A 113,291-nucleotide genomic window follows, 5' to 3' on the forward strand; every position below is an offset into this window, starting at 1 on the left:
AGGGAACATCCACCGGCAGCCCGAGATCCGCTGTGTTCATACGACGGATGCTACCCCCGATCTCGTCAGAGTGACGAAATCTAATGGCGGATGTGGGGCCGTTTGTGCGACGGCCCCTGTGCGGTGGCAGCATGGGAAGGGTGAGTGTCGCCCCCGTAGAGATCGAACGCCCCGAGTCGGCCGAGGAGACGTTCCTCGTCCCCGAGCCGGACACCCCCTGGGTGACCCTGGTCCACAACGACCCGGTCAACCTGATGAGTTACGTGTCGTACGTCTTCCAGACGTACTTCGGGTATTCCAAGGAGAAGGCGAAGAAGCTGATGCTCGACGTCCACCACAAGGGGCGCGCGGTCGTCTCGGCGGGCAGCCGCGAGGAGATGGAACGCGACGTGCAGGCGATGCACGGGTACGGACTGTGGGCGACCCTCTCCCAGGACCGCACCTGATGGCCGGCTACTTCGAGGCGGTCCCCGGCGGCGGCGCGGCCATCGCCCTGGACACCGTCGAGACGTCCATCCTGCGCTCGCTGGCCGTGCAGCTCCTGGAGCTGATCGGCCCCGGCGACGAGCCCGTCGAGGGCGCCGACCCGCTGGCCGCGCTCTTCGCCGAGGGCCCGAGCGAGGCCCCCGCCGACCCGGCGCTGGCCCGCCTCTTCCCCGAGGCGTACGTCGATCCGCGCAGCGAACCCGACGCCGAGGCGCGGGCCGCCTCCGCCGAGTTCCGCCGTTTCACCGAGAACGACCTGCGCACCCGCAAGCGCGAGGACGCCCTGTCCGTCGTACGGAACCTCGACGCGCTGGCCTCGGCGGCGGGCGACGGCGAGCCCGGACTCGTACTGAAACTTACCCCCGAGGAGTCCCGGCGCTGGCTGGGCACCCTCAACGACCTGCGCCTGACCATCGCCTCCCGGCTCGACATCACCGAGGAGGACGAGAGCGAGGAGCTGTACCGGCTCCCCGACGAGGACCCGCGCAAGCCGATGGTGATGGCGTACCTGTGGCTGGGCGGGATGCAGGAGACGCTCGTCGAGACGCTGATGCCCTGAGCGAGGGCACCGCGCGTGAAGGCCGCGTATCGAAGTGTGGACACGATGTGTTCGCTCAGCGGACGCTCAAATCCGAATAACGGTTGGGTCAAAGTCCCCTGCACGCTTTGCCGTGGCAGGGGACTTTTGTCCCCTTTTGGCTGTGCGATACGGCACAAATCACTGATCGATCACCCCGGTCGGCGTGATAAATCTGCACGACCACCCACGGACGCCACCCCTGTCCCGTGGGGGCGCTGACGCCGGTCGAACCCGGCGATGCACTCCATCCACATCCGGGGGCACCCGCCCCGACGAAGGATCGTCACAGTCGATCCGAGCCGCGCACCGCTTGCGAGAACGGCCGGATCGCATGGAGAAAGGCGCACGATCATGACCTCAGTGCAGGTCGACAAGAAGCACGGCGACGGCAGTGAGGCCGAGGGCGCGACCGAGGACGGCTCGGGCGAGGGCTACCAGCGAGGACTCGGCGCCCGCCAGATCCAGATGATCGCCATCGGCGGCGCCATCGGAACGGGCCTCTTCCTCGGCGCGGGCAAGGGCATCTCCAAGGCGGGACCCAGCCTGATCCTCGCGTACGCCATCGCGGGCCTGGTCATCTTCTTCATCATGCGGGCGCTCGGCGAGCTGCTCATGTACCGCCCGGTGTCGGGCTCCTTCTCGGAGTACGCCCGCGAGTTCCTCGGCCCCTTCTTCGGGTTCGTGACCGGCTGGACGTACTGGCTGTTCTGGGTCGTCACGGGCATCACGGAAGTCACCGCCGCCTCCGAGTACATGCAGTACTGGACCAAGGACGCCACCGGCTGGATCAACCAGCCGCAATGGGTGTTCGCCCTGATCTTCACCGTCGTCCTCTTCGGCGCGAACCTCATCTCCGTGAAGCTCTTCGGCGAGCTGGAGTTCTGGTTCTCGATGGTCAAGGTGACGGCCATCATCGGCATGATCCTGATCTGCGCCGGAATCCTGACGATCGGCTTCTCGGACGCCGGCGACACCGCGTCGGTCTCGCTGCTGTGGTCCGAGGGCGGGTTCTTCCCCAAGGGCATCGGCTCGACGCTGATGACGCTCCAGATGGTGATGTTCGCGTTCCTGGCCGTCGAGCTGGTCGGTGTGACCGCCGGTGAGTCCAAGGACCCGAAGACCGTTCTGCCGAAGGCCATCAACACCGTGCCGTGGCGCATCGCCGTCTTCTACGTCGGCGCGCTGATCATGATCCTGTCGGTCGTCCCGTGGACCCACTTCAAGCCCGGGATCTCGCCGTTCGTCGCGGCCTTCGAGAAGATGGGCCTGGGCGTCGGCGCCGCCATTGTCAACTTCGTCGTCCTGACCGCGGCCCTGTCCTCCTGCAACTCGGGCATGTACTCCACGGGCCGCATGCTGCGTGACCTGGCCCTCAACGGCCAGGCCCCGAAGTTCTTCACCAAGCTCACCGACCGGGGTCTCCCGCTGGCGGGCACGTCCTTCTCCGCCGCGCTGATGCTGGTCGGCGTGTGGATCAACTACCAGTGGCCGGGCGAGGCGTTCAACTACGTCGTCTCCTTCGCGACCATCTCCGGCATGTGGGCCTGGATCATGATCCTCTGCTCGCAGATCAAGTACCGCCGGATGTCGAACGCGGGCCTGCTGCCGAAGTCGACCTTCCGGGCGCCGGGGGCTCCGTGGACGAGCTGGTTCGCGCTCGCCTTCATCGGCATGGTCATCGTGCTGATGGGCATCGACAAGGATGCGCGGATCTCGCTGAAGTGCGCACCGTTCTGGGCGCTGCTGCTCGGTGTTTCGTACCTGATCATGAAGGCCCGCAACCCGGAGAAGTTCGCGGCCAAGAAGTAGGTCCGCTCCTGGTCCGTCTTGCGATGTGGTCCCGTCCGTACCATCCCTCGGTACGGGCGGGACCCTTTGCATATCCTGGCCGCATGCTGACCATTTCCCGGACGGTTTACGACCAGATCGTGGCCCATGCGCGTGCCGACCACCCCGACGAGGCGTGCGGCGTGGTCGCCGGTCCCGAGGGCACCGGCCGCCCCGAGCGCTTCATTCCGATGCTGAACGCGGCCCGCTCTCCCACCTTCTACGAGTTCGACTCGGGCGATCTGCTGAAGCTGTACCGGGAGATGGACGACCGGGACGAGGAGCCGGTGATCGTCTACCACTCGCACACGGCGACGGAGGCGTATCCGTCGCGGACGGACGTGACGTACGCGAATGAGCCGGGGGCGCACTATGTCCTGGTGTCCACCGCTGACACGGACGGGCTCGGGGACTTCCAGTTCCGGTCGTATCGGATCGTGGACGGGGTCATCACGGAGGAGCCGGTCGAGGTGGTGGGGTAGGTCCCCCGTGCGGGGTGGGTGGATGGTTGCGGTTCCTGCCGGGGGCTTCGCCCCCGGACCCCCGATTTCGCCCCAGCCCCGCCCCTTCACCTAAAGCGCTCGCCGCGCGGCTGGGTGGGTGGCGTTCTGCGCAGTTCCCCGCGCCCCTGAAAGGGGCGCGGGGAACTGCGCGACCAGCCACAATGCACCCGCACGGAACCGTCCACAGCCCCGCGGGTTTAGGTGAAGGGGCGGGGCTGGGGCAAACCCACCGCGCTACCGGGTGCCGACCCACACAGGGCCCGCCCCGGCACGGGGCACACCACCCCCGGGCGGCCAAGCCCGAAGCACCCCCCCCGGGCGGACGCCCACCCCCTCACTCCCAGGTGAGACACTGTGCCCGACCTGGGCGGCAGCCCCCAGGAAGCCGGTGAAATTCCGGCACGGTCCCGCCACTGTGACCGCGACGCACGATCCCCCGCGTCCGGAAGCCAGGAACTGACCTGCCGCCTCTCATCCGCATCAGGGGACGAGGTATCCCCGGAGGAGGCCCCACCGCCATGCCCGTGCACCGTCACGCCCGCCGCGCGCTCGTCATAGCCGCCGCAGCCGCCGCCCTGCTCCCCCTCACCGCCTGCGGCAGCGACCAGCCCGGCGAGAAGAAGCCGCAGGCCAAGGCCGCCAAGGGCTTCCCGTACACCGTCGAGAACTGCGGTGTGAAGACCACCTTCACCAAGGCCCCCGAGCGCGCCCTCCCGATGAACCAGCACGCGACCGAGGTCCTCCTGGAACTCGGCCTCGCCAAGTCCATCACCGGCAGCGCCTACCTCGACGACAAGGTCCTGCCGAAGTACGAGAAGGAGTACGCGGCGATCCCGGTCGTCGCCAAGGAGTACCCCTCCAAGGAGAAGCTCCTCGCCGCCAACCCCGACTTCGTCTACGGCGGTTACGCCTCCGCCTTCGACCCCAAGCAGGGCCGCAGCCGCGAGGACCTCAAGAAGTCCGGCATCGAGTCCCGCCTGAACATCGAGTACTGCACCGAGGGCTCCAGCGCCATCGACGACATCTACCGCGAGGTCTCCGAGACCGGCCGCACCTTCGGCGTCGGCGAGCGCGCCGACAAGTGGGTCGCCGACGCCAAGAAGATCATCGGGGACACCGAGAAGCAGCTGAAGAGCGTGCAGCCGGTCAGCGTCTTCGCGTACGACAGCGGCGACAAGACCGCCTCCACCACCGGCGGCAAGGGCATCGCCAACGAGATGATCACCCGGGCCGGCGGCAAGAACGTCATGGCGGACATCCCCAAGTCCTTCACGGACGCCTCCTGGGAGCAGGTCGTCACCCGCAAGCCCGACGTCATCATGATCATCGATTATGGGTCGACGACCGTCGAGCAGAAGAAGAAGCGGCTGCTGGACGACCCCGCGCTGAAGGACGTGCCCGCGATCAAGAACAAGAAGTTCGCGGTCATGCCCCTGTCCGAACTGGTCGTCGGCGTCCGCGCCCCCGCCGCCATCGAACGGCTCGCCCTCCAGCTCCACCCCGAGCTGAAGAAGTAGTCCAGCCGTGAGCTGCAAGACCCCGCCCGCCCGCGGGCCGCTGCGCTACACCCTCGTCCTCACGGTCCTCGCCGCCGCCCTCGCGGCGGCGATGATCGCGGGGCTGGCCCTCGGGCAGGTCCGCATCCCCGCCGGGCAGGTCGTCGAGATCGTCACCGGCCAGGCCGATCCGAGTCCCTTCCGCACGATCGTGCTCGACGTGCGCATGCCGCGCGTCCTGCTCGGCGCGATCGTCGGGGCCGGGCTCGCCGTGGTCGGTACGGTCCTCCAGGCGCTCGTACGCAATCCACTCGCCGACCCGTACCTGCTCGGAATCTCCTCCGGGGCGTCGGCGGGCGTCGTGCTGGTCATCGTCTTCGGGATCGGCAGCGGGCTGGGGCTCGCGACCACCGTGACCATGCCCGCCGGGGCCTTCGCAGGGTCGCTCCTGGCGCTCGTCCTCGTGTACACGCTGGCCCGCCGGGGCGGGCAGATGACCGGCACCCGGCTGGTGCTGGCGGGCGTGGCCGTCGCGTACATCCTGTCCGCGCTGACCAGCCTGGTCATGGTCACCTCCGCCAAGCGGGAGCACTTCCAGGAGGCCATGTACTGGACGCTCGGCGGACTCGGCAGCGCCCGGTGGGACATGCTGCTGCTGCCCGCCGTCGTGCTCGCCGCCGGAACCTGCCTGCTCGTCGCCCTCGCCAGGCCGCTCGACCTGATGCTGGTGGGGGAGGAGGGGGCCACCGTCCTCGGCCTCGACACCTCGCGCTTCCGGGCGGGGGTTTTCGTACTGACCTCGCTGGTCACCGGGGTGCTGGTGTCCGTGTCCGGGGCGATCGGCTTCATCGGGCTGCTGGTTCCGCACGCCGCCCGCATGCTGGTCGGGGCCTCGCACCGCACCCTGCTGCCGGTCGTCGCGCTCGCCGGGGCCGCCTTCCTGGTCCTCGCCGACCTCGGCGCCCGTGTCATCGCCGAGCCGCAGGACATCCCGGTCGGCATCCTCACCGCCCTGATCGGCGGCCCGTTCTTCCTGTGGCTGCTGCGCCGCAGGCCCGAGGGCACCCCCGCGTGACCCCCGAAGGAGCCCCCGCATGAGCCACCTGCGTACCGAAGGACTCTCGTACGGCATCGACGGCCGCCACCTCGTCGACTCCGTCGACATCGAGGCCCGGCCCGGCGAGACCGTCGGCCTCGTCGGGCCCAACGGGAGTGGGAAGACCACCCTCCTGCGGTGTGTGTACGGCACCCTCGCGCCCACCCACGGCCGCGCCCTCCTCGACGGCGAGGACCTGCACGCCATGGGCGCCAAGAAGCGCGCCCAAAGGCTCGCGACCGTCCCGCAGGACGGGCAGGCGGTGTTCGAGCTGACCGTCCGCGAGGTCGTCGCCATGGGCCGCTCCCCGCACAAGAAGTTCTGGGAGGCCGACACCGCCGCCGATCAGATGCATGTGCGCGAGGCCCTGGACCGGGTCGGGATCGGTGCGCTCGCCGACCGCGCCTTCCCCTCCCTCTCCGGCGGCGAGCGTCAACGCGCCCTCGTGGCAAGGGCGTTGGTGCAGGAGCCCGCCCTCGTCGTCCTCGACGAGCCGACCAACCACCTAGACATCCGCTACCAGCTCGAAGTGCTCAGCCTCGTACGCGACTTGGGGACCACCAACCTCCTCGCCCTGCACGACCTCAACCTCGCCGCCTACTACTGCGACCGCCTCTACGTCCTCGACACCGGCCGCATCGTCGCCGACGGCACCCCCGAAGAGGTCCTCACCCCCGACCTCCTCAAGCGGGTGTACGGGGTGAATGCCGAGGTCAGCGTGCATCCGACGACCGGTGCGCCCACCGTGGTCTACCTGCCGCCGTCCCCCTGAAGTCCACCTGACGGACGGGATCGTCTCGACAGCCGAGATCGCATGCCGGGATTCGGGCCGGGAATCTATACGATGACCGCATGGTTGCCCACGACGTGACAGCGAAGACGACGCCGAGCACAGTGCTGCTCGTAGCGCGCCTGCACGTCGACCTGTGCAGGCTCGACAGCGCCATCTGTACCGCCGCCTGACCCGCACCGACGCCACACCCGAGACGTGACCCCCCTGCGCGGGGGACGAAATGCCGCGCGCCCCGCACACGTACCCCTGTACGCACGCACTCCCGACAGGAGCCCACGCCATGGCCATCGAGGTCCGCATCCCCACCATCCTCCGCACCCACACCGACGGCGCGAAGGCCGTCGAGGGCAACGGGGCCACCCTCGCCGACCTCTTCGCCGACCTGGAGACCCGCCACACCGGCATCCAGGAGCGCATCGTCGAGAAGGACAAGGGCGAGCTGCGCCGCTTCGTCAACGTCTACCTCAACGACGAGGACGTCCGCTTCCTCGACGGCATCGCCACCAAGCTGGCCGACGGCGACAGCGTGACGATCCTGCCCGCCGTCGCGGGCGGCTCGCGCTGACATGCGGTACGACTCCCCGCTCGCCGCGGTCGGCAACACCCCGCTGGTACGCCTGCCGCGCCTCTCGCCCTCCGACGACGTCCGCATCTGGGCCAAGCTGGAGGACCGCAACCCGACCGGCTCGATCAAGGACCGCCCGGCGCTCCACATGGTCGAACAGGCCGAGAAGGACGGCCGGTTGACACCCGGCTGCACCATCCTGGAGCCCACCAGCGGCAACACCGGCATCTCCCTGGCGATGGCCGCCAAGCTCAAGGGCTACCGCATCGTCTGCGTGATGCCCGAGAACACCTCGCAGGAGCGCCGCGACCTGCTCGCCATGTGGGGCGCGGAGATCATCTCCTCCCCGGCGGCCGGCGGCTCCAACACGGCCGTCCGCGTCGCCAAGGAGCTCAGCTCCGAGCACCCGGACTGGGTGATGCTCTACCAGTACGGCAACGCCGACAACGCGGGCGCCCACTACGCGACGACCGGCCCGGAGATCCTCACCGACCTCCCCTCGATCACCCACTTCGTCGCAGGTCTCGGCACCACCGGCACCCTCATGGGCGTCGGCCGCTACCTCCGCGAGCACAAGCCCGACGTGAAGATCGTCGCCGCCGAGCCGCGCTACGACGACCTCGTCTACGGCCTGCGCAACCTCGACGAGGGCTTCGTCCCCGAGCTGTACGACGCCTCCGTCCTCACCACCCGCTTCTCCGTGGGCTCCGCCGACGCGGTCACCCGCACCCGCGAGCTCCTCCAGCAGGAGGGCATCTTCGCGGGCGTCTCCACGGGCGCGGCCCTGCACGCCGCGATCGGCGTCGGTAAGAAGGCGCTCAAGGCAGGGGAGTCCGCCGACATCGCCTTCGTCGTCGCCGACGGCGGCTGGAAGTACCTCTCCACGGGCGTCTACACGGCCCCCACCACCGAGGCCGCCATCGAGACCCTGCACGGCCAGCTCTGGGCGTGACGGTCCGCTGCGGTACACGAAGGGGCCCGCGCCATCGGGAATGGCGCGGGCCCCTTCTCGTACCGTACGAACGAACTAGGCGACCGGCACCTTCGTGCCGCCCTGCGCCGAAACCGGGGCGGGCCTGCCCACCTTGCGGCGCAGACGCTGCGGCATCTTCCGGTTCAGCCACGTCGCGGCGGGCTCCTCCACGTACCGGAACAGCGCCCACGACAGCGCGACCACCACGACCGCGCACCCGGCCATGTCGAGCAGCACGCTGTTGTCGTCCCCGGCCCGGCCCCAGGCGTACGTCGCCAGGCGCGAGATCGAGTGGTGGATCAGGTAGAAGCCGTACGACCAGGCGCCCAGCAGGATCAGCGAGGGCTTGTTCAGCACCCCGCGGTGGCCGTTGATCTCCCGCTGCACGAACGCCAGGATGATCAGCAGCGACAGCACCGCCATGATCGGCCGGATCGTGTAGTCGAGCTGCGCGACGACCGGCTCGGGCAGGCTCGCCCGGCCCGTGTAGTACCCCCACACGTACAGCGCGAGCAGCACGACGGGGACGAACGGGCGCAGCGGCAGCCGCCAGCCGCGCCGCACCGCCAGTGCGACCGTCATGCCGAGCAGGAACTGCGGCAGGTAGACGATGGGGTTCCGCATGATCCAGCCCTCGAAGGAGGGCTCGAAGGTGGCCGCCGCCCACCAGTTCACCGCCCACATCCCGACCAGACCGGCCACCGTCGCGAGCGCCAGCGTGCGGGTGCGGAAACGCACCGCGATGCGTGCGGCCAGCGGGAACAGGGCGTAGAAGAGCAGCTCGACGCTGAGCGTCCAGGTCACCTCGTTGCCCGGCAGAGTGGGCGTCACGCCCGGGAACCACGTCTGCACCAGGAACAGCGAGGCGACCAGGCTCGGCCAGTCGATGTGCTCGTGCGCCGCGATGTAGTACGCGTAGAAGCCGAGGATCGCGGCCACCAGCGAGGCCGGCCAGATCCGCGCCATGCGCCGCCAGTAGAAGGCCACCGGGTGTTCCTGCGGTTTGAACACCCACGTCAGCAGGAACCCGGAGAGCACGAAGAAGAAAGTGACCCCGTGCCCGCCGATCATCGAGTACGGGAAGATCGCGGGCGCCGTGCCGTAGCCGGTCTTGTTGCCGAGCCCCGTGAAGTGGTGCGCGAACACGGCGAACGCGGCGAAGAATCTCAGGCTGGTGAGCGAGTCGAGCCGGTTCGGCAGCGCCGCCGGGGCGGCGGAGGAACGGAACGGGGCGGGGACGAGGCCGGGGCGTGGAGCGGTGAGCGTCGCAGTCACAGGCTTCTCAAGGCATCGGGGACGGGGGAACGCCGTGCGGAGCGGCAGGGTCGAGCATGTCGTGGGGACGGGCCGGGACCGGTCGATCCTGTCCGTCTGTCCAGGTGGGGCACCTGTCATGACGTCTGCCGCATGTGCACAACGCCACCGTTTGGGACGAGGCTACCGGGACATACGGGGTGTTCACTCACGCGAGTGAGATACGGGGAACGTACATCCGGTTCGATCTTGGGGCAGGGGTGTGCCGGGGGAGCGGGGAGCCGATGCCGCTCGTGCGCAAACCTTGTGCTCAGTTGGTGAGGTGCCTGACCTGGTCCCACACGGTGGGGTCCGCGACGCCGACCCGGCGGCGGAAGTCCCACAGCGCCACGTCCCGCAGCTCGTCCGTCTCCAGGAAACTCGGCCGCCCCTGGGCGTCGCCCACCGAACCCGGCGGCAGCGGGATCACACCCTGCCGGTCGTGGTGCCACTTGCTGGTGATCTTCGCGACGAGGGCGTCCTCGGCCCGCACGCTCAGCACCAGGCACGGCCGGTCCTTCGACCCCGGTCCGTCCTCGTACGGAACCTCCGCCCACCAGATCTCGCCGGGCTGCGGCAGCCGCTTGGGCAGCTTGCCGGGCCTGCGCCGCGGGCCGGTCGGCCGCCCCGGCGGCCGGGTGCGCCCACCGGGACGCTGCTGTCCCCTGCGGGCCTTGCGCCCCCGCCCCCACCCGTCGGTCAGCGCCGCTATGAGTGCGACCACGACCACGCCGAGCAGCGCCAGCCACCACGAGGTATCCATGCGCCCGACGGTACCGGGCCCCTCCGCCCTCGTCGCGTCGGACGGCACGAGCGCCCCGTAGGGGCGCGGGGAACTGCGCGACCAGCCACGACGCTCCCGCACGGAGCCGCGCACTTGCCCCGCGGGTTGAGGTGAAGGGGCGGGGCTGGGGACCCCCTTGCCCCAGCGGGCAGACCCAAGCCTCCCGGCACGGGCAAGGACCCCGGCCCCCGACCCGAGCCGCCCCCGGCCCAGGAGCACGAGGCCGAGCCCCGCAAACCTCGCCCCCCCCGCGGCCCGAGCCCCGGCGGCCCGCGGTCAACACCGCCCCCCACGCCCCCAGTTCACGCCCCCCGAACCGGTGACGCCCCAGGTGAGTTGCCCCACAACGGCCCCCGGCCGAGGAGCGGGCCCCCTCCCCGCGCCGTACGCTCGAACCCTTCCCCGTACCCCCACCCGCACCCACGGAGGCCCAGCTCAATGAAGCTCACCGTCGTCGGCTGCTCGGGGTCGTTCCCCTCCACGGAATCGGCCTGTTCGAGCTACCTCGTCGAGGCCGACGGCTTCCGGCTGCTGCTCGACATGGGCAATGGCGCCCTCGGCGAGCTCCAGCGCCACATCGGTCTCTACGACCTGGACGCGATCTTCCTCAGCCACCTCCACGCCGACCACTGCATCGACATGACGGCGTACTTCGTCACCCGCTACTACCGCCACGACGGCGGCATGGCCCCCGCCCTCCCCGTCTACGCCCCCGAGGGCGCCGAGGAGCGCCTCACCACGGCGCACGGCGCGACTCCCACCCCGGACTCCATGAGCAGGGTCTTCGACTTCCACACCCTCAAGCCGGGCAGCTTCGACATCGGCCCGTTCTCCGTGCGTACGGAGAAGGTGCGCCACCCGGTCGAGACGTACGGCATCCGCCTGGAGCACGGCGGCCGGACCCTGACGTACTCCGGGGACACCGGCCCCTGCGAGGCCCTGCACGAGCTGGCCGAGGGCGCCGACCTCTTCCTCTGCGAGGCCTCCTTCCTGTACGGCAAGGAGGACATCCCGGACCTGCACCTCAACGGCCGGGAGGCCGGCGAGCACGCCGCCCGCGCGGACGTCGGCCGCCTCGTCCTCACCCACATCCCCCCGTGGACCGACGAGCAGCGCAACCTCGCCGACGCCCGCGACGCCTTCCACGGCCCGGCCGAGGTGGCCCGCCGGGGTGCGGTCTACGAGGTCTGAGCCCGTACCCGTAACAGGGAACACGAAAGGGCCCCGGAACCGATCACCGGTTCCGGGGCCCTTCCTCATGCGTACCGCGTGCTTACTTGGCTTCCGCCTTCTGCAGCTCCGCCAGCTCCTCGTCGGACTCGCGGCCCGGCGTCGGAATGTTGAACTTCGTGATCGCGAAGCGGAACAGGAAGTAGTAGACGACCGCGAAGCAGAGGCCGACCAGCGCCAGACCCAGCGGGTTCGTCGCCTTGCCGAGGTTCAGCAGGTAGTCGATCAGACCGGCCGAGAAGCCGAAGCCGTCCTTCATGCCGAGCGCCCAGGTCAGGGCCATGGAGACACCGGTCAGCACCGCGTGGATCGCGTACAGCGCCGGGGCCAGGAACATGAAGGTGAACTCGATGGGCTCGGTCACGCCGGTGATGAAGGCGGTCAGCGCGAGCGAGAACATCATGCCGCCGACGATCTTGCGACGCTCGGGGCGGGCGCAGTGGACGATCGCGAGGCAGGCCGCCGGGAGGGCGAACATCATGATCGGGAAGAAGCCGGTCATGAACTGTCCGGCGGACGGGTCGCCCTGCAGGAAGCGGGCGATGTCGCCGCTCTTGCCCTCGAAGGAACCGGCCTGGAACCACGGGAAGGAGTTCAGCAGGTGGTGCATGCCGACCGGGATGAGCGCACGGTTGGCGACACCGAAGATGCCCGCGCCGACCGCGCCGGAGCCGACCAGCCACTCACCGAAGTTGTGCAGGGCGGTGCCCAGGACCGGCCAGATGTAGCCGAAGACGATGCCGGTGACCAGACCCGCGAAGGCGGAGAGGATCGGGACCAGACGACGGCCGCCGAAGAAGCCGGCCCAGTCGGGCAGCTTGGTCCGGTAGAACTTCTGGTAGAGCAGGGCCACGATGATGCCCATCACGACACCGCCGAGGACACCGGCGTTGACCGGGGCCTCGTTCATGACGATCTTGCCGTCGACGACTGCGGCGACCTTCGGCAGGTTGCCGTCGGTGAAGGTGGCGAGCACCTTCTGGAAGACCAGGTAGCCCGTGACCGCGGCGAGCGCCGTGGAGCCGTCCGACTTCTTCGCGAAGCCGATGGCGATGCCGACGGCGAACAGGATCGCCATGTTGCTGATGATCGCGTCGCCGCCCGCGAACATGAAGCCCGCGATCTTCTGGATGAAGGTCGGGAAGTTCTCGCGGCCGAGCATGTCCGGCTGGCCGAGGCGGATGAGCAGCGCGCCGGCGGGCAGCACGGCGACCGGCAGCATCAAGCTGCGGCCGATGCGCTGCATGACGGCCATGGCGCCCGCGCCCTTCTTCTTGTCGGCCGCGGGGGCGGCGGCGGTGGCCTTGGACATCTGATCCTCCATGGGGGCAAGGCGCCGCCAGGGGACATGAAGAAGTTGGGACGGCGGCGTCTCCGGGGGGTACGCGGCCCGAGGACTTCGGGGTCGCGTGGTCTAAACCACTCAGTGGTTTAGACCAGTTGTAACACGATGAGGGCGAGATAAGGAACCTGCGATTCCGGTCGACCGCTCATAACGTAAGGAAACAGACAAAGACCCCCGGACCGCGAGGGTCCGAGGGCCTGTGGGGGAGAGGACTAAGCCCTCTAACCCATTGCCGTATACAGCTACTTGGTGGCTGTGTGCGCGGGCGCGCGCTACTTGAAGTTCTCCTTCTCCATCTCCGCGATCTCCTCGTCCGACTCCCGCCCCGGAGTCTTCAGGTTGAACTTGGTGATCACGAAGCGGAACAGCCCGTAGTAGACCGCCGCGAACGCCAGACCCACCGGGATCAGCAGCGCGGGCTTGGTCGCCTTGCTCCAGTTCAGCAGGTAGTCGAAGAGGCCCGCGGAGAAGGTGAAGCCCTCCCGGATGCCCATCGCCCAGGTCACCGCCATCGACACACCCGTCAGCACCGCGTGGATCGCGTACAGCGCCGGCGCCAGGTACACGAAGGAGAACTCGATCGGCTCCGTCACACCCGTCACGAACGACGTCAGCGCCAGCGACATCATCATGCCCATCGTCGCCTTGCGCCGCTCCGGCCGCGCACAGTGCGCGATGGCCAGACAGGCCGCCGGGAGCGCGAACATCATGATCGGGTAGAAGCCGGTCGTGAACATGCCCGCCGACGAGTCGCCCGCCAGGAAGCGGAACACGTCGCCGTGCACCTCCTCGCCGCCCTCGGGGGTGAAGGACCCGAACTGGTACCACGCGAAGGTGTTCAGCAGCATGTGCATGCCGAACGGGATCAGCGCCCTGTTCAGCACGCCGAAGATGCCCGAACCCCACGCCCCCATGCTGGAGAGCCACTCCGCGAACGAGTTCAGCCCGTCGCCGATCGGCTGCCACCCGTACCCGAAGACCACGGCCAGCAGCACCGACACGAACGACATGACCACCGGGATGAAGCGCCGCCCCGAGAAGAAGCCCAGCCAGTCGGGCAGCCGGATGCGGTGGTACTTCTCCCAGACCTTCGCCGTGATCAGACCCACGATCACGCCGCCCAGCACACCCGGGTTCACGGCCTTCGTCGTCACCTTGTCCACGAACGCCGCGTCCAGCACGCTCTTGAACACCATGTACGCGACCACCGCCGCGAACGCGGTCGAGCCGTCCGACTTCTTCGCGAAGCCGATCGCCACACCGACGCAGAACAGCAGCGGCATGTTGTCGATGATGCCGCCGCCCGCGCCCGCGAAGATCGCGGCGAGCTTGTCCCAGCCCAGACCGTCCTTGCCGAACACGTCCGGCTGGCCGATCCGCATCAGCAGACCGGCCGCGGGCAGCGCCGCCACCGGCAGCTGAAGGCTGCGCCCCAGCTTCTGGAGGCCGCCCAGGGTGATCTGCTTCCAGCTCTTCTTCGGCTTCGGAGGCTTCGACCGAGCCTCGACTGAGTCCGAACTCATCGACGTCCTCCCGGATGCGGCACATGGGGTGCAAGGGGTGCAGAAGGGAAGCGGGGGGTGTGGAACAAGCCAGTCCGCTTGGGTGTTGCACACTGGTGTAGACCAGTTGCGATACGGTCCCGGAGTACGACTGACCACGCACCACCGGTGATCGTCATCTTTCGCCACCGCCCCCAGGCGCGCCCGAGAAGTTGGGCCAACCGTGGGTTAACGTGACAAAGCGGCCAACGCTGGGCCGACGCGGCGTGACGCAGCGACCTTTGACCACTCAAGGAGAAACACCATGGCCACCAAGGCTGAGAAGATCGTCGCCGGGCTCGGCGGGCTCGACAACATCGAAGAGGTCGAGGGCTGCATCACGCGCCTGCGCACCGAGGTCGTCGACGCCGACCTCGTCGACGAGGCCGCGCTCAAGGCCGCCGGCGCCCACGGCGTCGTCAAGATGGGCACCGCCATCCAGGTCGTCATCGGCACCGACGCCGACCCGATCGCCGGCGAGATCGAAGACATGATGTAGTCACGGACCCCCGTGACCCGCCGAGGGCCCGTTTCCAGCCACGGAGACGGGCCCTCAGGCATGACCGGAACAGCCCCTTCACCCGCAGCGACTAGGCTCGACCCATGTCTCGAATCGACGGCCGCACCCCCGAACAGCTCCGCCCGGTCACCATCGAACGCGGATGGAGCAAGCACGCCGAGGGCTCCGTCCTCGTCTCCTTCGGCGACACCAAGGTCTTCTGCACCGCCTCCTTCACCGAAGGCGTCCCCCGCTGGCGCAAGGGCAGCGGCGAAGGCTGGGTCACCGGCGAGTACTCGATGCTCCCGCGCGCCACCAACACCCGCGGCGACCGCGAATCCGTACGAGGCAAGATCGGCGGCCGTACGCACGAAATCAGCCGCCTGATCGGCCGCTCCCTGCGCGCCGTCATCGACTACAAGGCCCTCGGCGAGAACACCATCGTCCTGGACTGCGACGTCCTCCAGGCCGACGGCGGCACCCGCACCGCCGCCATCACCGGCGCCTACGTCGCCCTCGCCGACGCCATCGCCTGGGGCAAGTCCAAGAAGCTCATCAAGCCGGGCCGCGAGCCGCTGACCGGCACCGTCTCCGCCGTCTCCGTCGGCATCGTCGACGGCGTCCCGCTCCTCGACCTCTGCTACGAGGAGGACGTGCGCGCCGACACCGACATGAACGTCGTCTGCACCGGCGACGGCCGCTTCGTCGAGGTCCAGGGCACCGCCGAGGCCGAGCCCTTCGACCGCAAGGAGCTCAACGCCCTCCTCGACCTCGCCGCCGGCGGCTGCGCCGACCTCTCCGCGCTCCAGGCACGTGCGCTGGCAACCGTGGACACCCCCGACGCGTCCTGACAGTCACGGGCGTACGGCTTGAACCCCGTACGCCCGTCCACTGTCGCCGTTCCTCGGGGGAGGACCCGCTCCATGCAGTCGTACGTACGCCGCACCGCCCTGGCCCTCGCGGCCACCGCACTCACGGTCACGTCCCTCGTCGGCTGCGGAGCCCTCGACAAGGCCCTGGACTGCGCCAACACGGCCGCCACCATCGCCGGGAGCGTCGACCGCCTCCAGCAGGCCGTCTCCAACGCCGCGAACGACCCCCTCGCCTCCCAGCAGGCACTCAACGACATCGACCGCGAGCTCAAGTCCCTCGGCGACAAGACCGACAACGCCGACCTCTCCAAGGCGGTCAAGGACCTGGGCACCGGCGTCGACAACGTCCGCAAGGCCATCGACGGCGGCGACGCGACCCCCGACCTCACCCCGATCACCTCCGCGGCCTCCGAGATCGGCAAGGTCTGCACCCCGTAACTTGGGGGTATGACCCGCCTCATCCTCGCCACCCGCAACGCGGGCAAGATCACCGAACTCCGCACGATCCTCGCCGACGCCGACCTGGGCTACGACCTGGTCGGCACCGACGCCTACCCCGACATCCCCGACGTCAAGGAAACGGGCGTCACCTTCGCCGAGAACGCCCTCCTCAAGGCCCACGCGATGGCGGCAGCCACCGGCCTGCCCGCCATCGCCGACGACTCCGGCCTCGCGGTCGACGTCCTGCACGGCGCCCCCGGCATCTTCTCCGCCCGCTGGTCCGGCACCCACGGCGACGACCACGCCAACCTGGACCTCCTCCTGGCCCAGCTCGCCGACATCGGCCCCGAACACCGCGCCGCCCACTTCGCCTGCGCCGCCGCCCTCGCCCTCCCCGACGGCACGGAACGCGTCGTCTTCGGCACCATGCCGGGCACCCTCCGCTACGCCCCCGTCGGCCGCAACGGCTTCGGCTACGACCCGATCCTCCAGCCCGACGGCTACGAGGTGACCTGCGCGGAACTCTCCCCGGCCGAGAAGAACGCCATCTCCCACCGGGGGAAGGCGTTCCGGGAGCTGGTACCGGTGCTGCGGGAGCTGCTGGGCTGAGCGCTTTTGCGAAACACGAGAGCATGGCACCGACCGGTGCCATGCTCTCGGCCGTGGGCCCGGTGGGACTCGAACCCACGACACGCCGCCCCTAAAACGGCTCCCTCTGGCCTGCTGGGGTACGGGCCCATAGGGCTTCACTCTACTGGGTCTGCCGAAGGCGCTGAGCAGTGAGAGCGGTTCGAGTAGGTCTTCGTTTGGCTGTGGCAGTTCGGGCACAAGTACCGGAGGTTTTCACGGCGGTTGTCCAGCCGGTCTCCGTTGATGTGGTCGATCTCAAGCACGAGGCGCTTCCCTCGCCATTCACTGCCGACCCCGCACCCAGCGCATTCCTGCAGGACACCGATCTCTTCCAGCGCTCTCCGCAGAAACTTCGTCCGAGTCCGGTTTGGGCTCTCCCCCGGTGGTCGGAGGATTTCCTCCGCTGTCTTGCGGTACGGGGACGGGACGCCCCGGTAGTGACCCTGGCCGGTGAAGTGATCCGTCGAGAGGCCGTACGTCTCGATACTTCGTCTCACCCGCGCGCGGCTGGCCCCCACGTCCCTCAGATCAAGGTGCTTCAGCACTTGGGCCATGCTCAGTGAGGCGGCGACGGCCTCCGTGAGTTCGGCTTCGGAGATTGGCCGGGAGTACCCGCCTGTCTGGAAGTGCGAGGTGTCGATTCCGTGCCGGTCGAGGCGCTTCTTCACGAGACTGTACGGGCTGTCGTCGGGCGGGTAGCCGAGGTACTCGAAGATGCCCCGGATACTGGTCGAATGAGCCGCTGCCTCGGCCAGTAATTCCTTGGAGTAAGAGCGGTGCGGGCGTGTAGGAAGCGGTTCGTGGACGAAGTGTGACGTGTCGATGCCGTAGAGCTCCAGCCTGCCGCGTACGTAGCGGAGCGGTCCGCTACCCAGCGTGGCGTTCAACCTGCGGAGCAGGTCGACCATGCTGGTTGCCTCGGCGGCCATGCGCTGCAGCAGGTCGCGGGGGTACTTGTGAGCGGAGTTCACGCCGTGGCCCTCCGCTTGCGTCCCCGATAAGTGTCCGTCACCGCATGGCAGTTGGGGCAGAGGAAGCGTAGATTCGTCGGCCGGTTGTCCCACCAGTCGCCGTTCACGTGGTCGATTTCGAGGCGGAGCGGTCTGTCGTTCCAGATGGTGGTGTTTCCACACTCGGCGCACTCCTCCGGGACGCCAATGCGGAGGAGTGCTCGGTGCAGTCGATCCCTGTCGACCCGCCCGCCGGAAGCGGAACCGAGAACGAGCACGTCTCGCTTCGTCTGCCGCGGTCGCTCCCGGCCCATCCTTCCCGCCTGCACAAAGTGCGTAGTGTCCAGCTTCAGTGCTGCGATCCGCCGCCCGATGTGCGCCTGGTTGCCCCCGACGGGGCTGATCCCCAGGCGTCGTACCACCTCCGCCACGCTTCTCGACGTCGCCACCAACTCCCGCAGCGTCTCGTCGCTGTGCCGGACCCACCGGGTCGGGATGTGCGACGCGTCAATCCCCGCCTCCCGCATCTTCGCGCGCAGGTACCGCCTGCTCCCCGCCGTGGGTATTCCTCCGCACAGCCGGACTGCCTCGTCCCAGGTCTTCGCCTCGCGCGCCGCTCGCTCCAGCATCTCGGGCGTGTACCGGACCGCCATGTTCGTCGCCTCCGTTCCCGGCCGCGCGTTCGCAGCCTCGTACGGAGAAACGAACCGTTTATCGGATGGTCACGTCCGGAATGCGGAATGCCGTGCCCCACTTCAAGTGGGGCACGGCATTCCGGATGCGGAGCAGATGAGCCGGGATCAGAACTTCGGCTCGCGGGCCTGGGCCTCGACCAGTTCCGCGGCCTCTTCCTTGGTTTCGACCGAGGGCGGGGAGCCCTCCAGGGGCTTCTGGGCGGTCTCCTTCATGCAGGCGACCGCGATGATGCCGACCAGGGCCGCGGCCATCGAGTAGTAGGCCGGCATGAGGTTGTTGCCGGTCCAGGCGATCAGGCCGGTGACGACCAGGGGGGTGGTGCCGCCGAAGAGCGAGGCGGAGAGGTTGTAGCCGACGGAGAGGGAGCCGTAGCGGACCGAGGTCGGGAAGAGGGCCGGGAGGGCGGCCGACATCGTGCCCAGGAGGCAGACCAGGGAGAGGCCCAGCATCAGCAGGCCAGCGATGATCGCCGGGATGCTGCCCTGGCCGAGGAGGAGGAAGGCCGGGAGGGAGAGGACGAAGAAGCCGATCATGCCGGTCATGAGGAGGGGCTTGCGGCCGAAGCGGTCGCTGAGGCGGCCGACCTGGCTGATGATCACCATGAGGAAGGCCATGACGGCGAGGAGGATGAGGAGGCCGTGGGTCTCCGAGTAGCCCAGCTCCTTGGAGAGGTAGGTGGGCATGTAGGAGAGCAGCATGTAGTCGGTGATGTTGTAGGCGCCGACCAGGCAGATGCAGAGGATGAGGGTCGGCCAGTAGTCGCGGAAGATGCGGCCGAGGTCGCCCTTGGTGGACTTCTCGACGGCGTCGGCGGCCTCGGAGGCGCGGGCGTTCTCCGACTCCAGCTTCTGGAAGGCGGGGGTCTCGTCCAGCTTCATTCGGAGGTAGAGGCCGATCAGGCCCATCGGGGCGGCGACCAGGAAGGGCACCCGCCAGCCCCATTCGCGCATGGCGTCGTTGCCGAGGATCGCGGTGAGGGCCGTGACCAGGCCGGCCGCGCCGACGTAACCGGCCAGCGTGCCGAATTCCAGGAAGCTGCCGAAGAAGCCGCGGCGCTTGTCGGGCGCGTACTCGGCGATGAAGGTGGACGCGCCGCCGTACTCGCCGCCGGTGGAGAAGCCCTGGAGCATCCGGAAGAAGATCAGCAGGATCGGGGCCCAGACGCCGATGGAGTCCCAGGAGGGGATCAGGCCGATGGCGAGGGTGCCGATCGACATCAGGATCATCGTGAGCGCGAGGACCTTCTTGCGGCCGATCTTGTCGCCCATCGGGCCGAAGAACATGCCGCCGAGGGGCCGGACCAGGAAGGCCACCGCGAAGGTCGCGAAGGAGGAGAGGAGCTGGGCCGTGTCGTTCCCGGAAGGGAAGAAGACATGGCCGAGGGTGACCGCCAGGTAGGAGTAGATACCGAAGTCGAACCACTCCATGGCGTTGCCGAGGGAGGCGGCCTTCACCGCTCTCTTGACGGCCGCCTCGTCCGTGACGGTGATGTCGGAGCGGCGCAGGGGCGGGTTCTTGCGGCGGTTCAGGGCACGGAAGAGGACGCGGTGACGCTTTACCGCCTCGGGGTCCTCGGCCCTCTCGGGGGCGGTGGGCGTCATGTGCGGGTCCTCTCCGGAAGGCAACTGGGTCGGGTGTTCCAGGAGGTACGTCTGCGCGATTGCGACCGGTGCAAACAAAAATCCCACCCGGTGGGGTGGGATTCCTGTCACGCAAGCCCGTCACGCAAGGCGCATAGGGGACATTCCGCTCAGATCTTCAGGTCCTTGATGATCTTCGCGACGTGGCCCGTGGCCTTGACGTTGTAGAAGGCGTGCTCGACCTTGCCGTCCTCGTCCACGACGATCGTGGAGCGGATGACGCCGGTCACCGTCTTGCCGTACAGCTTCTTCTCGCCGAAGGCCCCGTACGCCTCCAGCGTCGTCTTCTCCGGGTCGCCGACCAGAGTCACCTTCAGCGACTCCTTCTCGCGGAACTTCGCGAGCTTCTCCGGCTTGTCGGGGGAGACGCCGATGACGTCGTACCCGGCGGCGGCCAGCACGTCGAGGTTGTCGGTGAAGTCGCAGGCCTGCTTGGTGCAGCCGGGGGTGAGGGCGGCCGGGTAGAAGTAGACGATGACCTTGCGGCCCTTGTGGGAGGCGAGGGAGACGTCGTTGCCGTCGGCGTCGGGCAGGGTGAAGGCGGGGGCGGTGTCGCCGGGCGTGAGGCGCTCGCTCATGGGGACTCCCTGGTGGGGGTAGAGGGCGGGGTACGGCTTGAGCGTAATGGGGGTGCCGATGGGTGGGAGAGCGCGGGAGCTGACAGACTGCTCGTTGACGGATTACCGGACCGGACCACGGAGGCGGCGCAGTGTCGGAAGCCAGGACCCCTGCGCAGATCGAGGCGGACATCGTCCGCAGGCGCGAACAGCTCGCGGTGACGCTGGACGAGATCGGTGTCCGGCTGCACCCCCAGACCATCGTCGGTGATGTGAAGGCCAAGGCGAAGTCGGCTGTCGACGAGACCGCCGGACGCGCGTTCGTGGCGGTGAACCGCAAGGTCACGGACGTACGGGCGCAGTTCGTGGACGCCGACGGGGCGCCCCGGATCGACCGGCTGGTGCCGGTGGCCGTGGTCGCGGTGGCGGTCGTGGGGCTGCTGCTGGTGTCCTCGCGCCGCCGCAAGGGCTGACGCGAGGGCCGACCAAGGGCTGACCCTCTCTCGGCTGGCATGGGTCCGGACAGGTAGGTTGCGTGACGTGAGCGAGAAGAACCACGACGACAAGCTGCCCATCCGGATGCTGCACGACCGTGTGCTGGTCAAGTCGGACTCCCCGGAGGGTGAGCGCCGCTCCGGCGGCGGCATCCTGATTCCGGCCACGGCGGCCGTCGGCAAGCGCCTGGCGTGGGCCGAGGTGGTCGCCGTCGGGCAGAACGTACGGACCGTGGTGCCCGGCGACCGGGTGCTGTACGACCCCGAGGACCGCGCCGAGGTCGAGGTGCGGGGCACGGCGTACGTGCTGATGCGCGAGCGCGACCTGCACGCGGTGGCTTCGGAGCGGGTCTCCGAGGACTCCACGGGGCTGTACCTGTAGAACACCTGCGAAGGGCCTGGTGACCATCGTCACCAGGCCCTTTTGCGTGCCCTTTGCTACGGTGGGGGGACCCCGACGAGACGCGCCGTACCGGGACGAGTCGCCTGCGGACACCGCAGGTGCTCATCGCAAAGACGACGCACCCCGTGAGTTGTTCCGCGTTCTCGTTTCGGAGGTGCCGTCATGGCATGGGTTCTGTTGATCGTCGCCGGTCTGCTCGAAGTCGGCTGGTCGATCGGGATGAAGTTCACCGAGGGGTTCACCCGGCTGTGGCCGAGCGTGTTCACCGGTGCCGGGATCGTCGTCAGCATGCTGCTGCTCTCGCAGGCCGCCAAGACGCTGCCGATCGGTACGGCGTACGGCGTGTGGGTCGGCATCGGTGCGGCCGGTGCGGCGGTGGTCGGCATGCTCGTGCTGAACGAGCCCGTCACCGCCGCCCGGATCTTCTTCGTCTGCCTGCTGCTGGTGGCCGTGGTCGGCCTGAAGGCGACCTCGGGTCACTAGCGGTCTAGTTCGGCGGGGCGTCCCCGCTGCCCGCCGGGCGGCGGCCCTGTTCGCCGCCGCCGATCAGGCCGCCGACGGGGTTGGGGTCGCCGCCGCCCCCGTTGTCGTTGCCGCCCTGATCGCCGCCGCCGGGGTCCCCGCCGCCGTTGTCGCCGCCTCCGTCGTTGCCGCCGATCAGGCCGCCGCCGTTGTCGCCGCCTCCGTCGTCACCGCCGTTGGCGTTGCCGCCCTGGGCGTTGCCCCCGGTGGCCGCGCCGCCGGTCTGGCCGCCCTGCTGGCCGCCGTCGGCCGCCGCGCCGCCGTTGTCGGTGCCGGGCTGCTGTCCGCCGGTGTCCTGGCCGGGCGGCGGCGAGGCGGGCGGGGCGACCGGCGGCGGGTTGACCGGGAGTTCGGAGCCGGCCTCGACCTCCAGGTCGAAGTCCTTGACCTCCTTGCCCTTGAGGGCGGCGGCCGTGTACTGCGCCCAGGTCTCGGCGGGCGCGCCGCCGCCGTTGATACGGGCCTGGCCGAGAGCCCCGTACAGCGGCTTCTGCACGGCCGTGTCGGGGTCGGCGCCCATCACGGCGACGACGGTCGCCAGGTCGGGGGTGTAGCCCGCGAACCAGGCGGCCTTGTCCTCCTCGGCGGTGCCGGTCTTGCCCGCCGCGGGGCGTCCGGCGGCCTTGGCGGCGGCGCCGGTGCCGCCCTCGACGACGCTCTGGAGGATCGAGGTGGTGGTGTCGGCGGCGGCGCGGGAGACGACCTGCTTGGTCTCCTGCTTGGGCAGGGTCAGGTCCTCGCCGTTCTTGGAGATCTTTTCGACGAGTGAGTACGTGCCGTGCTTGCCGTGGTTCGCCAGGGTGGCGTACGCCTCGGTCATGTCGAGCACGCTCGCGGTGGCGACGCCGAGCGCGATCGAGGGGGTGGGGTGGAACTCGGGCGTCTCCTCGGGCAGGCCGAGCGCGACGGCGGTCTCCTTGACCTTCTTGGGGCCGACGTCCACGGCCATCTGCGCGTACACGGCGTTCACGGACTTGTCGGTGGCGGTGCGCACGGAGATGTTGCCGTACGACACGTCGTCCTCGTTGGCCGGGGCGAACGGGATGGGGCTGCCGACGACGGGCCGCTTGTTGGTGCCGTCGTAAGTGGTGTTGGGGGTGATCGGGGCCCCGGCCTGGGTGGTGGAGCCGTTCTCGACGGCCGCGGTGAAGACGAAGGGCTTGAAAGTGGAGCCGACCTGGAAGTCGCGGCGGGTGGCGTTGGAGACGTACTGCTTGGTGTAGTCGATGCCCCCGTACATCGCGACGATCTTGCCGGTGGCCGGGTCGATGGAGGCGCCGCCGACGCGGACGTTGCGGTCGGCCTTGCGCTTCTTGGCGTCGACCTTCTTCATGACGTTGTCCTCGACGGCCTTCACGAAGGCGTCCTGGCGGGGCTTCTCCAGAGTGGTGATGATGCGGTAGCCGCCGGTGTTGAGGGTCTCCTCGTCGATGACCTTGTTGCTGGTCAGGTAGTCCTCGACGGCCTGCACGATGTACCCGCGCTGCCCGGACAGGCCGCCGGCCGGCTTGGCCTGCTGCGGCTGCGGGAACTTGATCTTCGCCCGGTCGGCCTGCTTCAGCCAGCCCTCCTTGACCATGCCGTCCAGGACGTAGTTCCAGCGGCCGAGCGCCTTGCCCCGGTTCTCGGGGTGGGTGGCGACGTCGTAGGCGTTGGGGGCGTTCAGCAGGGAGGCGAGGTAGGCGCCCTCGGGGGCGCCGAGCTGGTCGACGTCCTTGCCGTAGTAGGCCTGGGCGGCGGCCTGGATGCCGTAGGCGTTGCGGCCGAAGTAGCTGGTGTTGAGGTAGCCCTCCAGGATCTCGTCCTTGGACGACTCCCGGTTGAGCTTGATCGCGATGAAGAACTCCTTCACCTTGCGGGTGATGGTCTGCTCCTGCGCCAGGTAGTAGTTCTTCACGTACTGCTGGGTGATGGTCGAGCCGGACTGCTTGCCCTTGCCGGTGGCGGTGTTCCAGGCGGCGCGGAGCATGGCCTGCGGGTCGACGGCGGGTTCGCCGTAGAAGCCGCGGTCCTCGGCCGCCAGGACCGCGTGCTGGATCTCCTTGGGGACCTGGGAGAGCTTCACGCTCTCCCGGTTGACCTCGCCGTCGCGGGCGAGGGGGGTGCCGTCGGCGTACAGGTAGACGTTGGACTGGGCGGTCGCGGTGTCGTTGGCCGCGGGGATCTTGACCATGGTGTACCCGGCGACGAACGCGCCGACGAGCAGCACCGCGAGGAGCACGAACGTACCGAGCAGCATCCGCCAGGTGGGGATCAGCCGCCGCCAGCCGGTGCGCTTGGGGCGCTTGGGCTTCTTCTTGCCCGAGGCGTTGCCCGAGGCGTTGCCCGACGCGGCGCCCGGGGCGTCGTCGGGGGCGGCGGAGTCCGGGCCCGGGCCCGGGACGGAGGGGTCCCGGGGGGCCCAGCCCGGCTGCTGCTGTGGCTCGTCGCTCATGCCTGTGAAGACTCCTCGGACGCGGCCAGAGGTTCACACTCCGGCATAACGGTGTCGTATCGGGCGATTCGCTTGTGCCTCCATGAAACACCGTGCTCTACCGCGAATCCCACTCGTCCTGACACAGGGCGAGTAATCGCTCGCGGCCGGTGACCCCGTTGGGCTAGGGTCGTGCGCTTCGGTGTCGGCGGCATGCGGTGAGCCAAGTGGCACAACGAGTGAGGGGGTGGGGGAGGTGCGGGTGCGCTGGCGGTTGTACGCGCTCGTGGCCGCCGGAGGGTTCCGCCGGTACGCCACGTACCGGGCGGCGACTCTGGCAGGGGTGTTCACCAACACCGTCTTCGGATTCATCCTCGCGTACACGTACACGGCCCTGTGGGACCAGCGTCCGCACCTGGGCGGCTACGAGCTGCCGCAGGCCCTCGCGTACGTCTGGATCGGTCAAGCCCTCCTGGCGGCGGCCTCGTTGATGGGCGGCGGCTTCGAGACCGACCTGATGGAACGCATCCGTACCGGCGCGATCGTCACCGATCTCTACCGCCCGGCCGACCTCCAACTCTGGTGGCTGGCGTCCGACTTGGGGCGAGGTGCCTTCCAACTCCTGGGCCGGGGCGTGGTGCCGATGGCGGTGGGCTCGCTCGCCTTCGAACTCGCTGTGCCCACCCCGTGGTGGCGCTGGCCCGCCTTCCTCGGGTCGGTGTTCCTGGGCCTGGTGGTCAGCTTCGCGCTGCGCTACCTGGTGGCGCTGAGCGCGTTCTGGCTGCTGGACGGGGCGGGCGTCACCCAGGTGTCCTGGCTGGCGGGAATGTTCTTCTCCGGGATGCTGCTGCCGCTCAACCTCTTCCCGGGGCTGCTGGGCGAGGTGGCGCGGGCGCTGCCGTGGTCGGCGCTGCTCCAGGTCCCGGCGGACGTGTACCTGGGGGTGCGCACGGGCTGGGACCTGCTCGCCGCGTACGCCTTCCAGGCGGGCTGGGCCGTCGCCCTGTTGACGGTGGGACGGACGCTCCAGGCGGCGGCGACACGGCGGGTGGTGGTGCAGGGTGGCTGAGGAGCTGGTGGTCCCCGTCCGGGGGCGCCTCGCGCTCGCACGGGACGGATTCCGGGCGTACGGGCTCATCGCGATGATGTGGGTGCGCTCCACGATGGCCTACCGGGCGTCGTTCGCGCTCACGACGCTCGGCAGCTTCCTGGGGACCGGACTCGACTTCGTGGCCGTGCTGTTGATGTTCGGGCACGTGGAGCGGCTCGGCGGGTTCTCGCTGGGCGAGGTGGCTTTCCTGTACGGGGTGGCGGGTTCGGCCCTGGGGATCGGCGACCTCCTGATGGGCACCATGGGAAGGGTCGGCCTGCGGGTCCGCGACGGCACGCTGGACACGCTGCTGGTGCGGCCCGTGCCGGTGCTGGCGCAGTTGGCGGCGGACCAGTTCGCGCTGCGCCGGATCGGCCGGATCACGCAGGGGCTGGCGGTACTGGTGTACGCGGTCGTGCAGTTGGACGAGGTGCAGTGGACACCGCTGAAGGTGCTCATGGTGCCGATGATGCTGCTGAGCGGCGGGGCGATCTTCGCGGCGCTGTTCACGATGGGCGGGGCCTTTCAGTTCCTGGCGCAGGACGCGGCGGAGGTGCAGTCGGCGTTCACCTTCGGGGGCAACGCGCTGCTCCAGTACCCGCCGACGGTGTTCGCCAAGGACCTGGTGCGCGGGGTGACCTTCCTGCTGCCGCTGGCCTTCGTGAACTGGATTCCGGTGATGTACGTGCTGGGGCGGCCGTATCCGTTGGACGTGCCGGAGTGGTTCGCCTTCGCGCCGCCGGTGGTGGCGGTGGGGTTCTGGGTGGTGGCGGGGCTGTTGTGGCGGGCGGGATTGCGGTCGTACCGGAGCACGGGGAGTTGATGCTGGGTGGATCTCATCGAGTTGGACGGCGTCGAGAAGGTCTTCGACGTACGCCGCAGAACAGGCTTCATGCGGCGGGAGAAACGGCAGGTCAGGGCGGTCGACGGGATCAGCTTCACGATTCCGCGCGGCGAGATGGTCGGCTACATCGGCCCCAACGGGGCGGGCAAGTCCACCACCATCAAGATGCTCACCGGCATCCTCACCCCCAGCGGCGGCCGGCTGCGGGTCGCGGGCATCGACCCGGCGCGGGAGCGGACACGGCTGGCGTCGCGGATCGGGGTGGTTTTCGGCCAGCGGACGACGCTGTGGTGGGACCTGCCGCTGAAGGACTCGTACCGGCTGATGCACCGCATGTACCGGATCCCGGACGCACGGTTCGCCGCGAACATGGAGCGGTGCGTGGAACTGCTGGACCTGGCCGAGCTGCTCGACGTACCCGTACGGCAGTTGTCGCTCGGGCAGCGGATGCGGGGCGACATCGCGGCGGCGCTGCTGCACGATCCGGAGGTGCTGTACCTGGACGAGCCGACGATCGGGCTCGACGTCGTCTCCAAGTCCAAGGTGCGGCAGTTCCTGCGGGACTTGAACGCGGAGCTGGGGACGACGGTGCTGCTGACGACCCATGACCTCACCGACATCGAGCAGCTCTGCAAGCGGGTCATGGTCATCGACCACGGGCGGCTGATGTACGACGGGGCGCTGGCCGGGCTGCACGAGGTGGGGGAGAGCGAGCGGATGCTGGTCGTGGACCTGGAGCAGGAACTCCCGCCCGTGGAGACCGACTTGGCGCGGGTGGTGAAGGTGGAGGGGCCCCGGCAGTGGCTCGCCTTCCCGGCCTCGGTGTCGGCGGCTCCGCTCGTGGCCCAACTGGCCGCCTCGTACCCCCTGTTGGACCTGTCCGTCCGGGAGCCGGACATCGAGGCGGTGATCGCGAAGATGTACGCGGGCGGGGCGGACGGGGCCCAGGGAGCGCGGCTAGTCTGACTCGTATGACGAGTGCTGGGGATACTGGGGAACACCTTCCTGAACTGCGGGCTTCGGACGCCGACCGCGAGCGCGTGGCCGAGGTGCTGCGGGAGGCCGTCGCCGAGGGGCGGCTCGACATGGAGGAGTTCGACGAGCGCCTCGGGCTCGCGTACAAGTCCCGTACGCAGGGTGAGCTGCAGGTGCTCGTACGGGACCTGCCCGCCTCCGCCGAGACGGCGCCGATGGTGCTGCCGGGCGTGCGGGGCTCGGAGACTTCGCCGACCTCGTGGGCCTCGCGGATCGGGGTGCCGGCGACCTCGAAGGGGGCCTTCGCCTTCTGGGGCGGGTTCAAGAGGTGGGGGCAGTGGAGCGTGCCCCGGGTCTTCACGTCGTTCGCGATGTGGGGCGGCGGGGAGATCGATCTGCGCGAGGCGCGCTTCGAGGAGCGCGAGGTCACCATCCGGTGCATCACCATCATGGGCGGAATCCAGGTGAAGGTGCCGAACGACCTGCACGTGGAGGTGCGGGGCATCGGCATCATGGGCGGCTTCGACGACAAGGCCACGGGGGAGGGGACCCCCGGCTCCCCCCGGGTGACGGTCACCGGCTTCGCCCTGATGGGCGGCGTCGGCGTCGACCGCAAGCTCCGCCGTGCGGAGAAGGAGCGGCTGCGGGGCGAACGCCGCAAGGAACTCTGAGGGCTCCCGCCTTCTTGGGCGGCGCCCCCTTCTCTCTCCCTAGCCCCCTTGGGCGGCGGGGCCGCCCCCGGGGGCGGGACGGGCGGGCAAGGGGGCGGCCCGCCCGATCCGGGCCCGCCCCGGTCCCCCCGGCCCGCACCTGTGCCGGATGCGCTTCACGCAGGGGCCGGGCCCGCCCCCGTACCGCCGAAACCCAGGACCGTACCGCCCCACCTCAGGACCGTACCGTCGAAGCCCCCGCCCCCACCCCACCCCTCAGCAGCGACCAGTCCACCAGCATCCCCATCCGCCGATACCCCGCATCGCTCGGGTGAAGGTGGTCCCCGGAGTCGTACTCCGGAGACATCCGGACCGCCCCCGCCCCCGCCCCCTCCCCCCGCACCGCCCGGTCGAAGTCGACCACCGCGTCGAACACCCGCCCCGCCCGGATCTCCGCGTTCACCGCGCCCCGCACGGCCTCCCGCTCCTTCGTCCACGCCGGGTGCCCGCCGAACGGCAGCAGCGTTCCGCCGATCACCCGCTGCCCGCGTGCGTGCCCCTGCCGCACCAGCTCCCGCAGCCCGGCGACGATCCGCCCCGGGTCCTTCTCCTGCGGCGGCGCGATGATGTCGTTGATCCCCAACAGCACCACCACCGCCTTGACCCCCGGCCGCCCCGCCGCGTCCGCCTCGAAGCGGGACAGGCCGCGCGGACCCCGGTTGTCGGCGAGAAGCCGGTTTCCGCTGATGCCCTGGTTGAGGACGCCGTAGCGCGGCGCCCCCGCCTCCGCCCGCAGCCGGTCGGAGAAGACGTCCGGCCAGCGGCGGTTGGCGCCCACCGTCGCGGTGATCCCGTCCGTGATCGAGTCGCCGAACATCACCACCGCCCCGTCGGCGTCCGCGTTCAGCACGTCCACGCCGGTCAGGTACCGCCAGCTGTTCGTCCGCATCCGGTAGCCGCCGCCGGACATGTCCTCCGTGTGGTCCCCGAGCGCGCTGTAGTTGGTCTGGCGGGCGTGCGGGTGGTACGTCACGGAGCCGCTGGCCCGCGGCGAGTAGGTCGTGACCAGCAGGTCCCCGTCGTTCGGCACCTCGATCGCCGTACGGTCCGAGGCGGCGCTCCCGCCCGCCGGGACGATCACGTACGGCCGGCCGCCGAAGGTGACCCGGCGCATGGTCCCGGGCGCCGCCGCCGGTGCGCCCTGCTCGGCGGCCACGGCTATGGAGGCGTGGGATATGAGCAGCGGCTCGTCCCCGAAGCGGTTGGAGAGGGTGATGCGGGCGCTGGTGCCGCCGATGCTGGTGTGCACGACGTTGCGTACGGAATGACCGGCCAGGCCCCGGGGGGTGCGCGGCTCCGGGCCGACGGGGGAGGCCGCCCAGGTGCCGATCCACCGGTTGGAGGCGGCGGGCCGCAGCCCGTCCCCGCCGTACTGCCCGCCGTCCCCGCGCCCCTGCTGCCCGGCGCGCGCGGCGCCGTCACCGTCGTCGAAGACACCGGTCAGGGCGAAGATGCCGCAGGAGATCAGGACGACCACCGCCGCCAGAGCGGCCAGCAGGGCGTAACCGTGGCGCCGGGTCATGCTGGGGGGACTCCTCGTATCACTGTTCCACTGTTCGTGTCTGATCATTTGCACATCTGTTCACCATGATGCGGTACGGCATCGAAGGCTGAGACGTCGGGAACTCGGGGTGCGTTCCGGGAGTAGGACAGGTAGGGACGGTACGGAGGGGTCTTCGTGTAGGGAGGTTCCCCCGGCCCGGCAGGGTCGTGCTCCCGCGCGTACGCGGGACGGGACACGGGAACCGGAAGCAGAACGGCAACGGGCCGGGAACGGACCGGGACGGCGAAGGGCGACGGACGAGGCGCATGGAACGTAAAGACAAGGGACCGGAACCGACGGAGCCCGCAGGCAGCGGGCCCCCCGAGCCCGCACGGGCACCGGGGCGCGGGACTTCCCGCTTCGACAAGCCTGCCCACCCCGCCCCGCCCCCCACTCCCACATCCGCACCCACCTCGCCCCCCACTCCCACATCCGCACCCACCCCGCCCCCCGCCCCCCGCCAGCCCTTCGCCTTCAGCGAGGCCGACGCCGAGAAGCAGCGGGGCGTACGCCGTATGAAGGCGACGGCCACCGGCCTGCTCCTCTTCGTCGCCCTCGTCTACGTCCTGGCCAAATGGGCGCAGCACAGCGGGCTGGGCGGCTGGGCGGGCTATGTCGCGGCGGCGGCGGAGGCCGGGATGGTGGGCGCGATGGCGGACTGGTTCGCCGTCACGGCCCTCTTCAAGCACCCGCTCGGCATCCCCATCCCGCACACCGCGATCATCCCCACCAAGAAGGACCAGCTCGGCGTCTCCCTCGCGGACTTCGTCGGCGAGAACTTCCTCTCCGAGGACGTCATCCGCGCCCGTCTGGCCCCCCTGGACCTGGGCGGCCGCCTGGGCGCCTGGCTGGCGGACCCGGCCCACGCCGACCGGGTGACGGAGGAACTGGCGACAGCCCTGCGCGGAGCCCTCACGATCCTCCGCGACTCCGACGTACAGGCAGTCGTCGGCGAGGCCATCACCCGCCGCGCCGAATCGGCGGAGATCGCCCCGGGCCTGGGCAAGGCCCTCGACAAGGTCGTCGCCGACGGTGCCCACCACCGCGCCGTCGACCTGATCTGCACCCGCGCCCACGACTGGCTGGTCGAACACGGCGACTCGGTGATGGACGCGGTCCAGGGCGGCGCCCCCGGCTGGACCCCGCGCTTCGTCGACCGCAAGATCGGCGACCGCGTCTACCGCGAGCTGCTCCGCTTCGTCACCGAGATCCGCGACATGCCGACCCACCCCGCCCGGGGCGCCATCGACCGCTTCCTCGCCGACTTCGCCACGGACCTCCAGTCGGACTCCGAGACCCGCGCCCGCACGGAACGCCTGAAGTCCGACATCCTCAACCGCCCCGAGGTCCAGGACGTCATCGCCTCCGCCTGGTCCGCCGTCCGCGCGATGATCATCGCCGCCGCCGACGACGACCGCTCCGAGCTGCGCCTGCGCGTCCGCGCCTCCCTGATCTCCCTCGGCACCCGCCTGGCCACCGACGGCCGCCTGCAACGCAAGCTCGAAGGCTGGGTGGAAGGCGCGGCCGTCTACGTCATCACCACGTACCGCAGCGAAATCACGTCCCTCATCACCGACACCGTCGCAGGCTGGGACGCGACCCACACCTCCCGCAAGATCGAGGCGCACATCGGCCGCGACCTGCAGTTCATCCGCATCAACGGAACGGTGGTCGGCGCCCTGGTCGGCCTCCTGATCTACACGATCTCCAAGGCCTTCGGCGCCTGACCCGAGGGACGGACCCTACTTACCGCGCCGGGTCGCGGCCCACGAGGCGGCCGCGACCCCACCCGCCACGGCGAACACCGCCGGCCACGCCCCGACCTTCTTCGCCAGCGGATGCGACCCGGCGAACCCGGCCACGTACAACCCCGTCAACCCCGCCGCGACCTTCCCCCCGGCCTCCTGCTGCCACTGCCGCGCCGCCACGGCCCCCGCCGCAGCCAGCGCCACACCCCCGAGCGGCCGCTTCTTCGTCCACCGGGCCACCCCGTACCCACCGACCAGCCCGGTAGCGGCAACGAGGGATGCGGGCACCTTGACCATGACTACTGCCTCCAGCTGTGACACGAACACGTGCCTGCGAGGCTATCGGGACGCCCGATCCGGCCGCCCCGGACCCCTCCTGGACAAGGCTGCCCATGGGGGTGCGGGAGGTGACTCGGGGCGAATGGCTGAACCGTACGAGATCGTACGTACGAGAAAGGGGCCGGCCCTCCGGGTTCCGGACTGGCCGCACCCGTACGGAACACCGCCCCCGTACGAACTCCTCGCTCCTACCGCTCGCAGGCGACCCCGTCGCCGTCGCGGTCGAGGTGGGCGCCGAAGCCGGGCTGGCCCTTGCGGATGGGGGCGGCGCCGGCGGCGCGGACGGCGGCGCAGTTCTTGTAGGTGAAGCCGGTGCCGGTACCGCCGGTGGCGGTCGAGCCCTTGGTCTGCTTGGCGGTGCCCGTCTCGCTCGTCTTCTTGTTGGTGGAGTCCTTGGCAGATTCCTTGGCGGAGTCCTTGGCCGAGGCGGGCGCGGGGGTGTTCATCGTGATGCGTACGACGGCCGTGCCCTTGACCGGCTTCGCGCCGACGGACTTGCCCTTGAACTCCTTGACCTTCACCTCGTACATGAAGTCGTCCTCGCCCACGTAGGTGGCGGACGGCTTGTACGTGATGCGGGTGCCCTTGATGGAGGCGGACCCGTGGCGGGGCTTGGTGTGGAGGGTGAGTTCGTACCCGGACTCGTCCACGCCGCCGAGGAAGGGCGCGGCGGGGGTGCCGGCGGGGGCGATGGTGTCGTTCTTCAGCACCTCGACCACGACCTTCGCGCCGCCGTCCGTGTCGTCGGCGTCGTCGACGAGCTGCATCCAGGGCGGCCCGGCCTTCGCGGCCTGCGCGACGACCCCGTCACTGGCGCTCGCCCCGGGCTTCGCCCCGTCCGCCCCCGACTCGCACCCGACCAGCGCTGCGGCCATGCCCATGACAGCTCCACCGACGACGACGGACCGCCGAAGGGCGGCACCTCTCACCCACTGCATGTGCCCCCCAAGGCATCCGGTCCGGAGCGCGGTATTCGTCCGGAGGTTCGAAAGCGAATCAAGAGGCTGATGATGACAGTGCGACGGGGGGAGCGGCATGGCAGGGGTGGCTCAATGACTGAAAGTCGCCTCTCAAACCACCTGAAACCGCCCCTTTGCCGGGCTCGTTACCCCGACCGCACCCGTGCCGGTCACGGGCCGGCAGCCCCGGCGGCGTGACGGACGCCGCGAATTCACGCCACCCGCCCCGCACGCACCAGGAGCCCCCGCTTACTCGCAGCCGACCCCGTCCCCGTCCCGGTCGAGGTGACGCCCGTAACCCGGGTCCCCCCGCCGGATGGGTGCGGCACCGGCCGCCCTCACCGCGGAGCAGTTCTTGTACGAGACGCTGCCGCCGCCCCCGGACCCACCACCGGTTCCGGACCCGGACCCGGACCCGCCACCCGATCCACTCCCGCCCTCATGGGGCTCACACCCCACCCCGTCACCATCCCGGTCGAGGTGCGCCCCGTACCCGGGCTGCCCCTGCCGAATGGGCGCGGCGCCGGCGGCACGTACAGCAGCGCAATTCTTGTAGGACACCTTCACCGGCGGCTTCTTGGACTTGACCGGTGCGGGCTTGGCGGCGGGCTTGGCCGCAGCCACCGTCAACCGCACGACCGCCGTCCCCCGCACCTCCTCGGCCCAGCCCTTCCCCTGAACGGTCACCTCGTACGTGAACTCGTCCTCACCCCCGAACCCCGCCTTCGGCGTGTACGTAAAACTGCTCCCGCCACCCCCGACCACGGCCGTCCCCACCGTGGGCCCGGACTTCAACGCCAACGTGAACTCCTCCTTCCCCACAGCCTCCTTGAACGCCTCGGCGGCACCCCCCGCCGCCGTAAAGGTGTCGTTCGCCAACACCTCCACCACGACCGGCTTGACCCCCTTCACGCTCGCGCTGTCATCCACCGCCCCGACCGCACTCGCGGCAGCCGCCGGGGTCGGCGCGTCCTCCGTCGCCGAAGGCGCCTGCGTCACCGCAGGCGTGGACGCACCCCCCACCGGCTTGGCATCCACCGGCGTGCCACCCCCACACCCGGCAAGCGTCACCGCCGCCACAACGGCCACCGCTGACCCCACCACCCCGCGCCGCCGCACACCACCTGCACGTATCCCCATCAACTTGAGCCCCCCAAGGCATCAGACGAACCGAGAGGCTGATGATGGCAGCGCTGTGGAGATCATGTGCCCAAGCTGTGAACACTTGGCTTGAAAAAGCCGTTTAGGTTCCTCCGTCGCCCGTGAGGCCGCCGCTAACGGATACCTACAAGTCGCTGCTTCGAAGGGCGTGGATGAACTGGGCCCAGTTGGCGCGGGCGAAGGTGATGGAGGGGCCGAGCGGGTGCTTCGAGTCGCGTACTGCTGCCGAATCGCCCACGTGGGCAGCCTCCACGCACTCGGTTTGATTGCCGCCGCTGTAGGACGACTTGAACCAGGCATGGTCAGGTACGGCAGGGAAGGCAGGGCCCATCAGATCTCCTCGCGAACACGCTTGATCATGGCCGATGATGCGGCCATGTCCAACGCTTGTGCGCGCAGGTACTCGAACGCAAGTCGGTATCGGCTCAGTTCCTCGTCCTTCTCCATGAAGAGGGAGCCAACGTGCAGGTCGACGTATACGACGTCGAGCGAGGGCTCGGCGCCGCCCAGGATGACGAAGCTGCCCAATGCGGCGGTGTGGGCGCCTTTGGCGAACGGCAGGACCTGAAGCGTGATGTGGGGCGACTCGTTTGCCTGGAGGAGGTGGTCGAGCTGCTCTCGCATCACCTCCTGTGAGCCGACTACGCGCCTGATCACCGACTCGTCGAGGATCGCCCACAGGTGAGGGGGAGTGGCTCGGGTGAGGATTTCCTGTCGCTTCATCCTGATGTCCACCAGGTGCTCGATCTCGCTGGCACCCAGCCGCATCTCGTTGGCTTGCTGAACTGCAGTGTTGTAGCTGCGGGTTTGAAGGAGTCCGGGCACGTAGACACAGGAGAAGTGGTCCTCCCGGACGGCTTCGTCCTCCAAGGTGAGCAACAGGTTCATGCTCTCGGGGATCGAGTCGGCGAAAGACCCCCACCATCCTTGCTGCTTTGCATCCTTGGCGAGCGCCACCACTGCGTGGCGTTCCGCCTCGCTGGCGCCGTACTCGCGGCAAAGAGCATCAACGATGGGCCACTTCACGGGCCCTTCCTGCGTCTCGTACCGGCTGACGGTCGCCTTTGAGACACCTACCAGGCGTCCTGCCTCTTCCAAGGTCATGCCCTTGCGGGAACGCAATTTCCGCATGGTGGCCCCGAGTTGTCGACGTCTTGTCGTTGTCCGTGCCGCCATGGCTGAGCCCTTCGTTCCTGAGCAGATGCCCGCTCGGCACCACAAGAAGGCTATGGCGGCGCTGAGTTGGCCAGCTACCAGATTCACTCAATGGATTCTCGTGAGAAGTTACATGGCGAGACTTCTCTGCGTCACACTCGCAGACGTACCGCTACGCAGCGCAGTCGTACGGATACGGCTTGCGCAGTGCTGTCGTGGCTACGAGAGGGAGTGCGGCCATGCGCGACAACGCAGTCACCATCACCCGATCCCCGGCCCGCTGTGTGCTGGCCTTTGAAGCGAAACCGGCAGAGATGCGAGCTCTTCGCGCGTCGGTGCGTCACCAACTCACCCAGTGGGGCGCCCCCGACCTCATCGACGAGGCTGAACTGGCGGTGACCGAGTTGGCGACGAACGTCATCAAGCACGTGGGCGAGCGTTCGGCGGCAACCTTGGTCATGGAGGTGTGTGCCGCGACGTTGCGGGTCGAGGTGCACGACACGAGCCACCACCCTCCGGTGTTCGGTGACCCTGACTGTGGTGCCGAGTGTGGGCGTGGCCTGCACTTGCTGGCCGGGATGGCGCGGGACTGGGGGACGGTCCAGACCGCCACGGGTAAATCGGTGTGGTGCGAATTCTCGATGAGTGCGTACGGGCGTCGTCAACGGGTCGAACGGGCGCTCGCAGCCCTGGATGCCTACCGGGGGGATGGAGGGGCGATGGGCCTCAGCCTGGCGAGGCGTCCTGTGTTGGAGGACTCGGCGACCTCGCTCATCGCAGATCTGCTGCACTGTCTGGTGGTTCAGGGGAGCGACCCGATGTCGGCGCTAGAGCAAGCTCAGGACCACTTCTATGCCGATTACAAGCGGGCGGGCTGATGGTGTATCCGCCAGATTGGGTGGCAGAACTCCTTGAGCAGCTTGGCGACGATCAGTACCTGTTCGAGAGCGCGGACGACCTCTGGTTCCTGGTGAAGTGTGTTCAGGCGGCAGGCGTGTTGCTGGAAGTGTCGATCTTCCCCTTGGTGCCAGTGGGTGGTCTGGCGGACGACCCCTTTCTCGTGGGCGTTGAGGTGGCCAGTGACGTGGTGGTCACGTCGGAGCCGTTCCAGTGGCAGGTTGTGGCGCCGCCTGCTGGCTGCTGCGGGGCTGCTGCGGTCCTGCACCTTCTTGCAGAGTTGGAGGCTGTTGTCGGAGATCTGCACAGGTTTTTCGAAGCATGCTTCTAGCCATCGGGTAGGCGGTTTCTGGCCGTGTTTTTCCGTTCCTGGATCGAGTGATCGACTTCTCTCGTGATCTCGGCAGCATGTTCGGATGAGCGCATATCTGGCCAGGTTCGGCCATGTGGACGAGATTCTCCCCGGCACCCAGTTCCCCTCCCGCAAAGCCGTTCAGGAGGCAAGGCTGCACAAGGAGGAGCAAGCGGGGATCTCCTGGGGGCGCGACAGTGCAGGCTTGCGTGCCGCCGATGCCATCGTGTTGAACAAGGGGTACGTCGACGACCAGGACCACTGGGACGAGATTGTTTACACGGGCGTAGGCGGTCGGGACCCCTCCACCAAGAAGCAGGTCCGGGACCAGTCCTGGGAGACTGGTGGCAATGAAGGCCTCCGCCATAGTCAGCGACAGGGGAATCCCATACGCGTCATTCGTGGCGAAGAGGGGGAAAAGCACTATTCCCCGGCGGTTGGGTACCGTTATGACGGGCTCTACGAGATCGTCGATTCCTGGGACGAGAACGGAATAGACGGATTCCGGATATGCCGATTCAAGCTGAGACGGCTACTGGAAGAGGAGCAGGAACTCACCCCACTTGAAGCGCAGTTCAAGGATGCCTTGGAGGGGGCCGCCCGCAGGGAGACCGCCACGGTGTCCCGCATCATCCGGGACACAACCGTCGGCAAGAGGGTCAAGGGTTGGTACGCGCACACGTGCCAAATCTGCCGAACGGCCCTCCCCGTGGGTCCGGACGGACAGAGCTACGCAGAGGGGGCGCACATCCAGTCACTCGGAGCCGGGAAGGGCCCAGACGTCGACGGGAATGTGCTGTGCCTCTGCCCCAACTGCCACATCCGGTTGGATCGCGGGGCGCTATACCTCCGGGACAACCTCCAAGTGGTCGATCGATTCGCAGAGGGTTCAGTTGCGCCGGTGGAACTTCGGATGGTCAAGGACCACCGCGTACAGGCCCGGTTCGCCCGCGCTCACCGGCGCTTCTGGAGCATCGTTGACGAGCAGCCCTAGCTGCTAGCTGGCTGCGATTGCCGAGTACGTCCACATCTCCGCAGGCATTTCCTGCTGGAGATCCCACGTGATGGCCATCGGCTTGCTGCCCTCGTGGCGAACGTACTCGGCTGGGCCAAGAAGCATCCACGGCTGCGAGCTGCCGATGTCCGTGGTCTTGTAGCGGCGAGCGAAGAGCAGGACGTGGCTTCCTTCAGCGGCGTGCTGTTGGTAGCGCTGGCCCGTGCGGGAGGTTTCCGAGGTCTGGTTCTGGGACTCCCAGTGGAAGCGCGTCTCGCTCATCGCGTAGTCGCGGTAGCGGGTCTCAGGGGAGAAGTCCTTCTCGTCCTTTTCCAGGGTGATGAGGAGCGCATCCGTCTTGATGCCCTCGCACCACTTGACGCCCTCCCGGAAATGACCGGGCAGGAACTTGTTGTACGTGGACTGGCCGAGGGCCGGGAGGATTTCCTCACGCGTGTACGAAGCGTGGACGGTGAGAGGGAGCCCAGCGAGCTCACCCTCCAGCGGGCGGGGCACGTGCTCCGTGTGGGCCGCGTTGTAGGCCAGCACCTGGAGAAGCTCGTCGCGTACGGCGCGCTGCGGACGCAGAGAGGCGAATCCGGCCTCGTAGCTGTCGAAGCCACTCAGCGGCCAGAGGGAGAAGAACAGCATCCGCGCGTACGCCTGCTCCTGCTCGGGCAGGTCGGTGTACGACGGGGCGTCATCGCGGAGCATCTTCGAGTAGGCGTCGACCCGCTTTGGATCGTCGACATGGAGGAACGACGACATGCGCTTGAGGAGAATTGCCTCTCCCTCGGGCGCCGGCCCGTCCAGCAATCCAGCCCGACGGAGGAGTCCCGTCCAGGAGTTGCCGTTCCCGCGGTAGAGCTCCTTGAGCTCGCGGCCGCTCTCCTCCAAGTACGTGGCGAGGTTCGCCTCCGCGTAGGACGCGACCTCGCGCGCCAAGGCGGTGACGTTCACCCCGATCTGGTTCTTGATGTTCTCCACGATCAGCCTCTTGGCCTTGGGCTCAAGGATGATCTGGCAGCCCGACGGGAGCTGAGGGAAGTCGTTCTCGACGGCCTGCTGAAGGCGCTTGCGCGTCAGGTTGGTGAGGGCGCGGAACTGATTCTCGAAGCGGAATTCCTTGCGGTGCTGGCCGATGAAGTCCAGGACGGTGAGGACCGCCTTGTCCTCACTCCGGCGTAGGCCGCGCCCCAGCTGCTGAAGGAAGACGGTGGCGCTGGAGGTGGGGCGCAGGAGGAGAAGCGTGTCGACGTCTGGGACGTCCAAACCCTCGTTGAAGAGGTCGACTGAGAAGATGACTTGGAGTTTCCCGGTCTTGAGGTCAGCGAGGGCCTGCTGCCGCTCCGCGCGCGTGTTCTCGCCCGAGAGGGCCACCGCTCCGAGGCCCGCCTTGCGGAAGGCTTCGGCCATGAAGTGTGCGTGCGCGACGGTGACGCAGAAGCCCAAGGCCCGCATCGAGCCGGGCTCCATCACCTTTTCCTGCACGGCCTTGATGACGAGGCGGGCCCGCGCATCGTTACCCGTGAGCACGTTGTTGAGGGAGCTGGTGACATACCCGCCGCCCTTCCACTCCACCGCGCGCATATCGGTGTTGTCCGTGATGCCGAAGTAGTGGAACGGGCTGAGGAGTTCATTCTCCAGTGCTTCCCAGAGTCGCATCTCTGCGGCGATGCGGCCGTCGAAGAACTCGTCCTGGATGTTCTTCCCGTCCATGCGCTCGGGCGTGGCCGTGAGGCCGAGGAGCTCTTCGGGGAGAAAGTGATCAATGATGCGTCGATAGGTCGGCGCTGTTCCGTGGTGGAATTCGTCGATCACGATGACATCGAAGTGGTCGGGGCCGAGCTTTTCCAACGTGCGGGGGTGCAGGGACTGGACGCTGGCGAACACATGAGTCCAGCGTTCAGGGTTGTCGTCACCGACGAGAAGCTCTCCGAACTCGGCTTCGTTGAGGACGTCTTGGTAGGTACGCAGCGACTGTTGCAGGATCTCTTGCCGGTGAGCGACGAAGAGAAGCCGCAGGTCCCGACCGTACTTCTGGCGCAGGCTCTTGTAATCGAGCGCAGCCATGACCGTCTTGCCAGTGCCCGTTGCGGCGACGAGCAAGTTGCGGTGTCGGTTGTGGACCGTACGCTCAACTTCCAGGCGTTCCAGCATGTCCCGCTGGTGGGGATAGGGTCGTACGTCCAGGCCAGAGAGCTGGATGCGGCGGTCCGCGGGCTGCCCCATCTTGCCGGAGGCCGCGCGCAGTGCCTCCGACAGCCGCTCACCATCGCGCTCCGGGTCGTACGACTCGAAAGCGGGCTCGCTCCAGTACGAGTCGAAGGTGGCCTCGAACTTCCGCAGGACGGCCGGGGTGGCGACGGAGGAAAGCCGCACGTTCCATTCGAGGCCTTCGAGCAGTGCTGCCTTGGAGAGGTTGGAGCTGCCCACGTACGCGGTGTCGTACCCGCTGTGGCGTCGGAAGAGCCACGCCTTGGCGTGCAGCCGGGTCGACCGGAGCTCGTAGTTGATCTTTACCTCGGCGCCGAACTCTTGCACGAGGCGATCGAGGGCGCGTCGCTCAGTGGCTCCGATGTAGGTCGTGGTGATGACTCGAATCGGAACGCCCCGTTCCCGGGCCGACTTGAGGGACTGCTCCAGCACCCGCAGGCCGTGCCACTTCACGAAGGCGCACAGCAGGTCGACTCGGTCGGCGGTCGCCAGCTCGGCACGCAGCTCGAAACCGAGGTTGGGGTCCTCTGGCGAATTGGTGATTAGCGCCGTCTCGGACAGCGGAGTGGCGGGTCGGATCGCGTAGACACCAGGCGCTTCCTCCTCCGCGATGGAGAGGAGCTGGCGCGGGCCATCCGCGATCAAGTCGACCCACTCTCGGGCGCCTTCCAGCGTGCTGAGCGACTCCAGGATGTGGTTGGCCGCGTGCACGCGATCGTCCGCGGGAAGGCCCTGGAGGAGCCGGCGCACGGTGTCGGCAACATGTCGGGCGAGGACATGCGGAGTCGACTCGGCACCGACCTCACCGTCGATGGCTCGCCACCCGTTGCCTTCCAAGTCCTTCAACTGCTGGGTGAGCCGCAGCGTGATCAGCTGCTCGTAGATTCCGGGTGCGGGCTGAGATGCGCTGATCGCTTCGGTCACGCTGCGGCCTCCTGTGAGTCGACCCCTTGATTAGTAGCAGGTGCCACTGACAAGTGATCAGTGCTCGATGTTGATCGTGGCGCCCTTGCTGGAGTCCTTGGCCCGGAAGTGCAGCAGCCCAGTGGAGGCGGGCATGGCGTCTGCTGGTGCGATGACGGAGAAGACCATCGCCACTTGGGAGGCGTCGAGAGTGCCGTTGGTGAGGGGGGTCTCCCGGTCGATCACCGGGTAGATCAGCACGACACCTCGGCCCGGTGTGGCCAGGCTCTCGGTCGCCGGGTCATTGGTGGGGATGCGCCCACCCGCAATGCGCGTCGCCGTTGCGCGGTGCTTGGGATCACTGATGTAGCCGAAGAGCGGGCCACGTCCGGCACGGCGCTCACGCCGGGAGATGGCCAGTGGCCTGTTGCCGTCGATGGACGCGGCGAGGCTTCGACGACCCGCGTGCTGGGGAACGATGAGCAGCCAGTCCTTGAGCAGGTCCGGCCGGGCGGCGAGACTCCGCAAGTAGTGCAGGTTGGGGGCGAAGGGCTCCTTGTGCTCCCACTGGAGGCCTTCAAGCACCGCCATGAGAGACCCATGGTCCACGGAGTTGAGCAGCGCGGACATGCGGTAGGTGCGGTCGTTGGCAGCGTCGTAATAGGAGAACTGCTCCTGGTCGGACGAGCAGCCTTCCAGCAGCGGAAGCCACAGGCGCGTGTTGTGGGCGAGAGCGCCGGGCTCGGTCGGGTGTGCGGTCGGCTCGACCAAGCGCCCTGGGGTACGTTCCTCCACCAACTCGGCGTTGAACATCTTGTTCCGTGCAGACGGCTTGAGCCACGGGAGCTGCTGCGAGACCAGCGGCGGGATCTCTGCGGGCGTGACCTGCGGCTTGCCGTCGACCAACTCGGCGTACACCGACAGACGTGCGCGGAACGTTTCCTCCTCCTGGCACACGGCCTCGAACGCCTCGTACAGGTCAACCGTGTTGCTGCGACCGAAGGACTCCTCCCGCCCGATATACAGCCTCACCAAATCCCGGTAGTTCGGCCGGAAGCCGAACCACCGGCCCATCTGCATCAGGGTGTCCGCGGCCTGCGTCGTGCGGCGGTAGTACGTGATGGTCAGGCCCTCGACCGTGAAGCCGCGGGACAGCTTCGTGCCGCCGACCAGGATCTTCCAGACGTTCGGCGTGCGGTCGAAGTCCAGGTCGAGTTGGTCGAAGTAGCGGTCGGAGTCGCCGTTGACCACGACGATCGGGCGGCCGCCGGAGCCGATCAGCTGGCGGGCGCGGCTGATGTAGGGGCGGAGGTCGTCGTAGGAGGTGGGGGAGGGGAGGACGGGGGCGCGGGCCGCGGAGACCTTGGCGAAGTCGTCGGCCCACAGCGCCGCGAGGCGGGCGTGGCCGGTGGAGGAGGTGTAGCCCGCCTCGTGCCACATGGTGTTGAGGCGCAGGGCGAGTTCGGCGTGGTCGTCCTGTTTGACGGACTTGTGGACCAGCATCGTGTGGTGACGGAAGGGGCCTTCCGGGACGCCGTGGTCGATGCGGAAGAGCTTGAGGGCGCCGGAGAGGACGAAGGCGTCCATGGCCTGCTGGAGGCGGTCGCCGGTGGTGTCGGTGATGCCGCGGACGTGGGCCGCTTCCTGGGAGTTGGCGTACGTACGGTCCTCGAAGGGGACCGGCGAGTCCAGGTCGTGGAAGTCCTGGACGCCCATGTAGCCCTGCGGGCGGGGCAGGGAGATCAGGAAGTCGGAGGGGAAGATGTCCTCGGCGTCGGCCGGGTCGACGAAGACGTTGGCGAAGGGGGTAGCGGTGTAGCCGACGTACTGGGCGCGGGGGAGCAGCCCCAGGAGCTGGGAGAGCAGGCCGTTGATGGCGGTGCGCTCCGTGCTGCCCTTCTGCCACTTCTTGGGGTCGGAGGTGTTGACGGACGCCTGGTCGGACTCGTCGTCGATGATCAGGGTGGGGAGTTCGCCGAGGATGCCGTGGATCTGCTTGAGGTCCTTGACGAGTTTGGTGAGGACGGCCTTGTTCTTCTTGACGACCAGGACGCGGGCCGCCGCGTGGTGGAGGTTCGTGGGGTTATGGAGGGGGAGGGTGGGTTCGCGCTTTTCGAATTCGAGGGCGCGGATTCCCTGGGCCAGGCTCTTGTAGTCGTTGTCGCGCGTGGTGAGGCGTTCGATGTCGAAGGCACCGAGGGTGGAGGGGCGGGCTCCATGACGTACGAAATCCGGCCAGTCGGTGTCGCCGTCGCCGACGTAGTCCACGCCGACCAGGGTGTCGATGTCGGAGGGGTCGGCTCCGCGCAGGATGTTCTCCTGGCCGATCAGCTCCATGTCGAGGCGGCGCTGCGTCTGGCCGCGCAGCAGGTTGAGGGTGCCGCCCAGGACGATGACCAGGCGGTAGCCCGCGTCGATGGCCTTGGCGGTCACGCCCGTGAAGTTGGCGGTCTTGCCGGACTGTACGTAGCCGACGACCAGGCCCTTCGCCTGACGGGCGGCCTCCTGCTCGGGGTCAGAGAGACGCTCGACGACGGCGCGGCTCGCCTCGTCGAGGCTGGCGACTGCCTCGTCCGACCAGCCCTTGGCGCGGAGCTTGCGCTCGTACGCAGTCCAGTAGAAGGACCGGGCTGAGGCGCGTTCCGGGGTGTACCAGGGGGTGTACTCGTCGGTGATGATCACGGGGCTCTGGACCCGGGCGACTGGCGCGGCGGCATCCAGAGCCTTGCGCAGGTCGGCGCCTAGGCGCAGCCGGTCGTGGACCGCCGCGCGGCGTGCGTCGGTGTGCGGTGCGGTGTCCGGGGACCAGGCGGGGGACTCCGCGAAGTCCCAGGCGGTGAGGTGGCGCTTCCACAGGGTCTTCAGCTCTTCGTCGCCGCGGGCGAGGCACTCGCGGAACGTCTCCTCGGTCAGGTCCGCGTCCGGGTGGTCCTCGTCGGCGGCGAGCGCGGCCCAACGGGCGAAGTGGCGCGGCCCGTTGACCATGCCGGCGAGGGCGGAGGTGTGGATCTCCAGGAGTGCGTGCGTCACGAAGGGGTCCTTGGCAGGAAGAGGAAGGAGTACGAGGGAGGAGGGGGAGGAGGGCGCGTTACGAAGAGGTGCGGGCGCGGCGCTCGCGTTCGGCGTGCGCGGAGGACAGCAGGATCGTGTTCCAGTAGTCGATCCGGTCCTGGCGGGCCCGCTCCCAGCGGCCAAGCCCGAAGCAGTCCTCAAGGAGCAGGTAGAGGAGCGACTTGAGCATCGGGGCGTCGTTGGAGCCGCCCCGGCGGCCGTCGTTGAAGTCCTCGCGGAAGGCCTTGTTGAGGAGGATCGCGTTGTTCTCGCGGTCCAGGTCGAAGAAGACGTCGTCGGGGAGCGCCGACCAGGTGAAGGCGATGGGCTCTTCGCCCGGCTTCTCGGGCAGCTCCTCCTTGATGACCCGCTTGATCTTCGGGTCCAGGCCCTTGCCGGGGGCGGTCACCGGTTTGCGTACGATCTCGGTCCGCTTCGCCCCGTCGCGGTACGCGGCCTCGGCGTCGGCGAGGTACCCGTGGAAGGTGGTGCCGCTCGCCGCCTCCGCCTTGTCGAGGCCCAGGGTGAACGCGGGCGTGACCGTCACGCCCTCCTTCTTCACGTCGAGGCTGAAGACGTCATGGGGTACGGAGGGGAGATCGACCGCGATACGAGCCAGCGCGAGGTGGCCTTCGGGGCTGCGCAGGCCGTTCCAGCCGCCCGCCTGGACGAGACGGTCGTTGCGGTAGAAGTAGAAGCCCTGCCGTTCGTTGAGCGGGCCGATCTGGCGGAAACCCGCCTGCTTGGACTTGGCCGGCCAGATGTGCGCCGTCAGCTCCACATCCCCGACGCCCTCCACCGGAGCCGTGATCGCCAGCGGGTACCCGGCCTTGCCCGGCACCTTGTAGCCGAAGGGGTCCAGGGCCTCCACCGCGATGTGGTCCAGCTCCTCGCCGAGCGAGCCCCGTACGCCGCCGGTGGCGCTCACGTCCCACACCGCGATGTCCAGCTTCAGGCCCTGCTGGAGGAACCGGTGCAGGTAGAGACCGAGGTGGGTTTCCAGCCGGGCGATCGCCTTGGACAGGTACTGGTCGCTCTGACCGCGCGCGACCGTATCGAAGTCGCTCACCCGGTCCCAGCGCACGACCGTGCCCTGCCACTCGATGATCCCGTCGTAACGGTCGACGAGGTCCTGGGCGTACCGCGGATCGACGGTGTCGCAGCGGAAGCTGTCCTCGATGCCCTCGGCGGTGAGGCGGCGGCCCGCCGCGCGGCTGCGCCGGGTGCGGCTGACGACGGTGAGCGAGCCCGCGCGCGACAGGGACGCGGCCTTGAGGCCCGTGCCGTACATGCCGAGCGCTCCGTCGCCGTACTCGCGGCGCCTGCCCACCGTCATCGCGGCGTCCAGGGACGCGTCGTCCATGCCGCGGCCGTTGTCGATGATGAGGAGCGTGAGGATGCGTTCGGCGTCGCGCAGGAAGTGCACGACGATCTTGTCCGCGCCTGCGTCGATCGAGTTGTCGATCAGGTCCGCGACGGCCACCTCGAACCCGTAGCCCTGACTCCGCAGCGCCTTGCCGTATCCGGCGTCGGGCGGCAGGTGGGTGCTGCCGGTGGTCGGGACGTCGTACTGCCAGTCGGCACCGGACTCGTAGGGCATGGCAATTCCTCGCGCACACAGGACATGGCCATGCGTGGGGGAGGCGGCCAGTCAGACAGGTCAAAAGTTGATTGTGAAGTTACTGCAAAGACCTCCTGTAGGGCAGGAGGTCCTTGAGTTCTGTCCGAAAGGCCCAGGGTCGTGAGTACCGGCGTCAGGAGGGCTGGGGTCAGGCCGCGTCCGGTGTCCCGTGGCACTCCCGGTACGTGTTGCCCGAGCCGCACCAGCACGCGGTGGTGGCCGTCGGGGGCCACGGGACCGCTCGGCCGCGAGCCGCGAGGGTGGTGGCGTATTCGGCGAGGAGGGAGGGGGAGTCGGGGGAGGTGCGTTCGGAGGCGGCGAAGGCTTCGTAGGAGGGGATGGAGCCCGTGACGACGCCGAGGTTGGGGGTGCCGGCCGAGGCGAGTTCGCGGAGGGAGGACTCGAGGGAGGCGAGGTGCTCGGCGTGGGTGGTCGGGTATTCGGTGGCCAGGGTGGGGTGGGTGGAGAGGAGTTCGGTGTACTCCGTGGCGGGCCAGTGCAGCAGGGCCACCGGGAACGGGCGGGAGAGGGCCGCGCGGTAGGAGCCCAGTTCGGCCTGGAGGCGGGTGATCTCGGCGCGCAGTTCGGCCGGGTCCGAGGAGCCGAGGGCCCACAGGCGCTTCGGGTCGTGGAGTTCGTCCAGGGTGACCGGGCCCGGGTTGACCGTGTCCGCGAGCGCGTCCCAGCTGTCGTGGGCCTTGCCCAGCATCCGGCGTACGCGGTGGCGGCCCGTGAGGAGGGGGCGGGTCGCGTACGGGACTTCCTCGGCGGGGTCGACGAGGAGGGTGAGGGCGGTCGTGTATGCGTCGTGGGCCTGGGGGAGTTCGTCGTGGTTCTCCAGGGCCTCGGCGAGGACGACCCAGGGCTGCGGGGTGCGGGGGGCGCTGGTGCGGATGCCGTCGATGATCGCGCGGGCCTCGGCCTCGTGGCCGTACTCCCACAGGTTGGCCGCCTTGAGGGCCTTGATGAGCGGGGTGCTCTCCGGGGTGGGCGCGGTGAGGAGCTGGTCGTAGAGGGTGGCGGCGCGGGCGCGGTCGCCGGCGAGTTCGAGGTGGGCCGCCGCTTGGAGGAGGAGCGGCTCCTGGTCCTCGGGGTACTGCGCCGCGGTGCGCAGCAGACGCTCGGCTTCGGTCGTGTGGTCGGCGGGCGAAGGCGTGTCGGGGCGCATGGGGGACACCGTACTGCGGTAGGGGGCGCGGGTGAGAGGGAGCTGCGGGGCCGGGTTCGGGGCGCGGTCCGGGGCGGGGGTGGGGGTGTGCATGCCGGGAGCGTTCCCCGGTGGGGAGGCGGGGGAACGTGGTGTTCGGGGTGGTGAGTTGAGGGGGTGGGGGCTATCTTGCGGGCGCTTGGGGTGGGGAGGGGGTTCGTGTTCGCGTACGGGGTCTTTCGTTTCGCGTACGGGTTCGTGTACGGGCTTCTCCTTCGGTACGGGGATGGGCTCGGCCCTCGTGGAGGGGCGGGGCCGGGGCGCGGGTGAGCCGGGACCGGGAGGTGGCGGGGTGCGGGTGCGGAGGCTGGAGCGGGGGCGGCCGGAGTCGGGGGTGCGGGTGGGGAAAGGGGCCGCCCGGCGGCGAGGAGGCCGCCCTGTGCCCACCCGTGCCGCCCCCTGGGCGGCCCTGTTGCCCACAGTGCTACGGCGGAGAGCGCTGCCCACAGGGCTGGGGCGGAAGCCGCCGCCCGCCGGGCTGAGGCAGTGGCCCCCCGCCCCCCGTCGCCGCACCCGCCTCGCCCGGTGGCTGTGGGGTGCGGCCGAGGGCGTCGTCACCCTGGGGGTCGTGCTGCTCCTCCTCGTCGTGCACCAGGTGTGGTGGACCAACCGGGAGGCCCGGGCCGGCGCCGAGGAGACCGTACGGTCCCTCGTGCGGGAGTGGGAGGACCCCGGCGGCGGGGAGGCGGCCCCGGGGGACCCGGGAGGCGCGGAGCTCCAGGAAGTCCCCGGAGAGGACCTCTCCGGGGAACCGAAGCCCAGCGGTGACCGACCCACCCCCCGCCCCCGCCCCATCGGCAAGATCCCCCCGCCCCCCGCCCAGCCCCGCTGGAACCAGGCGTACGCCGTGATCCGCATCCCGAAGATCGGCGTCGTCGCCCCCGTCGCCCAGGGCGTCGGCAAGCGCGGGGTGCTCGACAAGGGGTACGTCGGGCACTACCCCGGCACCGCCGCCCCCGGCCGCGCCGGGAACTTCGCGCTCGCCGGGCACCGCAACACCCACGGCGAGCCCTTCCGGTACATCAACCGGCTGGGGAAGGGGGACGAGGTCGTCGTCGAGACACGGGCGGCGGTGTACACGTACGTCGTCAGCGGCGGCGTCCCGCAGACCTCCCCCCGGGACGTCGGCGTCATCGACCCCGTGCCGCGCAGCGCCGTGCACCCCGGCCGGGGCTTCGGCGCGCCCGGCTACTACCTCACCCTCACCACCTGCACCCCCGAGTTCACCTCGACGTACCGGCTGGTGATCTGGGCGACGTTGGCCAGGATGGCGCCCAAGTAGGGGCTAGGGTGCCCCGCGTGGCGAGTGATGATCATCCTGAAGAGGCCCCCTCGGGCAGCGGGCGCAGGCGGCGGCCGCAGCTGCTGTGGCTGGTCGTGCCGTACGTCCTGTACCTCGGCGCCCTGCCGCTCGTGAACCGGGTGCAGCCCGTCGTCCTCGGGCTGCCGTTCCTGTTCGTATGGCTGCTGGGGGCGACGCTGCTCACGCCCGTCGCCGTGTGGCTGACCTGGCGGGGGGACCACAGGCGATGAGTTCCGCAGCGGTGGCGACGTCCATCTTAGGTGTCTTCATGGTCGCGACGGTCGGGCTCGGGCTGCTCGCCATGCGCGGGCGCGGCGGCGGTCAGGGCGGGCTCGCCGAGTGGTCGGTGGGCGGGCGCAGTCTCGGGGCCGTCTTTATCTGGGTGTTGATGGCCGGGGAGGGATATACGAGTTTCAGTTATCTCGGTGCGGCGGGGTGGGGGTACAACTACGGGGCCCCGGTGTTGTATGTCGTGGCGTACATGTCCTGCGGTTACGCGGTGGGTTATGTCGTCGGGCCGATGCTCTGGGCGTACGCGCGCAAGCATTCCCTCGTCGGCATCACGGACATGGTGGCCCACCGGTACGGGAAGAAATGGGCCGGGGCGGTCGTCGCGATTCTCGCCTCCGTCTTCCTGCTTCCGTACATCCAGTTGCAGATCACCGGGATGGGGGTGGTCGTGTCGACGATTTCGTACGGTGCCATCAGCCTCAACTGGGCCTATTTCATCGGGTTTGCGGTCACTGTCGGATTCGTGGTCGTGAGTGGGCTGCGGGGGAGTGCCTGGGTTTCCGTGCTGAAGGACCTGCTGGTGATTCTCACCCTCGGGTTCCTGGCCGTCTACGTACCCCTGCACTATTTCGGCGGGTACGAGAACTTCCTCGACCGGGTCGTGACCGAGAAGGCGGAATGGCTGACCTTCCCCGGGCACGGGGAGAGCGGATTCGGGCAGTGGTGGTTCATTACTACTTCCTTCCTGAATTCACTGACGGTGGTCATTTTCCCGACGACGGTGGCCGGATACCTCGGCGCGAAGTCCGCCGACGGGCTCCGGCGGAACGCCATGTGGCTGCCCGCCTACAACGTCCTCCTCTTCGTGCCCATGCTGCTCGGCCTCGCCGCCCTCTTCGTCGTCCCCGGCCTGACCGGCGCCGACTCCAACCTCGCCCTCTTCAAACTCGTCGTGGACTCGCTGCCCGCCTGGCTGGTGGGCGTCGTCGGGGTCGCCGCAGCGCTCTCGTCGATCGTGCCCATGGCGGTGTTCATGCTGGTCATCGGCACGATGTGGGGGCGCAGCGTGCTCGGGCTCGTGCCCCGGTGGCGGGGGCGCGAGAAGGCCGCCTCGCAGGTCGTGGTGGTCGTGGCCGGGGCCCTCGCGCTCGTCCTCACCTACACCGCGCCCAACACACTCGTACGGCTCTCGCTCATCTCGTACGAAGGCATGGCCCAGCTCCTGCCCATGCTGCTGCTGGGGCTGGTGTGGCGGAAGCTCACCCTCGCCGGGGCGCTCAGCGGGCTCGTGGTGGGTGTGGGGGTGGTGTGCGCGCTCGTGTTCACCGGGAACGATCCGCTCTGGGGGACCAATGCGGGAATTGTGGCCCTCGCACTCAACCTCCTGGTCGCTCTCGGCGTCTCCTGGGGTGGGCCCGCCGAGAACGACGACCGGCCCGACGACCAGGTCCTCGCCCGCGACCCGCTGAGCGAGCCCCTGGCCAAGGGTGCCGAAACCGTGGCACGCTGAACTGCGACGAGCGAGAAGGAGGGGTGGGTGTGATCGGGAACGTGGCACGTGCGCGCTATGCGCTGCTGATGTTCTTCCTGCTCGCCCAGGTCCTCTTCGACCTCGGCGGCTTCGGCTTCGCGGGCGCCGTCGCGCTCGCCGCCACCGCCACCGCCGGGGCCGCGCTCATCGCGTGCGCGCTCCTCGCCGGGCGTGCGGCCCCTGCCGTACCGCGTACGAAGGTACGTACGGCCCTGCGCGACCGGGAACGGCGCACCGCCTTCCTCGCCCAACGAGACCCCGACGCGGCGGGCCGGCCCCGCCCCAGGGCACCCGGGCAGCTGTCTCCGACGGCCGCGTAGGGGACTCGTACACCTGCTGCTTGATCCTTGAGAGCCCCTCGTGGGTCGTCTGCCGATGCGCTTTTCCGCGCCTTCTTCCTTTCGGTATGACGAGACCCCCGGAGGGCTCTTTCCGTGTTTTCCCTTTTCGCTTCTCTCGTCGAGCTGCTCGCTCGCGCTCTTGAACCCGTGTTCGCCGTATCGGCCACGGCCGCCGCCATCGTCGTCTTTACGATGCTGGTGCGCATCGCCTTCCATCCGCTGGCCCGTGCCGCCGTACGCGGCGAAAAGGCGCGGCAGGCACTCGCCCCGCAACTCGCCGCGCTGCGGAAGAAGCACGCGAAGAATCCGGAGCGGATGCAGAAGGAGATTCTCGCGCTGCACGCCGAGGCGAAGGTGTCGCCGTTCTCCGGAATGCTGCCGATGCTGGTGCAGTTGCCGGTCTTCTTCGTCATGTATCACGTCTTCTCGTCGGCGAAGGTCGGCGGGGAAGTGAACGAACTGCTCGGGCACCGGCTCTTCGCGGCGCCGCTCGGGTCGCGGTGGAGCGATGCGCTGGGCGACGGTGGTGTTTTTGGTGCGCAGGGGCTCGTATATCTGGGTCTTTTCGCGCTCATCGCGGGTGTCGCGACGTGGTCGTTCCGGCGGGCGCGGCGGAATGCTGCGGCTTCGGAATTCGCGTCGGTGGCGAACGGGGTGCCGGGTGGTTCGGGGCTGTTCAAGTGGCTGCCGCTGCTGTCGTTCGGGACGATCGTCACGGCGGCGGTCGTGCCGCTGGCGGCCGGGCTGTACCTGGTGACGACCACCGCGTGGACGGTTGCGGAGCGGGCGTGGTTGCAGCGGGAGCGGCCGGAGAAGGCGGGGGAGGTTGTTCCGGCCGGGTAAGGCGGGGTTCGGGTCCTATGGGCGGTCCGGTCCAGTTGGTGAACGCGGGCTTGCGGAGCGGGCCCCGACCTTGGACGATCGAACAATTCTCCGGTGGCCGGGCCGCGGCGCATGTGCGCGGTCGGGTTGGGCGCGACCTTCGACCACAAGGAGATCGTCAGTATGAAGCTGCTGCGTGTGGGGCCCGTCGGTGCGGAACGTCCGGCGTTGCTCGACGAGGACGGCGTGACCGTACGCGACCTGTCCGGGGTCGTGACGGAGATCGACGGTGCCCTGCTCGCCGACTCCGCCGCCCTGGACCGGGTGCGGGAGGCGGCACGGGCGGGCACCCTGCCCGTGCTGGACACGGGGGGCCTGCGGATCGGGGCGCCGCTGGCGCGGATCGGCAAGGTCGTGTGCGTCGGGCTGAACTACTTCGACCACGCGAAGGAGGTCGGGGCGGCGATCCCCGAGGAGCCGATCCTGTTCCTCAAGGCCCCCGACACGGTCGTCGGCCCGAACGACACCGTGCTGGTCCCGCGCGGGAGCGTGAAGACCGACTGGGAGGTCGAGCTCGCGATCGTCATCGGGCGGACCGCGCGGTACGTGGAGAGCGCGGAGGCCGGACTGTCGTACGTCGCCGGGTACGCGACCTCGCACGACGTCTCCGAGCGGGAGTGGCAGATCGAGCGGGGCGGCACCTGGGACAAGGGCAAGAACTGCGAGACGTTCAACCCGTTGGGGCCGTGGCTGGTGACCGCCGACGAGGTGCCGGACCCGCAGGCTCTCGCGGTACGGCTGTGGGTGAACGGGGAGCTGAAGCAGGACGGGACGACGGCGGAGCAGATCTTCGGGGTGGGGGAGGTGGTGCGGTACGTGTCCCAGTTCATGACCCTGTACCCCGGCGATGTGATCAACACGGGGACGCCGGCGGGGGTGGCGATGGGGCAGCCGGCCCCGAAGCCCTTCCTGCGGGTGGGGGATGTGGTGGAGCTGGAGGTGGAGGGGCTCGGCCGCCAGCGCCAGGAGCTGAAGGGGGCGTAGGGGGCCTTCTCCGCCCCGCCTCGGGCGCCGGGAGCACCCTCCCCTTTCCCTCCCACTCTCGTCCCCTTGGGCGGCGGGGCCGCCCCCCGGGGGCGGGACGGGCGGGCAAGGGGGCGGCCCCTCCCGCTCCGGGCCCACCCCGGCACCGGCCCCGCCCGCACCTTGCACGCCGGGTGCGCGCAGCCACAGGGCCCTCGGGGCGCTTCCCCGTGCCGGGTAGGTGAAGCTCCGGCCCGCTGGGCCAAGAGGGCCCCAGCCCCGCCCCTTCACCTAAAGCGCTCGGCCGCGCGGCTGGGTGGGTGGTTGCTCGCGCAGTTCCCCGCGCCCCTGAAAGGGGCACGGGAAGGGGGCGGCCCGCACGGGCAGGGCGCGCCCGCGTGGCGGAGCCGCACAGCGGCAGCCCCGCGCCCCTGAAGGGGCACGGCACAGTGCGTCAGGGGAGGTGGACGGTGCGGCCCTCCGTGGCGGACTGGCGGGCCGCCTCCAGGACCGTGAGGGTCGCTGCCGCCTCCAGGGCCGTCACCGGCGGGGGAGTGGAGGTCCGGAGGGCTTCGGTGATCGCGGCGTAGTAGGCGCCGTAGGAGCCGGGGAGCGTCGGGACCGGGGTGCCGCCCCCCGTCAGGGGGGATTCGCCGGAGCCCAGGTGGCCCCAGAGTTCCTTGGGCTCCTCGCCCCAGGTGCCCGACGCCGACGGCCGCTTGCCCTCGCGGAGGGCCGCCTCCTGCGGGTCGAGCCCGTACTTCACGTAGCCCGCCCGGGACCCGAGGACCCGGAAGCGCGGGCCCAGCTGGGCCGTGGTCGCGCTCACGTAGAGGTGCGAGCGGACCCCGTTCGCGTGGGTCAGAGCGAGGAAGGTGTCGTCGTCGGCGGCCGCGCCCGGGCGGCGGACGTCGGCCTCGGCGTACACCTGCGTGACCGGGCCGAAGAGCGTCAGCGCCTGGTCGACGACGTGGCTGCCCAGGTCGTAGAGCAGCCCGCCGATCTCGGCCGGGTCGCCCGACTCCCGCCAGCCGCCCTTGAGCTGCGGACGCCACCGCTCGAAACGGGACTCGAAGCGCTGTACGTCGCCCAGCTCGCCCTCGGCGATCAGCGCGCGCAGGGTGAGGAAGTCGTTGTCCCAGCGGCGGTTCTGGAAGACCGAGAGGAGCAGGCCCCGCTCCTCGGCGAGGGCGGCCAGCTCGCGGGCCTCGGCCGCCGTCGCGGAGAGCGGCTTGTCGACGACCACCGGCAGGCCCGCCGCGAGCGCCGCCTTCGCCAGGGGGACGTGGGTCTTGTTCGGCGTTGCGACGACCACCAGGTCCAGCTCGGCGGCCCGCGCCCACACCTCCTCCGGCCCGTCCGCGAACCGTACGTCCGGGAACTCCTCGCGCGCCTGCGCCCTGCGCTCCTCGTTCGACGTGACGACCGTGTCGAGGACCAGGCCCTCGGTCGCGGCGATCATCGGCGCGTGGAACACGGAACCGGCCAGCCCGTAGCCGAGCAGAGCCACCCGCAGGGGGGTGTCGGTGGAGGGATCGGACGAGGTGGGAGCAGGTGTGGACGTCATGGTTTCCACTTAAACAACGTGAATGGAGAAGTGCAAAAAGGGGGTGAGGGCGTGCCCTGGCGCAGTGCGGCGGCCGGGGTGGGCGGTTCTGGCCGGCGGCCGTCGGTCCGTGAAGGGGCTCCGCATGCGTCGATTCGCTTGCAGGGATGGCCAGTTGAGCGGTTTACCGGGTGTAGGGCTGTCGTATGAGGCGTTTCCCGCCTATCGGAATTGACTGAAACTGGGCCGATAGAGGGGACTTTGCCCGGTGTTCGGCCGTACGGGGTCGTGGCGCTGTCGTCGCAGGTGGCCGACGTGGCAGGGTCACGGATCATGCCGGACCCCAGGGCCCGGAAGAGGTGCTCAGGCGTGATTCACGCGCCGTTCCGGGTGTCCGAAAATCGCCGTCCGTCTCCTCGTCCGCCCTCGCGACCAGAAGGGGCCAACCCATGCGACTGCGCAGCGCACTTGTCCTGGGCGTCACCGCCGCCACCCTCGCTCCGGCGTCGGGCGCGGTCGCCTCCACCGCCGACGACGGGCTGCTCGACCACCGGCTGTGCTCGGTCGCCGCCGTGGGCACCCTGCTCGGGGCTTCGGACGACTGTACGGATTCGACGGATTCGGGGGATTCGGGGGCGTCCGCCGAGAGCCCGCATCCCGGCGCCGTCCGCACGCAGGCCCAGCCCGCTCCCGTGCAGGAGGAGGTCCCCGGCCGCCCGGCGCTGGAGGACCCCCCGCTCCACACCGAGGAAGCCCGCCCCTTCGAGATTCAGCTGCACCGGGAGCCCCTCCGGCCCCAGGAGGCCGCACCCCCGCGACGCATCAGCACCCGGCCCGCAGCGCTCACCCCCACCTGCGGCGACCCGGACAGCGCCGACTTCCCCCTCACCACCCGCATCCACCGGGCCCCCGCCTCCTACCGCCCCGGCGGCGACAGTGCCGAGTGGGCCCTCGACCTCGCCAACACCACCGACACCGCCTGCCCCGGTGTCCACCCGGTCCTCGTCCTCACCGACGAGGCCCGCACTCTGCGCCCCGGCGACGTCCGCGCCGAGTACCACGCGGGCGGTGCCTGGCACCGGATCCCCTTCGTCCGTACCGACCGCGACGAGCTGATCGGGGTCTTCGGCGAGGACCTGCCCGGGTTCGCGGTGGGCGGCGGGCAGACGCAGACCGTACGGGTACGGCTCGGCTTCGCCGAGTCGGCCGCGCCCGGTGCCGTCGTCGCCAACGCGGCGATCGTGCAGCGCCGCGGCGACGACGGGGACTGGGTCGGGCAGTCCGACGACTACCGGTTCATGATCTCCAACTCCGTTGACCAGGAGAGCAGTTACACGGCGGGTGCCGGAAGCCCGCACCAGCTCGCACAGTCGGGTCCGAGCCCCTTGCTCGGACTTGGGGACACCGCCGTCGCCTTCCTCCTCGGCGGCGGAGCCCTTGTGGTGGGTTCTCGGCGGATGCGGACGCCGCCGAAGCGCTGATCCTTCCCGATCCTGCGCTTCGGCCTCCGCGTCACGCCGAATCAGCCGCTCCCACCACCTTCCGGAAGCAGTGCCCGCGCCGTCCCAGCCGATTCACCGGCGGCGCGGGCATTGCTGTGTCCGGACGGACGCGTTCCGGCCGCCCGAGGCCCGCCGAGGCCCACGGAAGCACACGGAAGCCCGCGAAAGCCCCGCACCCGGCCCCTCGTACACCGTCATCTGCGACGATCCCTGACGTGGACTACCCGAACACGCACCACCAGGACCCCGGCGCGCCCGTCCGGTCCGGCATCCCGGAGCACGGACGCATCCCGAAGTACTACGCCGTCAAGGCGCATCTCGCCGAGCTGCTCGGGGAGTTGGCGGAGGGCGAGCTGCTGCCCACCGAACGCGACCTCGCCGTACGGTACGAGGTTGCCCGCGACACCGTGCGCCAGGCGCTGCGCGAGCTGTTGCTGGAGGGGCGGGTGCGGCGGCAGGGGCGCGGCACGGTCGCCGCCGGGCCGAAACTGGAACAGCCCCTGGCGTTGGCCTCCTATACAGAAGGCGTACGCCGGCAGGGCCGCCGCCCGGGGCGCAATCTCATCGGCCTGGAGCGTTTTCCCTGCCCGGCCGGCCTCGCCCCGGACGTCGGCGTGGAGCCGGGGGCGCCGGTCTGGCACCTGGAGCGGGTGCTGCTCGCCGACAACGAGCGGGTGGGGCTGGAGAGTTGTTATGTCGCGGTCGATCGCGTTCCGCGGCTCGATGTCGACTTCGAACCCGATTCTTCCTTTTATGCCTACCTCAGCGAGGAGGTCGGCATCGGGCTCGGCCGGGCGGGGGAGCGGATCGAGACCGTTCTCGCCACCCCGCGCGAGGCGCTGCTGATCGGTACGCCGCCCGCGCTGCCGATGCTGCTGATGCACCGGTGGACGCGTGATGTGACCGGGCGGCCGCTGGAGCGGGTGCGGATGCTCTTCCGGGGCGACCGGTTCAGCTTCTCCACCCAGCTCGGGAGCTAGCGGTCGCGGGGAGGCGGAAGCAGCCGATCCGACTCACGGCGATAACGGGAACGTAACGGGTCTGAGCCAGCCTTGGGGGGCTGTTCACCGTGCCGTTGCCGGGTGGATCCGGCCACGTCACTCGCCCCGAGGAGCGTAGCCGCCGTGAGAGTCATAGTCGTTGGAGCCGGCGTGGTGGGAACCATGCACGCCTGGCACGCAGTGGAACGCGGCCACGAGGTCGTACAGATCGAGCGCGAGAGCGAGGCGCGCGGCGCGAGCCTGCGCAACTTCGGCCAGATTTGGGTCAGCGGGCGGGCCGGTGGCGAGGAACTCGACACCGCGCTGCGGGCCCGCGAGCTGTGGGAGGGCATCGGGGCCCGTGTCCCCGGCCTGGGCTTCCGGGCCAACGGATCGCTCACCCCGGTCCGTACGGAACTCGAACTCGCCGTCGCAGAAGCCGCGTTGACCCGTGACGACGCGGCGGCGCGCGGCTACAAGCTGCTCACCCCCGACGAGGCGCGCGGCATCAACCCGGCCCTGCGTGGCGACTTCCTCGCCGCCCTGTGGTGCGAGCGGGACGCGGCCGTCGAGCCGCGCACCGCCCAACTCGCACTGAAGGAAGCACTGTTGGCCTCCGGGCGGTACACCTTCCTCGGTGGCCGCGAAGTGCGTGACGTGGTCGGCGCAGGCGCCGTGCGCGACGACCACGGCGACGTGCACCGGGGAGACGCCGTCGTGCTGTGCACCGGTGCCTGGCTCGGCGGACTCGTCCGCGAGCTGGCCCCCGACCTGCCGGTGCGCCGCGTACGCCTCCAGATGATGCAGACCGAGCCCCTCGGCGAGACCCTCACCACCTCCGTCGCCGACGCCGACAGCTTCCGCTACTACCCGGCCTACGCGGGCGGCGCGCTGGACGCCCTCAACGACGGGCAGGACCAGACGCCCACCGCCGCCGCCCACAAGATGCAGCTGCTCATGGTGCAGCGGCGCGACGGCGGGCTGACCATCGGCGACACCCACGAGTACGAGCACCCCTTCCGCTTCGATGTGGAGGAGGAGCCGTACGAGCACGTCGCAGCGGTGGCGGAGAGCTTCCTGGGCCGTCCGCTTCCGAAGATCCGGCGGCGCTGGGCCGGGGTGTACGCCCAGTGCACCGACAAGAGCCGCGTGGTGCACCGGCAGCAGGTGCACGACGGCGTATGGCTGGTGACCGGGCCGGGCGGACGCGGGATGACCTGCTCGCCCGCCATCGCCGAGAAGACCGCGAACGAATGGGGCTGGTGACAGGAACATGAGCAGCAACACCATGAGCAGCAACCGCATGGATCTGGTCGTTCTCGACATGGCCGGCACCACCGTCGCCGACGGCGGTCTCGTCGAGCAGGCCTTCGCCGCGGCCGCCGAGAAGCTCGGCGTCGTGGCCGGGACCGCCGACTTCGACAGCAAGCTGGACTACGTCCGCGCCACCATGGGCGAGTCCAAGATCTCCGTCTTCCGGCACCTCTTCGGCGACGAGGCCAAGGCCCAGCAGGCGAACGCCGCCTTCGAGGAGGCGTACGGGAGCCTGGTCGACGGCGGTCGCATCGCCGAGATCCCCGGGGCCCGCGAGGCCATCGAGAAGCTCGCCGCCGACGGCCGGACCGTCGTCCTGACCACCGGGTTCGCCCGGGTCACCCAGGACGCGATCCTCGCCGCGCTCGGCTGGCAGGACCTGGTCGGGCTCACCCTGTGCCCCGCCGATGCGGGCGGCCGGGGGCGTCCGTACCCGGACATGGTGCTCACCGCGTTCCTGCGCACCGGGGCGGTGGCGTCGGTCGCCGATGTGGTCGTCGTCGGCGACACCTCGTACGACATGCTCAGTGGTGTACGGGCGGGCGCGGGCGTCGTCGCCGGTGTCCTGACCGGCGCGCACGGACGCACCCAGCTGGAGGCGCACGGGGCGAGCCACGTCCTCGGGTCCGTCGCCGAACTCCCGGAGCTGCTAGCGGAGTTGGGGCGATGAGCAGCGGCATACGGTTCGAGTCGGTCTCGGTCGCGTACGGCAAGAACGTCGTCCTGGACTCCCTGGACCTGACGGTCGAGCCCGGCGAGGTCATGGCCCTGCTCGGGCCCTCCGGGTCGGGCAAGACCACCGCGCTGCGGGCGGTCGCGGGCTTCGTGAAGCCGGCCTCCGGGCGGGTCTTCATCGGGGAGCGGGACGTCACCGCGCTGCCGCCGTACCGGCGGGGCATCGGGATGGTCGTCCAGCAGTACGCGCTCTTCCCGCACCTGCGGGTCGAGGACAACGTCGCTTTTGGGCTGAAGGCGCAGAAGGTCGACAAGGCGGAGATCCCGGCGCGGGTGGCCGAGGCGCTGGAGATGACCGGGATGGCGTCGTACGCGAAGCGCTATCCGCGGGAGTTGTCGGGCGGGCAGCAGCAACGGGTCGCGATCGCGCGGGCGTTGGCGATCCGGCCGAACGTGCTGCTGCTGGACGAGCCGCTGTCGGCGCTGGACGCGCAGCTCAGGTCGGGGATGCTGGCCGAACTGGCGCGGCTGCACCGGGAGTTGCCCGATGTGTCGATCCTGTACGTCACGCACGATCAGGTCGAGGCGCTGACGCTGGCGGACCGGATCGCGGTCATGGACAAGGCGCGGCTCCAGGACTGCGGGACCCCGCAGGAGCTGTACCGGCGGCCCCGGACGGAGTTCACGGCTTCCTTCGTCGGCAACGCGAATCTGCTGCCTGTGCAGGTGGGGGCGGCGGGGGTCCGGTTCGACGGGGTCGAGCTGAGTGTGGACACCCAGGGAGCGGCCGAGGGGGCCTCCGCCACCCTGTGCGTGCGGCCGCACCTGGTCGGGCTCGGGGAGGGGCCGAACGCCCTGCGCGGCACGATCAGCGAGGTCCAGTGGCGGGGGTCGACGCACCGGCTGTACGTGGAGGTCGGTGAGGGACGGCACCGGGTGAAGGCGGATGTACGGGAACTGCGGGAGACGCCGGTGCTCGGGGAGGACGTGGTCCTCCACTTCGCGGCTGAGGACGCGGTGCTGCTCGGGGCGGGGGTTTCCGGTGGCTGAGGCGGGTGCGGTGCCCGCGCAGCGGGCGGCCGGGAGCGAAGGCGGGCCGGAGGGCGCAGGGGGTGCGGCTCCGCCGCCGCCCGCCCCTGTGCCCGCCCTCCCCCAAGTTCTCGGCTCCGCTCGAACAGGGGGTGCCCCCCTCGCCCCCTGGGCGGCCCAGCCGCCCACAGGGGCGGGCGGCGAAGCGGCTCAAGGGGCGGGCGGCGCAGGAGAGTCCGCAGGGGCGGGCGGTGCAGCGCCCGCAGGGGGTGCGGAGACCTCGCGGGGTGTGCCGCGGTGGGTGTGGGCGCTGCCGCCCGTGGCGGTCCTGGCGCTCGTGTTCCTGTATCCGCTGGCGCTTGTCGTGCAGCAGTCGTTCACGGCGGATACCGGAGAGGTGTCCTTCGCGCCCTACGGGGACGTCTTCGCCTCGGAGGCCTTCCGGGAAGCGCTGACGACCACCGTCTGGCTCGCCCTCGGGGCGACCGTCGGGTGTCTCGTGCTCGGGTTCGTCCTCGCGCTCGTCATCGCCTTCGTGCCTTTCCCGGGCGGAAAAGCCGTCGCGAAATTCATCGACGTTTTCCTGTCCTTCCCGTCCTTCCTCATCACGCTCGCGCTGCTCTTCATCTACGGCAGCGTGGGAATGGCGAACGGGGTCTGGACCGGGGTGACCGGAGCCGCCGAAGGGCCGTTCCATTTCCTCACCACGCCCTGGGGTGTTCTTCTCGCGGAAATCACCTACTTCACGCCCTTCGTGATGCGCCCCCTGCTCGCCGCGTTCTCCCAGATCGACACCTCCCAGCTGGAGGTCGCCTCCTCCCTCGGGGCCCGGACCTGGCGGATCGTACGGCAGGTGATCCTCCCCGAGGCGCTGCCCGCGCTCGCCGCCGGCGGGGCGCTCGTCCTGGTGATGTGCCTGAACGAATTCGGAATCGTGCTCTTCACGGGCGCGAAAGGCGTGACGACCCTCCCGATGCTCGTCTACAGCAAGGCGATTCTGGAGTCCGACTATCCGGCCGCCTGTGTCGTCGCCGTCGTCAACATCGCGATATCCGTGGGACTTTACGGAATGTACCGGGTGGTGAGCCGTCGTGTTGGTGCATAGCCGCACCGGGAAATGGGCGACCTGGGTCGTCTTCTTCCTCCTCTTCCTTCCGCTGTTCGCCCTGCCCCTGCTGGTGATCCTCACCGCGTCCTTCTCCACGCACTGGTCCGGCGCCTTCCCGTCCGGTCCCACCGTCGAGAACTACGGTGCCGCCGTGCGCGGCGAATCCCTCCAGGCCCTCACCACCAGCCTCGTCACCGCACTCGCCGCCAGCGTCCTCGCGCTGACCTTCGGCAGCTGGGCCGCACTCGCGGCCGCCGCTCTGAAGAAGGGCGGGAAGCGGGCACTGGACGCCCTGTTCATGCTGCCGGTGGCCGTGCCGTCGGTGGTCGTCGGGCTCGCGGTGCTGGTGGCCTTCTCCCAGCCGCCGTTCCTGCTCAACGGCACCCGCTGGATCGTCATCCTGGCGCACACCATTCTTGTCACGGCGTTCGCCTACCAGTCGGTTTCGGCCGCGATCGTACGACTCGATCCGATGTACGAGCAGGCAGCCGCCTCCCTCGGGGCCCGGCCCTCGTACGTCCTGTGGCGGGTGAAGCTGCCGCTCCTGCTGCCGTCCCTGAACGCGGCCGCCGGACTCTGCTTCGCCCTGTCCATGGGCGAGTTGAGCGCCACGATGATGCTCTACCCGCCGGACTGGATGCCGCTGCCGGTGCAGATCTTCACCGCCACCGACCGGGGCTCCCTCTTCGCCGGATCGGCCGTCGCGGTCGTCCTCATGGGCACCACGCTGCTCGTCCTGCTCGCGGTCTCCCGCATCCGTACCAAAGCGTCCTTCCGCTGATCACGCAGATCACATCGCTATCCAAGGGGATACGAATCGCCATGCAGCGCACCCTCAAGCCGCTCGCCGCCCTCGCCGGCAGCCTCGCCCTCGCCGCGTCCCTCTCCGCCTGCGGCGGATCCTCCGCCGCGTCCTCCTCCGACGAGAAGATCGTCACCGTCTACAGCGCCGACGGCCTCAAGGGCGAGAAGGGCGACGGCTGGTACGACAAGGTCTTCAAGGACTTCGAGAAGAAGACCGGCATCAAGGTCAAGTACGTGGAGGGCGGCTCGGGCGAGATGGTCCAGCGCGCCCTGCGCGAGAAGTCCAACACCCAGGCCGACGTCATCGTCACCCTGCCGCCGTTCATCCAGCAGGCCGACTCCAAGGGGCTGCTCCAGGCGTACCAGCCGGCCGGTTCCGACAAGGTCGCCGCAGGGGACAAGGCGGCCGACGGCAAGTGGACCTCGGTCGTCAACAACTACTTCGGGTTCATCAAGAACAAGAAGGAGCTCCCGGGCGAGACCCCCAAGACCTGGGAGGACCTGCTCGACGCCAAGTTCAAGGGCAAGCTCCAGTACTCGACACCGGGCGTCGCGGGCGACGGCACCGCCGTCGTCATCAAGGCCATGCACGACTTCGGCGGCAAGGACGCCGCCATGGCCTACCTGAAGAAGCTCCAGGCCAACAACGTCGGCCCGTCCTCCTCGACCTCCAAGCTCGCCCCCAAGGTCGACAAGGGCGAGATCCTGGTCGCCAACGGCGACGTGCAGATGAACTTCGCGCAGGCCAAGTCCGCCCCGAACCTGGGCATCTGGTTCCCGGCGAAGGCCGGTGCCGCCAAGCCCACCACCTTCGCGCTGCCGTACGCGGCCGGGCTCGTCAACAAGGCCCCGCACACCGACAACGGCAAGAAGCTCCTCGACTTCATGCTGTCCGACGCCGCGCAGCAGGAGGTCAGCTCCATCGGCGGCGGCTTCCCGTCCCGCTCCGACGTCAAGCCCACCGACGCCAACGCCACTGCCCTCGCCAAGGTCCTGGACGGCGTCGAGATCTTCACCCCGGACTGGGCGGACGTCGACAAGAACCTCAAGGAGTACGTCGACGCCTGGAAGACCGCCACCGGCAGCTGACCGCACGGCAGCCGCCCCCGAGCCGCCGGTGGCTCCATAACCATTCGGCCAAGCTCACCGCACGAGTCTGGACCAGCCCCGCACCATCACGCCAAGGTAACGGGTCTGGTCCAGCCTTGTGCTGCACGGACCTCAGCACGCACGCACCTCCCGCACCGCATCGCTCTCAACACCGGTCACACCCCACGTTGAAGGATTGCCATGCCCCGAGGAATCTCCCGTCGCACCGTGCTCGCCTCGACCGCCGCAGCCACCGCGGCCGTCGCCGTCTCCGGAGGTCTCGCGCTCCCCGCGCACTCCGCCGCCCCCGCCGCCGTACCGACCCTCCCCAACGGGACCAGCGCGGACAAGGTCCTGTTCATCGGCATGGACGGTCTGCGCCACGACCGGATCATGGCCGCGAACGCCCCGCACATGAAGTCCCTGATCGCCCAGGGCACGTACGGTACGAGCCTGCTGTACTGCGCCCCGATGGGCGACACCTCCTCGGGACCCGGCTGGTCGACCATCTCCTGCGGCGTCTGGCCCGACAAGCACGGCGTCGTCAACAACGACTTCATCGGCAAGAACTACGGCACCTACCCCGGCTTCCTCGCCCGCATCGCCCAGGTCAAGCCCGCCCTGTCCACCTTCGCGGCCGTCGACTGGACCCCGCTGGACACCCAGGGCACCGTCACCGCGGGCGCCGACGGCAAGGTCGTCTACAACGGCGACGACGCCCAGGGCTACCCCGTCCACGACCCGAAGATCGCCGCCGACGTCACCGGCGTCCTGCGCGACCAGAACCCGGACGTGGTCTTCGCGTACTTCGGCAACACCGACGTCGTCGCCCACAACAAGGGCGCCATGCACCCCGACTACCTGGCCTGCATCGACCGCCAGGACGCATGGGTCGGCCAGTTCGTGGCCGCGATCAAGGCCCGTCCCACGTACGCCCAGGAACGCTGGACGATCATCATCGCCACCGACCACGGGCACGCCGACGCCGGCGGCCACGGCGGCCCCTCCATCGAGGAGCGCCGGACCTTCGTCATCGCCCAGGGCCCCGGCATCCCGGTCGGCGCCAAGCCCTTCAACACCCGGCTCGTGGACGTCGCCCCGACCGTCTTCCAGGCGCTCGGCATTCCGATCCAGGACGCCTGGGGACTGGACGGGCGCCCGCTGCAACGCCCGTACGCCGACGGCTTCGACGCCTCGTACTCCGCCCTGAAGCCCGCCGTCGACGAGACCGGCATACCGGCCGGGGTGCTCGGCTTCACGCACAGCCCGGCGGGCGGCTGGACCATCGACAACTCGAAGATGCCCGCCACCGGGGGCGTGACCGAGTGGCGCGGCTGGACGCTGACCACCGACGAGTTCTGGACCCGCGCGGAGAAGAGCCAGCAGCGCGAGTCCTTCACCAAGGGGCGCGGGGTGATCGCGGTCGCCGACCCCGACGAGTGGGACGACAAGGGCAGCCCCTCCAGCAGCGCCGCCTTCGACTCCACGCTGATCTCACCCGCCGTCAGCGTCGCCCGCAAGACCTCGATCACCCTGTCGTACGCCACCCACTACCTGGCCTACGGAACCCAGCGCGGCGACGTCCTGGTGTCCTTCGACGGCGGGGCCGACCAGGTCGTCAAGACCTACTCCGCCGACGCCAAGAACAAGGCCGAGAAGTTCACCGTCGCCGTGCCCGCCGGGGCCTCCGCGGTCAAGGTCAAGTTCCGGATGCGAGATGCCCGGAATGACTGGTACTGGGCGGTCGACGACGTACAAGTGGGCTGATCCGCAAGGAGGTTGACGGCAGGGGATCGACCCCCGCCCGAAGCCGTCCGGACGCCCGACGGTAACCATTCGGCCAAGCTTCGCTGCGAGGGTCTGGACCAGTCACCGATATCACGCCAAGGTAACGGGTCTGGTCCAGATTCTTGCGTTCCGGACCTTTGCACGGCCAAGCCCAGGCCACGCAAGTCACGCACGTCCCGCTTGCCTCGATGTGAACAGCCCCGTCCCCGTTGGAGGATCAGCAATGCCCCGAGGTATGTCACGCCGTACCGTGCTCGCCGGAACCGCCACCGCCGCAGCGGCCGTCGCCGTTTCCGGAGGCCTGGCCCTGCCCGCGCAGGCAGCCCCTGCCGCAGCCGCGGCCGACGTCCCCAAGCTCCCGAACGGCACCAGCAGAAACAAGGTCCTGGTCGTCGGCATGGACGGTCTGCGGTACGACCGCATCGCCGCCGCCCAGGCCCCGACCTTCAAGTCCCTGATCGCGAAGGGCACGTTCGCCACCAGCCTGCTCTACTCCCCGCCCACCGCGCAGACCTCGTCCGGCCCCGGCTGGTCGACCGTCTCCACCGGCGTGTGGCCGGACAAGCACGGCGTCGTCGACAACAGCTTCAAGGGCAAGAACTACGCCCAGTACCCCGGCTTCCTCGCCCGCCTGCGCGAAGTGAAGCCCGAGCTCTCGACGTTCGCCGCGATCGACTGGAAGCCCCTGGACTCCGAGGGCACCGTCACCGCCGGCGCCAGCGCCAAGCTCGCCTTCGACGGCGACGCCGACGGGTACGACGGCCACGACGCGACCATCGCCGCCGCGGCCGAGTCGATCCTGCGCGACCAGAACCCGGACGTCTGCTTCATCTACTTCGGCAACACCGACATCATCGCCCACGGCAGCGGCGCCATAAGCCCCCGCTACCTCCAGGAGATCGACCTCTACGACGGCTACATCGGCCGTATGCTCGCCGCGATCAAGGCCCGCAAGAGCTACCACCGCGAGCGCTGGACGATCCTGCTGACCACCGACCACGGGCACGCCGACAAGGGCGGTCACGGCGGCCCCTCCATCGAGGAGCGCCGGGTCTTCACCATCGCCCAGGGCCCCGGCATCCCGGTCGGCGCGAAGCCGATCAACACCCGGCACGTGGACACCGTCGCGACCGTCTTCCACGCGCTCGGCATCACCCCGAAGCCCGAGTGGGGTCTGGACGGCAAGCCGCTCCAGCGCCCGTTCGCGGACGGCTTCGACGCCTCGTACCCGCTGCTGAAGCCCGCTGTCGACGAGACCGGCACGCCCAAGGAGGTGCTGGGCTTCACGCACACCCCGGCCGGCGGCTGGACCATCGACAACTCCCGGATGCCGGAGACCGGCGGCGTCGAGGAGTGGCGCGGCTGGACGCTGACCACCGACGAGTTCTGGACCCGCGCCGACAAGGCGCAGGGCCGCGAGGGCTTCACCCGGGGCCGGGGCGTCATCGCGGTCGCCGACCCCGACGAGTGGGACGACAAGGGCAACCCGTCCAAGGACATCGAGTTCGACTCGACCCTGGTCTCGCCCGCCTACCGGGTCGCCCGCAAGTCCTCGGTGACGCTCACGTACTTCAGCCACTACTTGCAGGACGGCACCCAGCGCGGCGACGTCCTGGTCTCCTTCGACGGGGCCGCCGACCAACTGGTCAAGAACTACGCGGCCGACGCGAAGAACACGTCTGAGAAGCTCACGATCGCCGTCCCCAAGGGGGCCCGCACGGTCCGGGTCAAGTTCCGGATGCGCGACGCCCGCAACAGCTGGTTCTGGGCCGTGGACAACGTACAAATCGGCTGATTCCAGCAGTAGTTCAGTAGGAACGGTCCCGGGGAGCCCCACACTTCCCGGGGCCCGTGCAGCACCACCCCCCATCCCACGCACCACCTGTTTCCCTGGAGAAAGACATGTCCCAAGGCATCTCGCGCCGCGCCGTCCTCCTCGGTGCCGCCGCCGTCGCCGCCACGGCGGGCCCGCTCGCCTCCGCCACCTCGGCCGCCGCCGCAGAGCGTGCGGGCCGGGCGGCCAAGACCCCGAAGGTCCTGGTCATCGGCCTGGACGGGGCGATGGTCCGGCGGATCAAGGACGCCGACGCGCCGAACCTGGACGCGCTGATGGCGGCCGGTGTCACCGCGCCGTCCAGCATCTACACCAACCCGATGGCGCCGACCTCCTCCGGGCCCGGCTGGACCACCCTCATCACGGGCGTCTGGCCGGACAAGCACAAGGTGGTCAACAACGACTTCACCGGCCACAACCTGGCCCAGTACCCCGACTTCCTGACCCGCGTCGAGACCGCCAAGCCGTCCCTGAAGACGTACGCGGTGGCGTCCTGGAACCCGGTCACCGACATCATCTTCTCCGCCAAGGTCGACGAGCGCGTCTCCACCCCGGAGGCCGAGTACGACACGGGCACCACCTCGCGCGCCGTCGCCAAGGTCAAGACGGACGTCGACGCGGTCTTCGTGCACCTCGACAACGTCGACCACGCGGGCCACGCCAGCGGCAACGCCAGCCAGGCCTACCTGGACGCGCTGCACGGCGTCGACACCCAGGTCGGCCAGATCGTCGCCGCCGTCAAGTCCCGTGCCACGTACGGCAGCGAGGACTGGCTCATCATGATCACCGCCGACCACGGGCACACCGCGACCGGCGGCCACGGCGGCGACAGCTGGGACGAGCGCCAGACCTTCATGATCGCCACCGGTGCCGGGCTGCCCGCCGGTGTCACCCGGTACGACGTGAAGATGCCCGACGTCGCCGTCTCCGCCCTCCACCACCTGGGCGTCGCGGTCAACCCGTCCTGGAATCTGGACGGCCGCCCCGTCCAGCAGTCCACCCCCGACGCCTTCGACGCGCTGCGCGGCTCGCTCCAGAAGCGCGTGGACGAGACCGGCGTCGGCGCGGACGTCCTCGGCTTCACCCACGTCGCGCCCAGCGGCTGGTCGATCGACAACTCCAAGATGGGCACCGGCGGCGTCACCGAGTGGCGCGGCTGGTCCTTCACCACCGACGAGTTCTGGACCCAGGCCGAGAAGAGCCAGCAGCGCGAGCTGAACGTCCGGGCCCGCAACGTCTTCGCGGTCGCCGACGGCGACGAGTGGACCGACAAGACCTTCACCGGCACCTTCGACTCCACGCTGATCAGCCCGAAGTTCGCGGTCACCCCGGGGGCTGCGGCCACGCTGACGTACACGACGTACTACCGCCAGGAGTCCCCGCAGAAGGGCGAGGTCCTCATCGCGTACGGGAACGCGGCGCCGGTCGTGGTCAAGACGTACACCGCCGACACCTCCTCCCGCGTCGAGAAGATCACCCTCCAGGTCCCGGCGGGCGCCACCACCGCCCAGGTCCGTTTCCGCTACACCGGCGGCAACAACTGGTACTGGACCATCGACGGCGTCAACATCACCGCCTGAGACTAGGCTGGGGGGCGTGCACAGGGTTGTGCGCGCCCCCTTGTCTGAGTGTGTGTACGTACGGCGGGAGTCCCCCCAGATGGCAGAGCGCAAGCCGATCGAGTCCTGGCTCACCGACATGGACGGAGTCCTCATCCACGAGGGCGTCCCGATCCCCGGCGCCGACGCCTTCATCAGGAAGCTCCGGGACACCGGCAAGCCCTTCCTGGTGCTGACCAACAACTCCATCTACACCGCCCGCGACCTGCACGCCCGCCTGGCCCGGATGGGCCTGGACGTGCCGGTGGAGAACATCTGGACCTCCGCGCTCGCCACCGCCCAGTTCCTGGACGACCAGCGCCCCGGCGGCACCGCGTACGTCATCGGCGAGGCGGGCCTGACCACCGCCCTGCACGACATCGGGTACGTCCTCACCGACCACGAGCCCGACTACGTGGTCCTCGGCGAGACCCGTACGTACTCCTTCGAGGCCCTCACCAAGGCGATCCGCCTGATCAACGGCGGCGCCCGCTTCATCTGCACCAACCCCGACGAGACCGGCCCCTCCGCCGAGGGCCCGCTGCCCGCCACCGGCGCCGTCGCCGCCCTGATCACCAAGGCGACCGGCAAGAAGCCGTACTTCGCGGGCAAGCCCAACCCGCTGATGATGCGCACCGGCCTCAACGCGATCGGCGCGCACTCCGAGACCAGCGCCATGATCGGCGACCGCATGGACACCGACGTGCTGGCGGGCCTGGAGGCCGGGATGGAGACCTTCCTGGTCCTCACCGGGCTCACCGGCAAGGACGACGTGGACCAGTACCCGTTCCGCCCCTCCACGATCGTCGACTCGATCGCGGACCTGGTCGAGCGCATCTGACCCGCGCGGCGGGTCGCATATCACCCGCAGGGGCCCGTACGGCGCAGTGACAGGCCCCTGCGGATGCGGAATCACCGCAGCGCGTGAATCTTCGGAGGTACCAGGAGGTTCACAATGCGCTCATCACAGCTCACTCTGTGTGCGGGTGCGGTGCTTGCGGCGGTACTCGTCCCCGCGCACACCGCCCTCGCCGCCGTGGCGGACAACGAAGAGTCCCACGGCAGTGTCACCGTCACCCCGTCCACCATCGCGGCCGGCGGGGAGGTGGATCTGCGGGTCAGCGTGTGCGGCGGCAAGAAGGCCATCGGCACGTCGGAGGCGTTCTCCTCGCCCGCCTACTTCAACCCCGCCGCCGACGGCGGACTCTTCGCCGAGGCCCGGATCCGCTCCGACGCGTCCGGCCGCGACTACGGCATCACCGTCAAGTGCGAGGACGGCCCCGGCTCCGCCAGCGGCAACGTCACCGTCGTGCACCGCAGGATCGATCCGACCGCCCCGGTCCGCGCGGGCGGCGGCGGCACGGCGCTCGCGGCCGAGTCCGACGGTCCGGGCACCCCGCACACCCTGATCGGCCTCGGCCTCGCGGGCGCGGCGGCGATCGCCATCGCCGGGCGTTCGGTGCGCAAGCGCCGGGGCGGCACCCACTAGGCCGTTCGTCCTTCGACACGTACAGGGGAGTGACATGACCACCGACCAAGCACCCGGCAAGGGCCGCGCGCTCACCGGCATCGCCTGGGCCGTTTTGCTCCTCGGACTGTGGCTGTGGGGCCGCGACCTCACCGACGGGCCGGGCGGCAGTGCCGCACCGACCACCGGTGACGTGGCCGCGGTGGGACGCCCACTGCTGCAGATCGAACTCCCCGAGGCGCACGAACCGGTCCCGGGCGCCCGCCCGGCCCGGGTCGACATCCCCTCGCTCGGCATCACCGCCCCCGTCAGCGCCCGCGGGCTCGACGGCACGGGGGCGGTCGACCCGCCGCCCTACGAACAGCCCCGGCAGGTCGGCTGGTACGGGGACGGGGTGCGCCCCGGTGCGAGCGGGGTGGCGCTGATGGTGGGGCACGTCGACACCCAGAGCAAGCCCGCGGTCTTCTACGGGCTCAGCTCCGCCCGCCCCGGTGAACAGGTCAGGGTCACCGGGACGGACGGCTCCGTCGCCGAGTTCACGATCGACGACGTCCAGGTCTTCAGCCGGGACAAGTTCGACGCGAAGAAGGCGTACGGTCAGCACGAGGGCAGCCGCGCGGAACTGCGGCTGATCACCTGCGGCGGCACCTACGACCACGAGGCCAAGCACTACACGGCCAACGTGGTCGTCTCCGCCTACTTGACGGGCGCGGTGGCGGCCAAGTCCTGAGAGGACACCGGGGAGTTGACCCCGGCCTTCGCCGCCGCCCGCAGCCCCAGCCCGCCGAACACCGCCGCGAACACGGCCCACAGCAGCACCTGCGACCCCAGCGACAGCACCCGGAAGTCCCACAACAGCGTTGCCGGTACGGGGACTTCGTCCGGGTTTCCCGGCAGCAGGAACAGCACGGCGAGAGTCGCCGCGCCGGTCAGGAACACCGCGCCCTGGCGCAGCGGCTCGGCCCGGCCCGCCAGACGTACGTACAACTGCCAGGCCAGCAGCATCCCGAGGATGCCGATCACGACGGCCGCCAGCCACAACTGCTGCCGCTCGCCGACCGTGTTGGCGTCGCCGACACCGGGCGGGGCCGCCGGGTAGCGCAGCCCCGGCAGCAGTGCCACCGCCACGAACGCCGCCGCACAGCACGCGAGGGCGCGCGGCCAGGCCCGTACGAGATAACCGGTGCGGCGGTGGATGAGCGCGTAGGCGACCGCGAACAGCGCGCCCAGGGCGATACCCGCGATGATCGCGGTGACGACCAGCCCGAAGTGCTGCTGGCCGCGGGTGAAGAGTTCCTCGTGGTGCTCGGCGACGGCGCCGGCCGCCGCGTGGGCGTGCTCGGCGGCCTCCTCCTTGGCGGAGCGGGCCTCCTCCAGCTCGATCGCCCTGTCCATGACAGGCTCGGCGAGCAGCAGGGAGAAGAGGCCCGTGACCAGGCCTGCGACCCCGCCCGCCGCGGTGCCGCGGCCGAGCAGGGTGAGAGTGGGGTTGCTCATGGTGCGCGCGACCCCGATCAGTGGCAGGGGGCACCGAAGAGGTGCCTGCCGTCGTGCGAGAACTCGTGCAGGTAGCTGCCGGTCGCGGAGATGATGTGGCCGTTGTCCATGAACACGGCGTACAGCGCGATCAGCGCCACGATCACCGCGGCGGCCAGGATCAGCAGATCCCGGGTGCGGGTGGTCGCGGACGCGAGGTCGGTGGCGGTCTGTGCGGACTGCGGGGCAGACGCAGACATGACGGGGTGAGCCCTCCTTCTGGGGTTTCCACGCCCCATGGCAGGAGAGGCGACGGTCCAGTTCCTGACTTCCCCTCTCCCACAAGGGAGTTGGGGTCACAGTGGCGGGACCGTCCCGGAGTCGCACCGGAGTTCCTGTGTGCCGTCGCCTCGACGTGTGAAGTTGTCCTCCGGAGAGTCCCAGCCTGGCAGTGCACTGTCAATGGGCCCTCGATGTGAGAGAAACCCCAGGTGGGCGGCGGACGAAGGAGGGCACCTGGCCCGGCCGACTGCTCGCTCCCCCCGGAGCTGTCGGCCGGGCTGGTCCTCGACCGCGCGCGCACGAACTGCGGGAGAAGCCCGGCGCCGTCGCGGGAGGTTCTGTGGAAGAGCCAGCTCGGATCCACGGGCCGGGGGCTGGGGCCGCATCCCTACTGTAGAACGGCCAAGCCCCGTTCTCCAGGGGGTAATTGACGCAAAGTCACAGCAAAGTCGCTACACGTGTCCCGGGCCGTGGAACCGGCTGCCGATACGTCCGCTATGCGCGCCCCGTCCGGTCGTCCCGCACCTCGTCGGAGTCCAGCTTCCCCACCACCACCTCCAGCGCCACCTCCGACAGCCGTCGCTGCTCCCGCCGCGCGTACCGGCGCAACGCCTCGAAGGCCTCGTCCACCGACACCGTCCACCGCTCGGCGAGCATCCCCTTCGCCTGCTCCAGCCGCACCCGGCTGGTCAGCGCCGACTGGAGCTGCCCCGCCACCAGTTCCGACTGCCGTACGGTCCGCTGCTGGAGGATGCCGATGGTCGCCGCGTCCGCCAGCGCCTGGGCGAGCTGGACCTCGCCGGGCGGCAGGTCCAGCCGCGCGGTGTCGGTGAACAGGTTCAGCGCGCCGATCACCGTCTCGCGCAGCCGCAGCGGGATCGCGTACGTGGCGCGGAACCCGTACTCACGGGCGCGCGGCGCGAACACCGGCCAGCGGGTGAGCGTTTCGGCGGCCTCCAGGGACACCGGCAGAACCGTGCTGCGGCTGCGGTAGCACTCCAGGCAGGGGCCTTCCTGGTGCTGGATCTCCAACAGGTCCAGCAGCCAGGCGCGTTCGTCGGAGGAGGCCGCGGTCTGGAGTTCGCCGTGCGGGGTGGCCAGCATCAGCCCGGCCGCCGAGACGTCCAGGAGCTCCACGCAGCGGGCGGCCAGCCGCTGGAGGAAGTCGATCACGTCGAAGTCGTCGACCAAGGTGTCGGCGAGCTCGACGAAGGCCGCCGCGATCTTCTGCTCGCGCACGCTGCTGTCCATGACTGCTCACCCATATCTGTCGTGCCGCCGGGTGGGGCGCCGGAGCGCTTCCCCTTCATCATCGTGCCGTGTCCTGCCCGTCGCCGTCCCTCACGGCGCCGCTCGGGGTGAAAACCAGCCTTCGTGCCACCACGTCCCTGGCCACCTCCAGGATGGGTTTGTCACGGGAGTACGCATGGGCCCGCAGCCGCACCAGGGCCGCCGCCGGCGGCACCCCGAGCCGTACCGCGATCATGCCGGTCGCCTGGTGCACCTCGGCCCGGTACAGACCGGCCACCGGCAGCTCCTCGCCGGGAGCGGTCTGCGACCCGTCCAGCAGGGTCAGCGTGAGGGTGTCGCCCAGCACCAGGGCGTCCCGCAGCTGGAGCGGGCTCAGGCTGCCGGGGGTGGCCCGGTGCAGCGTCAGTGCCCCGAGCAGGATCGCGCCGATCTGGAGCGGCAGTGCGAACACCGCCCGCACCCCCAGGTCCGCCGCCGCAGGCAGGAAGCCCGGCCAGCGCTCCCGGGGCACCAGTTCCAGGTCCCCGTCCAGCAGCAGCGCGCCACTGGCCCGGACATCCAGGGCGGGTCCCTCGCCGAGGGTGAACTGGAGGTCCTCCAGCGCGGCACTGACCGGGTCCGAGAGCCACACCGGCTCACTGACGGAGGCGGAGCCGCCGGAGACGGAGACCGCGAGACCATCCACACCGAGCGCCTCGGCACAGCGACGGGCGAAGGACTCGTCGAGCCCGGCGGTGCGACGGACCGCGAGTTCTCCAAGGAGGGCGGTCATGCGAGTGCTGACGACGCCCTCCCTGGGAAACGGTGTTGCCCAAGGGTAGTGCCCCGAGGACAAAGAGGCAGGTTGAACGTGGTGCAACAGCTTCTCTGCGATCGGGAACGCACCGGGTGGGGCACACGTTCCGTATGGAAGGATTGGATTCGACCGGCTGTGTCCGGGCAGGGGCGGCTGGGGGGCTGCCTCGGGAACTTCTTTCATCTTCGAGACAGTCAGTCACTTTGAGACGTTCATTCTTTTCGAGCAGTCACTTCGAGACGGTCAGTCCTCGGCAGGCGCCCAAGGGGGAGTCGATGTACGGCAGTTACAGCGGACGTGTGCGAGCACTCGGGGCGGTGGCGGTGGGGGCCGCGCTGCTCCTGACGGGCTGCACCTCGGACGACGGCGGCAGCGCCGCCGGGGGCACGGGGGGCAAGGCCCCGGTCACGCAGCTCCCCAAGGGCGACGACCCGTACTGGGTCAACCCGGACGCCAAGGCGGCCAAGGCGCTCGCCGAGGAGAGCGACCCGGCCAAGAAGGAACTGATCAAGAAGATCGCCCAGCAGCCGGCCGGCGAGTGGCTGATCCCGGAGAACGCCAAGGAGCAGGCCAAGGGCTTCACCGAGGCCGCCGCCCAGGCCGACCGCGAGGCCATCCTCGTCCTCTACAACATCCCGCACCGCGACTGCGGCCAGTACTCGGGCGGCGGCGCCGCCGACGGCAACGCGTACCGCAAGTTCGTCAAGCAGGTCGCCGAGGGCATCGGCGACCGCCCGGCCACCGTCATCCTGGAGCCGGACGCGGTGCTGCACATGGTCGACACCTGCACCCCGGAGCAGTTCCACGAGGAGCGCTACGACCTCCTCAAGGGCGCCATCAAGACCCTGAAGAAGCAGCCCAAGACCAAGGTCTACCTGGACGCGGGCAACGCGGGCTGGGGCAAGCCGGACCAGATCTTCGAGCCGCTGAAGTGGTCGGGCATCGACCAGGCCGACGGCTTCTCGGTGAACGTCTCCAACTACTACTCCACCGAGGCCAGCAAGAAGTACGGCAAGGAGCTCTCGGCGAAGGTCGGCAACAAGCCCTTCGTCATCGACACCAGCCGCAACGGCAACGGCCCCTACACCAAGGGCAAGGCGGAGGAGCGCTGGTGCAACCCGCCCGGCCGCGCGCTGGGCGAGGCCCCCACCACCGAGACCGGTGACCCGCAGGTGCACGCCCTGCTGTGGATCAAGCGCCCCGGCGAGTCCGACGGCACCTGCAAGGGCGGCCCGGAGGCCGGCCGCTGGTACGCGGACTACGCACTGGGCCTGGCGAAGAACGCCAAGTAGGCCGCGTACGAGAACGCAGTAAGGGGCGCCCTCCAGGGAGGGCGCCCCTTACTCGTACCTACGGACTGACTACTGGACGTCCACCCAGACCGCCTCGGACGGCGTGCCCTGGTCGTCCGTCACGAAGAGCATGTAGTACCCGGCGGGCACCAGCGCGCTGCTCTTGGGGACGGTGACGGTGATGCCGTCGGCCGACTTCTTGAACTCCAGCGCGATGTTGCGCTGGTCCATGTCGGTCATGTGCGTCACCGCGCTCGGCCGCATCAGCTTCGCCGTCTTGATGGACGAGGCGTGCGCGGACTTGAAGGTGGCGGAGCCGCCCCGCTTGATCTCCTTGGGGCCGTCGGTCAGCTTCGGCCGCGAGTCCCGGTAGAGGTAGGGCGGGGTGTAGATCTCGATGCGCTGCTCGAAGACGCCGGGCCGGGTGTTGGCCTTGTCCGAGAACAGGGAGTCCGAGCCCGCGCTCATCACGCGGCCGTCGGGCAGCAGCACCGTCTGCGAGTGGTAGTTGCGGCCCACGGCCGGGTCGGCGACCTGCTTGAACGTGTTCGTCTTCGGGTCGTAGATGCGCGCCTCCTTGATGTTGGAGTCGCTGCGACCGCGGTAGTCCTCGGAGCCGCCGGACACCAGCAGGGTGTCGTCGGGCAGCAGGGACGCGCTCGGGTAGCGGGTGCCCTTGGCCAGCGAGGGACCGTCCTTGAAGGTCGGGTTCTCCTCGGAGGCGTCGACCAGGCGGGTCTTCTCGCTGGACTTCTCCGACTCGCCGACGCCGCCGCCGCCGATGACCATGAACTTCTGGGCCTGCGCCGGGGGCAGCATGACCGAGGCCGAGGTCTCCAGCTGGTCCGGGTCGCTCATGCCCGGGATCTTCTTGAAGCTGTTGTTGGACAGGTCCCAGATGCCCGGCTCACGGCCGACGTCGGCCGGACCGTAACCGGCGTTGGAGCCGGTGTAGATGAGCTTGCCGCTGCCCAGCAGGAAGAGCGACGGGTACGTCGGCAGCCGCCGCTCGAAGCCCGTGTACTTCCAGGTCTTCGTCTTCGGGTCGTAGATCTCGTCCTTGCCCGGGACGATCTGGCCGATGTCGTCCAGGCCGGAGGTCGCCAGGACCTTGCCGTCCTTGAGCGTGGTCAGCGACGGGTACCAGCGCGCCTCGTTCATCGGGTCGACGGTGATGTACTTCTCCGCCACCGGGTCGAACTCGTACGCCTCCCGGATGCCCTGGAAGTCCTTCTTGTCCAGCGCGAGCTTCTCGGCGACGCCATAGGTGTTCTGGGCGTTCTTGCCGGTCAGCGAGGGGATGGCGTAGTTGTCCTGGGTGCCCGTCTCGTACTGCTTGCCGGACTGCTGGGCCTCGACGTAGGTACGTCCCAGACCCGCCTCGGTGCGCAGGAACTTGCCCTTGTTGGGCCCGGTCGTGGCGAAGACCTTCTTGGCCTTCTCCACCAGGACCGGGTCCTTGGAGACGAAGGTCTTGCCGCTCTTCTTGCCCTTGAAGACCGTCCCGGCGGGGATGGTTATGGGCTTGTCCGGGTTCTCGTTGTGCACCACCATCAGGCCGCCGGCCTTGGTGACGTCACCCTCGAGCTTCTCGTACCGCTTGGTGCCGCCCGCGACGAGCAGCTTGCCGTCGCCGAGCTGCGTGTGACCCGAGCAGAACATGTCCTTCGGGGTCTTGATCATCTTGTACGAGTTGTTCTTCGGGTCCCACAGGACCGACTCGAACTTGCCCGCGTCGAAGTTCTTCTGGTTGTTGCCGGAACCCGCGATGAGCAGGACCTTGCCGGTGTGCAGCAGTGCCGAGTGAATCGTGTTGATCTTGAACTTGGTCGGGACGTCGAGGAAGTCCCAGTGTCCGTTCTCCGCCTTGTACTCGGGGCGGTTGATCTTGTACTCGTGGTACTGCTCCGACCCGAAGCGGTACAGCGCGGGCCCGTTGAACGCCGCCACGGCGACGACCACGGCCGCCGTGATGGAGAGTCGCTTGGCCCGGCGGCTCGGACGGAAACTCATTTCTTACGTCCCCCAAGGGAAGAAATCTGCATGGTCTGGTCGGCCGGGGCCCAGCTCGGCCGCTGCTGCGGTGCGTGGCCGCCGTCGCCGTACTGACCCTGGTGCTGGCCCTGGTACTGGCCCTGGTTCTGGCCCGGGAAGGCCTGCTGCTCGTCGTACTCCGGGGTGCCGCCCGCGGAGCCGGGACCCTGCTGCGGGCCGGGCTTGCCGTTCTTCTTCTCGGAGCGCATGCCGACCCGCCAGGCGATGATCGGCGCCGCCGTGATGAGCGCGGCCAGCGAGGCCCAGGTGACCATCGCCGGGTGCGAGTGCCCGCGCCAGTACGAGACGCCGATGGAGCCCGCGAAGATGACGATGAAGAACAGGTGGATGCGGAAGGTGCCGAAGAGGGTGTCGGGGCTGGCCGACTCGCCCTTGGGCGTCACCACGAAGCTGGACTTGCGGCGCAGCAGGGAGTCCATGAGCGCGCGGGCGTACAGCGGCGCGGACATCGCGGACATCGCCATGCCGGCCAGACCGCCGGAGCCCTCGGGCTCGTGCGGCGAGACGTTGTGGCGGCGGTTCCAGATGTAGAGGCCGATCTGGAGGGCCGAGGCGTTGCCGTACAGCATCATCCAGATGACCGGGTCGATCTGGACACCCGAGGCGCCCATGCCCAGGAACAGCGCACAGGAGAGCGCGGCCAGGATCCAGTTCATGGCGGACATCGGGTAGAAGATGATCATCATCGTGTAGTTGAAGAGCTTGCCGGGGGGAAGCGTGCCCCAGCCCCTCCAGTACTGCTTGAGGATCGTCTCGTAGGTACCGCGCGACCAGCGGAGCTGCTGGGTGAAGAAGTCCGTCCAGGCGGACGGGCCCTCGCCGACGGCCAGCACGTCCGGGGTGTAGACCGAGCGCCACTTCTTGCCCGTCGCCGGGTTCTTGGCGCGGTGGATCTCGAAGCCGGTCGCCATGTCCTCGGTGATCGAGTCGTACAGACCGCCGATCTGCTTGAGCGCCTTGATGCGTACGGCGTTGGACGTGCCGACGAACATGGGGGCGCCGTAGCGGTTGCCCGCGCGCTGGATCAGGGCGTGGAAGAGGAACTGCTGCGACTCGGCGGCCTTGGTGACGAAGGTGTCGTAGTTGCCGTAGACCTGCGGGCCGATGACGAAGCCGACGTTCGGGTCGCGGAAGTAGCCGAGCATGCGCTCCAGGTAGTTCGGGAGCGGGATGTGGTCGGTGTCGACCGAGGCGAAGTAGTCGTAGTCGTCGCCGTGCGCGTCCAGCCAGGCGTTGTAGTTGCCGTGCTTGGTCTTCGCGCGGTGCGGACCCTTCTTCTGGTTCCACTTCTCGACGCCCTTGCGGGAGAAGTGGTGCACGCCCAGGCGCGCGCAGACCGCCTTGACCTCGGGGTCGTCGCCCTCGTCGAGCAGCCAGATGTGCAGCAGGCCCCGGTGGCGGATCTTGACGGCCGCCTCCAGGGTCTTGGTGACCATCTCCAGCGGCTCCTTGCCGGGCACGAAGGAGGTCATGAAGGCGACCCGGGTGCCGGACTCGGGCACGACCGGGATCGGGTCACGGGCGACGAGGGTCGCGTGCGCGTTGGAGATCACGTTCATCGTGCGGAAGAGCTCGATGAGACCGATCGAGACGAGCATGACGGCGTCGAGGATGGGCAGGAGCTCGTCCTGCAGGTTCGGGTCGCGGACGGTCCAGTGGCCCGGCTGCATCAGCCAGATGAAGAGACCGAGCGAGAGCAGCGGGGCGGCACCCAGCAGGAGCGCGGCACGGATGCGGTGCGGCTCCTGGGAGATCAGCGAGCGGTACTGGACCTTGTACGGCTTGGAGGGGTCCGGCTGGGTCAGCGGACCGGCCAGCCGGCTGTAGTGCTCGTAGTCGTACCTGGGCAGCGCCTTCTGCTGTCGGCGACCCTGTCCGCCCGGCGGCGGCGGCGGAACCCGCAGCTGCGTCGTCTGGGTGGGGTCGTGGGTAGGGTCGTGGTACTGCCCGGCGCCGCTCGGCGTCGACGTCATGAGTCATCCCCCCGCACGCAAGGCTGGCTGCGTGAGTTCGTAGGTCTCTTCGCTCGCTGGCGGTCCCCCTCGACCGTCCCGAACGCATCCATGGGCAGGCCGCCATCACCACAGACACAGGACGACAACCTTCCGGTTGCATGATGCCCGCCCTGACATCGATCAGTGAAAGGGGCCCCGCCCCGTGGGGTGCTCTCGCACCCCGCATGGCCCGGCCGTCCCCTCGTCGGCCGTCCGAGCCTCAACTCGTCGAACCGTCCGCCCCATTGGAGCCACTGGCTCCAGGATAGATTCCCCGACTCTTCATGTGATCGCAAGGGTCGCCGATCGCAGGGTCGCCGGGACCCGGGGCAGGTCCGGGGAGGGCCCGGACCCGTGGGAATGACCGAGACCCTCCCACCGGTGGTGGGAGGGTCTCGGTTGCGCGTGCGCCGCCAGGGACTCGAACCCCGGACCCGCTGATTAAGAGTCAGCTGCTCTAACCAACTGAGCTAGCGGCGCCTGCTGACATCGAGAACTCTACCGGATGTTCGAGAGTGGTTTGAACCGGCGGGTGCCCGAGATGTCTGTCTTCAGATATTTCACTCCGTCAAGATGCGGTATGTCCGGGCAGTTGGGACACTCGGCGTGTGATCCAGTTCGAGGAGATTCAGCCCGCCGCCGACTGTCCCTGCCCCGGATGCGCCGCCCGGCGGCGGGAGCGCCGGGCGGGCGGCCCCGCCGTACGTGACGGGGGTCACGCCGCACGGGCCGCCCTGGTGCTGGTCACCGCGGCCGGGGCGGTCCTGGGCGGCGGGGGAGCGGCGGGGGCGGCGGAGGCGGTCCCCGGGGAGCGGGTGCCGGGGGACTACCACGACCACAGCGCGCACCGCGCGGAGGAGAAGCGGGCCGAGGCGCGGGAGCGGGCGGGGGGCCGGGAGGAACTCGACGTGCCGTTTCCGCAGGGGCCGGCCGCACCCCTGCACGGCGGTTCCGCTTCCGCTTCCGGTTCCGCTTCGTCGGACGGTGCGGCAGGCGCCCCCGGCCCCTCGGGTGTTGCCGCCGCCCCGAGGCTGAAGCCCGCCACCCGGGCGCAGATCATCAACCGCGCCAAGACCTGGGTCGCGGCCGGAGTCCCGTACAGCATGGAGAAGTACTGGCGCGACGGATACCGGCAGGACTGCTCCGGATACGTGTCGATGGCCTGGGGGCTCGCGGGCAACGAGTGGACCGGCAGCCTCGCCGACTACGGGGTGAAGGTGCCCCGCGACCAGCTCCAGCCCGGCGACATCCTCCTCTTCCACAACGCCGACGACCCGCACGACGGCTCGCACGTCACGATCTTCGGCGGCTGGACCGACTACACCCGCGGCCACTACCTCGCCTATGAGCAGACCCGCCCGAGGACCCGTCACCAGTCCACCCCGCTCGGCTACTGGAACAACGCCGACCGCTATCTGGCCTACCGCTACAAGGGCCTCGTCGGCGGCGCCCAGGTGCAGGGCGCTCCCGGCGCCCCCGTGTATCCGGGCGCGCGGCACTTCCGGCCGGGCCAGTCCAACGCGTACGTGGCACAGCTCGGGCGGCGGCTGACGGAGCGGGGCTTCGGCCGGCACTACACGGTGGGGCCCGGACCCCGCTGGGGCGAGGCCGACCGGCGCAACGTCGAGGCGTTCCAGCGGGCGCAGGGCTGGCGGGGCGCGGCGGCGGACGGCTACCCGGGACCGGAGACGTGGCGGCGGCTGTTCGCCACGGGGGCGACGACGGAGGGTGCGGGGCGATGAGCGAAACCACGGGTACTTCGACGGGTACGGGGACGGGGACGGTCGGCGGCGCCGCCCGCCACCCGGTGATCAGGAACGAGGCCACCACCGAGATCCCGGTGCATCTGCTCTTCCGGGACGAGACGGGGGAGACCCCGGCGGTGGCCGCGGGCACGACCGTCGTCGGGCGGCGGCAGGGCACCGGCGAGCAGCGGCGCGTCACCGGGCAGGGGCCGAAGGCCGTGGCGGACCGGGCGCCGGTGGAGCGGCCGGGACCGGCGGGCCCCGGCTGGGCGGCGGTCGGGGTCGGCCTGGCGGCGGCGGCCGGGTGCGCCGCGGTGCTGTGGTGGGCGGGGCTGGCGCCGGGGCCGGTGCGGGTGATGCTCGGGCTGCCTTTGCGCACGTACGACGGGATGGGCGTCGGGGAGTGGGGTGCGCTGGCGGGGCTGGTCGGGGTGGGGCTGTGCGCGTTCGGCGGGCTGACGCGGGGGAGGGAGGGGCAGGCGTCCGTGCTCACTCTCTTCGGGGCGTACCGGGGGAGTGTGCGGCGCACGGGGCTGGTGTGGCTGAGTCCGCTGCTGGTGCGCCGCCGGGTGGACGTCACGCTCAAGCACTGGCGGAGCGAGCCGCTCGCGGTCGCCGACCGGAGCGGCATTCCGTTGCGGGTGGTCGTGCTGGTGGTGTGGCGGGTGGCGGACACGGCGCGGGCCACGCTCGGGGTGAGCGACCACGCCGGGCATCTGCGCGGGCAGGTCGAGGCGGGTCTGGCCCGGGTGGTCTCGCAGCTGCCCGCCGACGCGCTCGGGGCGAAGGGGGGCGGCGGGGGGCGGACCGTGCGGGACGCGGCGGCGGTCGGGGACGCGCTGACCCGGCAGGTGGCGGCGCGGGCGGCGGCGGCCGGGATCGAGGTGTTCTCGGTGCAGCCGCTGCGGGTGGAGTACGCGCCGGAGGTGGCGGAGGCGATGCGGCGCAGGAGGTTCGCCGCCCTGGATGCGGCGGACCGCGAGCGGGCGCTCGGGACGGCGGTCGACGCGGTGGAGGACACGGTGCGCAGGCTCACCGCGCGGGGGCTCGTGGGGGAGCTGGACGACTACGAACGACGGTCGCTCGTAAGGGAGTTGACGGTGGCGTACCTCGGGGGGAGGTAGCACAGGAGGCATGAATTCCGGGCAAGTTTCCTTAAGTCTTCTTGACTTCCGGCATTGGTCTGGACATGTCCAACTGCCGTCCCTACATTGGGCCTTGGTCTAGACCGCAGTCCCCGGTGGTTCCGGATGATCCCCCGGGAATCCCCAGCAGTGCCACGCGCGCGTGTCCGTACCTCCCGTACAGCTCACAGAACCCCCCCCACGTTCTCCTGGAGCGACCATGCGTAAAAAGGCACTGAGTGCTGCCGTCGTAGGACTCGCCGTCGCGGGCAGCGCCATGCTGGCCACCAGCAGCGCCAACAGCCACGGGTACACCGACTCCCCGATCAGCCGGCAGAAACTCTGCAACAACGGCACCGTGACCAACTGCGGATCCATCCAGTGGGAGCCGCAGAGCGTCGAGGGGCCCAAGGGCTTCCCGGCCGCAGGACCCGCCGACGGCAAGATATGTGCCGGCGGCAACAGCCAGTTCGCCCAGCTCGACGACCCGAGGAACGGCGCCTGGCCGGCCACTCAGGTCTCGGCGGGCCAGAGCTACTCCTTCCGCTGGCAGTTCACCGCGCGCCACCGCACGACGGACTTCCGGTACTACATCACCAAGCAGGGCTGGGACCCGACCAAGCCGCTCACCCGGGCCTCGCTCGACCCGCAGCCGTTCCTGAACGTGCCGTACGGCGGCCAGCAGCCGCCCGCGACACTGACCCACCAGGGAACGATCCCCAGCGGGAAGACCGGCCGCCACATCGTGCTCGCGGTGTGGAACGTGTACGACACGGCCAACGCGTTCTACGCCTGCTCGGACGTGAAGTTCTGACCCTTCCCTCCGGTGCTGTACGTGTGGGCCGCCCCCGGTGCCGACCGGGGGCGGCCCGCGCGCCGTACGGGTGAATTCCGGGGCGAAGGGCTGCGAAGGGGCGTGTTTCCGGGGCTGGATGCGTACGGGAATCCAAAGCTGAATCCCGTTCACGTTCTGCTGCACGCCCTGTCCCGGAGGTACGTCGTGAGATCCGTTCGCCGTCTGGCCGTCGCCCTTGCCGCCCTCGGCGCCCTCGGGGCGGCCGCGCTCCCCGCCTCCGCCGACGCACCGCAGCAATACAAGGAATATGTCGCGCTCGGCGACTCCTGGTCCGCCGACGTCACCGTCCTCGGGATCGACTCGCGGTACGCGCCCAGCGGCTGCGCGCAGAGCAGCTGGAACTACCCCAAGCAGGTCGCCGCCGCCCTCGCCGTCCCCGTCTTCCGGGACGCCACCTGCGGGGCCGCCACCACCGAGCACCTCACCGCCGAGCAGGACGTCAACGTCTTCCCGCTCATCGCCACCGGGGTGAACACGCCCCAGTTCGACCGGCTGACCGCCGGCACCGACCTGGTCACCCTCGGCATCGGCGGCAACGACGCCGGGCTCGCCGGGGCCGTCACCGGATGCATCAACCTGCTGCCCCACCCGGTCGGCCGCTCCTGCAAGGAGACCTGGACCGCCGAGGACGGCTCCGACCTGATGTCCGCGCAGATCGCGGCGGTCGGCCCCAAGGTGAAGGCCGCGGTCGAGGGCATCAAGAAGCGCTCCCCGAAGGCGCGCATCCTGCTGGTCGACTACATGGCGGGGGCGGTCCCGGACCGGGGCTGCTACCCGTACGTACAGATCTGGAACCAGGACCTCATGTGGTTCGGCGCCCGGCTCAAGGAGCTGAACGGGGTGCTGGCGAAGGCCGCCGCCGACACCGGGGTCGAGCTGGTCGACACCTACTCCGGGTCGACGGGGCACGACGTCTGCCAGGCCTCCGGCACCAAGTGGGTCGAGGGCGTCCTCCCTCTTTCCACCAACCCTCCGGGCCTCGCCGTCCCCTTCCACCCCAACCGCCTCGGCGCCGACCACCAGGCCCGCACGGTCCTGACCGCCGTCCGCAACCGCTGATCCCCGGACGGGCCGGGCCTGCGGTGTTCGTTGCCGCAGGCTCAACGCCCGTTGCCAGTACATGAATTGTGGGCAGGGATGGGGCCGTTCCCCGGCCCCACCCCGTTCCCTGGTGGGGCCCTTGCCCACGAGTCCCAGGGAGAACCCCGTGCCCTCCATGCCGCGCCGCACCTTCCTCCAGGCCGCCACCGCCACCGTCGGAGCCGTCGCCGTGGGAGCCGCCGGTGGGGCGGTCGCCGTCCCGGAAGCCGTCGCCGCCCCGCGCAGCCTCCGCCTCACCGCCGCCACCAACGGCGCCGCCACCGTCCACCGCGGCCACTTCGTCGCCGAGGTCCAGAACGTCCTGTGGTCCTTCCGCGCCGACGGCAGACCCGCCACCGCCCTCACCCCGCCCGACCTCGAACCCTCCCGCCCCGTCCTCTCGCCCGACGGCCGCCGCATCGCCCTGTCCGGCTACCGGGGCGGCCACTTCCACATCTGGGTGCTGAACGCCGACGGCAGCGGGCTGCGGGCCCTCACCGACGGGCCGTGGGACGACCGCGGCCCCGTCTGGTCGCCGGACGGCACCCGGCTCGCCTTCTCCTCAGAGCGCGGCGGCGACCCGGTCAAGGGCAGCCCGTACCGGATCTGGACCGTCGAGGTCGCGAGCGGGAAGCTGCGGCAGGTCACCGGGCTCCCCGGGCAGGCGGGGCCGCACCAGGACAAGGCGTGGGAGGACTTCGACCCCGCGTGGGGCGGCGACGGCTCCCGGGTGCTGTTCGTGCGCGGCGGCGTCGAAGGGGCCGCACTCCAGGCCCGTACGATCGCCTCCGTCCCGGCGGACGGCAGCGGACCGGTCGAGACCGTGCACGCCGAGCCCGCCACCGCCCCGCCCGGCGGGCTCCAGACCCCCGCCGTCTCCCCGGGCGGCCGCACCGCCTGGCTGCGCACCACCGCGACCGGCGCCACCGCCCGCTTCCAGCCCGTCGCGCTCGTCGTCGACGGCAAGGAGGCCAAGGTCGGAGGCTCGCTCGCCGTCGTGCCGCCCCGCTGGCTGGACGAGGAGCGGCTGCTGGTCACCCTCGACGGCCAGTTCCAGATCGTCCGGCCGGATCGGGCGAGCACCGGCGAGAAGGTGCCGTTCCGTGCGACGCTGCCGGTCGAGCGGCCCTCGTACCGGGTGAAGAGGTACGAGTTCGAGCCGCGCGGCACCCGTCGCGTACGCGGCATCCAGCAGCCGGTGCTCGCCCCCGACGGCAAGTCCTTCGCCTTCGTCGCCCTCAACTCGCTCTGGGTGCAGCCCACTTCGGGGCGGGGTGCCCGGCCGAGGCGGGTGGTGGAGGCCAAGCCGAGTGTCTATGTGCAGGGGCCGTCCTACAGTCGCGACGGGCGATGGCTGCTGTACGTCGACGACCGCGACGGGCTCAACGGGGTGCGCAGGGTCGAACTCGCCACCGGCAAGGACGAGTTGCTCGCCGGAGGCGGGCGCACGCACCCCGCCCTCTCGCCGGACGGGAAGTGGCTGGCCGCCCTCGACATGGCGGGAGGGCTGGTCGTACGGGACCTGGCGAGCGGCAGCGAGAAGGTCGTCGCCGCGCCGCTCGGCGGAGGCGGGCTGCCCGGACCGCCGAGCTGGTCGCCCGACGGGCGGTACATCGCCTACGCGGACCGCAACCGGCTCAACTTCCGCTTCCGGGAGGGCTACAACCTCATCCGGGTCGTCGAGGTCGCGACCGGGGCCTCCCGGCTCCACCCCGTCGCCCGCTTCGGCTCGCTCTCCGACCGGTACGCCTCCGGGCCCGCCTGGTCGCACGACGGCAAATGGCTCGCCGTGGTCAGCGAGTCCGCGCTGTGGGTGCTGCCGGTGACGGCCGACGGCACCCCGGCCGGGGAGGCCCGCCAGGTCTCCGACTTCGGTGCGGACCACCCCAGTTGGGCCGCCGACTCGCGCACGCTCCTCTACCTCGCCGAGGGCAAGGCGCGGCTCACCACCCGGGGCGCCAAGGGTGCGGGCCGCGAGATCCCGGTGCGGCTCGACTACCGCAGCTCCGCCCCCGCCGACGTCGTCGTGCACGCCGGACGCCTCTGGGACGGCACCGCCGCGGACGGGCGGGTGCGGACGGACGTCGACATCGTCATCCGCGACGGGCGCATCACCGCGATCGAACCGCACCGGGAGGGCCGCCGGGCGGGCCGCTTCGTCGACGCGTCGCGGCAGACCGTCCTGCCCGGCCTCTGGGACGCGCACACCCACCCCTGGCAGTACACGTACGGGGCCCGGCAGACCGCCGTCTCGCTGGCGTACGGGATCACCACGACCGTCTCCCTCGCCGGTTTCTCCTACGAACAGGCCAGGCTCCGGGAGGACATCGTCGCCGGACGGCTGAACGGTCCGCGCCTGCTGACCACCGGCGAACTCCTCGACGGCTCCCGCGTCGCCTACAGCATGGGCCGCGCCCACCGGACGGACGCCGGACTGCGCCGCTCGCTCGCCCGGGGCGCCGCGCTGGACTGGGACTTCGTGAAGACGTACGTACGGGCCCCGCTGGACCACATGAAGCGGGCCGCCCGCTTCGGGCACGAGGAACTCGGCGTGCTGTCCGGGTCCCACCTGGTCTCCCAGGGCGTGCAGAGCGGCGAGGACCTCACCAGCCACCTCATCGCCACCGAACGCGCCGAACAGGGGCACGGGGCGACCAGCGAGGGCTTCACCTACGCGGACACGGTCTCGGCGTACGTCGACGGCGGGCTGAAGCTCCTCGCCACGCCCTTCGTCGCCTCCCCCCTCCTCGGGGACTTCCCCGAACTCGCCGACGACGTGCGGGTCACCGCGATGATGCCGCCGTGGGACGCGGCGGCGGTCCGGGCCTCCGCAGCCAAGCGCCCCACCGACACCGAACGGCTCGCCCTGCGCCGGGAGCTGACGACCTACCGGGGTCTCGTGGACGCGGGCGGCCGGCTGGCCATCGGCACCGACACCCCGATCATGACCGTCGGACTCGCCCTCCACGTGGTGCTGCGGGCACTCGTCCGGGGCGGCTTCACGGCGGCCGAAGCCCTGCGGACGGTGACCCGCACTCCGGCGGAACTCTTCGGGGCGGACCGGGACCTGGGCACGGTCGAGGTCGGCAAGCTGGGCGACCTGACGATCGTGGAGGGCAATCCGCTGGTCGACTTCGACGATCTGGTGAGGGTGCGGGGGGCGGTGGTGGGCGGCCGGGTCCACGAGGGCTCCGCGCTGGGTGAGGCGTATGCGGGCGGCCCGGCCTCGGCTGCTGCCCGCCGCCCGGCTTCGGCTGCTGCCCGGCGTGCGGAGGTGCCGGACTGGCACGGGGTGCGGGGGCAGATGCAGGAGGGCGACTGCTGCTGACCACTCGGGCCGTGGTGGGGGCGCGCTCCTTCCCTCCCGGCCCGGGCAGGCGCGGCCTCGCCCTCGGGAGGGGCACCCTTCCCTCTTCCCTCAGCCCCCTCGGGCGGGGCCGCCCGCCTCCTCCCTCCCCTCCCTCGCCCCCTTGGGCGGCGGGGGCCGCCCCTCCCCCCCCTCTTCCCTCGCCCCCTTGGGCGGCGGGGCCGCCCCCCGGGGGCGGGACGGGCGGGCAAGGGGGCGGCCCCCTCGCTCCGGGCCCGCCCCGGTCCCGGCCTCTGCCCGCACCCCCGATACCGGGTGCGCGCGGCCCCGGGGCCCTCGGGGCGCCTCCCGGTGTTGGGTGCGTGAAGCTCCGGCCCGCTGGGCCAAGGAGGCCCCAGCCCCGCCCCTTCACCTAAAGCGCTCGGCCGCGCGGCTGGGTGGGTGGTTGCTCGCGCAGTTCCCCGCGCCCCTGAAGGGGCACGGCCAAGCAGCCCGGTCGCGCCCGTGCGGCGGAGTCGCAGGTTCGGCGCAGGCCCGTGCTGGAGCGGCACAGCCGACCCTCCGCCCCCCGGCCCGGTACGCTCGGCCGTTGCACGTTCCCGGCAGCGGAGAGTCGTACGGCCATGAATATCCTGCTCACCGGCGCCGCCGGATTCATCGGCTCGGCGTATGCCCGGATGCTGCTCGAAGGGCGGATGCCGGGGCGGGAGCAGGACCGGGTCACCGTGCTTGACCTGCTGACCTATGCCGGGCGGCGGGAGAATCTTCCGGCCGACCACCCCCGGCTCACCTTCGTCCACGGCGACGTCTGCGACGCGTCGCTGCTGCTCGACCTGCTCCCCGGGCACGACGCCGTCGTCCACTTCGCCGCCGAGTCCCACGTCGACCGTTCCATTGATTCCGCCACGGCCTTCGTGCGGACGAATGTGCTCGGGACCCAGACCCTTCTTGATGCGTGTCTGCGCACCGGCGTCGGGCCGGTCGTCGTCGTTTCCACCGACGAGGTGTACGGGTCCATCGAGGAGGGGGTGTGGACCGAGGCGTCGCCGCTCGCGCCGAATTCTCCGTACGCCGCCTCCAAGGCGAGCAGTGATCTCCTCGCCCGCGCGTACTGGCGGACTCATGGGCTCGATGTCCGGGTCACGCGGTGCTGCAACAATTACGGGCCCCGCCAGCACCCGGAGAAGCTCATCCCGCGGTTCGCTTCCCGGCTGCTCGCCGGCGAGACCGTTCCGCTGTACGGGACCGGGGAGAACGTCCGGGAGTGGCTGCATGTGGACGATCATTCGCGGGCCGTGGATCTGGTGCTGATGAAGGGGAGCGCCGGGCGTGTGTACAACGTGGGCGGTGGGGACGCGCTGACCAATGTCCGGCTGGCCGGGATGCTGGTGGAGCTCACGGGGGCCGACCCCGGGCTCGTACGGCACGTGGAGGACCGCAAGGGGCACGACCTGCGGTACGCGCTCGACGACAGCCGGATCCGGGAGGAGCTGGGGTACGCCCCCGAGGTTCCGTTCGGGGAGGGGCTCGCGGCGACGGTGGAGTGGTACCGGGCGCATCCCGGGTGGAGATAGCAAGGAGGGCCGGTACCGAGTGAATCGGTACCGGCCCTCCTTGTCAGGTGCGCCGCCAGGGACTCGAACCCCGGACCCGCTGATTAAGAGTCAGCTGCTCTAACCAACTGAGCTAGCGGCGCTTGACTCGTAAATCGTACCTGGTCCGAGGGGGTGCTCGCGACCACGGGCCTCCGCAGCGGGTCCCGTGGCGGGAAAACCGCGGGAAGCAGCGGTCTACAGGGAGAGCGAGAGGGCCATCGGCGTCGCCCGGCGGTTCAGCGCGTCCGCCGCCTGGCGCAGGCGGTGCGCGTGTTCCAGGGGGAGCGAGAGGGCCAGGCAGCCCACGGCCGCGCCCGCCGTGAGGGGGACCGCCGCGCAGACCGTGCCCAGTGCGTACTCCTGGAGGTCCAGGACCGGGACGGTCGGGGGCTGGGCGTCCAGCTTGGAGAAGAGGACGCGTTCGTTGGTGATCGTGCGCGAGGTGAGACGGGCCGTCTTGTGGCGGGAGAGGTGGTCGCGGCGGCCGTCCCGGTCGAGCTGGGTCAGCAGGCACTTGCCGACCGCGCTGGCGTGCGCGGAGGAGCGGAAGTCGACCCACTCGTTGACCGCCGGGGTCAGCGGGCCCTCGGCGACCTGGGTCACCTTGATCTCGCCGTCCACGTACCGGCCCAGGTATATCGCCGCGCCGACCGAGTCGCGGAGCGTCTCCAGGGTCGCCTGGAGGCGCTGCTGGACCAGCTCGCGGCGGGTGGTGCCCGGGGCGCCGACCAGCTCCAGGGCCTCGCCGGTGACGTACGCGCCGTCGGCGACCTGCTCGACGTACCCCTCGCGGCGGAGCATCAGGAGCACCGGACGCAGTTCGGCGGGGGTGAGTGCCGTCTCGCGGGCGATGCGGTCGGCGGTGACGCCGCCGCTGTGCCGGGAGACCGTCTCCAGTACGCGCAGTGAGTGCCGCACCTGGCGCTGCGCGCCCTGCGGCTGCTGCGGCGTGGTCGGCTCGGGCGTCGGCGCCACGGTGTCCCCCTACGGCAGGTGAGGTATGGCTGTGGAACGGCTGCGTGTGCGATGTGGCTGCGTATGCGGTGTGACTGCGGTGTGGCTGCGGCTGCGTCGATCGTGCGTCGTCACGCGCCACGATAGCCGTCAACCCCCGCCAGCGGGGCGGGGGTTGACAAATTGACTTCCGGGGGCATGGGGGAGTCACCCCTGTGACCTGCGGGGCGCCGCTCCTGGCATATGCCAGGGGCAGATCACAGTTTTCGCGTGGGGTGCCCCCGCGGGGGTCAGAGCACCGCGCCCAGGAATTCCCGCGTCCGCTCGTGCTCCGGGTCACCGAAGATCTTCTCCGGCGGGCCCGACTCGATCACCCGGCCCGAGTCGAACATCAGCACGTCGTCCGAGATGTCCCGGGCGAAGTTCATCTCGTGCGTCACGCAGAGCATGGTGATGTCGGTGGTGCGGGCGATGTCCCTCAGTACGTCCAGGACGCCGGCCACCAGCTCCGGGTCGAGGGCGGAGGTCACCTCGTCGAGGAGGAGGACCTGCGGGCGCATCGCGAGGGCGCGGGCGATGGCGACGCGCTGCTGCTGGCCGCCGGAGAGCTGGGTCGGCTTGGCGTCGCAGCGGTCGCCCAGGCCCACCAGGTCGAGCAGATCACGGGCCCGCTGCTCCGCCTCGTCCTTGGACAGGCCCAGTACGCGCACCGGGGCCTCGGTGATGTTGCGCAGGACGGTCATGTTCGGGAAGAGGTTGAACTGCTGGAAGACCATCCCGATGTTCTTGCGGATCTCGCGGAGCTGCTTCTCGCCCTGGGTCGGGTAGAGCTGCTGCCCGTTGACGTGGATGGTGCCCTCCTCGGGCTTCATCAGCGTCATCAGCAGGCGCAGGATCGTCGTCTTGCCGGAGCCCGACGGGCCGATCAGGGTCACGTGCTTGCCCGGCTTGACCGAGAAGCACAGGTTGTCCAGGACGGTGTTCTTCCCGAACCGCTTGGTGACGTTGTCGAATCTGATCAACTCGTCGGTGGCGGCGGGGTTTTCGGGGGCCGGGATTGCGTTTTCAGCGGACAAGGCGACGCTCCAGGGCTCGCAGCAGAAGGGACGCCGGGTAGGCGATGAGGATGAAGGCGACGCCGACGACGGTCAGCGGCTCGGTGTACTGGAAGGTCGACGCGCTCTCCAGCCGGGCCTGCTGGAGCATCTCCAGCACACTGATCCCGGCAAGCAGCGGGGTGTCCTTCAGCATCGAGACCACGTAGTTGCCGAGCGCCGGCACGATGCGGCGGATGGCCTGCGGGAGGATCACCGCGAACCACGTGCGGTGCGCGGGCAGGCTCAGTGCCGTCGCCGCCTCCCACTGGCCGACGGGCACGGCGTCGATGCCCGCCTTGTAGACCTGTGCGGTGTACGTCGAGTAGTGCAGCCCGATCGCGACCGTGCCGGTGGTGAGCGCCGAGAACTGCACACCCCACTCCGGCAGCACGAAGAAGAGGAAGAAGAGCTGTACGAGGAGGGGCGTGTTGCGGATGAACTCGGTGACGACGTTCACCGGCCACCGCACGAAGCGCGAGGCCGAGCGCAGCCCGAAGGCCCACACCAGGCCCAGCGAGAAGGAGAGGAGGGAGCCCAGTGCCAGCACCTGGAGGGTGAGCAGCACCCCGTCCCAGAAGCGCGGCATGAAGTCCGCCACCGCGGACCAGTCCCAGTTGCCGTTCATCGCGTCCCCCCGGAGATCTGCGCCTTCACGTCGATCCCGATCCCGGCCTTGGCCTTGCGTTCGACCGCCTTCATGCCGCGCGTCAGGAGGAACGCGATCACGAAGTAGATGACGAGGGTGACCGAGTAGATCTGTGCGCTCTCCTGGGTGGCCAGGCGCACCAGGTACGCGGCGAACGACACGTCACCGATGCCGAGCAGCGACACCAGCGCCGTCCCCTTGAGCAGCTCGACGAGGAGGTTGCTGAACGGCGGGATCATCTCCGGCACCGCCTGCGGCAGCAGGATCAGCCGCATCCGCTGCCAGGGCGTGAAGCTCAGCGCGACCCCCGCCTCGCGCTGCGCGGGCGCCACCGAGGCGAGCGCGCCCCGCACGACCTCGGCGCCGTACGCACCGTACGAGAGACCGAGTGCCAGCACGGCCGCCCACATCGGGACGAACGCCCAGCCGATCAGACCGGGGACGACGAAGAACAGCCAGAACATCAGGACCAGCGCCGACGTCCCCCGGAAGACCTCCGTGTAGACGCCCGCCAGGAAGCGCACGACCCACAGCCGGTGGGTGCGCGCCATCCCGATGCCGAAGGCAACCACCGCCGCCAAGAGGGCCGAGTAGACGGTGAGTTGGACCGTCGTCCAGATCCCGGGAAGTATCCAGTGCTGCCACAGGCCCCCGCTCATCGGCACAACTCCTCGGCCGTGAGCGTCGTCATCTCCGCCTGCGTGAAGCCGAACGGCTTCAGGATGCGGAACAGCTCTCCGCTCTTCTTCATCTTGTGGATCTCCACGTTGAAGGCGTCGCGCAGCTCGGCGTCCAGCCTGCGGAAGGCGAAGCCGCCGCCGTCGATCTTCTTCTTGCCGTCGACGAGCGGCGCGAAAGGCGCCGTGGCCTCGACCTTCGTGCTGTTGCGGACGACCTCGCGGCCGGTCAGCGCCGTACCCGCGAAGACGTCCACGCGGCCCGCCTCCACCGCGTTCAGCCCGGCGACCGGGTCCTGGAGGATCACGATCTCCTTCTCCGGGATGCCGGCCGAGACCGCGTAGTCGATCTCCGCGTAGCCGGTGCCGGTGGCGATCCTGGCCTTCTTCGCCTTCACGTCCTGGTACGACGTCAGGCCCAGCGGGTTGCCCTTCTTCACCAGGAAGGAGTCCAGCATCTGGTACTCCGGGTCGGCGAAGATCACCTGCGCGCAGCGGTCCTTGTTGATGTACATCCCGGCCGACACGCAGTCGAACTGCTGGGAGTTGAGGCCCGGGATGAGCGACGAGAAGTCGGTGGCCACCGGCTGGACCTTGCCCACCCCCAGCCGCCCGAAGATCACCTTCGCCAGCTCGACGGCCTCGCCGGTGAACTCCCCCTGGTCGTTGATGTACCCGTACGGCGCCTCACCGGCGATTCCCAGCCGTACGATCCCCTGCGACTTCAGCCGGGCCAGGGTGTCCCCGGTCGGCACCTTGCTGCACCCGGCGACCCCGAGCGCCCCCGCCGCGCCCAGCGCCACCGCCCCACCGCGCAAAAGAGTGCGCCTGGCTATGTGTGGTCTTCTCTCACTACTCGTAGGAGCCATGGGCGCGCGGCTACCCAGGAGTTCACATCCCACTCCACTCAATTCCGGCCCCAGGGGCGGCAGATGCACCCTTGACGAGAGTGAACTCCCGCGCACGATGGGAAGATGACCGACCGATTCGTGGACATATCACTCGACAAGCGCGGTGTGCGCTGCACCGCGAAGCTCCTCGACGACCTGGCCCCGATCACCTGCTCCGCCGTCTGGGACGCCCTCCCGCTCGGCGGCGACGTCTACCACGCGAAGTACGCCCGCAACGAGATCTACGCCCTCTTCCCGGCCTTCGCGGACGCGGAACCCCCGCTGGAGAACCCCACCGTCACGCCCATCCCGGGCGACCTCTGCTACTTCTCCTTCGCGGGCACCCAACTCGCCACCGGCTCCCACGGCTACTCCGCCGACCACGTCCGCCAGGACCGCCCCACCATCGTCGACCTCGCCCTCTTCTACGAGCGCAACAACCTCCTCCTCAACGGTGACCAGGGCTGGGTCCCCGGCATCGTCTGGGGCGCGGTGGTGGAGGGCCTGGACCGCATGGCCGACGCCTGCCAGGACCTGTGGCGCGCGGGCGCGGTGGGGGAGACGCTGAGCTTTCGGCGGGACTGAGGGGGCATGCGCATGCGGTACGGGGGCGGGGGCACCCGAACTCCGCGCTGCGGCAGATGAGTTGAGCGGCGCGAGTCGAGCCGCCGACCCCGAAGGAGCCCTCGATGGCCGCCCCGTACGCCGACGCCTCCGACGACCTGGGCTTCGACTGGCAGGCGGAGAGAAGACGGCTGGACGGCCCGCGGCCCCTGCTGTGGGGGCTGGCCGGGCTGTTCGTGGTGCTGACCGTGCTGGCCGCGCTGTTGCTGGACCTCTGGTTTGCGACGGGGATCGGGTTCGGCGCCGTGGTGTGCTGGGCGGTCGTGGCCTGGAGCGGGGTGCGGCTGCGGCGGCAGTGGTCCGAGGAGCTGGGGGTGCCGGCCGAGGCGCTGCCGGTGCTGGCCCGGCGGATGAACCAGGGGAGGGTTCCGGAGTCGCCGCGGGCGCGGGCGGCGATCGCGGAACTGGCCCGCAAGAGCATGCGGGGTACGACCCTGGGCAAGTGGGTGTACCCGATCGCGGCGGTGATCATGCTGGTCAACGCGGTGATGGGGGGCTTGAGCAGGGACTGGGGGCAGGTCGCGCTGTGGAGTGGCCTGGCGTGCCTTCAGGGCCTGAACTGGTTCCTGACGCGCCGCCGAAGGCGCTGGGCGCGGCGCATCCTCGCGACGACGGAGAGCGACCGGTAGACCACGAGCCCTTCAGCCCGTGGCCCTGCGTGTCCCGGCCCTGCGGTCCCATGGATCCAGGGCCTACGGCCCGACCGGCACGGCCCGCGCCCACGTCTTCGCCGGGTCCATGTACCCCGTCAACGCCAGCCCCGCCTCCCCGAGCGCCGCCTCGAACTCCTCGTCCGTCAGCGGACAGGACAGGAACGTCTGCGTCCACTTCGCGTCGGGGTAGTAGTACTCCGCCACCACCGTCCGCGCCCCCGGCCTCCCCACCCCCTCCGCCGGCGTCGACGCCGCGATCCGGACGACTCCGCCGCCCTCCATGTGCCGCTCGTACGGCAGGTTCTCGTGCATCCCCGCCGCCTCCCGCTGGATCAGCACCACCCCGTCCTCGGCCACGTGCCGCCGGCAGGACGCCAGGATTCCCTCCCGCACCCCTTCCAGCCCCGCGTGCACCAGGAACGACGCGAGCAGCACCACGTCGAAGCGTTCGACGCCCCGCTCCCCGCCCAGCTCCAGCGTCTCGATCGCGCTGCGCACGGTCCGTACGCCGGGAAGGCTCTCCCGTACCGCCGCCAGCATCTCCGGGGACTCGTCGACGGCGGTCACCTCAAGACCCATCTCTGTGAGCGGCCTGGTCAACCGGCCAACCCCGGAGCCGAGTTCGAGCAGACGCAGCCCCCGGAGGCGCTCGCCGATGCCCTTGGCGATCCACTCGGGTTCGTCCCTGACCCCGGCCCGCTTGTAATGCTCCACGGAGCACCCGTCCGGGGTGATAGCCCCTGGTCCGGTACCTTCGTATCCCTCGCGCACGATGTGGTTCATGGGGCGCATCGCAGCACAGCGGGTGCGGCGGGGAAAAGACGTTCTCCAGCCGCAGAAAAGTGCAGGAAAATCATTCCGCTTGCGGGGGAGATGCGGTTAATCTGCGCAAGCCCGCCATAGAGGTGGGGAATTGGTGGAGCAGTCGGGGGAAAAGTGACGGCCGGTCGTGCAGGGAGAATCCTGCTGTTGATCTTCGCCGGACTGTACTTCCTGGGCACCGCGGCCTTCCGCCTGCACACCCAGCTGACCGGCGTCGAGGGCACCCTCGTGGAGGCCGAGTGCGTCGTCTCCGAGGACTCGGAGAAGGGCAAGCCGCTGTACGAATGCGCAGGGTCCTTCCACCCGGCGGACCGTTCCTTCTACATCCCGTACCTCGAAGTGGCCGACACGACCTTCCCCGCCGTGCCGAAGGAGCCCGTCACCGTGTACGTCGACGGGCCGGGCGCGGACACGGCCGTCATGCCCGGCAAGGACGCCTGGCTCGCGTACGCGGTGGGCGGCGGGGTCCTGCTCCCGCTCGGCATCTTCATGGCCGTACGCGGCGGCCGGCGGCGCACTCCCGCCGTGGCCTGAACCGGTCCCTCCGCCGCCCGCCCAGGTGACCGCGCGGTGGGAAATCTCGGCGGAACCCGTGCCCCTGTGCCCGCTCATTCGTCAGGCGGGGTAGGCGACATCCTCATGTGGCCGCACGACATGGGCATCTGGAGTATCACCGTGAACACCGTCAGTACCGTCAATACCGCGAATACCTTGAAGAACCTACGCAACCCCCAGCTTCGCCGCGCCTCCGCGGTCGCCGTGACGGCGGCCGCCACCGCCGGTTCGGTGCTCGCCGCCGGGGTCGCGGCCGCCCCCGCGCAGGCCGCGCCCGCCCCGGCCGTCGCGATCGGGGCGCCGATGGCCCCCAAGGCGCCGACCGTCACCGCCAAGGGTGCGTTCCTGATGAACGCGGCCACGGGGAAGACCCTGTACGCCAAGGCCGCCGACACCCGGCTGCCCACCGGCTCCACCACCAAGATCATGACGGCGAAGGTGGTCCTGGAGTCCAAGGGCCTCAACCTGGACTCCAAGGTCACGATCCAGAAGGCGTACAGCGACTACATCGTCAAGAACACCGCCTCCTCCGCCCGCCTGATCGTCGGCGACAAGGTGACGGTCCGGCAGCTGTTGTACGGGCTGATGCTGCCGTCCGGGTGCGACGCTGCGTACGCCCTCGCCGACACCTTCGGCGCGGGGGAGACCCGCGACGCCCGGGTGAAGTCCTTCATCGGCAGGATGAACGCCTCCGCCCGCTCGCTCGGCCTGAAGAACACCCACTTCGACTCCTTCGACGGAGGCGGCGGCAACGGCAACTACTCCACCGCCCGCGATTTGACGAAGCTCGCGATGAGCGCGATGAAGAACGCCACCTTCCGCAAGGTGGTCGCCACCAAGTCCACGACGCAGCGGACACTCACCAAGTCCGGCGGTCACCGCGACATGAAGTGGGCCAATACGAATCCGCTGCTGTCCAGCTACAAGGGCACCTTGGGCATCAAGACCGGATCGGGCCCCTCCGCCAAGTACTGCCTGGTCTTCGCCACCAAGCGCGGCTCCAAGACCCTGTACGGCACCCTGCTGGCCTCCTCGTCCGACGTGAACCGGGCGAAGGACGCGGGCAAGCTGCTCGACCACGGCTTCAAGAGCTAGGCACCCCCGGCCGCAGGGGCAGGCACGCCCGCCGGACAGGCGGCGGCGCGTGCTTGTCGGCGGGCCCCTGTACGTAAAGCAACGGTGTGCTCCTGTCCGTCACGCGACGCATTGACCCCACAAAGCCCTTCACGGTTGCATCCGGGGGAGCTTCCAGGGGGGAACCGCTGGGAGGAAGCCATGCCCGGGAGGAACAGCATGCGCAGACCGGACCGGAGCACTTCCAGACGTACCAGACGTATCGCCACCGCCCTCTACGCCGCCTCGCCCGGCGGACAGGTCCATCTCCGCGACCGGCGGACCGGGCAGACCACGCAGATGGGCGACGTCACGACAGACCCGAGCGCCCTCGCGATCAGCGCCGACAGGTCGTGGATCGCCTTCCCGGTGCAGCGGATGCGCGCACGGACGATCCAGATGTACTCGGTGCAGTGGGGCTCGCTGCGCGTCCAGTGCCCCGGCAACTTCTGCGACCAGCCGGCGCTGAGCACCACCGGCGGCTACCACGCCTTCGTCAGCCACGCGTCGCCGACGAACTCCGGGCAGCGGGTTCTGGTGGACGGCGAGCAGGGCGGGCAGGCGCTGGTCGCCGACCTCAGCCACGGTGAGGCGTCCCGGCCCTCCATCAGCGGCGACGGCGACCTGGTCGCGTACCAGAACGGTCTGACGAAGGACGTCCACCTGTGGAACCGGGCCACCGGCACCGCAGCCGGTCCGCTCGAAGGCCCGGGCAAGGACGCCACGCTGGTCCAGCTCAGCGACGACGGCCGCAACGGTCGTCTACGTATCCGGTGCCGACACGTACGTCCATGACGTCGCCTCGGGCAACGCCCAACTGGTACCGGACGTCGCGGGGTTGGCCATCGATCCCGCCGACCGCTACCTGCTGTACGCGCCGAACGCCACGGGTGGGCCGTCGCTGGTGCTGCGCGACCTTCAGACGGGTACGGACGAGACGGTCACGGACCAGCCCGCCACCGCGAGGGCCGACGCGGTCAGCGCCGGGGGGCGGGACGTCGTCTTCCAGTCCGCGGCGGACGGGCTCGTGCCCGGCGACACGGACGGTGTCTCGGACGTCTTCGTCCGCACCTTCTTCTGACCGCCCTCCGCCGGGGGCGCCCTCTCTTCCGCCCCGCCCCCGGCACCGGCCCGGCCTCAGCCCCCGGCCACCCCCTCCAACGCCCTCGCCACCCTCAGCACCAGCGCGTCCCGGTGGCGCGCCGCCACCACCTGCACCCCCACCGGCAGCCCCCCGCCGTCCACCCCGCACGGCACCGAAGCCGCCGGCTGCTGGGTGAGGTTGAAGGGGTAGGTGAAGGGTGTCCAGCCCGTCCAGCGGCGCACCCCGAGGCCACGCGGTGCCTCCGCGCCCGCCTCGAAGGCCGTCACCGGGAGGGTGGGGGTGATCAGGACGTCGTACGTCCGGTGGAAGGACCCCATCCGCCGGCCCAGTTCCATGCGGGCGTCCACCGCCGCCAGGTACTCCAGCGCACTCATCCGCGCCCCCGCCCGGACCACCTCCCGCAGCCCCGGGTCCAGCGCCTCCCGCTGCTCGCGGCCCAGCCCCTGCGCCACCCGCGCCGCCCCGCTGAACCACAGCACGTGGAACGCCTCCACCGGGTCCGCGAAGTCCGGGTCCGCCTCCTCGACGTACGCGCCGAGCGAGGCCAGCGCCGAGACCGCGTCCCGCACCTTCGCGGCCACCTCCGGGTGGACGTTGACCTGCCCGCCGAGCGTGGGGGAGTAGGCGATGCGCAGGCCCCGTACCCCGTCGTCGAGCCCGGAGCGTACGCCGTCGTCGGTGACCGGCGACTGCGACCAGTCCCGCCAGTCCGCCTCCCCGGCCATCACGTCCAGCATCAGCGCCGCGTCCGCCGCGTCCCGGGTCATGGGTCCGGCGTGCGCGAGCGTGCCGAAGGGGGAGGAGGGGTAGAGCGGGACGCGGCCGTACGTCGGCTTCATGCCGACGATGCCGCAGAAGGACGCCGGGATGCGGACCGAGCCGCCCCCGTCCGTGCCGACGGAGAGCGGCCCGCAGCCCGCCGCGACCGCCGCCGCACTGCCGCCGCTGGAGCCGCCGGAGGTACGGGACGGGTCGTGCGGGTTGCGGGTGACGCCGAAGCGGGGCGAGTCGGTGACGCCCTTCCAGCCGAACTCCGGGGTCGTCGTCTTGCCGATGAAGACCGCACCGTGCTCGCGCAATCGTGCCACCGAGGGGGAGTCCTCGTCCCAACTCCCCTGCTCAGATATGGAGTACGAGCCTCGGAGGGTCGGCGTGCCCTTGGTGAGGAGCAGGTCCTTGACCGTCACCGGTACACCGTCGAGCAGGCCCTGCGGCTCCCGCCTGCGCCACCGTTCCTCCGATGCGCGGGCCTGGCCGAGCGCGCCCTCGCGGTCGATCGACACGAAGGCGTTGAGCGTCGGCTGGATCTCCTCGGCCCGGTCCAGGACGGCCCGGGCGACCTCGACGGGCGACAGCTCGCCCTTCTCGTAGGCGGCGAGCAACTGGTGGGCGGTGAACGCGGTCAGTGCTGTCGGCTCAGTCATGCAGGGGGACGTACCCAACATTCTTGTCGACTACATTCGGAAGTGGCTTTCCGGCGGCCCACAGGTCGAACAACTCCAGGAACTGGGTGGTCAGTTCGTCGCGCCAGCCGACCACGTCACCGCTCATGTGCGGGGAGACGACCAGTCCGGGGACGTCCCACAGCGGGCTCTCCGGCTGGAGTGGTTCCTGCTCGAAGACGTCGAGCGCGGCCCCGCCGATCCACCGTTTGTGCAGAGCGGACAACAGGTCTTCCTCGACGACGAGTTGGCCGCGTCCGACATTGATGAAGTACGAGTTCGGGCTCATCGCGCCGAAGGCCCGCGCGTCGAACATGCCCCGCGTCGCATCGGTGAGCGGCGCCGCCGCCACCACCCAGTCCGCTCCGGCGAGGAGAGGCATGAGGTCCTCGGGTCCGTGCACCCCTGCGCGGGCCGTGCGCCCCGTCAGCGCCACCTTCACCCCGAGGCCCTTGAGAGTGGCGGCGACGGCGCGCCCGATCGGGCCGGAGCCGACGACGACCGCCCGCGTTCCGGCGACCCTCCGGGTCTCCCGGTGCTGCCAACGCCGCTGCCGCTGCAGCTCGTTGGTGCCGGAGAAGTGCTTCGCCGCGGCCAGGACCAGGCCCGCGACGTACTCCGCGATCGGCGTCTCGAAGATGCCCCGCGCGTTGGTCACCACGGTGTCCGATGCGGTCAGCTCCGGGCACATCAGGTGGTCCACACCGGCGCTCGCGGTGTGCACCCAGCGCGGTCGTGCGCCGGGACCCGGCCAGGCGTGCCGTACCGCGTCCGACAGGAAGTCCCACACCAACAGCACATCCGCCTCGGGGAGTTGACGGGCGATCGTCGACTCGTCACCGTGCAGAATGCGGGTCCGTCCGGTCAGGCTGCCCAGGCGTGGCGGCGGCTCGGCATTCAGGACAAGAAGGGTCACATCGCGCGCGCCGGGCGCAGCGGTCACATCGTTCACATCTGTCATGGCGGAGAAACCATTTCGTCACGTCTGACTTACACGGATGGCGTACGGATTGACCACACTCGTACCCGCACTCTACGGTCGTCAACACCCGTATCTGGGGGCCGCATTGGACATTGACTTTCTCGGCGGGCCACAGCCGCAACGCGGCGTGGGGGTAGTGGCCCCGTTCGACTTCGCACTCGACCGGGAGCTCTGGCGGTGGGTGCCCGACGGCATCTCCCTCCACCTCACCCGCACACCCTTCGTCCCCGTCGAGGTCAGCCTCGACCTCGCCCGGCTCGTCAGCGAGCACCAGACGCTCCGCGAGGCGGTCCGGGCGCTCATCGCCGTCGAACCCCAAGTCGTCGCGTACGCCTGCACCTCGGGCAGTTTCGTCGGCGGCCTCGCCGGGGAACGCGCCATGTGCGAGGCGATGTCCCGGGCCGGTGAGACCGAGTCGGGGGACCTCCCCTCGGTGACCACATCGGGCGCGCTCCTGGAGGCGCTCGGCGCGCTCGGCGCCCGCCGGGTCGCCGTGGTCACCCCGTACACGGAGTCGGTGACACAGTCCCTGGAGGAGTATCTGGCGCAGGCCGGCATCGTCATCACGGGCCGGGAGTTCCTGGGCCTGACCCGGCACATCTGGAAGGTGCCGTACCGGGACGTGGTGGACATGGCGCGGCGGGCGGTGGTCGGTGCGGCCGACTGCCTCTTCATCAGCTGCACCAATCTCCCCACGTACGACGTGATCCCGCAGCTGGAGGCGGAGTTGCGGATGCCGGTCATCTCGGCGAACCAGGTCACGATGTGGTCGGCGCTGAGGCGGCTCGGTGCGGAGGCGGTCGGTCCGTACCAGCGGCTGCTGATGGGTACGCAGCAGGGCACGTCGCCCGTGGTTCCGCCGGTCGTGCCTCCGGTCGCGCCGCTGGCGATGGCTCCGGAGACCGTGCCGGAAGCCGTTTCGGAAGCCCTCCCTCCGCTCACTCCTCCGCCGCTCCCGCCGTTCCCCGAGCAGGAAGGCCTGAACTGACATGACCGCGATCGGATTCCTCTACCCCGGCCACTCCGCCGAGGACGACTACCCGCGCATGGAAATGATGCTGGCCGCCCCCGACATCCGGCTGCCGCTGGTCCACACGGACATCGGCACCGACGCCCATCGCGTCGACGCGCTCCTCGAAATGGGCTCCGCGGACCGCCTCGCGGCCGGCGTCGAAGAACTGCGCCTCGCGGGCGCGGAGGCCGTCGTCTGGGCCTGCACGAGCGCCAGTTTCGTGTACGGGTGGGAGGGGGCCCGCGAGCAGGTCCGCAGCCTGGCCGCGGCCGCCGGGCTGCCCGCCTCCTCGACCTCCTTCGCCTTCGCGGGAGCGGTACGGGAACTGGGCGCGACCCGCGTCGCCGTGGCGGCCACCTACCCGGCGGACGTCTGCGAGCTCTTCGCCGCCTTCCTCAAGGCGGCCGGGGCGGAGGTCCTCTTCACCCGGGCCAGCGGCATCATCACGGCGGCCGAGGTGGGCACCTGGGGCCGGGACGAGGTCCTCGCCCTGGCCCGCGCGGGCGACCACCCGGACGCGGAGGCGGTCCTCCTGCCGGACACGGCACTGCACACGGCGGCCCATGTCGCCGACCTGGAGCGCGAGTTGGGCAAGCCGGTCCTGACCGCGAACCAGGTCACGGTGTGGGAGGGGCTGCGACTGGCGCAGCGGCGGGTGCGGGCGCCGGGGCTGGGGAGGCTGTTCGCCGGATAGCGGCGGCTTGGTGAAAAGGGCTGCCCCGGAGGGGAGTTGATCTCCGGGGCCGCCCTTTCCCGTACCCGATGCGCACGCCATACCCCTCTTGCGCACAGCGTTCCGTCATGCGTGCAGTGTGCGCATCGGGAGAGCGGGCGACCGGCGCGCCGCCCACGACGAGGGGGAGCACCATGACCGGCAACGCCAGCTGGAACGAGCGGGGCGAGTGGAAGGCCGAAGGTCCCTGGGGAGCCAAGGACTCCACCGGCCGCACCTTCGAACTCGCCCGCCGGCAGGCCAGGCTGGACGAACTCCGCGAGGCCCACCACATCCCCGGCGCCTCGCTCGCCGTACTCGTCGACGGCACCGTCCACGAGCTCGCCAGCGGCCTCCTCCACCGGGGCACCGGCGTCGAGGCGACCGTCGACTCCGTCTTCCAGCTCGGCTCGATCGCCAAGCTCTACACGGCCACCCTGGTGATGCGGCTCGCCGACTCCGGCGAACTCGACATCGACGCCCCGGTCGCCTCCGTCCTCCCGGACTTCACCACCGCCGACCCCGAGGCCACCAAGCGCATCACCACCCGCCAGCTCCTCTCCCACACCAGCGGGTTGACCTGCGACTTCACCCACGACAGCGGGCGCGGCGACGACTGCCTGGCGCTCTACCTGGAGGCCGGCGCCGACATCGCGCTCGACTGCCCGCCGGGCACGGCCGTCTCGTACAGCAGCTTCGGCTACAACGTGCTCGGCCGCATCGTCGAGGTCCTCACCGGCCAGACCTGGGACGAGGCCCTGAAGACCCGCCTCCTCGCCCCGCTCGGCGCGACGCACACCATGACCCTCCCCGAGGAGGCCCTCGCCTTCCGCGCCGCCATGGGGCACCTCGGCGAACCCGGGCAGATGCCCGACCCGGCGCCCGCCTGGGACATGATGCCGCGCTCGGCCGGCCCGTACGGGCGGGTCATCGCCAGCGCCTCCGACGTCGTGCGCCTCGCCCGCCTCCACCTCGCGAACGGCGTCGCCGAGGACGGCACCCGCCTCCTCTCGCCCGAGACCGTCGCCGCCATGCAGCGCTGGGAGACGGACGTCCCCGACAGGTGGACGGTCAGCTCGGACGGCTGGGGCCTCGGCTGGACGCTGTACGACTGGAACGGCACGCGGGGGTACGGCCACGACGGCGCCTCCCTCGGCCAGTACTCCTACCTCCGCGTGGTCCCCTCCGCCGGGGTCGCGGTCGCCCTCCTCACCAACGGCGGCAGCGCGCGGCTCCTCTACGCGGCCCTGATGCGGGAGCTCCTCGCGGAGTACGCGGACGTGACGATGCCGGACTCCTTCGCCCCGCCGGCCACGCCCGTGGAGGTCGACTGGACCCCCCTCGTCGGCGTGTACCGCCGCGCGGGCGTCGTCCTCACCGTCACCGAGGGCCACCTCCTCTACGAATTCGTCGACGGAATGGCCGACTTCTCCCCGCCGCTCTCGGTGACCCTCGTCCCCTTGGGCGGCGGGGCCGCCCCCCCGGGGGCGGGACGGGCGGGCAAGGGGGCGGTACGCCCGATCCGGGCCCACCCGGACACCGGCCCCTGCCCGCACCTTCCGACACCGGCCCGCCCCTTACCGGCCCGAGGGCCCGCACCCCCCGAGCACCGGCCCGCCCCCGAGGGGGAATATCCGGAGCCCCCCTCCTGTTGGCCCCAGGACGACGCACGCATCGCACCCCGCAGGAGGAACCCCGGTGGAAACCGCCCCCCACCCCGTCCGCGCCACCGCAAAGGGCTCCGCCCCCACCCCCCTCTCCGTCCTCGACCTCGCCACCGTCGGCGTCGGCAGCACCCCCACCGCCTCCCTCCGTACCAGCGTCGAGATCGCCAAGCTTGCCGAGTCCCGCGGATTCCACCGGTACTGGGTCGCCGAGCACCACTCCATGCCCGGCGTCGCCAGCTCCTCCCCGGCCGTGATCCTGGCCCACCTCGCCGCCCACACGGACCGCATCCGCCTCGGTTCGGGCGGCGTCATGCTGCCCAACCACGCCCCGCTCGTCATCGCCGAGCAGTTCGGGACGCTGGAGGCGATGGCCCCGGGACGGGTCGACCTCGGTCTGGGCCGGGCCCCCGGCACCGACGGCGCCACCGCCGCCGCCCTGCGCCGCACCGAGAACCTCCACGAGGGGGCGGACGAATTCCCCCGCCAGCTGGCCGAGCTGACCCGGTTCCTGACCGACGACTTCCCCGACGGCCACCCGTACTCCCGCATTCACGCCGTCCCCGGCCCCGTGCAGGGGCACAGCAACACCCCGCAGATCTGGCTCCTCGGCAGCTCCGGCTTCAGCGCCCGCCTCGCCGGCACCCTCGGCCTGCCCTTCGCCTTCGCGCACCATTTCTCCGCGCAGAACACCATCCCCGCCCTCGACCTCTACCGCGAGTCCTTCCGCCCCTCGGAGGCACTGGACGCCCCGTACGCGGTGATCGGCGTCTCCGCCCTCGCCACGGAGGACGAGAACGAGGCCCGGCGGCAGGTCCTCACCGGCGCGCTCAACATGCTGCGGCTGCGCACCGGCAGGCCCGGACTGATCCCGACGCCGGACGAGGCGGCGGCGTACCAATTCGGCCCGGTGGAGCGGGAGTTCGTCGACTCCTGGCTCGGGAACGTCATCCACGGCACCCCCGACGCCGTCCGTACCGGGCTCGACGACCTCGCCAAGCGCACCGGCGCCGACGAGCTGATGCTCACCGCCAACGCCCACACGGGCGCGGTCCGGGTCCGCTCGTACGAACTGATCGCCGACGCCTACGGTCTGCCCACGAGCGGCACCAACTAGCCGCGCGCCACGAGCAGTTCGGCGATCCGCTCCGGCGCGGCAGGGCGCGAGTACAGCCAGCCCTGGCCCGTGTCGCAGCCGATGCTGCGCAGCCGCGCCGCCTGGCCAGCCGTCTCCACGCACTCCGCGGTGACGGTGAGGCCCAGGCGGTGCGCGAGCTGCACCAGGGCCTCGACGATCGTCTCGTCGGCGGGGTTGGGGTGCGCCTCGTCCTGGAAGCCCCGGACGAAGGAGCCGTCCAGCTTGAGGACGGACACCGGCAGGCGGCTCAGGTAGGCGAGGTTCGAGTAGCCCGTGCCGAAGTCGTCGATGGCGATGAGCACGCCCATGTCGCTCAGCGCCTGGAGGGCCTGGAGCGGGCGGCCCGCCGAGCCCATCACGGCCGATTCCGTCAACTCCAGCTGGAGCAGGCTGGGTTGCAGGCCCGTCTCCTCCAAGATCTCCGCCACGTCCGCCACCAGGTCCGAGTCCCAGACCTGCCGCACCGCCACGTTCACGGACACGAACAGCGGCTCCGCGTCCGGGTGGTCGAGCTGCCACTGCCGCGCCTGGCGGCAGGCCGTGCGCAGCACCCATCGGCCCAGGTGGACGATGGATCCGTCCTCTTCCGCAATTCCGATGAACCGATTCGGCGCAAGCGTCCCGAACTGCGGATGCCGCCACCGCACCAGCGCCTCCACACCCCGTACGAGCCCGCCCTCCAAGTCCACCAACGGCTGGTACTCCAGGACGAATTCACCCCGCTCCAGCGCCGGGCGCAGCGTCGACGACAGGGCCTGCCGAGTCATCCGGTGCGCGTTGCGCTCGGGGTCGAAGAGCGTCCACCGCCCCTTCCCGTCCGCCTTCGCCCAGTACAGCGTCGTGTCCGCCGCCTGCATCAGCCCGGTCGCCGTCGTGCCCACCGCGGGCCGCTCCACCACCCCGATCGACGCCGACACCGACAGACGCTGCCCGGCCAGGTCGAAGGGCTGCTGGAGCGCCGTCAGGACCGTCTGCGCCAGATCGCTCAGCTGATCGGTCCCCGTCGAGTCCTCCACCAGCAGCGCGAACTCGTCGCCGCCGAGCCGGGCCACCAGATGGCCGCCCCCGGGCCCGTACCCGCTCTGCTCCGCACACCGCGTCAGCCGCGTCGCGACCGCCGTCAGCAGCCGGTCGCCGACCCGGTGGCCCAGCGTGTCGTTGACCGCCTTGAACCCGTCCAGGTCCAGATAGCAGAGCCCGATCCGCCCGGTCCCGCCGCGTTCGTACGTGGACGCCTCCAGCGCGGCCGTCAGCCGCTCGAAGAACAGCGCCCGGTTGGGCAGCCGGGTCACCGGGTCGTGCATCTGGAGGTGCCGCAGGCGCGCCTGGAGCTCCCGCCAGTCGCTGATGTCGGAGACCGACAGCAGGACGTTCTCACTGTCGGGTACGGGGGCCAGCGCGACCTCCACCCACAGGGCGTGGCCGTCGTGGTGCTTGAGCCGGCGCGTGCAGCGGAACCGGGAGCGGCGGCCGCCCAGGATCTCCCGGTACGCGTGCCAGGTGCGGGCGTCCGAGGCGAGGTCCACCAACTCGGCGGCCTCCGTCCCGGCCAGCTGCGCCGGGTCCGCGCCGAGCAGCGCGCCGAGCGCGGCGTTCGCGGCGACGACCGTCCCGCCGGGGGTGACCAGCGCCATCGCGAGCTGCGCGGCCCGGAAGGCGGCCCGGTAGGAGCGGGCCCCGGCGTCGTCACGCGGATGCGGCTCGACGGGGAGGCCGGGTTCGGCGGGGAGGCCGGGCAGCCCCACCGGCACGCCCCCTCCCTCACTCTCCGTGACGAACGAGGGGGCGGAGGGGGCGAGGTCGGGGCCGGACTCTTCGGGGATTCCGCTCACCGTGTGCTCCCGCAGGGCGATTGAGTCGTACAGGTGTCGTCGCGTGATGTCGGGGGTCCTGATGTCGGCGTTCCTGTGGGGACGAGTCGGAGGGGACCGGAGGGATCGGCGGGGGATCGGGGGAGGAATCCGCTGCCCTGGAGCGGATTCCGCGCGGGAAAGTGTGCCGATCATAGAGGCTGGCGCGACAGCCGATCCAGCTCCGTCACTGCTGAATCCCGCTCCGGTACGGGCCCGGCGCCCGCCCCGCGCACTCCGGACGATCGTTTCTGCACGGGTGTGCCTTGACCTGCCGCTCTCCTGACCGCTTGTGACTTTCCGTGAGGACTCGGGGTGTCGCCGCAGGTTGCCCCGGGCACCCGAGTGGCGCACTGGAACAGGGCAGACCCCTCCAAAACCCCACATTGTGGGTGAGGTGTTCCGAATTCCGCTGCGGAGGGCCCGGAGGTCGATGTGCAGGACGAGTTGACGCCCGGCGCAGGCGAGGGCTCCGGGGCGGGTGCGGGCGTCCGGGGAGGTGCGGGCGACTGGTCGCGGTTCCGGCTGCGCAGCTCGGCCGCACTGCTGACCGCGCTGGCCGCACTCGCCGCCACCGGTCTGATCGCCGGGCCGGCCGCCGCCGCCGACCAGCCGGCCGGGCGGTGCGCCCTGCCCCGCACCTCCGCCCACCACTCCCTCGGCGTCGACACCTGGAACGAGAGCTACCCCCGCCCCGCCGAGGCCCTCGACGCGGTGATGATCTTCCTGTCCTTCCCGGACTCCGACCCCCTCCTCACCCCCGACGAACTGGCCTCCGACCACTTCCCCGCCACCAGCGACTTCTTCCGCCGCGCCTCGTACGGCCGGTTCGACCTCCGGCCGCACCCGTTGCTGGACTGGGTGCGGATGCCGGCCGACTCCACCTCGTACGCGATACAGCGGGACTGGAGCGCCGAACGCCGCACCGCCTACCTGCGGGACGCGGTCGCCGCGGCCGACGCCCGGGTCGACTTCTCGAAGTACGACGTCGTCTACCTGGTCGCCGACCCGGACGCCCCCGGCGTCGACTCCGACGCGACGAAGGTGGTCAACTTCGACACCCCGCTGCGCGCCGACGACACCGACATCCGCCGCATCGTCACCGTCTTCGAGAACCACCCCCCGGACCGCAACGTCCTCGCCCACGAGACCGGCCACGTCTTCGACCTGCCCGACCTCTATCACCGTCCCTCCGACGGCAAGGGCGACTGGGACACCCACGTCGGCGACTGGGACCTCATGGGCAGCCAGTTCGGTCTTGCCCCCGACCCCTTCGGCTGGCACAAGTGGAAGCTGGGCTGGCTCGACGCCGACCAGGTGCACTGCGTCCCCTGGGGCACCACCAGCCGCTTCACCCTGGACCCGCTGTCCGCCCCGCCCCCCGCCGGCGGCCAGCGCGGCAACGCACGCCTGGCGGTCGTCCGTACGGGAGAGAACACCGTCCTCGCCATCGAGGCCCGCGGCAGCACCGGAAACGACCGCGGTGCCTGCTCCGAGGGCGTCCTGATCTACCGGGTGCGCAACGGCACCGCGTCCGGCGGCGGCCCCATCGAGGTCGTCGACACCCACCCCCGCACCGAGGCCTGCTGGGACGGCTCCGTCTACCCGCCGCTCGCGGACGCGCCGCTGGACGTGGGCGAGACGTTCACGGTGGTGAAGGAGGGGGCGAAGGTGGAGGTGGCCGACCGGACGGGCTCGGGCGGCTGGACGGTGCAGGTCACGACGGGCTGAGCGGGTGTCCGTACGGGCACGAAAAAGTCCCCCGAGCCGAAGCGCGGGGGACTTTTCTGTCGGTGCGCCGCCAGGGACTCGAACCCCGGACCCGCTGATTAAGAGTCAGCTGCTCTAACCAACTGAGCTAGCGGCGCCTGCTGACGTCGTAGACATTAGCACCCTGATCGGCGGGAGGAAAAATCGATAACCGCGAGGCCCGCACACAGGCCCAGAACAGCACCTCCGGACCCGGCAGCCAGGGGTGCCGCACATCCGGCGCGACCACCCAGCGCGGCCCCTGGTCACTGCCCGGCCGCAGCGCGGGCACGGTGACGGCGTCGCCCGCCCCGTGGCACAGCAGCGGCGGCACGGCGTCCGCCCGGTGCTCCCACTCCAGCAGGGCGGGCAGCCGCTGGGCGGTCCCCGGGGAGGCGAAGAGCAGCATCCGGCCCCGCTGCCCGGCCACCGGCCCGGACCCGGGCCCCTCCGCCCACAGGGCGTCCAGCATCCGCCGCCCGAAGACCGCGGGCACGTTCACCACGTCGAAAACGCTCCCGCAGGGCAGTACGGCCGGGGCGCCGGGCCGGGTCTCCCAGGTGGACAGGGTGCTGCGCGGGTACGCCGACGCGGACACGAGCCAGGCGGCCCCGGCGCTGGTCACGCGGTCGAGGGGCGGGGAGACGGGGGCGGGGGCGTGAGTGGTCATGCCTCCAGGTGTACTGGCGGTAAGCACTCGGCTTCCACCAGTTACCGGAAACGGGGACAGGGGGCGGGCGGGAGGCGTATCTTGCCCGCCCGCACAAGGCGCTGGCATATGCCCCGCACGCGTGTTCGCCCTCGGTGGGCCTACTTCGCGGGTCCGTCCCGCAGCAGCCCCCGCCCGAACTCCACCATCTTCGCCGCGTAGTCCTCGGTCCACCCCGCCCGCTCGGCGATGTCCCCCACCACCAGCCGGTCGAACCGCTTCGGGTCCGCGAGCTGGGCCGCCGCGACCGCCTGGAACTCCACCGCCCGGTCCGTCGCGGCCCGGAACGCGTGCGTCAGCTCGGTGGCCCGGGCCAGCAGTTCCTTGGGGTCCTCGATCGACTCCAGGTCGAAGAAGTGCTCGGGGTCGGCGGCCGCCTCCGCAGGCTCGAAGAGCAGCGGTGCGGGGCGCAGCTGCCGCTCGGTCCGCTCGGTTTCCGCCATGTGCTTCCTCCCAATTCAGGCCGCCCAGGGGTCGGACGGCCACCCTCCATTGTCCGGACGCGCGCAAGTACGCCTCAGGGGGTCCAGCGCACCCGGTGCTCGCCCAGGTGTGCCAGCACCGAGTGATTCGCCTCCCACCCATCAGGGCTGCATTCCTTGGCCGCCTCCGGCGGCGTGCCGGACTCCGTCCGGCGGTCACCGTCACGGCGTGCGGCTGCTCTCCTCACGGGGTCCATCGCACGCGGTGCTCGCCCAGGTGTGCCAGCACCGAGTGATTCGCCTCCCACCCATCGGGGCTGCATTCCTTGGCCGCCTCCGGCGGCGTGCCGGACTCCGTCCGGCGGTCACCGTCACGGCGTGCGGCTGGTCCCCTCACGGGGTCCATCGCACGCGGTGCTCGCCCAGGTGTGCCAGCACCGAGTGATTCGCCTCCCACCCATCAGGAAACTTCACGGTCACCCCCAGCTGCACCGGCTCCGTCGACGGGTGTTCGTCCAGGAGGTCCGTCACGCCCTCGCGGCACACCACGATGCACGCGTGCCGGTGCCGGGAGGCCAGGACGCACAGGCGGCCCGTCTCCAGGTGGAAGGCCGTCGCGTCCGGGCGGCCCGAGAGGGGGTGCAGGACGACCGTGACGTCGAACTCCCGCCCCTGGAGCCGGTTCGCGGTGTCGACCGCGACCCCCGTCACCCCGACCCGGGCGAGTGCGGCCCGTACCGCCGCCGCCTGGTCGCGGTGCGCGGTGCCGACCGCGACGCGGTCCGCGGTGAGCGGGGTGGGCGTCTGGGAGCGCTCGCTGAGCGCGGCCCCGCCCCGGTCGAGCAGCCGGCGTACGACCTGGGCGAGAGCCCCCACCGCCTCGGGGTCCGTGCGCGGGGTGTGCCGGGCGGGCAGCTCGAGCAGCCCCCACCCGGAGTGCGCCGCCTCGTCGACCACCCGGTCCACCGCCGACCCGTCCGACGCCACCCCGAAGGTGAGCTTCCGGTCGTCCGGACCCGTACCGCTGCGGAAGGGCGTGTACGGGTAGAACGCGTCCGAGACCAGCGGCGCCGCCGAGGCGGGCAGCCGCCAGGACACCGGCAGCCGGTGCTGCGGCAGCTCCGGGTTGTGCGCGAGGAGCGTGGAGACCGCGCTCGCGGACGGGTCGTACGACAGCCCCGCCCACTGCTCGGCCCCCACGATCGAGAACGGGTCGAGCTGCCCCGGGTCGCCCACGAACAGCGCCCGCTCGAAGAGGCTCGCCACGGCCAGCAGCGCGTCGGACCGCATCTGGTACGCCTCGTCGACGATCGCGTGCCGCCACGGCTCGACGCCCTTGACGTGCGCCCACTTCGCCGCCGTGGAGATCACCACGTCAAGACCCGCCAGATCCGCCGCCTTCGCGGACTTCTTCACCTGCGCAAGGTCGTCCAGCGCCTTGTCGTACGGATCGGGATCGGAGCTGTGCAACCGCCCCACCGGCAACCCGGGCCGCTTCTCGGCGAGCCGCAGCACCAGATCGTCGACCTGGGCATTGGTCTGCGCCACGACCATCAACGGCCGCCCGGCATCGGCCAGTTCGAGCGCGGCACGCACCACGAGCGTGGACTTCCCCGCCCCGGGCGGCGAGTCGACGACCACACCCCGATGGGTCCCGTGCAGGGTGTCGTGCAGGATCGCACCGGTGGCCCGCGCGGCCTCGGCCCCGGGGTCGAACGAGGCTCGGTCGAAGGAGTCGGGCAAGTGATTCACGGCTGTTCCTCGGAAGCTACGGGGCTGAACGAAACGGTACGGAGGCGGAGCGCCCCTTCAGGGGCGCGGGGCTGTGCCGATCTGCGGCTCCGCCGCGCGGGCGCGACCGGCTTGCTTGGCCGTGCCCCTTCAGGGGCGCGGGGAACTGCGCGCCCAGCCACGACACACCCGCACGGAACCCTCCAACTGCCCCGCAGGGTTTAGGTGGAGGGGCGGGGCTGGGGACCCCTTGCCCGAGCCGGGCGAACCCGCACGCTCCGACCCCGGGCCCGCCGGCCCACCCCCTGGCCGACCCGCGCACCCGGCACGGGGCGGGCCCACGCACCCGGCACGGGGCCGGCCCGCCCACCCGGCACCGGACGCACCCGCCCACCCGCTCACAGCAGATCCTCCGGCGTCACCGGATCCGGCCGCTCCGGCAGAAGCACCCCGTCCGGCGCCGCATCCGGAGGCCCCCCATGGGTCCACGGCGTCTCCTCCGGGTCGGGCAACTGCGCCCCACCCCGCGGCTCATGCTCGAACAGCGTCCAGCAGATCCGGTCCCCGACCTCCGGCACGGACCCCGGCGCCGGCTCCTTGCTGCGCCCCATCCCGTTGACGACCCGCAGCACGAGCCGCCCCCCGCCCACCCGCTCCACGAACTCCGCACTCTGGGACTTTCCGTCCACGGACCGGTGCACCTTCTCGCCCCCGCCGAGCTGCGGCAGATCGTCGGTGGTGACCGTCACCAGCGGCCGGGGGCTCGGCCGCTTCCCCTCGCTCCAGGCCATCTCCACGTCCACCACCTCGCTCACGAACGCCTCCCCGGCCAGTCGCCGCGTCGCCATCACCAGCGGGTCGTCCAGCGCCTCCTGGGCCTCCAGCCTGGCCTGCTCGGTCTCCCGGGAGGCCAGCTTCTGGGCGGCGCCCACCGCACTGTCCTGCCGGGGCTGCGGCGGCTCACCGGCACGCACCCGGTCCCGGTGCGAGGTGTACGACCACCGGTCGCGCGTCCAGCGCTCGCCCGCCCGCACCCCCTCGGGCAGCTTCCGCATCACGTCCAGCGCCTGCCACACCGCGTCCCACGTCGGCCGCATCTGCGCGGCCAGCAGCTCCCGGATGCGGCGCTCGGCAGCCGTCAGTTCGCCGAACCGCTCGTCGGCGGTCTCCCCGTCCTCGGCGGCGGCCAGCCGCTGCCGGGCCAGGTCGTAGGCGTCGATGGCGGGGGCGAGCAGCGCATTGTCGAAGGCGGGATCGGTGGCGGGCCCGGCCGGCGGACAGACGAGCTGCCCCGCCGCGTCCCGCCCGCTCTCCGCCCGCAGCGCCGCCTCGGCCCCGCTCTCCGCCCCCACCGGCGGATCGATCCACGCCAGCAGCGCCCCCAGGTGCTGATCCTCCAGGTTGCTCTGCCCGGTGGCCCAGTGCCGGGCGAGGAGATCGGTGGCGGACAGCAGCAGCGAAGCCCCCGGAACGCGGGCCCGCTCCCCGTAGTGCGTCAGCCAGCGCCCGAGCAGCGGAATGTGCGGCGGGGCGGGATACGGGGTGTCCGGGTCCTGCTCAGCGGTACGCCGGAACCGCATCGACCGCCCGAGCAGCCGCACATACGCGATGCCCGCCCGGCTCGGCACGACGATCTGCGGCGCATCACGGCACAGCTCGACCTCCACCTTGACCCGCTTCTTGGTCTCGGGGTCGGTCTCGTTGCGCTCCGCGGGCTCGACGTCGTCGGCGTACGAGTCCAGATACGGCAGTACGGCCTCCGCCAGCTCGGCGAGGAACGCGAACCGCAGGTCCCGGTCGCGGGGCTGCGGCACGACGAGCAGCCGGGGGCTGTCCCGGTCGGTGCCGACGAGCGCCCCGAGGGGGGCACCGGCCTCACCGGCGGTGGTCAACGGGACGACGACCATGGGCCGCTCCGACAGATGCCGGTGCCGGACGGTGGCGAGCGGCTGCGCCCGGCCGCTGCGGGTGGCTTCCAGCCGGGCGAGGGTGTGGATGAGGGACATGGGGGTGCGGTGCCTGGTTCCTAGTCGGTTACGGAAAAGGGGACGGGCGGAAAAGGGACGGGCGGAAAAGGGACGGGCAAAGGGGAAGGGGGCGGCCCCGCCGCCCAAGAAGAACAAACAGTGCGGAGGGCCCCCGAGCGGCACCGTCACACCCCCGCCCCCCTCAGCGCCTCGGCCCGCAGCGCCGCCGCCCTCCGCAGCGCCGCGACCGTCGGGTCGGAGGGGTCCCCGGCCCGCCCCTCCGCCGCATCCAGCACCTCCGAGACCGTGGTCAGCCCGCCCAGCTCCCCCCGGACCCCCCGACCCAGCGCCTCCACCGCCCCGGAAGTCCGCGCCCGCCCCCGGCAGTGGAACGCCAGCTCGCACGCCGACAGGCACTCGGGGGCATAGGCGGCCCCCACCGCCTCGACCGCCGCCACCAGCTCCGACGGCTCGCACGACGGGTCGAAGGTGGTCCCCGGCGGAAGGGCGGACGCCAGCTCCGCCACCCCCCGCATCCGCTTCAACTGCCGCACCGTCACCGCCCGTTGCTTGCGGACGTCGACCATCGACCCGGTCGGCAGGTTCGAGAAGTCCTTCGGGCACACCAGCAGCACGCTCCTGCCGACCTCCGCCCCGGCCACCTGCTCCGCGACCCGCTCCAGCGCCAGTACGTACACCGCGGCCTGCCGGGCGGCGGCCCCCACCTTCGCCGGGTCCGCCGAACCGTCCAGCATCGGGAAGGACTTGATCTCCACGACCGTCCACCGCCCGTCCGGATGGACGACCACCGCGTCCGGCTCCAGGTAGGCGGGCGTGCCCGCCACCTCCAGCGCCAGCATCGGGTGGTCCAGCAGCGTCCACGCCTTCTCCGCCGTCGCCTCCCGCAGTGCCAGCGCGGTCCGCGCCGTCCGCCCCTCGGGTCCCGCCGCCGACACGTCGGGCGTGCGGGCCGCCGCCGGGTCCTCGACACCCAGCAGCCGCAGCAGTTCCGTACCGCCGTCGGACTTCACCCGCGCCTCGAAGGCGTTCCCGCGCATGAAGGCGAACTGCGACTGCCCGTACGACATCGAGGACCCCAACGCCTGTGCCAGCACCGCCTTGTTCACCCCCGCCCCGTCCAGCAGCGCCCGCCGCTCGCACCCCGGGTTCGCCGCGAGCGCCGCCAGCGCGCGGGCGTCCATGGGGTGCGGTGCGACGGCCGGGCCTCTCAGCTCGGCAAGCCGCTGACGTACGGGAACGGCAGCCGCACCGGAAGCCGGAACGGCCGTTTCACGACGTGCGTGCGGAGGCTGGGGATCGGGTCCGCTGCCCAGGGTTGCGTTCACCCTCGGAAGTCTCCCACCCACCACTGACAACACCCCCGCATCCGCCTTTTCACCCCGTGAGCGATGATGGAACAGGCCGGTCCCATTCCGGACCGTACGCCGTAAAAGGCCCGTAAGTCGCACCCAGGGAGATATCGCCATGGCACCCCGCATCCTGCTGGCCCGGCACGGTCAGACGGAGTGGTCGCTGTCCGGCA

General features: G+C 70.4%; 104 protein-coding genes, 4 tRNA genes, 2 pseudogenes and 3 riboswitches (2 of these 113 cut by a window edge). Of the genes and pseudogenes, 65 read left to right on the forward strand and 45 right to left on the reverse strand.

Translation table 11 applies throughout. From position 1 onward, the window contains the following. Positions 1 to 40 carry the beginning of a nicotinate phosphoribosyltransferase gene (locus IE269_RS17745; RefSeq protein ID WP_189823978.1) on the reverse strand. The gene continues 1,289 nt to the left of window position 1, outside the view, so 40 of the gene's 1,329 nt are visible here — the first part of the coding sequence; it begins with the start codon at positions 38 to 40; its stop codon lies off the left edge, out of view. A gap of 91 nt (positions 41 to 131) precedes the next feature. Here IE269_RS17745 and clpS point away from each other — a divergent pair, with 91 nt between their 5' ends. From clpS to IE269_RS17790, 10 genes are all read left to right on the forward strand, one after another. After that, on the forward strand, positions 132 to 446 hold the full coding sequence (gene clpS, locus IE269_RS17750) for an ATP-dependent Clp protease adapter ClpS (RefSeq protein WP_189823979.1): 315 nt from the start codon (positions 132 to 134) through the stop codon (positions 444 to 446). Further along, complete coding sequence (locus IE269_RS17755; protein ID WP_189823980.1) at positions 446 to 1,045, forward strand: DUF2017 domain-containing protein; 600 nt, start codon at positions 446 to 448, stop codon at positions 1,043 to 1,045. Before clpS ends, IE269_RS17755 begins: the two co-directional genes overlap by 1 nt. Positions 1,046 to 1,417: 372 nt before the next feature. After that, positions 1,418 to 2,875, forward strand: a complete 1,458-nt coding sequence (locus IE269_RS17760) for an amino acid permease (protein WP_189823981.1) — start codon at positions 1,418 to 1,420, stop codon at positions 2,873 to 2,875. Positions 2,876 to 2,958: 83 nt separating this feature from the next. Continuing rightward, a complete protein-coding gene (locus IE269_RS17765) occupies positions 2,959 to 3,375 on the forward strand; it encodes a M67 family metallopeptidase (RefSeq protein ID WP_189823982.1) in 417 nt (138 codons plus the stop codon). A gap of 399 nt (positions 3,376 to 3,774) precedes the next feature. Beyond that, positions 3,775 to 3,855, forward strand: a riboswitch (cobalamin riboswitch). Positions 3,856 to 3,914: 59 nt separating this feature from the next. After that, positions 3,915 to 4,913, forward strand: a complete 999-nt coding sequence (locus IE269_RS17770) for an ABC transporter substrate-binding protein (RefSeq protein ID WP_189823983.1) — start codon at positions 3,915 to 3,917, stop codon at positions 4,911 to 4,913. A gap of 7 nt (positions 4,914 to 4,920) precedes the next feature. After that, on the forward strand, positions 4,921 to 5,967 hold the full coding sequence (locus IE269_RS17775; protein ID WP_189823984.1) for a FecCD family ABC transporter permease: 1,047 nt from the start codon (positions 4,921 to 4,923) through the stop codon (positions 5,965 to 5,967). A 19-nt stretch (positions 5,968 to 5,986) separates the two neighbouring features. After that, positions 5,987 to 6,760 (forward strand): ABC transporter ATP-binding protein, encoded by a 774-nt coding sequence (locus IE269_RS17780; protein WP_189823985.1) that lies wholly within the window; start codon positions 5,987 to 5,989, stop codon positions 6,758 to 6,760. A gap of 80 nt (positions 6,761 to 6,840) precedes the next feature. Continuing rightward, positions 6,841 to 6,951 carry a putative leader peptide gene (locus IE269_RS43210; RefSeq protein WP_318299655.1) on the forward strand — a complete coding sequence of 37 codons (111 nt, stop codon included), beginning with the start codon at positions 6,841 to 6,843 and terminating at the stop codon, positions 6,949 to 6,951. Positions 6,952 to 7,061: 110 nt separating this feature from the next. Continuing rightward, positions 7,062 to 7,346 carry a MoaD/ThiS family protein gene (locus IE269_RS17785; RefSeq protein WP_189823986.1) on the forward strand — a complete coding sequence of 95 codons (285 nt, stop codon included), beginning with the start codon at positions 7,062 to 7,064 and terminating at the stop codon, positions 7,344 to 7,346. Between the two features lies 1 nt (position 7,347). After that, entirely contained in the window at positions 7,348 to 8,298 is a 951-nt protein-coding gene (locus tag IE269_RS17790) for a PLP-dependent cysteine synthase family protein (RefSeq protein WP_189823987.1), read from the forward strand. A 75-nt stretch (positions 8,299 to 8,373) separates the two neighbouring features. On the opposite strand, the gene IE269_RS17795 is transcribed toward IE269_RS17790, so the two are convergent. Next, positions 8,374 to 9,594, reverse strand: a complete 1,221-nt coding sequence (locus IE269_RS17795) for an acyltransferase family protein (protein ID WP_189823988.1) — start codon at positions 9,592 to 9,594, stop codon at positions 8,374 to 8,376. Between the two features lie 289 nt (positions 9,595 to 9,883). Next, positions 9,884 to 10,375: a type II toxin-antitoxin system PemK/MazF family toxin gene (locus tag IE269_RS17800; protein ID WP_189823989.1), complete on the reverse strand. Its 492-nt coding sequence runs from the start codon at positions 10,373 to 10,375 to the stop codon at positions 9,884 to 9,886. A 459-nt stretch (positions 10,376 to 10,834) separates the two neighbouring features. On the opposite strand from IE269_RS17800, the gene IE269_RS17805 reads away from it, so the two are divergent. Next, entirely contained in the window at positions 10,835 to 11,587 is a 753-nt protein-coding gene (locus tag IE269_RS17805; protein WP_189823990.1) for an MBL fold metallo-hydrolase, read from the forward strand. A gap of 82 nt (positions 11,588 to 11,669) precedes the next feature. Here the strand turns inward: IE269_RS17805 and IE269_RS17810 are convergent, their stop codons facing one another. Both IE269_RS17810 and IE269_RS17815 read right to left on the reverse strand, forming a co-directional pair. Further along, positions 11,670 to 12,938, reverse strand: coding sequence for a PTS transporter subunit EIIC (locus tag IE269_RS17810; protein WP_189823991.1), 1,269 nt, complete (start codon positions 12,936 to 12,938; stop codon positions 11,670 to 11,672). A gap of 305 nt (positions 12,939 to 13,243) precedes the next feature. Then, a complete protein-coding gene (locus IE269_RS17815) occupies positions 13,244 to 14,494 on the reverse strand; it encodes a PTS transporter subunit EIIC (protein WP_189823993.1) in 1,251 nt (416 codons plus the stop codon). Between the two features lie 244 nt (positions 14,495 to 14,738). Between IE269_RS17815 and IE269_RS17820 the strand changes: the two are divergent. The 4 genes and pseudogenes from IE269_RS17820 to rdgB form a co-directional block, all read left to right on the forward strand. Next, positions 14,739 to 15,011 (forward strand): annotated as a pseudogene (locus IE269_RS17820) (PTS sugar transporter subunit IIB); the annotation flags it as partial. A 104-nt stretch (positions 15,012 to 15,115) separates the two neighbouring features. Then, positions 15,116 to 15,862 (forward strand): ribonuclease PH, encoded by a 747-nt coding sequence (rph, locus tag IE269_RS17825; protein ID WP_189823996.1) that lies wholly within the window; start codon positions 15,116 to 15,118, stop codon positions 15,860 to 15,862. 72 nt (positions 15,863 to 15,934) lie between these two features. Beyond that, the gene (locus IE269_RS17830; RefSeq protein ID WP_189823998.1) at positions 15,935 to 16,321 is read left to right on the forward strand and encodes a hypothetical protein; all 387 of its coding nucleotides are present in this window, start codon (positions 15,935 to 15,937) and stop codon (positions 16,319 to 16,321) included. Positions 16,322 to 16,330: 9 nt separating this feature from the next. Next, the gene (gene rdgB, locus IE269_RS17835; protein ID WP_189823999.1) at positions 16,331 to 16,933 is read left to right on the forward strand and encodes an RdgB/HAM1 family non-canonical purine NTP pyrophosphatase; all 603 of its coding nucleotides are present in this window, start codon (positions 16,331 to 16,333) and stop codon (positions 16,931 to 16,933) included. Between the two features lie 54 nt (positions 16,934 to 16,987). On the opposite strand, the gene IE269_RS17840 is transcribed toward rdgB, so the two are convergent. From IE269_RS17840 to bcp, 5 genes are all read right to left on the reverse strand, one after another. Beyond that, positions 16,988 to 17,062, reverse strand: a tRNA-Leu gene (locus tag IE269_RS17840). An 8-nt stretch (positions 17,063 to 17,070) separates the two neighbouring features. Next, the gene (locus IE269_RS17845; protein WP_229897924.1) at positions 17,071 to 17,925 is read right to left on the reverse strand and encodes an HNH endonuclease signature motif containing protein; all 855 of its coding nucleotides are present in this window, start codon (positions 17,923 to 17,925) and stop codon (positions 17,071 to 17,073) included. Continuing rightward, positions 17,922 to 18,557 (reverse strand): HNH endonuclease, encoded by a 636-nt coding sequence (locus IE269_RS17850; protein WP_189824000.1) that lies wholly within the window; start codon positions 18,555 to 18,557, stop codon positions 17,922 to 17,924. The genes IE269_RS17845 and IE269_RS17850 overlap by 4 nt, the downstream gene beginning before the upstream one ends. 147 nt (positions 18,558 to 18,704) lie before the next feature. Continuing rightward, positions 18,705 to 20,201: a glycine betaine/L-proline transporter ProP gene (gene proP, locus IE269_RS17855; RefSeq protein ID WP_189824001.1), complete on the reverse strand. Its 1,497-nt coding sequence runs from the start codon at positions 20,199 to 20,201 to the stop codon at positions 18,705 to 18,707. Positions 20,202 to 20,350: 149 nt separating this feature from the next. After that, a complete protein-coding gene (bcp, locus tag IE269_RS17860) occupies positions 20,351 to 20,818 on the reverse strand; it encodes a thioredoxin-dependent thiol peroxidase (RefSeq protein ID WP_189824002.1) in 468 nt (155 codons plus the stop codon). A gap of 131 nt (positions 20,819 to 20,949) precedes the next feature. Between bcp and IE269_RS17865 the strand changes: the two genes are divergently transcribed. From IE269_RS17865 to IE269_RS17875, 3 genes are all read left to right on the forward strand, one after another. After that, positions 20,950 to 21,270 carry a DUF3618 domain-containing protein gene (locus tag IE269_RS17865; RefSeq protein WP_189824003.1) on the forward strand — a complete coding sequence of 107 codons (321 nt, stop codon included), beginning with the start codon at positions 20,950 to 20,952 and terminating at the stop codon, positions 21,268 to 21,270. A 67-nt stretch (positions 21,271 to 21,337) separates the two neighbouring features. Further along, positions 21,338 to 21,673 carry a GroES family chaperonin gene (locus tag IE269_RS17870; protein ID WP_189824004.1) on the forward strand — a complete coding sequence of 112 codons (336 nt, stop codon included), beginning with the start codon at positions 21,338 to 21,340 and terminating at the stop codon, positions 21,671 to 21,673. Positions 21,674 to 21,717: 44 nt separating this feature from the next. Continuing rightward, positions 21,718 to 21,817: riboswitch (guanidine-III (ykkC-III) riboswitch) on the forward strand. A gap of 39 nt (positions 21,818 to 21,856) precedes the next feature. Beyond that, complete coding sequence (locus IE269_RS17875) at positions 21,857 to 22,177, forward strand: DMT family transporter (RefSeq protein WP_189824005.1); 321 nt, start codon at positions 21,857 to 21,859, stop codon at positions 22,175 to 22,177. 4 nt (positions 22,178 to 22,181) lie between these two features. On the opposite strand, the gene IE269_RS17880 is transcribed toward IE269_RS17875, so the two are convergent. Next, positions 22,182 to 24,650 carry a transglycosylase domain-containing protein gene (locus IE269_RS17880; protein WP_189824006.1) on the reverse strand — a complete coding sequence of 823 codons (2,469 nt, stop codon included), beginning with the start codon at positions 24,648 to 24,650 and terminating at the stop codon, positions 22,182 to 22,184. A gap of 241 nt (positions 24,651 to 24,891) precedes the next feature. On the opposite strand from IE269_RS17880, the gene IE269_RS17885 reads away from it, so the two are divergent. The 4 genes from IE269_RS17885 to IE269_RS17900 are packed head-to-tail and all read left to right on the forward strand — an operon-like array spanning position 24,892 to position 28,209. Next, on the forward strand, positions 24,892 to 25,698 hold the full coding sequence (locus IE269_RS17885) for an ABC transporter permease (protein WP_189824007.1): 807 nt from the start codon (positions 24,892 to 24,894) through the stop codon (positions 25,696 to 25,698). Beyond that, positions 25,691 to 26,542 (forward strand): ABC transporter permease, encoded by an 852-nt coding sequence (locus IE269_RS17890; RefSeq protein ID WP_229897922.1) that lies wholly within the window; start codon positions 25,691 to 25,693, stop codon positions 26,540 to 26,542. The genes IE269_RS17885 and IE269_RS17890 overlap by 8 nt, the downstream gene beginning before the upstream one ends. Positions 26,543 to 26,548: 6 nt before the next feature. Then, a complete protein-coding gene (locus IE269_RS17895; RefSeq protein WP_229897920.1) occupies positions 26,549 to 27,529 on the forward strand; it encodes an ABC transporter ATP-binding protein in 981 nt (326 codons plus the stop codon). A 5-nt stretch (positions 27,530 to 27,534) separates the two neighbouring features. Further along, positions 27,535 to 28,209, forward strand: coding sequence for a DUF1707 SHOCT-like domain-containing protein (locus tag IE269_RS17900; protein WP_229897919.1), 675 nt, complete (start codon positions 27,535 to 27,537; stop codon positions 28,207 to 28,209). 214 nt (positions 28,210 to 28,423) lie between these two features. On the opposite strand, the gene IE269_RS17905 is transcribed toward IE269_RS17900, so the two are convergent. After that, positions 28,424 to 29,770, reverse strand: a complete 1,347-nt coding sequence (locus IE269_RS17905; protein ID WP_189824008.1) for an SGNH/GDSL hydrolase family protein — start codon at positions 29,768 to 29,770, stop codon at positions 28,424 to 28,426. Between the two features lie 536 nt (positions 29,771 to 30,306). Between IE269_RS17905 and IE269_RS17910 the strand changes: the two genes are divergently transcribed. After that, positions 30,307 to 31,518 carry a DUF445 domain-containing protein gene (locus tag IE269_RS17910; protein ID WP_189824281.1) on the forward strand — a complete coding sequence of 404 codons (1,212 nt, stop codon included), beginning with the start codon at positions 30,307 to 30,309 and terminating at the stop codon, positions 31,516 to 31,518. Positions 31,519 to 31,533: 15 nt separating this feature from the next. Here IE269_RS17910 and IE269_RS17915 read toward each other — a convergent pair whose 3' ends face one another. The 5 genes from IE269_RS17915 to IE269_RS17935 all read right to left on the reverse strand — a co-directional run bounded on the left by IE269_RS17915 (position 31,534) and on the right by IE269_RS17935 (position 35,174). Then, positions 31,534 to 31,836, reverse strand: a complete 303-nt coding sequence (locus tag IE269_RS17915) for a hypothetical protein (protein WP_189824282.1) — start codon at positions 31,834 to 31,836, stop codon at positions 31,534 to 31,536. Between the two features lie 230 nt (positions 31,837 to 32,066). Then, on the reverse strand, positions 32,067 to 32,759 hold the full coding sequence (locus IE269_RS17920; protein WP_189824009.1) for an excalibur calcium-binding domain-containing protein: 693 nt from the start codon (positions 32,757 to 32,759) through the stop codon (positions 32,067 to 32,069). A 327-nt stretch (positions 32,760 to 33,086) separates the two neighbouring features. Next, complete coding sequence (locus IE269_RS17925; protein WP_229897917.1) at positions 33,087 to 33,875, reverse strand: excalibur calcium-binding domain-containing protein; 789 nt, start codon at positions 33,873 to 33,875, stop codon at positions 33,087 to 33,089. 247 nt (positions 33,876 to 34,122) lie between these two features. Then, on the reverse strand, positions 34,123 to 34,329 hold the full coding sequence (locus IE269_RS17930) for a DUF397 domain-containing protein (RefSeq protein ID WP_189824011.1): 207 nt from the start codon (positions 34,327 to 34,329) through the stop codon (positions 34,123 to 34,125). Next, positions 34,329 to 35,174 (reverse strand): helix-turn-helix domain-containing protein, encoded by an 846-nt coding sequence (locus tag IE269_RS17935; RefSeq protein WP_189824283.1) that lies wholly within the window; start codon positions 35,172 to 35,174, stop codon positions 34,329 to 34,331. The genes IE269_RS17930 and IE269_RS17935 overlap by 1 nt, the downstream gene beginning before the upstream one ends. Positions 35,175 to 35,392: 218 nt before the next feature. Here IE269_RS17935 and IE269_RS17940 point away from each other — a divergent pair, with 218 nt between their 5' ends. The 3 genes from IE269_RS17940 (at position 35,393) to IE269_RS17950 (ending at position 37,396) form a co-directional block, all read left to right on the forward strand. After that, positions 35,393 to 36,031, forward strand: a complete 639-nt coding sequence (locus tag IE269_RS17940) for an ATP-binding protein (RefSeq protein WP_189824012.1) — start codon at positions 35,393 to 35,395, stop codon at positions 36,029 to 36,031. Between the two features lie 20 nt (positions 36,032 to 36,051). Continuing rightward, positions 36,052 to 36,381 (forward strand): hypothetical protein, encoded by a 330-nt coding sequence (locus tag IE269_RS17945; protein WP_189824013.1) that lies wholly within the window; start codon positions 36,052 to 36,054, stop codon positions 36,379 to 36,381. Positions 36,382 to 36,466: 85 nt separating this feature from the next. Further along, a complete protein-coding gene (locus IE269_RS17950) occupies positions 36,467 to 37,396 on the forward strand; it encodes a YDG/SRA domain-containing protein (protein WP_189824014.1) in 930 nt (309 codons plus the stop codon). A gap of 3 nt (positions 37,397 to 37,399) precedes the next feature. Here IE269_RS17950 and IE269_RS17955 read toward each other — a convergent pair whose 3' ends face one another. From IE269_RS17955 to IE269_RS17970, 4 genes are all read right to left on the reverse strand, one after another. Then, complete coding sequence (locus tag IE269_RS17955) at positions 37,400 to 40,537, reverse strand: DEAD/DEAH box helicase (RefSeq protein WP_189824015.1); 3,138 nt, start codon at positions 40,535 to 40,537, stop codon at positions 37,400 to 37,402. A 57-nt stretch (positions 40,538 to 40,594) separates the two neighbouring features. Then, a complete protein-coding gene (locus tag IE269_RS17960) occupies positions 40,595 to 43,546 on the reverse strand; it encodes a Z1 domain-containing protein (protein WP_189824016.1) in 2,952 nt (983 codons plus the stop codon). 58 nt (positions 43,547 to 43,604) lie between these two features. Beyond that, positions 43,605 to 45,167 (reverse strand): ATP-binding protein, encoded by a 1,563-nt coding sequence (locus IE269_RS17965; RefSeq protein WP_189824017.1) that lies wholly within the window; start codon positions 45,165 to 45,167, stop codon positions 43,605 to 43,607. Between the two features lie 169 nt (positions 45,168 to 45,336). Beyond that, positions 45,337 to 46,356, reverse strand: coding sequence for an SEC-C domain-containing protein (locus IE269_RS17970; RefSeq protein ID WP_189824284.1), 1,020 nt, complete (start codon positions 46,354 to 46,356; stop codon positions 45,337 to 45,339). A gap of 517 nt (positions 46,357 to 46,873) precedes the next feature. Here IE269_RS17970 and IE269_RS17975 point away from each other — a divergent pair. The 6 genes from IE269_RS17975 (at position 46,874) to IE269_RS18000 (ending at position 51,667) form a co-directional block, all read left to right on the forward strand. Further along, a complete protein-coding gene (locus tag IE269_RS17975) occupies positions 46,874 to 47,677 on the forward strand; it encodes a class E sortase (RefSeq protein WP_229897942.1) in 804 nt (267 codons plus the stop codon). 17 nt (positions 47,678 to 47,694) lie between these two features. After that, entirely contained in the window at positions 47,695 to 47,928 is a 234-nt protein-coding gene (locus IE269_RS17980; RefSeq protein WP_229897916.1) for a DUF3311 domain-containing protein, read from the forward strand. Further along, the gene (locus IE269_RS17985) at positions 47,925 to 49,439 is read left to right on the forward strand and encodes a sodium:solute symporter family protein (protein ID WP_189824019.1); all 1,515 of its coding nucleotides are present in this window, start codon (positions 47,925 to 47,927) and stop codon (positions 49,437 to 49,439) included. The genes IE269_RS17980 and IE269_RS17985 overlap by 4 nt, the downstream gene beginning before the upstream one ends. Before the next feature lie 68 nt (positions 49,440 to 49,507). Further along, complete coding sequence (locus IE269_RS17990) at positions 49,508 to 49,780, forward strand: DUF6412 domain-containing protein (RefSeq protein WP_189824286.1); 273 nt, start codon at positions 49,508 to 49,510, stop codon at positions 49,778 to 49,780. Positions 49,781 to 49,948: 168 nt separating this feature from the next. After that, positions 49,949 to 50,644 (forward strand): YidC/Oxa1 family membrane protein insertase, encoded by a 696-nt coding sequence (locus tag IE269_RS17995; RefSeq protein WP_229897915.1) that lies wholly within the window; start codon positions 49,949 to 49,951, stop codon positions 50,642 to 50,644. Between the two features lie 162 nt (positions 50,645 to 50,806). Continuing rightward, positions 50,807 to 51,667 (forward strand): fumarylacetoacetate hydrolase family protein, encoded by an 861-nt coding sequence (locus IE269_RS18000; protein ID WP_189824287.1) that lies wholly within the window; start codon positions 50,807 to 50,809, stop codon positions 51,665 to 51,667. A gap of 433 nt (positions 51,668 to 52,100) precedes the next feature. On the opposite strand, the gene IE269_RS18005 is transcribed toward IE269_RS18000, so the two are convergent. Then, positions 52,101 to 53,213 (reverse strand): Gfo/Idh/MocA family protein, encoded by a 1,113-nt coding sequence (locus IE269_RS18005; RefSeq protein ID WP_189824021.1) that lies wholly within the window; start codon positions 53,211 to 53,213, stop codon positions 52,101 to 52,103. A gap of 428 nt (positions 53,214 to 53,641) precedes the next feature. On the opposite strand from IE269_RS18005, the gene IE269_RS18010 reads away from it, so the two are divergent. The 14 genes from IE269_RS18010 (at position 53,642) to IE269_RS18075 (ending at position 69,111) form a co-directional block, all read left to right on the forward strand. After that, complete coding sequence (locus IE269_RS18010; protein ID WP_189824022.1) at positions 53,642 to 54,673, forward strand: hypothetical protein; 1,032 nt, start codon at positions 53,642 to 53,644, stop codon at positions 54,671 to 54,673. 236 nt (positions 54,674 to 54,909) lie between these two features. Beyond that, a complete protein-coding gene (locus IE269_RS18015; RefSeq protein WP_189824023.1) occupies positions 54,910 to 55,674 on the forward strand; it encodes a GntR family transcriptional regulator in 765 nt (254 codons plus the stop codon). A 144-nt stretch (positions 55,675 to 55,818) separates the two neighbouring features. Then, positions 55,819 to 56,940, forward strand: a complete 1,122-nt coding sequence (locus IE269_RS18020; protein ID WP_189824024.1) for a TIGR03364 family FAD-dependent oxidoreductase — start codon at positions 55,819 to 55,821, stop codon at positions 56,938 to 56,940. Between the two features lie 7 nt (positions 56,941 to 56,947). After that, on the forward strand, positions 56,948 to 57,658 hold the full coding sequence (locus IE269_RS18025; protein WP_189824025.1) for a phosphonatase-like hydrolase: 711 nt from the start codon (positions 56,948 to 56,950) through the stop codon (positions 57,656 to 57,658). After that, positions 57,655 to 58,713: an ABC transporter ATP-binding protein gene (locus tag IE269_RS18030; protein WP_189824026.1), complete on the forward strand. Its 1,059-nt coding sequence runs from the start codon at positions 57,655 to 57,657 to the stop codon at positions 58,711 to 58,713. The genes IE269_RS18025 and IE269_RS18030 overlap by 4 nt, the downstream gene beginning before the upstream one ends. A gap of 268 nt (positions 58,714 to 58,981) precedes the next feature. Next, a complete protein-coding gene (locus IE269_RS18035) occupies positions 58,982 to 59,797 on the forward strand; it encodes a 2-aminoethylphosphonate ABC transporter permease subunit (RefSeq protein WP_189824027.1) in 816 nt (271 codons plus the stop codon). After that, the gene (locus IE269_RS18040) at positions 59,784 to 60,581 is read left to right on the forward strand and encodes an ABC transporter permease (RefSeq protein WP_189824028.1); all 798 of its coding nucleotides are present in this window, start codon (positions 59,784 to 59,786) and stop codon (positions 60,579 to 60,581) included. The genes IE269_RS18035 and IE269_RS18040 overlap by 14 nt, the downstream gene beginning before the upstream one ends. Positions 60,582 to 60,622: 41 nt before the next feature. After that, complete coding sequence (locus tag IE269_RS18045; RefSeq protein ID WP_189824029.1) at positions 60,623 to 61,693, forward strand: 2-aminoethylphosphonate ABC transporter substrate-binding protein; 1,071 nt, start codon at positions 60,623 to 60,625, stop codon at positions 61,691 to 61,693. A gap of 201 nt (positions 61,694 to 61,894) precedes the next feature. Next, positions 61,895 to 63,460: an alkaline phosphatase family protein gene (locus IE269_RS18050; protein WP_189824030.1), complete on the forward strand. Its 1,566-nt coding sequence runs from the start codon at positions 61,895 to 61,897 to the stop codon at positions 63,458 to 63,460. A gap of 244 nt (positions 63,461 to 63,704) precedes the next feature. Further along, positions 63,705 to 65,276 carry an alkaline phosphatase family protein gene (locus tag IE269_RS18055; RefSeq protein WP_189824031.1) on the forward strand — a complete coding sequence of 524 codons (1,572 nt, stop codon included), beginning with the start codon at positions 63,705 to 63,707 and terminating at the stop codon, positions 65,274 to 65,276. 107 nt (positions 65,277 to 65,383) lie between these two features. Continuing rightward, positions 65,384 to 66,895: an alkaline phosphatase family protein gene (locus IE269_RS18060; RefSeq protein ID WP_189824032.1), complete on the forward strand. Its 1,512-nt coding sequence runs from the start codon at positions 65,384 to 65,386 to the stop codon at positions 66,893 to 66,895. Positions 66,896 to 66,974: 79 nt separating this feature from the next. Next, positions 66,975 to 67,754, forward strand: coding sequence for an HAD-IIA family hydrolase (locus IE269_RS18065; protein WP_189824033.1), 780 nt, complete (start codon positions 66,975 to 66,977; stop codon positions 67,752 to 67,754). 114 nt (positions 67,755 to 67,868) lie between these two features. Further along, entirely contained in the window at positions 67,869 to 68,402 is a 534-nt protein-coding gene (locus tag IE269_RS18070) for a hypothetical protein (protein WP_189824034.1), read from the forward strand. Positions 68,403 to 68,436: 34 nt separating this feature from the next. After that, positions 68,437 to 69,111, forward strand: a complete 675-nt coding sequence (locus IE269_RS18075) for a class F sortase (RefSeq protein ID WP_189824035.1) — start codon at positions 68,437 to 68,439, stop codon at positions 69,109 to 69,111. Here the strand turns inward: IE269_RS18075 and IE269_RS18080 are convergent. From IE269_RS18080 to IE269_RS18095, 4 genes are all read right to left on the reverse strand, one after another. Further along, positions 69,078 to 69,878, reverse strand: coding sequence for a CbtA family protein (locus IE269_RS18080; RefSeq protein WP_189824036.1), 801 nt, complete (start codon positions 69,876 to 69,878; stop codon positions 69,078 to 69,080). The two genes, IE269_RS18075 and IE269_RS18080, sit on opposite strands and share 34 nt — an antisense overlap. Before the next feature lie 17 nt (positions 69,879 to 69,895). Then, on the reverse strand, positions 69,896 to 70,117 hold the full coding sequence (locus tag IE269_RS18085; RefSeq protein ID WP_189824037.1) for a CbtB domain-containing protein: 222 nt from the start codon (positions 70,115 to 70,117) through the stop codon (positions 69,896 to 69,898). Positions 70,118 to 70,154: 37 nt separating this feature from the next. Continuing rightward, positions 70,155 to 70,279, reverse strand: a riboswitch (cobalamin riboswitch). 355 nt (positions 70,280 to 70,634) lie between these two features. Next, positions 70,635 to 71,390: a GAF and ANTAR domain-containing protein gene (locus IE269_RS18090; protein ID WP_189824038.1), complete on the reverse strand. Its 756-nt coding sequence runs from the start codon at positions 71,388 to 71,390 to the stop codon at positions 70,635 to 70,637. 58 nt (positions 71,391 to 71,448) lie between these two features. Continuing rightward, positions 71,449 to 72,162, reverse strand: coding sequence for an ANTAR domain-containing protein (locus IE269_RS18095; RefSeq protein WP_189824039.1), 714 nt, complete (start codon positions 72,160 to 72,162; stop codon positions 71,449 to 71,451). Positions 72,163 to 72,461: 299 nt separating this feature from the next. On the opposite strand from IE269_RS18095, the gene IE269_RS18100 reads away from it, so the two are divergent. Then, complete coding sequence (locus IE269_RS18100) at positions 72,462 to 73,478, forward strand: glycoside hydrolase family 6 protein (protein WP_189824040.1); 1,017 nt, start codon at positions 72,462 to 72,464, stop codon at positions 73,476 to 73,478. Between the two features lie 69 nt (positions 73,479 to 73,547). Here the strand turns inward: IE269_RS18100 and glxA are convergent, their stop codons facing one another. The 3 genes from glxA to IE269_RS18115 all read right to left on the reverse strand — a co-directional run bounded on the left by glxA (position 73,548) and on the right by IE269_RS18115 (position 78,007). Next, positions 73,548 to 75,491 carry a radical copper oxidase GlxA gene (glxA, locus tag IE269_RS18105; protein ID WP_189824041.1) on the reverse strand — a complete coding sequence of 648 codons (1,944 nt, stop codon included), beginning with the start codon at positions 75,489 to 75,491 and terminating at the stop codon, positions 73,548 to 73,550. Beyond that, positions 75,488 to 77,506: a glycosyltransferase family 2 protein gene (locus IE269_RS18110; RefSeq protein ID WP_189824042.1), complete on the reverse strand. Its 2,019-nt coding sequence runs from the start codon at positions 77,504 to 77,506 to the stop codon at positions 75,488 to 75,490. The genes glxA and IE269_RS18110 overlap by 4 nt, the downstream gene beginning before the upstream one ends. A 427-nt stretch (positions 77,507 to 77,933) precedes the next feature. Further along, a tRNA-Lys gene (locus IE269_RS18115) sits at positions 77,934 to 78,007 on the reverse strand. Positions 78,008 to 78,135: 128 nt separating this feature from the next. Between IE269_RS18115 and IE269_RS18120 the strand changes: the two genes are divergently transcribed. The 6 genes from IE269_RS18120 to rfbB all read left to right on the forward strand — a co-directional run bounded on the left by IE269_RS18120 (position 78,136) and on the right by rfbB (position 87,213). After that, entirely contained in the window at positions 78,136 to 79,269 is a 1,134-nt protein-coding gene (locus tag IE269_RS18120) for a peptidoglycan-binding protein (protein ID WP_189824043.1), read from the forward strand. After that, on the forward strand, positions 79,266 to 80,396 hold the full coding sequence (locus tag IE269_RS18125; RefSeq protein ID WP_189824044.1) for an SPFH domain-containing protein: 1,131 nt from the start codon (positions 79,266 to 79,268) through the stop codon (positions 80,394 to 80,396). The genes IE269_RS18120 and IE269_RS18125 overlap by 4 nt, the downstream gene beginning before the upstream one ends. A gap of 220 nt (positions 80,397 to 80,616) precedes the next feature. Continuing rightward, positions 80,617 to 81,210, forward strand: coding sequence for a lytic polysaccharide monooxygenase auxiliary activity family 9 protein (locus IE269_RS18130; protein ID WP_189824045.1), 594 nt, complete (start codon positions 80,617 to 80,619; stop codon positions 81,208 to 81,210). A gap of 186 nt (positions 81,211 to 81,396) precedes the next feature. Beyond that, positions 81,397 to 82,311: an SGNH/GDSL hydrolase family protein gene (locus IE269_RS18135; protein ID WP_189824046.1), complete on the forward strand. Its 915-nt coding sequence runs from the start codon at positions 81,397 to 81,399 to the stop codon at positions 82,309 to 82,311. A 157-nt stretch (positions 82,312 to 82,468) separates the two neighbouring features. Continuing rightward, entirely contained in the window at positions 82,469 to 85,660 is a 3,192-nt protein-coding gene (locus tag IE269_RS18140) for an amidohydrolase family protein (protein WP_189824288.1), read from the forward strand. Positions 85,661 to 86,262: 602 nt separating this feature from the next. Continuing rightward, positions 86,263 to 87,213 carry a dTDP-glucose 4,6-dehydratase gene (rfbB, locus tag IE269_RS18145; RefSeq protein ID WP_189824047.1) on the forward strand — a complete coding sequence of 317 codons (951 nt, stop codon included), beginning with the start codon at positions 86,263 to 86,265 and terminating at the stop codon, positions 87,211 to 87,213. Between the two features lie 48 nt (positions 87,214 to 87,261). On the opposite strand, the gene IE269_RS18150 is transcribed toward rfbB, so the two are convergent. The 6 genes from IE269_RS18150 to ehuB form a co-directional block, all read right to left on the reverse strand. Next, a tRNA-Lys gene (locus IE269_RS18150) sits at positions 87,262 to 87,335 on the reverse strand. 94 nt (positions 87,336 to 87,429) lie between these two features. Then, positions 87,430 to 88,209, reverse strand: a complete 780-nt coding sequence (locus tag IE269_RS18155) for an IclR family transcriptional regulator (RefSeq protein WP_229897914.1) — start codon at positions 88,207 to 88,209, stop codon at positions 87,430 to 87,432. Positions 88,210 to 88,478: 269 nt separating this feature from the next. Continuing rightward, positions 88,479 to 89,264, reverse strand: coding sequence for an ectoine/hydroxyectoine ABC transporter ATP-binding protein EhuA (gene ehuA / locus IE269_RS18160; RefSeq protein WP_438817582.1), 786 nt, complete (start codon positions 89,262 to 89,264; stop codon positions 88,479 to 88,481). Then, a complete protein-coding gene (gene ehuD, locus IE269_RS18165; RefSeq protein ID WP_189824048.1) occupies positions 89,254 to 89,910 on the reverse strand; it encodes an ectoine/hydroxyectoine ABC transporter permease subunit EhuD in 657 nt (218 codons plus the stop codon). Before ehuD ends, ehuA begins: the two co-directional genes overlap by 11 nt. Then, positions 89,907 to 90,590 (reverse strand): ectoine/hydroxyectoine ABC transporter permease subunit EhuC, encoded by a 684-nt coding sequence (gene ehuC / locus IE269_RS18170; protein ID WP_189824049.1) that lies wholly within the window; start codon positions 90,588 to 90,590, stop codon positions 89,907 to 89,909. The genes ehuD and ehuC overlap by 4 nt, the downstream gene beginning before the upstream one ends. Then, positions 90,587 to 91,477, reverse strand: a complete 891-nt coding sequence (ehuB, locus tag IE269_RS18175) for an ectoine/hydroxyectoine ABC transporter substrate-binding protein EhuB (protein ID WP_189824050.1) — start codon at positions 91,475 to 91,477, stop codon at positions 90,587 to 90,589. The genes ehuC and ehuB overlap by 4 nt, the downstream gene beginning before the upstream one ends. A 105-nt stretch (positions 91,478 to 91,582) precedes the next feature. Between ehuB and IE269_RS18180 the strand changes: the two genes are divergently transcribed. Both IE269_RS18180 and IE269_RS18185 read left to right on the forward strand, forming a co-directional pair. Then, positions 91,583 to 92,083: a DUF3830 family protein gene (locus IE269_RS18180; protein WP_189824051.1), complete on the forward strand. Its 501-nt coding sequence runs from the start codon at positions 91,583 to 91,585 to the stop codon at positions 92,081 to 92,083. 104 nt (positions 92,084 to 92,187) lie between these two features. Next, on the forward strand, positions 92,188 to 92,751 hold the full coding sequence (locus IE269_RS18185; protein WP_189824052.1) for a hypothetical protein: 564 nt from the start codon (positions 92,188 to 92,190) through the stop codon (positions 92,749 to 92,751). A 63-nt stretch (positions 92,752 to 92,814) separates the two neighbouring features. Here IE269_RS18185 and IE269_RS18190 read toward each other — a convergent pair whose 3' ends face one another. Then, positions 92,815 to 93,546, reverse strand: coding sequence for a class I SAM-dependent methyltransferase (locus IE269_RS18190; RefSeq protein WP_189824291.1), 732 nt, complete (start codon positions 93,544 to 93,546; stop codon positions 92,815 to 92,817). A gap of 198 nt (positions 93,547 to 93,744) precedes the next feature. Between IE269_RS18190 and IE269_RS18195 the strand changes: the two genes are divergently transcribed. The 4 genes from IE269_RS18195 (at position 93,745) to IE269_RS18210 (ending at position 96,346) form a co-directional block, all read left to right on the forward strand. Beyond that, entirely contained in the window at positions 93,745 to 94,131 is a 387-nt protein-coding gene (locus tag IE269_RS18195) for a hypothetical protein (protein WP_189824053.1), read from the forward strand. A 105-nt stretch (positions 94,132 to 94,236) separates the two neighbouring features. Then, positions 94,237 to 95,247 carry a D-alanyl-D-alanine carboxypeptidase family protein gene (locus IE269_RS18200; RefSeq protein ID WP_189824054.1) on the forward strand — a complete coding sequence of 337 codons (1,011 nt, stop codon included), beginning with the start codon at positions 94,237 to 94,239 and terminating at the stop codon, positions 95,245 to 95,247. A gap of 198 nt (positions 95,248 to 95,445) precedes the next feature. Beyond that, positions 95,446 to 96,060, forward strand: a complete 615-nt coding sequence (locus IE269_RS18205; RefSeq protein ID WP_189824055.1) for a WD40 repeat domain-containing protein — start codon at positions 95,446 to 95,448, stop codon at positions 96,058 to 96,060. 43 nt (positions 96,061 to 96,103) lie between these two features. Then, positions 96,104 to 96,346, forward strand: coding sequence for a hypothetical protein (locus IE269_RS18210; protein WP_189824056.1), 243 nt, complete (start codon positions 96,104 to 96,106; stop codon positions 96,344 to 96,346). A 56-nt stretch (positions 96,347 to 96,402) separates the two neighbouring features. Here IE269_RS18210 and IE269_RS18215 read toward each other — a convergent pair whose 3' ends face one another. Further along, a complete protein-coding gene (locus IE269_RS18215; protein ID WP_189824057.1) occupies positions 96,403 to 97,794 on the reverse strand; it encodes an amidase in 1,392 nt (463 codons plus the stop codon). After that, the gene (locus tag IE269_RS18220; protein ID WP_189824058.1) at positions 97,787 to 98,773 is read right to left on the reverse strand and encodes a D-2-hydroxyacid dehydrogenase; all 987 of its coding nucleotides are present in this window, start codon (positions 98,771 to 98,773) and stop codon (positions 97,787 to 97,789) included. The genes IE269_RS18215 and IE269_RS18220 overlap by 8 nt, the downstream gene beginning before the upstream one ends. 106 nt (positions 98,774 to 98,879) lie before the next feature. On the opposite strand from IE269_RS18220, the gene IE269_RS18225 reads away from it, so the two are divergent. The 4 genes and pseudogenes from IE269_RS18225 (at position 98,880) to IE269_RS18240 (ending at position 103,299) form a co-directional block, all read left to right on the forward strand. Continuing rightward, positions 98,880 to 99,782 (forward strand): maleate cis-trans isomerase family protein, encoded by a 903-nt coding sequence (locus IE269_RS18225; protein ID WP_189824059.1) that lies wholly within the window; start codon positions 98,880 to 98,882, stop codon positions 99,780 to 99,782. A 1-nt stretch (position 99,783) separates the two neighbouring features. Beyond that, positions 99,784 to 100,500, forward strand: a complete 717-nt coding sequence (locus IE269_RS18230; protein WP_189824060.1) for a maleate cis-trans isomerase family protein — start codon at positions 99,784 to 99,786, stop codon at positions 100,498 to 100,500. Positions 100,501 to 100,673: 173 nt separating this feature from the next. Then, positions 100,674 to 101,684: pseudogene (locus tag IE269_RS18235) on the forward strand (serine hydrolase domain-containing protein); the annotation flags it as partial. Between the two features lie 532 nt (positions 101,685 to 102,216). Then, entirely contained in the window at positions 102,217 to 103,299 is a 1,083-nt protein-coding gene (locus IE269_RS18240) for an LLM class flavin-dependent oxidoreductase (RefSeq protein WP_189824061.1), read from the forward strand. Here IE269_RS18240 and IE269_RS18245 read toward each other — a convergent pair. Beyond that, entirely contained in the window at positions 103,296 to 105,152 is a 1,857-nt protein-coding gene (locus tag IE269_RS18245) for a putative bifunctional diguanylate cyclase/phosphodiesterase (RefSeq protein ID WP_229897912.1), read from the reverse strand. The two genes, IE269_RS18240 and IE269_RS18245, sit on opposite strands and share 4 nt — an antisense overlap. 453 nt (positions 105,153 to 105,605) lie before the next feature. Between IE269_RS18245 and IE269_RS18250 the strand changes: the two genes are divergently transcribed. Continuing rightward, on the forward strand, positions 105,606 to 106,901 hold the full coding sequence (locus IE269_RS18250) for a M6 family metalloprotease domain-containing protein (RefSeq protein WP_438817581.1): 1,296 nt from the start codon (positions 105,606 to 105,608) through the stop codon (positions 106,899 to 106,901). A 63-nt stretch (positions 106,902 to 106,964) separates the two neighbouring features. Here IE269_RS18250 and IE269_RS18255 read toward each other — a convergent pair. From IE269_RS18255 to IE269_RS18280, 6 genes are all read right to left on the reverse strand, one after another. Further along, positions 106,965 to 107,038: transfer RNA gene (locus IE269_RS18255), tRNA-Lys, on the reverse strand. Beyond that, positions 107,029 to 107,589 (reverse strand): bifunctional DNA primase/polymerase, encoded by a 561-nt coding sequence (locus IE269_RS18260; RefSeq protein WP_189824062.1) that lies wholly within the window; start codon positions 107,587 to 107,589, stop codon positions 107,029 to 107,031. The genes IE269_RS18255 and IE269_RS18260 overlap by 10 nt, the downstream gene beginning before the upstream one ends. Before the next feature lie 140 nt (positions 107,590 to 107,729). Then, entirely contained in the window at positions 107,730 to 108,071 is a 342-nt protein-coding gene (locus IE269_RS18265) for a hypothetical protein (protein ID WP_189824063.1), read from the reverse strand. Positions 108,072 to 108,443: 372 nt separating this feature from the next. Then, positions 108,444 to 109,793, reverse strand: coding sequence for an AAA family ATPase (locus tag IE269_RS18270; RefSeq protein WP_189824294.1), 1,350 nt, complete (start codon positions 109,791 to 109,793; stop codon positions 108,444 to 108,446). Between the two features lie 386 nt (positions 109,794 to 110,179). Next, positions 110,180 to 111,787, reverse strand: a complete 1,608-nt coding sequence (locus tag IE269_RS18275; protein WP_189824064.1) for a hypothetical protein — start codon at positions 111,785 to 111,787, stop codon at positions 110,180 to 110,182. Positions 111,788 to 111,933: 146 nt separating this feature from the next. Further along, on the reverse strand, positions 111,934 to 113,094 hold the full coding sequence (locus tag IE269_RS18280; protein WP_189824065.1) for a hypothetical protein: 1,161 nt from the start codon (positions 113,092 to 113,094) through the stop codon (positions 111,934 to 111,936). A 139-nt stretch (positions 113,095 to 113,233) separates the two neighbouring features. Between IE269_RS18280 and IE269_RS18285 the strand changes: the two genes are divergently transcribed. Beyond that, positions 113,234 to 113,291, forward strand: partial view of a histidine phosphatase family protein gene (locus IE269_RS18285; RefSeq protein WP_189824066.1) — the start only. It continues 545 nt past the right edge of the window; 58 of the gene's 603 nt are visible here — the first part of the coding sequence; its start codon is at positions 113,234 to 113,236; its stop codon lies off the right edge, out of view.

Source organism: Streptomyces spiroverticillatus (assembly GCA_014650415.1).
In the GTDB taxonomy this organism is placed as follows: Bacteria; Actinomycetota; Actinomycetes; order Streptomycetales; family Streptomycetaceae; genus Streptomyces; species Streptomyces spiroverticillatus.

Coding starts and splice junctions, on each gene's coding strand:
- clpS (WP_189823979.1), top strand. CDS start 132: ATGGGAAGGGTGAGTGTCGCCCCCGTAGAGATCGAACGCCCCGAGTCG.
- IE269_RS17755 (WP_189823980.1), top strand. CDS start 446: ATGGCCGGCTACTTCGAGGCGGTCCCCGGCGGCGGCGCGGCCATCGCC.
- IE269_RS17760 (WP_189823981.1), top strand. CDS start 1,418: ATGACCTCAGTGCAGGTCGACAAGAAGCACGGCGACGGCAGTGAGGCC.
- IE269_RS17765 (WP_189823982.1), top strand. CDS start 2,959: ATGCTGACCATTTCCCGGACGGTTTACGACCAGATCGTGGCCCATGCG.
- IE269_RS17770 (WP_189823983.1), top strand. CDS start 3,915: ATGCCCGTGCACCGTCACGCCCGCCGCGCGCTCGTCATAGCCGCCGCA.
- IE269_RS17780 (WP_189823985.1), top strand. CDS start 5,987: ATGAGCCACCTGCGTACCGAAGGACTCTCGTACGGCATCGACGGCCGC.
- IE269_RS43210 (WP_318299655.1), top strand. CDS start 6,841: ATGGTTGCCCACGACGTGACAGCGAAGACGACGCCGAGCACAGTGCTG.
- IE269_RS17785 (WP_189823986.1), top strand. CDS start 7,062: ATGGCCATCGAGGTCCGCATCCCCACCATCCTCCGCACCCACACCGAC.
- IE269_RS17790 (WP_189823987.1), top strand. CDS start 7,348: ATGCGGTACGACTCCCCGCTCGCCGCGGTCGGCAACACCCCGCTGGTA.
- IE269_RS17800 (WP_189823989.1), bottom strand. CDS start 10,375: ATGGATACCTCGTGGTGGCTGGCGCTGCTCGGCGTGGTCGTGGTCGCA.
- IE269_RS17805 (WP_189823990.1), top strand. CDS start 10,835: ATGAAGCTCACCGTCGTCGGCTGCTCGGGGTCGTTCCCCTCCACGGAA.
- IE269_RS17810 (WP_189823991.1), bottom strand. CDS start 12,938: ATGTCCAAGGCCACCGCCGCCGCCCCCGCGGCCGACAAGAAGAAGGGC.
- IE269_RS17815 (WP_189823993.1), bottom strand. CDS start 14,494: ATGAGTTCGGACTCAGTCGAGGCTCGGTCGAAGCCTCCGAAGCCGAAG.
- rph (WP_189823996.1), top strand. CDS start 15,116: ATGTCTCGAATCGACGGCCGCACCCCCGAACAGCTCCGCCCGGTCACC.
- IE269_RS17830 (WP_189823998.1), top strand. CDS start 15,935: ATGCAGTCGTACGTACGCCGCACCGCCCTGGCCCTCGCGGCCACCGCA.
- rdgB (WP_189823999.1), top strand. CDS start 16,331: ATGACCCGCCTCATCCTCGCCACCCGCAACGCGGGCAAGATCACCGAA.
- IE269_RS17850 (WP_189824000.1), bottom strand. CDS start 18,557: ATGGCGGTCCGGTACACGCCCGAGATGCTGGAGCGAGCGGCGCGCGAG.
- proP (WP_189824001.1), bottom strand. CDS start 20,201: ATGACGCCCACCGCCCCCGAGAGGGCCGAGGACCCCGAGGCGGTAAAG.
- bcp (WP_189824002.1), bottom strand. CDS start 20,818: ATGAGCGAGCGCCTCACGCCCGGCGACACCGCCCCCGCCTTCACCCTG.
- IE269_RS17875 (WP_189824005.1), top strand. CDS start 21,857: ATGGCATGGGTTCTGTTGATCGTCGCCGGTCTGCTCGAAGTCGGCTGG.
- IE269_RS17880 (WP_189824006.1), bottom strand. CDS start 24,650: ATGAGCGACGAGCCACAGCAGCAGCCGGGCTGGGCCCCCCGGGACCCC.
- IE269_RS17900 (WP_229897919.1), top strand. CDS start 27,535: ATGACGAGTGCTGGGGATACTGGGGAACACCTTCCTGAACTGCGGGCT.
- IE269_RS17905 (WP_189824008.1), bottom strand. CDS start 29,770: ATGACCCGGCGCCACGGTTACGCCCTGCTGGCCGCTCTGGCGGCGGTG.
- IE269_RS17910 (WP_189824281.1), top strand. CDS start 30,307: ATGAAGGCGACGGCCACCGGCCTGCTCCTCTTCGTCGCCCTCGTCTAC.
- IE269_RS17915 (WP_189824282.1), bottom strand. CDS start 31,836: ATGGTCAAGGTGCCCGCATCCCTCGTTGCCGCTACCGGGCTGGTCGGT.
- IE269_RS17920 (WP_189824009.1), bottom strand. CDS start 32,759: ATGGGCATGGCCGCAGCGCTGGTCGGGTGCGAGTCGGGGGCGGACGGG.
- IE269_RS17930 (WP_189824011.1), bottom strand. CDS start 34,329: ATGGGCCCTGCCTTCCCTGCCGTACCTGACCATGCCTGGTTCAAGTCG.
- IE269_RS17935 (WP_189824283.1), bottom strand. CDS start 35,174: ATGGCGGCACGGACAACGACAAGACGTCGACAACTCGGGGCCACCATG.
- IE269_RS17940 (WP_189824012.1), top strand. CDS start 35,393: ATGCGCGACAACGCAGTCACCATCACCCGATCCCCGGCCCGCTGTGTG.
- IE269_RS17950 (WP_189824014.1), top strand. CDS start 36,467: ATGAGCGCATATCTGGCCAGGTTCGGCCATGTGGACGAGATTCTCCCC.
- IE269_RS17965 (WP_189824017.1), bottom strand. CDS start 45,167: ATGCCCTACGAGTCCGGTGCCGACTGGCAGTACGACGTCCCGACCACC.
- IE269_RS17970 (WP_189824284.1), bottom strand. CDS start 46,356: ATGCGCCCCGACACGCCTTCGCCCGCCGACCACACGACCGAAGCCGAG.
- IE269_RS17985 (WP_189824019.1), top strand. CDS start 47,925: ATGAGTTCCGCAGCGGTGGCGACGTCCATCTTAGGTGTCTTCATGGTC.
- IE269_RS17990 (WP_189824286.1), top strand. CDS start 49,508: ATGTTCTTCCTGCTCGCCCAGGTCCTCTTCGACCTCGGCGGCTTCGGC.
- IE269_RS18000 (WP_189824287.1), top strand. CDS start 50,807: ATGAAGCTGCTGCGTGTGGGGCCCGTCGGTGCGGAACGTCCGGCGTTG.
- IE269_RS18005 (WP_189824021.1), bottom strand. CDS start 53,213: ATGACGTCCACACCTGCTCCCACCTCGTCCGATCCCTCCACCGACACC.
- IE269_RS18010 (WP_189824022.1), top strand. CDS start 53,642: ATGCGACTGCGCAGCGCACTTGTCCTGGGCGTCACCGCCGCCACCCTC.
- IE269_RS18025 (WP_189824025.1), top strand. CDS start 56,948: ATGAGCAGCAACACCATGAGCAGCAACCGCATGGATCTGGTCGTTCTC.
- IE269_RS18030 (WP_189824026.1), top strand. CDS start 57,655: ATGAGCAGCGGCATACGGTTCGAGTCGGTCTCGGTCGCGTACGGCAAG.
- IE269_RS18045 (WP_189824029.1), top strand. CDS start 60,623: ATGCAGCGCACCCTCAAGCCGCTCGCCGCCCTCGCCGGCAGCCTCGCC.
- IE269_RS18050 (WP_189824030.1), top strand. CDS start 61,895: ATGCCCCGAGGAATCTCCCGTCGCACCGTGCTCGCCTCGACCGCCGCA.
- IE269_RS18055 (WP_189824031.1), top strand. CDS start 63,705: ATGCCCCGAGGTATGTCACGCCGTACCGTGCTCGCCGGAACCGCCACC.
- IE269_RS18060 (WP_189824032.1), top strand. CDS start 65,384: ATGTCCCAAGGCATCTCGCGCCGCGCCGTCCTCCTCGGTGCCGCCGCC.
- IE269_RS18065 (WP_189824033.1), top strand. CDS start 66,975: ATGGCAGAGCGCAAGCCGATCGAGTCCTGGCTCACCGACATGGACGGA.
- IE269_RS18070 (WP_189824034.1), top strand. CDS start 67,869: ATGCGCTCATCACAGCTCACTCTGTGTGCGGGTGCGGTGCTTGCGGCG.
- IE269_RS18075 (WP_189824035.1), top strand. CDS start 68,437: ATGACCACCGACCAAGCACCCGGCAAGGGCCGCGCGCTCACCGGCATC.
- IE269_RS18080 (WP_189824036.1), bottom strand. CDS start 69,878: ATGAGCAACCCCACTCTCACCCTGCTCGGCCGCGGCACCGCGGCGGGC.
- IE269_RS18085 (WP_189824037.1), bottom strand. CDS start 70,117: ATGTCTGCGTCTGCCCCGCAGTCCGCACAGACCGCCACCGACCTCGCG.
- IE269_RS18090 (WP_189824038.1), bottom strand. CDS start 71,390: ATGGACAGCAGCGTGCGCGAGCAGAAGATCGCGGCGGCCTTCGTCGAG.
- IE269_RS18095 (WP_189824039.1), bottom strand. CDS start 72,162: ATGACCGCCCTCCTTGGAGAACTCGCGGTCCGTCGCACCGCCGGGCTC.
- IE269_RS18100 (WP_189824040.1), top strand. CDS start 72,462: ATGTACGGCAGTTACAGCGGACGTGTGCGAGCACTCGGGGCGGTGGCG.
- glxA (WP_189824041.1), bottom strand. CDS start 75,491: ATGAGTTTCCGTCCGAGCCGCCGGGCCAAGCGACTCTCCATCACGGCG.
- IE269_RS18110 (WP_189824042.1), bottom strand. CDS start 77,506: ATGACGTCGACGCCGAGCGGCGCCGGGCAGTACCACGACCCTACCCAC.
- IE269_RS18125 (WP_189824044.1), top strand. CDS start 79,266: ATGAGCGAAACCACGGGTACTTCGACGGGTACGGGGACGGGGACGGTC.
- IE269_RS18130 (WP_189824045.1), top strand. CDS start 80,617: ATGCGTAAAAAGGCACTGAGTGCTGCCGTCGTAGGACTCGCCGTCGCG.
- IE269_RS18140 (WP_189824288.1), top strand. CDS start 82,469: ATGCCGCGCCGCACCTTCCTCCAGGCCGCCACCGCCACCGTCGGAGCC.
- rfbB (WP_189824047.1), top strand. CDS start 86,263: ATGAATATCCTGCTCACCGGCGCCGCCGGATTCATCGGCTCGGCGTAT.
- ehuD (WP_189824048.1), bottom strand. CDS start 89,910: ATGAACGGCAACTGGGACTGGTCCGCGGTGGCGGACTTCATGCCGCGC.
- ehuC (WP_189824049.1), bottom strand. CDS start 90,590: ATGAGCGGGGGCCTGTGGCAGCACTGGATACTTCCCGGGATCTGGACG.
- ehuB (WP_189824050.1), bottom strand. CDS start 91,477: ATGGCTCCTACGAGTAGTGAGAGAAGACCACACATAGCCAGGCGCACT.
- IE269_RS18180 (WP_189824051.1), top strand. CDS start 91,583: ATGACCGACCGATTCGTGGACATATCACTCGACAAGCGCGGTGTGCGC.
- IE269_RS18185 (WP_189824052.1), top strand. CDS start 92,188: ATGGCCGCCCCGTACGCCGACGCCTCCGACGACCTGGGCTTCGACTGG.
- IE269_RS18200 (WP_189824054.1), top strand. CDS start 94,237: ATGTGGCCGCACGACATGGGCATCTGGAGTATCACCGTGAACACCGTC.
- IE269_RS18205 (WP_189824055.1), top strand. CDS start 95,446: ATGCGCAGACCGGACCGGAGCACTTCCAGACGTACCAGACGTATCGCC.
- IE269_RS18215 (WP_189824057.1), bottom strand. CDS start 97,794: ATGACTGAGCCGACAGCACTGACCGCGTTCACCGCCCACCAGTTGCTC.
- IE269_RS18220 (WP_189824058.1), bottom strand. CDS start 98,773: ATGACAGATGTGAACGATGTGACCGCTGCGCCCGGCGCGCGCGATGTG.
- IE269_RS18230 (WP_189824060.1), top strand. CDS start 99,784: ATGACCGCGATCGGATTCCTCTACCCCGGCCACTCCGCCGAGGACGAC.
- IE269_RS18260 (WP_189824062.1), bottom strand. CDS start 107,589: ATGACCACTCACGCCCCCGCCCCCGTCTCCCCGCCCCTCGACCGCGTG.
- IE269_RS18265 (WP_189824063.1), bottom strand. CDS start 108,071: ATGGCGGAAACCGAGCGGACCGAGCGGCAGCTGCGCCCCGCACCGCTG.
- IE269_RS18275 (WP_189824064.1), bottom strand. CDS start 111,787: ATGTCCCTCATCCACACCCTCGCCCGGCTGGAAGCCACCCGCAGCGGC.